A 114,711-nucleotide genomic window follows, 5' to 3' on the forward strand; every position below is an offset into this window, starting at 1 on the left:
CCCCTGTCGGACTACCAGCTCCTCAACGGCTGCCTGAAGGAGATCGTCGCGACCGACGAGGGCGAGCTGTGGCTGCTCTGCGACGCGCAGACCCGGCTGGCCGAGCGCGTCGCCACCGCCGAGCGGCTGCGGGCCGCCCGCCGGAACTGATCAGCTCCGGCGGAGGCTGACGACCTCGCCCGCGTCCCCGACCGCCGCGCGGGCCGGCGGCATGAGCCGCTCCCCCGCGTTGTCGGCCAGCAGCGCCCGGGCGCGCAGCACGATCTCCAGGTCGAAGCGCAGGTCCGGGTCCAGGAGCTGGTCGCCGAACAGCTCCTCCAGCTGCCGCAGCCGGTACCGGACGGTCTGCGGGTGGACGTGCAGCCGCATCGCGACCTCGTTGGCGTTGCGGCCCGACTGCAGCCACGCGAGCAGCGTCTCGGCGAGCCGGTCCTGCTGGCTGGCCCGCAGGTGCGCGAGCGGCGCGAGCCGCAGGTCGGCGAGCGAGGTGATGAGCCCCTCGTCCTGGAAGAGGATCAGCGTGGACATGTGCTCCACGCTGCGGATCACGCCGCTGTCCGCCTCGATCACGCCGCGCTGGACGAGGCAGAGCGTCTTGCGCGCCCACTGGATCGAGCGCGCCGCCTCCGTCAGCGGGACGGTCGGGCCGACCACGGCGAGCGTCCCGGACAGGGCGCGGTCGACGAGCTTGGCGCGGCCGGGGCCGTCCGGGTCGGGGATGATCAGGCTGGGGGTGCGGCGGGTCAGGTCGGCGAGCACGTCCGGCGGGAACGCGGGCTGGCGCGTGTCGGCGTGGTGGCGGCCGAGCGCGACCGCGGCGACCGTCCGCGGGACGGGCCAGTGCGCGGCGGCGGCGAGATCGGCGATCGCCTCCTGCGCGGCCGGCGGATCGGCGAACAGCAGGTCCAGCAGGCGCTTGCGGCGGCGCTGCATCTCGCCCGCGACGGCCGCCTTGGCCTGCGAGAAGCCCTCGGCGGCGGCGTGCGCCAACTCGTCCTGGAACTGCATCAGGACCTCGCCGACGGCGCCGAGCGTGCGCGGCGGCACCTGCAGGGCCTCGGCGCCCTCGGTCATCCGGCGCCACGCCACCATGCCGCCGACCCGCATCGCGGTCTGCATCGCGTCGAGGCTGCGCCCCTCGCCCGCCTCGCCGCGGCCGATGGCGCGGAAGAAGTCGGTCACCGGAGCGGGATCATGGCCGGGATCGGACACCCGTTCCACGAAGAAGTGGAGCACGCGCTCGACGGCGAGCCGGAGGGTCCCCGAATAGGAGCCGTCTCCAGGCCGGTCGTACTCCCTGACGCGCGTCTGAATCTCCTGGATCATGTCGTCCGCCACCTCGTCGAGATGGGGTCGCATGTGATCCGCCAGTTCCCTCGGCAGATCCGCCCACGGGCGCCCGCTGGTGGTCGAACCGTCGTCCGCCACAGAACCTCCCAGCTCCGTCCCCCTGCGTTGCGCGCCGTTCACACGGGGTAATTACTTACTTATGGGACCTGTGTGGGGCAAATCATGACCCGTGACGGGCCCGGGGCGCAAAGTCTAGGTCGATTTACGACCAGCTTCGGCCGGGAGGATGAAGAGATTTCCACAGTCCCGGGCTCCTCCGGCCGAACGGAGGGAAGCGGTTCCGTGACTTCGCCGAGACACGCTTGATCAACCGGACGCGCATGCTGGGAACCGGACCCGGTGCGGGCGCGCCGGTCGAGGCGGCCGCGCCCGCCGGCGCCGGGCCGGATGGCGGCGCACTCGACCCCGGAGGGCAGGTGAAGGTGCCGCCCGGTGGCGTGGGCGGGTCGGCCCGGCCGGACGGGACCGGCAAACGTGTTCGCATACTTCGTCCGGCGCCTCGTCGGCGCCTTCGTCATGCTGCTGCTGATCACCCTGGTGACCTTCGGCGTCTTCTTCTGGATCCCGAAGCTGGCCGGGCAGACCAGCGACCAGATCGCCGCCGCCTACGTCGGCCGGGCCGCGACCCCCGACGCGATCGAGGCGACCCGGGAACGGCTCGGCCTCGACAAGCCCGTCGTGGTCCAGTACGGGAACTATCTGAAGTCGATCGTGGCGGGCACGGATTACGACGCCGGCCCCGTCACCGACCACTGCCCGGCGCCGTGCCTCGGCTACTCGTTCCGCAGCAGCCAACCGGTCCTCGGCACGCTGCTGGACCGCGCGCCGGCGACCGTGTCGCTGGCCATGGGCGCGGCGCTCCTCTGGCTCGCCGGCGGCATCGCCACCGGTGTCCTGTCGGCCCTGCGCAGGGGATCGGTATGGGACCGGACGGCCATGATCATGGCGCTGGGCGGCGTGTCGCTGCCCATCTACTTCACCGGCCTGGTCTCGCTCGCGCTGTTCTCCTACACCCTGAAGATCTTTCCCGGCGGGGGCAGCTACCGGCCCCTGACCGACGATCCCGTGACGTGGTTCGAGGCCCTGGTACTGCCCTGGGTGACCCTCGCCTTCCTCTACGCGGCCATGTACGCGCGGCTCACGAGGGCGGGCATGTTGGAGACGATGAACGAGGACTACATCCGCACCGCCCGCGCCAAGGGGCTCCCGGAGACGTTCGTCGTCACCAGGCACGCGCTCCGCGCCTGCCTGACCCCCATCATCACGGTCTTCGGCCTCGACCTCGGACTGCTCCTAGGCGGCGCGGTACTGACCGAGAACACCTTCAGCATCCCCGGCCTGGGCCAGCTCGCGCTCACCTCGGTGAAGAGCGGCGACCTGCCCATGGTCCTGGGCGTCACCCTGCTCACGTCCGCCTCGATCGTCCTGCTCAACCTGGCCGTAGACCTCCTCTACGCGGTAATAGACCCCCGCGTAAGACTTGGCTGACCACCCCCACCCCTGCCCCGCCGGCCCGGCCGTCGACCAAAGAGATCTTCAGCCGTGACGGCGAGCACGCTCAGGGCAGTAGGTGGTCTAGGAGGAGGTAGGCGCCTAGGGCGGTCATGGCGGCGCCGGAGAGGCGGGTGAGGGTGCGGGCGGCCTTGGGGTGGGCGGCCGAGGCCGTGCGGGTCAGGGCGCCCAGGCAGAGGTAGAAGGCGGCGCAGGTCGTCATGAAGGTCAGGCCCAGGACGCCGAGTTGGGCGGGGACGGGCCAGGCGTAGCGCGGGTCGGTGAACTGGGGCAGCAGCGCCAGGAAGATCAGCAGGCCCTTGGGGTTGAGGCCGCTCACGCCGATGCCGCGCAGGAAGACGGTCCAGTCGGTGCCGGTGCCCGCGCGGGGTTCCAGGGTGGACGGGTGGGCGAAGGTCGTCGCGCCGTGCCAGATGAGGTAGAGGCCGCCGACCACGGTGAGGACGGTCAGGGCGGACGGGGAGCCGGCGACCAGCGCGCCGACCCCGGCCGCGACGATCACGGTGATCGCGGCGTAACCGGCGACCAGGCCGCCCACGGCGGGGACGACGGAGCCGCCGCGCAGGCCGGCGCCGATGGTGAAGGCCCAGTCCGCGCCCGGGACGATGATGAGCAGCGTCGCGACGGCCCAGAACGCCAGTACCGATCCCGGTGCCATCGCATTCCTCCCCTGGCGGCGGCCATTACGGGGAGAATACGGTTGAATTGGCGGAAAGTGATTCCAATTTTTGCCAGGTAAAGCCGCATTTGTGAAAGGATCTGCTTCGTGGACGCCATCGACCGGCAGATCCTTGCCGTGCTCCAGGAGGACGGCCGGCTGACGGTCACCGAACTCGCGGCGCGCGTCGGGCTGAGCGTCTCGCCGTGCCACCGGAGGCTGCGGGAACTCGAGCGCGACGGGACGATCCGCGGGTACCGCGCGGTGGTGGACGCCGCCGCGCTCGGCCTGACCTTCCAGGCGCTGGTGTTCGTCACCATGCGGCAAGAGGACCGCGACACGCTGCTCGGCTTCGAGGCGGCCGTCGCGCAGGTTCCGGAGGTGGTGCAGGCCCAGCGGCTCTTCGGGGACCCCGACTACCTGCTGCGCATCGTCACCGCCGACCTGAAGGCCTACCAGGAGTTGGAGGACGACGTCCTCGCCGCGCTGCCGGGCGTGCAGCGGTTGAACTCCACGCTGGTGATGAAGCACGTCGTGAACGACCGGCCGCTGCCCACCTGAGCCGGCGCGGCATGGGAAGGGACGGGCCCCGCGCCGGGCCCGTCCCGCATTCGCGCGTCAGCGGCGGTAGAGGTTGAGCTTCTCCTCGCCGATGCGCTCGCGGAGCGCCGGGTCGTCGACGCCCTGGCCCTCGGCGGTGGCGCCGCACAGGACGGCGACCTTGCCGATGTGCTGGTTCGTCTGGACGGCCCGGGTGGCGTCGCCTGCCTGCTCCAGCGGGAAGACCGTCGACAGCGTCGGGTGGATCATGCCGAGGCTGAAGAGGCGGTTCACCTCGACGGCCTCGTGGTAGTTGAAGCCGTGCGAGCCGATGATGCTCTTCAGCCGCATCCACAGGAACCGGTTGTCGTACTCGTGCCGGTAGCCGGTGGACGAGCCGCAGGTGACGATCTTGCCGCCGCGCTTGGCGACGTAGACCGACGCGCCGAACGTCTCGCGGCCGAGGTACTCGAACACGATGCCCGGGTCCTCGCCGACGAGGCGGCGGATCGCCTCGCCCAGCATCCGGCCGGCCTTCGGGTGCCGGAGGCCCTGCTCGCCGAGCTCCAGGTCGTTGCGGTTGATGACGTGCTCGCAGCCCTGCGACCGGACGATCTCCGCCTTCTCCTCGGAGGAGACCACGGCGACCGGGATGCCGCCGCCGTTCTTGACGAGCTGCGTCGCGAACGAGCCGAGCCCGCCGGTCGCGCCCCAGATCAGCACGACGTCGCCCTGCTTCATGCGGGCGCCGTGCGTCCCGACGAGCATCCGGTAGGCGGTCGCGGCGCACAGCGTGTTCGACCCGGCCTCCTCCCACGTCAGGTGGGCGGGCTTGCGGATCAGCTGGTTCGCCTTGACGATGCAGTACTCGCCGAGCGACCCGAAGTTCGTCTCGAAGCCCCAGGCGAGCTGGCTCTCCGACATCATGCCGTCGTCGTAGGAGCCGTGGTCCTCCTCGTCCACGTAGGACGGGGAGAGGACGACCTTGTCGCCGACCTTCCAGCTCTTCACGCCGCTGCCGGTGCGCACGACGACGCCCGAGCCGTCCGAGCCGAGGATGTGGTACGGCAGGTCGTGCCGGGCGCCGTACCAGCCCTGCCTGCCGAACTTCTCCAGGAACGCGAACGTCGGGACCGGCTCGAAGATCGCCGACCAGACGGTGTTGAAGTTGATCGCGGCGGACATCACCGCGACCACGCACTCGTCGGGCGCCAGCTCGGGCATCTCGACCTCGCCGACGTGCAGGGAGCGGCGCACGTCCTTGTCGGTCTGCCCCTCGAAGATGCCCACCTCGTCCTTGCGGGTGAACGCCGCGCGGAAGCGGGTCGGCAGGTCGATCTCCTGCAGCTCGGGGCCGCTCGCGCCGGACCGGACGGCGTCGAGCAGGGGATGGGACGGGCCGGGGTGGGCCATGGGTGTGTCCTCCGTGGAACGGGTACGGGACGCGGCCCTCAGCGGGCCGTGATCGGCGCCCGGACGGCGTCGCTCTCCCGCCGTCCGGAGAGCCGGGCCTCCAGGTGCGCGGCGAGGACGCCGACACCGGGCGGATCGAGCAGGTTGAGATGGTGCGCCCCGGGGATCGTGACGATCTCCAGGTCGGCGCAGAGCCCGCCGAAACCGTTGGTCCCGTCGAGCACGTAGCGCGCATCCCGGACGGCCCAGGGGGTCTCCTCGGGCGCGTAGTAGAGGATGACGTGCCCGTCGTAGGGCTCCGGCTTGTACGCCTCCAGGGAACGGGTGTCCTGGTGGGACGTGAGCTGGTGGGTGAGCGCCGCCGGGGGGATGTAGTCCACCAGCGGAGCCGCGCGCTCCATGACCAGAGCGAACTGCGACTCCTCGTCCAGCCCGGACAGCTCCTCGTAGGTGAGGGAGACCTCCAGGCCGTACGTCTCGTTGATGTAGTCGGCGAAGGCGGAGAAGCGGCGGGCGAGCGTGTCGGACTCGTCGTCCACCGCCAGCGGGAGGCCCGCGTCGAACAGCGCGACGAACTCGACCTCGCGCCCCGCCGCCTTCAGCTGCCGCGCCGTCTCGTAGGCGAGGACGCCGCCGAACGACCAGCCGCCGAGCCGGAACGCGCCCTCCGGCTGCGCCTCCAGCAGGTGCCGGACATAGCGGGCGGCGCGCTCCTCGACCGGCGGCGCGTCCTCGAACCGCTCCAGCCCGTACACCGGCTGGTCGTCGCCGAGCAGCTCGACGAGCTGGCGGTAGCAGGCGGTCGTGCCGCCGGCCGGGTGCGCGATGTAGATCGGCCGCCGGTCGCCGGACGGCTTGTCATTGTGGGGGGACGACCCCCCACGCCCCCCGGAACTGCTTCGGTTGAGCGGACGAACCGTCTGCCGAGCCGCCTCCTCGTCGGCCGCCCTGATGTACTCGGCGACGTTCTCCGCGGTCGGCGTCTCGAACAGCTCCCCGCGGGTGACCTCGGCGCCGAGCTCCTGCGTAACGAGCGCGACGACCCGGTCGGCCTGGTGGTCCTGCCCGCCGAGGTCGGCGAAGAAGTCGGCCGTGACGCCGACGCGGTCGAGGCCGAGGACGTCCTCGAAGATGCGGACGGCGAGGCGCTCGGCGGCGTCGCGCGGCATGACGTATCCGGATTCGGCGTTCGAGACCGCGGTGGGCGCGGGGGCGGCGGCCAGGCCGAGCTCACCGGCCGCCCACTCCTCGAACACGTTCACGCTGGCGCCCTGGAGCAGCACCGACGCCGGGACGGTCAGCCCGAGGTCGTGCTCGACGCCGCTCTTGATCCGGACCGCGACCAGGGAGTCCAGGCCGAGGTCGGTGAGCGGGACGGCCGGGTCGAGGCGCTGCGGGTCGAAGCCGAGCACGGCCGCGATCCGGTACCTGACCTGCGCGGCGATCATCTTGCGGGCGGTGGCCGGGTCGAGGTCCTTGAGCGCCTCCACGCCGGGCCAGTCGCCGCCGTCGTCGGCGCCCAGTTCGTCCGCCGCCGCGGTGAGCGCGGCGAAGTACGGCATGTTGCGGATCTCGGGGAACAGCGCGACGGCCGTGGCGGGGTCGAAGCGCAGCACGCCCGTCGCCGCCCTGCCGTGCACGAGGAGCGCCTCCAGCGCCTCCGCGCCCTCCGCCGGGCTGATCGGGTCGATCACGGTGACCGACGTCTCGGCGGCCCCGCCGACCTGGGACCAGGTGCCCCAGTTGATGGTGGTTCCGGGGCGCCCGTTCGCGCGCCGGTACGCGATGAGCGCGTCGATCGCGGCGTTCGCGGCGGCGTAGGCCGCCTGCCCGGGCGAGCCGAGCAGCGCGGCGGCCGAGGAGTGCGTGACGAACCAGTCGAGGTCGAGGTCCCAGGTGGCCTCGCTGAGCCGCCGCGCGCCCTCGACCTTCGCCGTCCACACCCTGTGGAGATCGTCGGGCCCGAGGTCGGCGATGAGCCGGTCGTCGATCGCGCCCGCGCCGTGCACCACGCCGCACAGCCTGGCGCCGCCCTCCTGGGCGACCCGGACGAGCCGCTCGGCCGTACCGGGCCGGGCGATGTCGCCGAGCACGACGCCGACGTCCACGCCGTCCTCGCGCAGGCGGGCGATCACCTTCTCGGCGTCGGCGTCGGGGCCGCTCCGCCCGGACAGGACGATGCGCCCGGCGCCCCGGTCGGCCAGCAGCCGCGCGGTGACCAGGCCGATCCCGCCGTACCCGCCGGTGATGACGTACGCGCCGCCGCGCCGGACGACGCGCTTCCTCTTGGCCGGCGTCTCCGGAAGGGCGGCCTGCGCGAGGCGCGCCACCCGCCGGGTGCCGTCGCGCCAGGCGACCTCGCGCGCCTCGTCGCCCGCGAGGAGTTCCGCGACGAGATCCGCCGGACGGTCGACGTCCACATGGGTGGCGCGCTGGACGGTGCGTTCGAACGCCAGCACCCTGGTGAGCGCGCTGACGAACCCGTGACCGGGCACGCCCTCGCCCGCCAGGGGCAGCGCGGTGCGGGTGGCGACGTAGAGGCGGGGGCCGTCCGGCAGCGAGCGGCTCACCCCGGCGACGGCGAGGACGAGCTCCTCGTCCACGAGATCGGCGGACGGGACGAGCACCACGCCCTCGACCGGCTCTTCCATGGCCGGGTGGTCGTCCGGCGGCCGGTTCGTCGGCCGGTGCCGGATGACGCGCTTCCCGCGCTCCTCCAGCCCGGCGGCCGTCGCGTTGCCCAGCGCGTCGTCCTCCTCGGCCAGCACCAGCCAGGTGCCGCCCTCGGACGGCTCGGCGCCCTCCGGAAGGGGGGCCTCGTCCCAGACGAGTTCGACGAGCTTGTCCGCGAGCGGGACGGGGATGTCGTGGCGCTCGACCCTCCGCAGCACGATGCCGCTCGCCTCGGCGAGGACCTGCCCGTCGCCCGCCAGCAGCACGACGGAGCCCGTCATTGTGAGGGGACGACCCCCCACGCCCCCCGGAACCGCGCCCGTCACCTCGTCGTCATCGCGGACCACCTTCGCCTGGACGTGGCCGCCGCGGTGCGTCGGCCCGAACACGCGGAGGCTGCCGATCGTCTCGGCCCGCCAGAGGCCGCCGTCGCCGCCCGCCGCCTCGTCCGACAGGACGGCCAGGCAGCGGTCGAAGACCTCCGGATGCAGCCGGTAGTGGCGGCTGCCCCGCTCGGCGGCGGCGACCTCGGTGGCCGCGCCCGGCCCGGACGCGGCGGGGGGACGGCGGTCCTCCCCGACGTCCGCGCTGGCCAGCCGCACCCACGTGCCCGCCGGGGTCAGCGCGTGGACCTCCACCCGCTGCTCCGCCTCGGTGAACGTCGTCGTGACGGTCGTGTGGTCGGCGAGCGCGAGCGGCCGCTCTATCCACAGGCTGTTGACGCGGACGTCCTCGGTGCCGAGCGCGTCGGCCCCGGCGGCGAGGGCCATCTCCGCGAACGCCGCCACCGGCAGCGCGTGCAGCCCGTGGACGGCCGCCGCGCGCAGCCACGGCTGGGCGGCGAGCCCCACGTCGGCGCGCCAGGCGTGCCGGTCCTCACCGGGAAGCTCCACATGCGCGCCGAGCAGCGGATGCTCGTCGTGCTTGGCCGACGTGCGGGCCGACAGGTCGACCCAGTGCCGCTCGTGCCGCCACGGCGACTGCGGGACGTCGACGACCCGGCCGTCCGCGGGCCCGCCGATCGTGTGGCCGTGCGCGGCCAGGGTGGCGAGCTGCGCGTGGAACGTCAGAGTGTCGTCGGTCTCCTGGCCCTTCGGGGCCCGCTTGAGCGTGTGGGTGACGAGCGCGCCCGTCCCCTCCAGGGTCTCGCCGACCGCATGGGCCAGGATCGGGTGCGCGTTGACCTCGACGAACGTGCGGAACCCGTCCTCGGCGGCGGCCGCCACCGCGTCCGTGAGCCGCACCGCGTTGCGCAGGTTCGCGGCCCAGTGGTCGACGCCGAGGCCGGACGCGGAGTCGAGGTAGGCGCGGGGGTCGTCGAGGGCGGTGGTGTAGAGCCTGATGTCCTCGGCCAGCGGGGTGCCCGGCTCGGCGCCCACGTCGGCGAGGGCCTCGCGCAGCTCGGGCAGGAGCGGGTCGACCTGGGGCGAATGGCCGGCGCCCTCGGCCTGCACCATCCGGGCGAGCCTGCCCTCGGCCTCCGCCCGCTTGACGACCTCGGCGACCTGGTCGGCGTCGCCGGTCACGACGGTCTGCTTCGGCGAGGAGTGCACGGCCGCGTAGACCTCGGGCAGGCCGCCGGCGAGGCGGACGACCTCCGCGGCGGACGCGCCGAGGACCGCCATCGCGCCGCCGCCGACGAGCCGCGTCAGCAGGCGGGACCGCCGGCAGATGACGCGGACGCCGTCCTCCAGGGTGAGCGCGCCCGCGACGACGGCCGCGGCGACCTCGCCCATCGAGTGGCCGACCACCGCGCCGGGCGTGACGCCGTAGGACCGCCACATGCGGGCGAGGGCGATCTGGATCGCGAACAGCACCGGCATCGTGTCGGCCGGGCCCTCCGGCTTGCGGCCCTCTTCGAGGAGCGCCCACAGGTCGGGGCCGCCCTCTTCGGCGAACAGGCCGTCCAGGTCGTCGATGGCCTCGGCGAACGCCGGCTCCTCCTCCAGGAGTCGCTGCGCCATGCCCGCGCGCTGCGCCCCGTACCCGGAGAACACCCACACGGGACGGCCCGGCGCTCCGAGCGCCGTGCCCGTCACCACACCCGGGTGGGGGCGCCCTTCGGCGAGGGCGGTCAGCCCTTCGACGAGCCCGGCGCGGTCCCTGGCGGCGACGGCGGCGCGGGCCCGGCCCCGGCCGGCGCGCCGGTGCAGGGTGCGGGCGACGTCGGCGAGCTTCACGTCCTGGTTCGGGAGCCACTCGGCCAGGAGGGCCGCGTGGTCGCGGATGCGGTCGTCGCTGGTGTCGGAGAGGGGGAACGTCCTGACCACGGCCGGGTGGGCGCTCGTCTCCTGCGCGGGCGCCTCTTCCAGGACGACGTGCGCGTTCGTCCCGCCGAAGCCGAACCCGGACACGCCCGCCCGCGCGGGGCGTCCCCGCTCGGGCCACGGCGTCTCCTCCGCGACGACCTCCAGGCGGAGCTCGTCGAACGGGATGTGCGGGTTGGGCTCCTTGTAGTGCGCGCTCAGCGGGATGACCCGGTGGTGCAGCGCGAGGACGGTCTTGATGAGGCCCGCGATGCCCGCCGCGGACTCCATGTGCCCGAGGTTGGACTTCGCGGAGCCGAGCAGCAGCGGCTCGCCGGCCTCGCGGCCCGCGCCGAGGACCTCGCCGACCGCCTTGGCCTCGATCGGGTCGCCCAGGAACGTCCCCGTCCCGTGGGCCTCGACGTAGTCCACCTCACGCGTGTCGATGCCCGCGCTCGCGTACACGTCCCGCAGGAGGGCGCGCTGCGCGTCGGAGTTCGGGGCGACGAGGCCGTTCGAGCGCCCGTCGGAGTTGACGCCGGAACCGCGGATCACGGCGAGGACGCGGTCGCCGTCGCGCACCGCGTCCGACAGCCGCTTCAGCACGACGGCGCCGCAGCCCTCCGCGCGGACCATGCCGTCGGCGGAGGCGTCGAACGCCTTGCAGTGCCCGTCGGCCGCCGTCCCGCCGGCCAGGTCGAAGGTCATCGTGACCGTCGGCGACAGCAGCAGGTTCACCCCGCCGGCCAGCGCCACGTCGGCCTCGCCGCGGCGCAGCGCCTGCACGGCCAGATGCGTCGAGACCAGCGACGACGAGCAGGCCGTGTCGACGATCATGCTGGGGCCGCGCAGGTCGAGCAGGTACGACAGCCGGTTGGCGATGATGCTGAGCGCCGCGCCCGTCGCCGTGAACGGTTCGAGGGACGCCAGGTCGGACGCGGTGAACGCGGCGTACTCCGGCGCGGACACGCCGACGAAGACGCCGGTGCGGCTGCCGCGCAGCGACGCCGGGCCGATGCCGGCGTGCTCGAACGCCTCCCACGCCACTTCGAGGACGAGCCGCTGCTGCGGGTCCATGACCGCGGCCTCGCGCGGGGTGATGCCGAAGAACTGCGCGTCGAACTCGGAGACGTCCCGGAGGAAGCCGCCGAGCCGGGTCGTGCTCTCCAGCAGGTCGCCGACCTCGGGGGAGCCGTCGTCGAAGGCGTCCCAGCGGCCGTCCGGCACCTCGCGGATCGCGTCGCCGCGCCCGGTCAGGAAGCGCCAGTAGTCGCCCGGCCCGGTCAGGTCGCGGTCGCCGCCGGGGAAGCGGAGGCCGACGCCGACGACGGCGATCGGCTCGTCGCTCACGTCCCGCCTCACCACCGGCTCCGGTGCCGGGGCGTCCTCCGCGGCTCCGCCCGCCAGCGCGACGGAGAGCTTGTTGATCGTCGGGTGCTCCCAGACGAGGGTGGCGGGGAGGGCCCGCCCGAGCAGCTGCTCGAGTTCGCCGGCGATCGCGACGGCGTCCCTGGAGGCGAGTCCGAACTCCTCCAGCGGCCGGTCGGGGTCGATCTCGGCGGCGGTGGTCCTGGAGCGGCGCGCGATCTGCTCGATCAGGTGCCGGCGGACCGAATCCTCGCTGATCCGTGTCTCGTCCTTCGCGTTCTCCCGCGCGGCTCCGGAACGATCATTGCTCTGCATGCGGTGGGGTCCCCCCATGAAACCGGGATCGTTCATCGAAGCGGAGGGACCACTTTGTCTTACGGTGACCGACTCGGGATGCGCACCCAGACCACTTTTCTCCCTCACGTCTTGTCACGGTGATGACAAGACTCGGCAGTAACCAATGTGGCCTGATGGGATAGTTGGGTACCACGGCCCTGAGTCAGGGCTGAGTAACGAAGCGCAAACCAATAGTAACAATAGCGACGACTGTTTTTAGGGGGAAGCGGCGGATTTCCGCGGTCGGTGCGGGAGTTCACGCCGTACGGACTGTTGACCCGCGGCCGATACCGGTGGGCGCTGGCGGTGGTGGCCGTCAGCGCATTCATGATCACCATGGACAACACGGTGGTCGCGAACGCGCTGCCCACCATCATGAGCGACCTCGACATGTCCAACTCGGCCAAGGACTGGGTCGCCACCGGCTACATCCTGATGTTCTCCTGCCTGATGGTGGCGGGCGGGCGGCTCACCGACGTCTACGGCTGCCGCGTCACCTTCGTCTCCGGGATGGTCGTCTTCACCGCCGCGTCCGCCGTCTGCGGCCTCGCCCCCGACTCGGCGACCCTCATCCTGGCCCGCGTCGCGCAGGGCGCGGGCGCCGCCCTCGCCCTCCCCGCCACGCAGGTCATGGTCACCGTCGGGCGCACCGACAAGCAGCGCTCCCTCGGCACGATCGTCTGGGTCGGCGCCGGCTCCAGCGCCACCGCCCTCGGCCCGACCATCGGCGGCTTCATCGTCCAGCAGTGGAGCTGGGGCTGGATCTTCCTGATCAACATCGTGCCCGGCATCCTGGTCATCCTGCTCGGCATGGTCGTCCTCACCGGCAAGGGCGAGAACCGCGACGCCCGCGTCGACCTGCCCGGCGTGCTCATCTCCGCCACGATGCTGTTCGCCTTCACCTACGGGCTGGAGTCGGGGAACAAGCACGGCTGGGCCGACCCGTCCGTCCTCAGCGTCTTCGCGCTCGCGGTCATCGCCCTCGCCTGCTTCGTCCTGGTGGAGAGCTGGGCCCCCGACCCGATGATCAACCTGCGGTTCTTCCGCAACCGGGTCTTCGCCGGCGGCCTGCTGTCCCAGATGCTCTACGGCATCGGCTTCAACGGGATGATCTTCTACTCGGCGACGTTCCTGCAGCGCTTCCTCGGCTTCTCCCCGCCCCAGGCCGGGCTGGTGATGCTGCCGCCGTCCATCGCCATCATGGTCATGACGCCGGTCGCGTTCTGGCTGGCCGCCAAGCTCGGCCCCCGGCCCGCCATCGGCGGCGGCCTCGCCCTCATGGCCTTCGGCATGTTCCTGTTCTCCACGATCCAGCAGGGCGACGGCTACGCCGACCTCATGCCCGGCGTCATGATCGTCGGCGTCGGCGCCGCGATGGGCATGCCGCTCGTCATGTACGTCCTGAAGGCCGTGCCGGAGCAGCAGGCGGGCGTCGCGAGCGGCGTCATCAACGTCATCCGCGAGGCCTCGGGCGCCTTCGGCATCGCCATCGTCGGCCTCCTCATCCACCACGTCCCCGAGGAGGGCGCGAGCGCCGCCGAACTGGAGACGTTCCGCAGCGGCACCGCCTCCGGCCTCATCCTCGGCGCCGTCCTCGTCCTCATCGGCGGCCTGATCAGCGGCCTCACCCTCCCGAGCCGCCGCGGCTGGCTGGGCCCGAAGCACGGCAAGTCCGCGCCCCTCGTCGACCCGCCGCCCCGGCGCTCCGCCCCTTCCACCTCCTCCGCCCCGGCCGCGACGCCCCGCGACCCGGTCCCCGTCCTGGCCGCCCCGATCGCCGTCGCCGCCCCGCCCAACGAGCCGCTCCCGCTCCCCCTCACCTGGGAGGACGACCCCGTGCCCGCCGCCGCACCGGGCCCCCACTGGTGGACCGACACCGACCCGAAGTCCGAGGACGACACCTACACCTGGACCACCGAGGCCCCCTGGCCGCCGCCGCCCACCGCGAACCCGTGGAAGGACTGGCCCGCTGCGGATTCCACGTCCCCCGGCCCGCCAGGCCACACCCCGCCATCGGGCAACGCCTCTGCAAGCACCCACCCCGCCCCACCACCGAGCGGCGCTCCCGACGTCTCCGGCACGCCCGCGATCGGGGAGGACGCCGGGACGCACTCGTCCCCCCTCTCCACGGGCAGCCCTTCGCAGGGTGGCGCGGCATCGTTCCAAGACTCGCGCGGCACCCGCGACGACCTCCTCGTACCGGGCCCCGAGCAGGTCCCGCACTCGGTGACCGAGACGCCCCCGGGCGAGGACGCCGCCACCCCTTGGTCGCCGACTGCCACCGAGACCGAGGAAGCCGAAGCGCCGCTCAGCCCGAATCCGCAGGATGCGCTTGAGATCGCGGAGGCAGCACGGGCTCCGGGCGGCGAGGAGGCGGCCCTCCAGAATCACGTCCCGGAGGAATTGCACGCCCCCGACAGGGGCCCGACCCCCGGGGACGCTGGACGTCCTCCGGCGGCTGATGAAGGGGCGACGCTGGGCGACGGCGCGTCCGACAACGGAGGTGCTGTGGACGAGCCGGACGAGAACGGCGACGCGTCGCTGCGCGGCCGCCCAGGGGATCATGCCGCCCCCGGGCAGGTGACCGAGGATCCGCCCGCGGACGCTTCGGAAGCCGCCGAGGAGCCGGAGGGTTCGCCGAGCGGATCCGGGGCGGCCGCCGAGGCCGCGGAGGGGACCCCCGATGGCCGGCCCGCGCCGCCGGAGGGCTGGTACCAGCCATATGTGCCCGAGGAGGAGCCGGTGGAGCAGCCTCCCATCGTCCCGCGTAACGACGCCTGGTAGGAGGCAGCGTGAGCCGGATCGTGATCTTCGCGGCGGGGTCGCGCGGGGACATCCAGCCCTGCGTGGCGCTGGGGCGGGCGCTGCGGGCGCGGGGGGACGAGGTGCGCCTCGTCGCGAGTGCGCGGTACGCGCCGATGGTCGTCGCGGCGGGGCTGGAGCTCGCGCCGCTGACGTCGGATCCGACCGAGATCCTCGAATCCGACGCCGGTCAGGAGTTGCTCGCCGGCGGGCGCAATCCGGTGAAGTTCCTGCGCGGCTTCCGGCGCATCCTCGGGCCGATGGCCGAGCGGCTGCTGGCGGAGTGTTCGGACGCCTGTAAGGACGCGGAACTGATCCTGGGGCCCACGCTGGGTTTCCTTCCGCAACACATTGGTGAACATCTCGGTGTTCCGTGGGCATTGATTCATTTCCAGCCGAGCGAGCCGACCGGGGCGTTCCCCCACCCGTTCGTTCCGCAGGCGCGCATGCTCGGACCGTGGGCGAACCGGGCCAGCTTCCTGGCGGTCGACCAGATCGCGTGGCAGCTGTCGCGCCCGTTCATCAACCCGTGGCGGGACGAGGCGCTGGGACTGCCCCGGCTGCCTCTGCGGGGCCGTCGGGCCGAGGGCGGTCCGGTGCTGGCGTGCTTCAGTCCGGTGGTGGTGCCGAGGCCCCGCGACTGGGCCTCCAATGTGCACCTGACGGGCTACTGGTTCCTCGACGAACCCGAGTGGGAGCCTCCCGCGGAGCTGGCGGAGTTCCTCGCCGCGGGGCCCGCCCCGGTGTACGTCGGGTTCGGGAGCATGGTGCCGAAGGACGCCGAGATGACCGCCATGGCGGTACGGGCGGCCCTGAAGCTCGCCGGAGTGCGGGGCATCGTGCAGGGCGACCCGGCGACGTCGGACGAGGACGTGTTCGCCGTCCAGGACGTACCGCACTCGTGGCTGTTCCCCCGCATGGCGGCGGTCGTGCACCACGGGGGCGCCGGCACGACGGCGGCGGGGCTGCGGGCGGGCGTGCCGACCGTGGTGTGCCCGTTCTTCGGCGACCAGCCGTACTGGGGAGAGCGGGTCGCGGCGCTGGGGGCGGGGCCCGCCCCGCTGCCGTTCCGCGCGCTGACCGTGCCCCGGCTCGCCTCGAAGATCCGCCGCGCCGTCCGGGACGAGGAGATGGCCGACCGGGCGACCGGCCTGGGCCACCGCATCCGCGCCGAGGACGGCGTCGCCCGAGCCCAGGAGATCATCGACTCCCTGCTCTGAGCGGCCGCCGGAGCGGGTCTCAGTCGTCGGGTTCTTCGCCCCAGTGCCAGCCTGAGCCGTCCGGGTTGGGGACGATCACGCGCCGGGTGCGCGGGGCGGGGCGCGGTGCCGGTCGGGGCGGGCCGTCCGCCCAGGGCGTCCACGGTGCCCCGTTGGACTGCTGTGCCCCGTCGGACCGCGGCGCCCCGCCGGGTTCGGCGCCGTCCCGAGCCGTCCGGAAGACGAGCTCCGGGGCCTCGGGCGCGCTCGGCTGCGGAGCGGACTGGAACGCGGCGTTCGCGTCCATTCGCGGCCGGGCGGGCGGTACGTCCGCGGGCGGCGGGCCCGGACGGCTCGGCGAAGCGCCGGACGGCTCGGTGCCCCGGCGCGGGCGAGGCGGCTCCGGCATCGGCCGGACCGCGTCGGGGCGCGGCCCGCTCGGTGCCGCACCCGCGGGCCCTTCCCGGGAAGCGGCGGAGGCGGGCGAGGTCTCCGCCCAGTTGATGGCGTAGGGGTAGGGCTGCTCGTCCGGGAGGCGCGGTGGGGCCACGGCGGCGCCGACCGGGGCCAAGGCGGCGCGTTCGCGGAGGTCCATTCGGGAGTGCAGGCCGGCGAGGAAGCCCGGCAGCCACCAGTTGGCCGCGCCCATGAAGCGCATCGTGGCGGGGACGAGGAGGGAGCGGACGAGGGCCGCGTCCACGACGACGGCCACGAACATGCCGACGCCGATGAGCTTCACGACGGTGATTCCGGCCATGCTGAACGCGGCGATGACGAGGAGGAACAGCAGCGCCGCGCTGGTGATGATGCCGCCGGTGTGCTGCATGCCGGACGCGACGGCGACGCGGTTGTCGTGCGTGAGGTCCCATTCCTCGCGGATACGGCTCAGCAGGAAGACCTCGTAGTCCATGGACAGGCCGAACACGACCGCCAGGATGAGGATCATGCTGGTGGCCTCGACGCCGCCGGTCGGGGTGAAGTCCAGCACGCCGGCGAGGTGCCCGTACTGGAAGCCCCACACGATCGCGCCGAACGAGGCGCCGATCGACAGGACGTTCATGACGATGGCCTTCAGCGGCAGGACGATCGAGCCGAAGAACATGAACAGCAGGACGAACGTGGCGACCCCGACGACGAGCGCCATCTTCGGCAGGGACCTCATCAGGCTCGACATGAGGTCCATCTGCGCGGCGGTGCTGCCGCCGACGTCGATGTGCATCGGGTAGCCGTCCTTGGACAGGCTCATCCCGCGGATCTTGGTGACGAGGTCCTGGGCGTGCTGGTCCATCGGCTCGTACTTGTGCGTCACGGAGATCCGGACGCCCCCGTACGAGCCGGAGTAGCCGGTGAACTGGGCCTCGGTGACGCCCGGGAGGGCCGCGAGCTGCTTCCTGAACTGCTCCAGGTAGGGCGGGATGGGGTCGCCCTTGCCGGACGGCGTCCAGTCGCGCGGGATGAGGTCGCCGGAGACCACCACGTCGATGGGCTCGGCGGACCCGTTCGGGAAGTCCTTCTTGACGGTCTCCACCACGGCGCGGGTGGTGCTGTCCTTGGGCAGGACGCGGGCGTCGACGCTGCCGAACTGGACGTTCAGGAACGGCACGAACATCACGCCCAGGATGACGAGCACGATCGCGAAGTACGGGAGCGGGTGCTTCATCACGCTCTTGCCGAGCCGGTACCAGAAGCCGCTCTCGGGGTTTCGCCGCGCGCGCTTGGACGTGGGACGCCGCCACGGCATCTGCCCACCCTCGACGCGCGGCCCAAGGAGCGCCAGGAGCGTCGGCAGCAGGACCGTGGCTCCGAACACGGCGACCATGACGGTGGCTATGCCGGCGAGCCCGATCGTCCGGAGGAACATCTGCGGGAAGAGCAGGAGCCCCGCGAGGGCCGCCGAGACGGTGATGCCGCTGACCATGATGGTGCGGCCGGCGGTCGCCATGGTGGCGGACAGGGCTGCCTCACGGAGCGGCTTGAGCGCCGTCCGGTATTCCTTCTTGGCGGCCTTGCGCGCCGCCTTGTCGCGTTCACGTTTCCACGGTTTGCCGGCCGGCAGCCCTTGCGCGGCCATGCCGCGCTGCAGTTCCTCACGGAACCGGCTGATGATGAACAGCGAGTAGTCGATCGCCAGGCCGACGCCCATCATCGTGACGACTTCCAGGGCGAAGGACGTCACGTCGGCCGCGTACGTCACCACGTGCAGGACGGCCAGTCCGCCGATCATCGAGAAGACGGCCACGGCGAGGGGCAGGAACGAGGCCGTCAGCGCGCCGAACAGGATGATGAGCAGGATGAGCAGCGGCAGCGCGGTGATGGTCTCCGCGCGGACGATGTCGGACACGACCTGCTTGCCGAACTCCTCGCCCAGCGGGACGCTGCCGCCGTACCGGACGTCGAGCCCCGGCGCGGCCAAGCGGTCCTTGACGAGGTGGTAGTTCTCGGTCTTGTCCGCGCTCTCCTTGCCCTTCAGCTTGACCGCGACGAACGTCGAGTGCCGGTCGTGGGAGGCGAACGAGTGCGCGGCCTCGCCGTTGAACGACCAGTAGGAGACGATCTCCTCGACCTGGGCCTTGGGCAGCCGCGCGACGGTGGTGACGACGCTCGCCTCGAAGCGCGGGTCGTCCACCGTCATGGTGTCGCTCGAATACAGGACGAGGACGTCGGGGTTGGTGCTGCCGAAGTAGGTCGCGCCCAGCTTGGCGACGAGCGTCGAGGACGCGTCGGGGTCCTCGAAGCCGCCCTCCTTGAACTTGGCGAAGACGCCGAGCCCCCAGGCGCCCGCCACCCCGGTCATGACCAGGATCAGGACAAGGCTGGCCCAGCGTCGCCGGTGGATGAGACGCCCCAGCCCCGAAAGCATGATCCTCCTGTTTCAGCACGGCCGCCCGGGGGCTTCCTTGCCCCCGCGCGGCCGGTGTCCGTCGTTACTTGCGAGACGCCAGGCGGGCCGCCGTGGTCGCCAGGGCGCCGTCAAGGTAGCGCTGCCGGGTCGCGGCCCGTGCGATTTTCCCGCTGGAGGTGCGCGACACGCCACCCGGTTCGATCAACACGAAGTCGTGGACGCTCATCTCGTGCTCGACGTTGACGGCCGCGCGGACCGCGGACTCCACCTCGTCCACGTCGAGCCGTCCGAGGGGGACGCGCCGGTTGCGCTCGGCGACGACCACCAGCCGCTCGGTCTCCTCCCCGGTGAGCGCGAACGCGGCCACGTGGTCGGGGCGGATCGCCGGGTGCGCCTCCTGCGCGGTGACCTCGATGTCCTGCGGGTAGTGGTTGCGGCCGTCCACGATGATGAGGTCCTTGATGCGGCCGGTCACGTAGAGCTCGCCCTCGTGGACGACCCCGTAGTCACCGGTCTTCATCCAGGGCCCGGACGGCAGGTCCCCGGGCTCGGCCAGCTCGCCGCCGAACGTGTCCTGGCTCCGCTCGGAGTTGCGCCAGTAGCCGGGCGCCGTGTTGGGGCCGTGGACCCAGATCTCGCCGACCCGCCCGTCCGGCTGCTCGACGCGCGCCTCGGGGTCGACGATCGCGACGATCTGCCCGCACGGGCGGCCGCAGGAGACCAGCTCGCTCGTCCCCTCCGCACCGTCCTCGCGGAGCCGCAGGTCGCCCTGGGTGAGCGCCTCCCGGTCCACGGAGATGATCTTCGGCGGGACGTCCTCGGCGGCGGCGGTGACGAACACGGTCGCCTCGGCCAGCCCGTAGCCCGGCGCCTGCGCGCCCGGCCGCAGCCCGGCCGGCGCCAGCGCGTCGGCGAACATCGACAGCGTGGAGGTGCGGATCGGCTCCGCGCCGTTCAGGCAGGTCGTCAGCCCGGACAGGTCCAGGTCGGCGATCTTCTCCGGCGCGGCCATGGACGCGACGTACTCGTAGGCGAAGTTCGGCCCCGCGGTGTAGACGTTCTTCCCGGGGCGCTCCGCGATGAGCTGGAGCCACCGCATCGGGTTCATGATGAACGAGACGGGGTCGGTGTAGATGGCGTGGTCGCCGCGCACCAGCGGCAGCGCCATCGTCGCGATGAGCCCCATGTCGTGGAACAGCGGCAGCCAGCTCACCAGTTCGGGGTTCGGCTTCTCGGGCGCCCACCCGGCCCACAGCTGCGCGGCGTTCGCCGTCACGTTGCCGTGGGTGATCTCGACTCCGGCGGGGCGGCGCGTCGAACCCGACGTGTACTGCAGGTAGGCGATGTCGTCGAACGCGATCGCCTCGTCCTGCCAGCGGTCCGCCAGGGAGAGGTCGACCTCCTCGGCGAACAGGATCTCCTTCGGCTGCGGGACGTCGTGGTCGGCGAGGAACTTCTCCACGTGCGGCAGCGCGTTCCGCGTCGTGACGATCACCGCGGGTTCGGCGTCGGCGTAGGCGCCGATCAGCCGGTCGGCGTGCCCCGGCAGGTCGGGCGAGAACAGCGGCACCGCGATGACGTGCGAGTACAGGGCGCCGAGCATGGTCATCATGTACTCGAGCGTCTGCGGCAGCAGCAGCGCGGCGCGCTCCCCCGGCCCGCTGACCTGCCGGAGCGTCACGGCCATGGCGCGCGCCCGCCGGTCGGTCTCGGCCCAGCTCAGCGTGCGGTGCGCGCCGGACGGGTCGGCCGAGTAGTCGACGAAGGTGTAGGCCGGGGCGTCCGGCTTCTCCCTCGCCCACCGCGCGACCCGCTCGATCAGCGGGGTGCGGCCGGAGCCGCCGGGCAGGAGTTCGGGAAGCAGCGAGCCCAATGCCATTGATCATCTCCCGAGGGGACGGGCCGGACGGGGCCGTGGACGATGCCGTGAAGGGGGTTGCACGCCGCCGGCGGAGGTGCGCCGCGCCTGCCGGACGATTCCGTCTGGAGGCCTCCGGTGACCGGCGATGATCGTCAAGCTACCGGATGGTAGTCAGTGCGCGATATTAGCTCGCGGTCACATTCGCCAAAGTCCGGTTTGTCACCCCCGTGACAAGAGGAAATCCCCTTTCACACATGGGCGTTCACCCGGTCACCGACCGTGCCCGCGGCTACCGGTCGGCGGCGAAGATCTGCTGCATGATCCCCCGGCGGTGCCGTCCCTGGTAGGTCGTGTCCGGGTTCACCTCGTCCGGAAGCGCGGCGAGGTAGCGGCTCTCCGCGTCGATGAGCTGCTCCAGCTCGCCGCGGTCGAGAAAGACGCCCTTGCATCCCGGGCATTCCTCGATCACGACTCCGTGGCGTTCGTGGGTGTCGAGCTTCGACTCGCACTTCGGGCACTGCAGCGTCGCGTCTGACATACCGGATCCCCTGTCCGTCACGACCGCGTTTACCGTCGCCGGTCAGCTTACTGACACCTGCCCCTTTTCGGGGCGATACCGGGACACTCGCCCACCGATTCGGATGCGCCTGCCTGGTGCGCAGCCGTTCGCTTCGTCCCGACTGGTCCGGCGGCGTCAGCCCGTTCTGTCCTGGTCTGCCCCGACCTCGGCGCGGCTCAGGGCGGCCCTGCGCCGGTTCAGCACGATGCATGCGGCGCCCCACAGAAGGCCGATCTCGGCCACGAAGGCGATGCCGAGGACGACCGCCCAGTCCGTCCCGTCCCCCTCTTTCAAACCGGCCGGGGACATCAGCGCCGTATCGTCGCCGTCGGCCGCCTGCGGCTGCGCGGGCGGCTTCACCGGCGGCAGGACGACCGGCGCCGACGGCACCGGCGGAACCGGCCCGGGCAGACTCGAAGGGAACGGAGCCCCGGGGCTCGGCTGCCCGGGTCCGTACGGCGCCCCGGGAGCGCTCACGTCAGGCCCGCCGGGCAGTTCACCCTTCCCGTCAGGCTGAGTGCCCGCCTTCGGCATGCCCCCATGGCTCGGTTTGCTGCTCTCGCCCGGCTTCGCACCGACGCTCGGCTTCACGTTGTAGGGCGGCTTCGTGCCGTAGGACGGCTTCCCGTGATGAGGAGGCATGAGGTTGTCGGGCGGCCGCACAGCCTGAGACGGCTCCGTGCCCTGACTCGGCGTGGTGCTCTCGCCCGGCTCCGTGCTCTGGCTCGGCTCGGTGCCCTGCGAGGGCACGAGGCTCTGAGGCGGCTGTGCGCCAGAAGACGGCATGCCATGGTGAGGCACCGCACTGTGAGGCGCCTTACCGCCGTGGTCCGGCTTGGCGCCATGACTCGGCTTGCCATGGCTCGGCTTCGCGCCGTGACTCGGCATGACGCTGTGAGGCGGCTTCATGCTGTGAGGCGGCATGACGTTGTGAGGCGGCATGACGCTGTGAGGCGGCTTAACGCCGTGGTCCGGCTTCACACCGTGGCTCGGCTTCGCGCCATGGCTCGGCTTCGTGCTGTGAGGCGGCATGACGTCGTGGGACGGCTTCATGCCGTGAGGCGGCTTCATGCTGTGAGGCGGCTTGGCGCTGTGAGGCGGCTTCACGCTCTGGGGCGGGCCGGCGGGTTGGGGCTGCTCGGCTCCGAACGTCGTGGGGCACGGCCATCCGCCCACGGTCGTGTTGCCTCCCACGCACGGCGGCAGGGACGCGCCGCCCGGCCCCACGGAACGCGGCCTCACACCGGGGGTCGGCGCGGTGCCCGCCCCCGGACGTGAACCCAGGCTCGGCTTGGCGCCGTGAGCCGACTCGCCACCGGACGGCGTGCGGGTCGAACACCACTGCGCGCCGGTGCCCGCCTTGTCGGCTGTGCATGGCGAAGGCCCATCCCCGTTGGACCGGGGCGGCATCGGCCTGGTGCTGGGTGGTTGGGCCGCCGAGCAGGGCAGCATGCCGCTCTCCACGCAAGGCGACGGGATGTCCTCGCTCGGGCTCGTCTCGGATTTGGTGTTCGGCTGACCGCCAGACGTGCACGTCTCGTCTTCAGCGCAGTCGTCCTTGCCGGGGTAGTCGAAGACCACGCGGGTCGAGCGGCGCGGGGCGTTGGAGGCGTCCACCACGGCGAGGATGCTCGGCGCCTTCGCGGACGGCCCCGACACCATCGAGGCGGGGAACCGGACCGTTCCGCTGCGGTCACGCCCCACCGCCCCCACATCACCCAGAGCGCAGCGCAGGCCCACACCGGTCTCCGAGCAGGCCGGCGAGAGGCTCGTCCAAGACAGGGAGCGGTCGGCGGTGAGACTCAGACCGACCCCGCGCGCGACGCCCCCCTCGGCGCGGACTCGGATGGTGAAGGTCAGCGCGTAGGCGGTTCCCTGGGCCGTGGCGCCGCCGGATGTCGTGTCCATGAGCAACCGGACTCCCGAGGGGCCTGCCTCCGGCACGGCCTGGGCGGCGGGGCTCATGAGGGTGAGCGGCGCGGCCAGCGCAGTGCTCACCGTGATCGCGCCCCAGCGGGCCCTTCGACGCTCCTCTCGCACTCGCTCCCCCTCGCGGTCTCCTCACGGCTGCCCGGGGGGCGACGCCGAGGCGTCGGGCACAGAGGGTTATTGCCCGGTCGCTCAACGGAGTAACATGCCTCATCCTGGCAACACACCCTCTTTCGCACAGCGAAATCGATCCTCCGTAGAATCGGGTGGTCGCGAGGGAGAGGAGCCGGGCGTGGCGGAGGCCGTACGGTCGCTGGAGCGCGCGTTCGATCTGCTGGAGCATCTGGCGGACGCGGGCGGCGAGATGGCGCTGTCGGAGCTGACGGAGGCCTCCGGGCTGCCGATGCCGACGATCTACCGGCTGATGCGGACGCTGGTGAACCAGGGCTACGTCCGGCAGGAGCCGTCCAAGCGCTACGCCCTCGGGCCGCGGCTCATCCGGCTGGGCGAGGGCGCGAGCCGCCTGCTCGGCACGTGGGCGCGGCCGGTGCTGTCCCGGCTGGTGGACGAGGTCGGCGAGACGGCCAACATGGCGGTCCTGGAGGGGGACGAGGCGGTGTACGTCGCGCAGGTGCCGTCCAAGCACTCGATGCGGATGTTCACCGAGGTGGGACGGCGCGTCCAGCCGCATTGCACGGGAGTGGGGAAGGCCCTCCTGGCGCAGCTGTCCGACCAGCGGGTCCGCGAGATCCTCGGTAGGACGGGCATGGAGGCGCACACGCCCAACACCTTCACCGACGCCGACGCCCTGCTCAGGGAACTGGAGCAGATCCGCCGCCAGGGCTACGCGCTGGACGACGAGGAGCAGGAGATCGGTGTCCGCTGCGTCGCGGTGGCGCTGCAAGGCGCGCCCACGTTGACGGCCATCTCGGTCTCGGGCCCGTCAGGACGCATGACGCGCGAGGCCGTCCCGGACGTCGTCCCCATCATGCGCGACGCCGCCGTCCGTTTCGCCAAGGAGCTCGGCCCGGCCTCGTCCTGACGCCGCTCTCACATGCGACAGCCCCCGGACCCGTGGTCCGGGGGCCAGACGTGAGGCGGTCGTCAGTCGACGGGCTCGCCGACGATGACGGTGGGACGCCCGCTGCGCTCCCAGGTGACGAAGTCGCCCGCCGACTTCACCAGGACGGAGGCCAGCCAGAGCGCCAGCCCGGTGTCGTCGGCGATGCCGGCGATGGGGATGACGTCGGGGACCGCGTCGATCGGGGAGATGATGTAGACGAGTCCCAGGGCGAGAAGTCCGAGCGTCCCGAAGGACATCCCCTTGTACTGGCCCCGCAGGACCGACTTCAGCATCCTGGGGACGGCGCGGAACCGCTCCCAGAATCCGGGCGCGTCGGGTTCGAGCGTCTCGCGGTAGATATGCCAGGCCTGTCCGGCGGCGGCTGCACTGCGCTTCCTATCCACCAGCACTCCTAATTTGGGGGTATGTGAGGGCGCGCCCCCGCGACGCCCACGTACGACTAGGACGCGACCGGTGCCGGATTTGTTCCCTCGGATCGGCCATGAGGCGCGGGTCACAGGGACCTGACCTGCGCCGCCGCCGAGATGGGCGCCGGACGCCCGACGGCCACGCTTGATCCGGGTTACCTCAGGTGAGGCGTTCATCACTCTCATGGTCGACGTACGGCGGTTCGCGGCGTGTCGGCTGGCATCCGCTGCGAGCATGAGTCACCCGGGCGGGGCGCCGCCTCCGTCCGGCACGACCGGCATGGCCCGTCGAGCATCGCAGGAGCTGACGTACCGATATGAGCGGCGACCATACGAACCGCCCCGTCCACGGCACCGCGGCAGGCGACGCGTACGTCGCGCTGCCCCCCACCGCGGTCGACGCCGTCCCGTCCGGCGCGACCCGGCTGATCGTGGCCTGGCCCGGCTTCGACCCGCCCCGGACGGCGGGCGCGCTGGCCACGGCGATCCCGATGACGGGCGTGCCGGTGTGGCGCGTCTACCTCGACCTGCCGGGCCGCTCGCCCGGCGGCCTCGGCTCCGGCGCGATCCTGGAGACCGAGAGCATCGAGGCGTACTGCGCGGCCGTGGAGAACGCCGTCGAGCGGCTGCCGGACGCGCTCGCGCAGATCCGCCGCGACCTCGACGTCCCGGACGGTCCCGTCGGCCTCGCAGGCTTCAGCGCGGGCGGGGCCGCCGCCCTGCTCGCGGCGGCGCGCGGCGCCGTGCCGGTGAGCACCGCCGCGGTCGTGGCGCCCGTCGTCGCCCCGGCGCGGGCCGCGCGGGCGGTGGAGAAGCGGTCCGGCCGGGAGCGCGCGTGGTCGGAGCACGCCGTCGCGCTCGCCGACCGGCTCGACCTCGGTTCGCTCGCCGCCGACATCGCCGGACGGGACGCCCCGGTCCTGCTCGTCGGCGGCGCCAAGGACCGCGTCGTCCCCGCACGGGAGATCACCGCGCTCCGCGACGAGCTGCGCAGGCACGGCGGCCGGGCGGAGTCGACCACGTTCCGGATGGCCCACGCGCTCGCCGCCGAGCCGGGCACCGAGCCCCGCCCGCCGATCACCGAGGCCGTCCGGGTCGACGGCGTCCTCACCGACTGGTTCCGCGACCGGCTCGCCACCGCGGCGCCCGGAGCCGCCGCCTCGGAGACGGCACGGCCCGGGGCCGGTGCGGGGGCCGCCGAAGCGGAAGGCGACACGCAGCCGATGGCGCGCCGCCACGGTTCGTGGACGTCCGGCGCGCAGGACGCCGAGGACGCCCGGGACGAGCGGACGGGCGCCGGGCTGGGCCACGGGTTCTGACCGCCCGGCGGGCACGCCGAGGCGCCCGCCGGGCGGGTGGAGAACCAACGGGATCAGCCCTTGGACAGGACCTCGTAGCGGACGGGGATGACACCCGACCCGGTGCCGCCGACCTTCTGCATCGCGGCCTTGGACAGGTCCAGGCAGCGTCCGCCCGCGTACGGGCCGCGGTCGTTGATGCGGACGACGACCGAACGGTCGTTGTTCTTGTTGGTCACGCGGACCTTCGAACCCATCGGCAGCGTCTTGTGCGCGGCCGTCAGCTCGCTCGGGTCGAAGGCCTCGCCGCTCGCGGTCATCTGGCCCTCCCAGTAGTAGGAGGCCTCGCACGAACCCGAGTCGACGACCTTGTACTGCTTCTTCTTCTTGGGCTTCGCCACGCTCGCGGCCTCGCTGTCGGACTTCGACGACTTCTTCTTCTTGGGAGTCTTCGAAGGCGACGGCTCCGGAGAGCGGGGCCGGCCCCGGCCGGCCCGGGTCGGCTCGCCGTGCGGACGGTCCGCCAGCGGGTCGGCGGACTGGGGCGCGGTCTGCGCCGCCGATGCCGGTTCGGCGGTGCCGCCGCCCCCGGCCAGGGCGAACGCGCCCGCGGCCAGGACGGCGACGGCGGCGCCGGAGACGATCAGGATGGTCGTGAGGCGCGCTCGAAGAAGACGCCTGACAGGGCTACCCACAGAGGAGTCCTTTGTTAGGGGACAGGACCCCGGACGCCCGGCGGATCTCACCGCCGTCTCTCTCGCGCGGCGTGGTCGGGCGAACGTCGGCCGTCCCCCGGATCCCCCGCCGCCTGCGGGCTCCTCAGCCCGCTCCGCGCCGCTTTCTCAGGCGCGTCCGCTTCCTCGCGGATCGGCGTCCGGCAGGTGCGGCTGGAAAGGCATCTTCACTTTTCATTGCTGAAGAGCCGCACAAGTCCCCGACCGTACGTTGTGTCCCCGGCAGATCAAGACGTAGAGCCGGGGTTTGTGGGCTTTGTCACCTCACCTTTTGCTCTGCGAAGCTGATCAACTTCGCAGAGTGACCGCATTTCAAGATCGTCTTTACTCCGTGTATACCGCTTATCTCGGACGGATAACAAAAGGTCCGGCACAACGGAACGGGGCGGTCCGGAGGGAGATGGTCCCTCTCCGGACCGCCCCGTGACCTGGGACGACAGGCTGCGCGATCAGCCCTGCCCGGACACCAGGGGAATGCCCGGCGCCTTCGTCAGCGACCCCACCTTCGGCAGGCCGAGCGCGGACGCGTCCGGCATGGACAGCGGGCCGTCCGCCGTCCCGCCGGACCGCTCCCGCGCTTTCAGGACGTCCACCACGCTGCCTTCGGTCCGGCCGAGACCGCCGGCCTTGGCCACGGCGCCCTCGACCTGGCCGAGCAGGTCGCCGGAGGGCGTCCCCGCGGCGTGCCGGGCGTTCGGCGCGAGCACCTGGCGGGCCGGCAGGCCGCCGGGGCTCACGGAGCCGAGAAGGGACGGCAGGCTCGGCAGCCCCGGCAGCGTCCCCGGATCGGCCATGCTGATGGGCGCCTCGGCGGCCCGGGCGTTCGGCAGGACCGGCCCCGCGGCGTCGGCCGGCTTGCCGGTGCGCAGGAGCTTGCCGCCGGTCAGGCCCTTGCCGAGACCGCCGATGGGCAGGCCCTTGCCGAGGTCGCCGAGCAGCGTCCCCGTGAGGTCGCCCGTCCCCCCGGACGGGACGGGCAGCTCCGTCCCCGCGTGGCGGTCGCGAGCGGTGCGCAGCTCCTGGCCCGCCGGGGCGGCCCGGAGCACTCCGTCGGCGGCGCCGGTGCCGACCTCGGCGACTCGGCCGGCCGCCCCGGTGACCGGGGCGGGGAGCGTCCGCATGACGCCGTTGCCCGCCGCGGCGGCCTCGTAGAGGAGCCGCGTGGACGGGCCGATCGCCGCGCTCGGCGCCGCCTTCGCGGGTACGGCGTCCGTGGGCGCGGCCGCCACCGCGAGCGCGGCGACGAACGAGCCGAGGACGGTTGCTCCGAGCAGGCTTCTGGCTGAGCGGTTCATTCTTTTCCCCCGGGGTTTTCGGATTGACCCTGCACATGCGGTGTGCGGCCGAGAAGGCGATGAATCCCGGCGCACCGTCGAGCGGGGAGGCTAGTACACCCCGGTGGCGCGCACGGCCGATTCGAAAATGACTTGGGGAAAACCGAAGGATCTCCATGAAGTGATCACCGACATCGCACGAATCAGCAAATGCCGACAATTCTCGACAAAACAGAACGGGGGCGCCCCGAAGGGCACCCCCGCCTGGCGGGCTCGCGGGCTACTCGGCCGCGCCGAGGGAGATGGCCTCGTCGACCTCGTCCTTGCGGGCGGCGAGTTCCGCCGCGTAGCGCTCCTCGTCGACCTTCTCGGCGATCTCCTCGTCCTGCCTCATGAGGGCCTCCAGGTCGGCCTTGGCGTTGTCGAGGACGCCCATGTCCGCGTAGGCGGCCTGCACCTTGTCGCCCCACAGCCCGACGTCCCGGACGCACGGGACGATGCGGCTGAAGAGCAGCGACTGGTAAAGCGTGAACATGTCGGAGTTGTCGACGTACTCCATGCACCGTTCCACCGGCATGTCGAGCTGCTCGAAGACCTCGCGGCCCTTGAAGCGGTCGCGCATCAGGTAGCAGCCCTCGACGACGAACTCCTGCCGCTCCGCCCGCTCCTTGTCGGTGAGCTCGGCGTAGTAGTCCTTGAGCGCGAGCCGCCCGAAGGCGACGTGGCGCGCCTCGTCCTGCATGACGTACGCGAGGAGCTGCTTGACCAGCGGGTTGGTCGACATGTCGCGGTACAGCCCGAACGCGGCGAGGGCGAGGCCCTCGATGAGGACCTGCATGCCGAGGTAGGGCAGGTCCCAGCGGCTGTCCTCCAGCGACTCGGCGAGCAGCTTCGCCAGGTCCTGGTTGATCGGGTAGTACATGCCGATCTTCTCGTGCACGAACTTCCCGTACAGCTCGACGTGCCGCGCCTCGTCCATGGTCTGGGTGGCGGCGTAGAACTTCGAGTCCAGGTCCGGAACGGACTGGACGATGCGCGCCGACACGTTCAGCGCGCCCTGCTCGCCGTGCAGGAACTGGCTGAACAGCCAGGAGCCCTGGTGGCGGCCGAACTCGTCCCGCTCCTTCTGGGACATCTTCTCCCAGATGTCGGACCCGAACAGCGGGTTGAAGTTCTCCGGCAGGCCGGCGACGTTGATCGGATCGACCTCAAGGTCCCAGTCGATGCGCTTCTGCGCGTCCCACTGCTTGTCCTTGCCCTTCTGGTACAGGTTCAGCAGCCGGTCGCGGCCTTCGTCGTACTCCCAGGTGAAGCGGGTGTCGCCCGCCATCGGGACGTTCCACGTGTCCGTGGGGACAGGCGTGGCGTAGAGGTCGTAGGAACTCACGGGGGGATCCTCCTCCAGGGGTGACGCCGCACGATCGCGACGCGGGTGTGCACCGCCCATGGCTTTACATGACTTCGTAACATGTAAAGCGCGCGGAGGCCAGGGAGTCGGCGGAATCCGTCACGGAAGCGCCACCGAACACAGCCGCCCGCGACCCCCGTGAGAGGGTGCGGGCGGAAGGGTCCCGGGTCAGCGCGACTGGAGGGCGTCCAGGCCGACGGCCTGGGCGATGACGAGCCGGCGGTCGATGCGCGGATCGTTGATCTCGATGACGTAGCGGTCGCGGAAGCCGAACTTCTTGTCGACGCTGAAGACCACCTGGTCGCCGGCGTAGAAGTCGAAGTGGTACGGCCAGGCGAACGGCAGGTTCTCCACGTACGGGATGAAGTTCCAGACCCGCCGCAGCACGGCCACGAACTTGTTGCGCTCGCTGCCGGTCGTCACGCCGAGGCCCGGCTGCTCGAGGTGCCAGGTGGAGGCGATCAGCGACTTCTTGAAGTCCTTGCGGAAGACCCCGATCGGCTGCCCGTGCGCGTCCGTGATGTCGTACGCCGACGCCAGGTCGATGCGCTTGCGCGCCTTGAACCCGAGGATCGGGCGCGTCTTGGAGTCGTCCGAGTACAGGGTGACCTGCTCCTTGAACGCCAGCCGCTTCTGCTGCGCGAAGGCGAGCAGCTCGCCCTCCTCGCCGCCGGGCCCCTCCGCGTGCACCTCGTACTGGTTCACCATCAGGCGCACCCGCTGCCGGATCAGCAGCCTGCGCTGCGCCTGGAGTCTTTCCTCGTCCAGCGAACTCACCCGTTCCGTGTCGGTTTGCGGAGGGGAGTCTGCCATAGCGAGTCCCTTTCAACCGACGTTTCCCGGATGCGCGCGGTGCCCGGTTCAGGACTCCTGGATGTGGGCGGCGAGGTAGCCGTGGATCAGCCGCTCGGCCTCGGCGACGATCTCCGGGTCGCCGTCCGGGCTGCGGCGGAACGCCATCTTCAGCACGGCGTCGCCCGCCTCGACCGAGATGGCGAGCGCGGTGGCGAGGCCGGGGGTGTCCTGGACGCCGAAGGTGTCCACGATCATCCTGCGGAGCCGGTCGGCGACCACCGCGTTGTTGTCGGCGTCGGAGTCGAGCAGGTTGACGTCGGCGACGTCGCCGAAGCGCAGCACCCGGAAGCCGGGCACGGTCCGGTGCATCTCCACGAAGATCTCGATGATCGCGCCGACCGTGTCGGACCAGTCGGCGAACCGCCCCCCGGCGAGCCGCGCGGAGATGCGGTCGCCGAACTCCTCCAGGTTGCGCAGCGCGAGCGCCTGCGCGACGGCGCGCTTGTCGGGGAAGAACTGGTACACCGAGCCGATGGCCACCTCGGCGCGCTGGGCGATGCGCGTGGTGGTCAGGCCGTCGTAGCCGTCCTCGTCCAGGATCTCGGCGCAGGCGTCCAGCATCCGCTGGACGCGTTCGGCGCTGCGGCGCTGGGCCGGGCGGCGGCGGAGCGGCGTTCGGATCTCGGTCACCCCGCCATTGTCCCCCGAACGGACCGGTGCAGAGCATGCGCAGCCTGCCGTACCTCCGGGGCCACAGGAGTCTTCCGTCCGCACCACCCCGCCACTAATATCCGAATACTATTCGCATTTCGGACAGACCGTCGGGGAGGGGAACGCGGATGGGTCTTCCAGAGGGCTTCCGCTGGGGCGTCGCCACCGCCGCCTACCAGATCGAAGGGGCGGTCGACGAGGACGGGCGGGGCCCGTCCACCTGGGACACGTTCTCCCACACGCCGGGGCGGACCCGCGACGGCCACACCGGCGACGTCGCCTGCGACCACTACCACCGGTGGCCCCAGGACGTCGCGCTGATGGCGGGCCTCGGCGTCGACGCCTACCGGTTCTCCATCGCGTGGCCGCGCGTGCAGCCCTCCGGGAGCGGCGCCGTCAACGCGAAGGGCCTCGACTTCTACGACCGGCTCGTGGACGGCCTGCTCGCCGCCGGCATCGCCCCCGCCGCGACCCTCTACCACTGGGACCTCCCGCAGCCGCTCGAGGACGCCGGCGGCTGGATGGTGCGCGACACCGCCTACCGGTTCGCCGAATTCTCCTACCTGGCGGCCGAGCGCCTCGCCGACCGCGTCGACATGTGGATAACCCTGAACGAGCCCGTGGTCGTCACCGCCTACGGCTACGCGTTCGGCGTCTACGCCCCCGGCCGGGCGCTCCTGCTCGACGCGCTGCCCACGGCGCACCACCAGCTCCTCGGCCACGGCCTCGCCGTCAACGCCCTGCGCAGCCGGGGCGCCCGCTCGGTCGGGCTGACCAACCACTACTCACCGGCCTGGGCCGCGTCCCCCGCCGACCAGCCCGCGGCCGACGCCTTCGACGCCTTCATGAACCGGCTGTTCACCGACCCCGTCCTGCTCGGCGCCTACCCGGACCTGATGGGGGACGCGCCGTTCATCCGCTCCGAGGACATGTCGGTCATCGCCTCGCCCCTCGACTTCCTGGGGGTGAACTACTACCAGCCGACGCGGCTCGCGACCCCGGCCGAGGGCCCGCTGCCGTTCGACATCGTGGACATCACCGAGTACCCGACGACGGGGATGGGCTGGCCGATCGTGCCGGACGCCTTCCTGTCGCTGCTGCGCACCCTCGACTCCCGCTACGACCTGCCGCCGCTCTACATCACCGAGAACGGATGCTCGTTCGCCGACGAGCCCGGCCCGGACGGCACCGTGGACGACACGTCCCGCATCGAGTTCCTGGACGCCCACATCGCGGCCGTGCGGGCCGCCGTCGAGGAGGGCGTGGACATCCGCGGCTACTTCACCTGGTCGCTCCTGGACAACTTCGAATGGGCGGAGGGCTACCACCCGCGCTTCGGGCTCGTCCACGTCGACTACGAGACGCAGAAGCGCACGCCGAAGGCGTCCTACGGCTGGTACCGCGACCTCATCGCGTCGTCCAAGGGTCGCTGACGGGCCCGCCGGGCGACCGCTTCTACCCTTGGTGTATGCCCGTCGAAGTGCAGGAACTCGGAAGAGCGGTCAGGCAGGCCCACCACCGGCAGCACCGTGCGCTCGACGGCCGCCTCGCCGCCGCCGGCACGACGCCCGCCCAGTGGGACGCGCTGCGTGCGATCAGCCGCGCCCCCGGGGCGTCCGCGCGCGCCCTCGCGGCGGAGACGTTCCAGAGCGAGCAGGCGTTCGGGACGCTCGCCGGGCGCCTGGCCGCCCAGGGGCTCATCGACCGGCGCCCGGGCCGCCACCGCAGCGTGGAGCACCACCTCACCCCCGCCGGTGAGAAGCTCCTCGGCACCGGCCGGCAGATCGTCGACGAGGCCCTGGCCGAGCTCTTCGCGCCCCTGCCGGAGGACGACCGCGCCACCCTCCTGGCCCTGCTGCTGCGCCTCTCCCCGTGACCGCTTTGCGGCATGCTGATGCGCATGGAGCCTCCTGAGAACCTCGCGGACGTGCGTGCGCGGATCGACGCCATCGACGGGCGCCTCGTCCGCCTGCTCGCCGAACGCGAGGAACTGGTGCGCGCGGCCGCCGCCTTCAAGCGCGACGAGCAGGCCGTCCGCGCGCCCGACCGGGTGGAGCAGGTCGTCCGGCTGGCGCGGGAACGGGCCGCGGACGCCGGGCTCTCGCCCGAGGTCGCGGAGGCGGTGTGGCGGGCGATGATCGGCGCCTTCGTCGACCTGGAGCTGACCGAGCACGCGAGCGGCCGCGGATAGGCTGCTCTCTCCGCTTCGTCGTGGAGGTTCTGAATGCCGGAGACCCGTCCGCTGCGCGCCACCGACCCCCGCGAGATCGGCGGGTTCCGGCTGACGGCCCGGGTCGGCGAGGGCGCCCAGGGCGTCGTCTTCCTGGGCGAGTCGGAGACCGGGCGGCGGGTCGCCGTGAAGCTCCTGCACGCCGACATCGGACGGGACGAGCGGGCCCGCACGCTCTTCGACCGGGAGCTGGCGGCGGCCCGCAGCGTCGCCCCCTTCTGCACCGCCCGCGTCCTCGCGGCGGAGGCCGACGGCGACACCCCCTACATCGCCAGCGAGTACATCGACGGGCCGTCGCTGCGCGACCGGGTCCTCGCGGAGGGCGTGGCGTCCCCGGAGGAGCTGGTCAGGCTCGCGGTCGGCACCGCCACCGCGCTCGCGGCCATCCACGAGGCCGGCGTCGTCCACCGCGACTTCAAGCCGGCCAACGTGCTGCTCGGCCCGGACGGCCCGAAGGTCATCGACTTCGGCGTCGCGCGCCCGCTGGAGGCCACCTCCGCCACCCTGACCGGCGCCGTCGGCACCCCCGCCTACATGGCGCCCGAGCAGGTCGCGGGGTCCGCGGGCGGCGCACCGCTGGACATGTTCGCGTGGGGCTGCACGATGGCGTTCGCCGCGAACGGCGTCCCGCCGTTCGGCAGCGACTCGGTGCCGGCCATCATGCAGCGGATCCTGTACGGGCAGCCCGACCTGGGCGCGCTGACCGGCGACCTGCGGACGCTCGTCGCGTCCTGCCTGGAGAAGGAACCCGCGGCCCGCCCGACCGCGCTCCAGGTGCTGCAGCGGCTGCTCGGCCTCGGCCCGAACGCCGACCTCCTCGCGGAGGGCACCTCGGCCGCCGCCCGACCGGCCGCATCACCGCAGGCCGTGAACTGGACGCCGCCGGCCGCCGCGCACCAGGCCCCGACGCACCCGCCCGCCCCGCAGCCGTCCTCGGCGCCGCCGGGCGCCGGAGGCTGGCCGCCGGCGGCCCCCATGCCCCCGTCGCCGGGGAGCTACCCGCACCCGGGGAGCCCGCGGCCGGCCGGACGGGGCGGCCGGGTGCTGCTCATCACGGGAGCGGCCGCCGCGGCCGTGATCCTGGCCGGCGGGCTCGTCGCCGCGATCCTCCTCAACGGCGACGACAAGGCCAAGGACAGCGGGAGCGGCGGCAGGACGCCGGTCGCCCAGTCGGCGCCGTCCAGGTCGTGCGAATACCGGACCGTGACCGGCACGAACAACAGGGACGTCGGGAAGCCGCCGACCCGGCTCCCGGCGGCGGTCCCGTCGCGCGCCGCCATCCAGACCAACCTCGGCACGCTCCAGCTCTCACTGGACGCCGGGACGGCGCCTTGCACGGTGAACTCCCTGGCCCACCTCGCGGCCCAGAAGTTCTACGACGGCACCTCGTGCCACCGGCTGACGACGGACCCGAGCCTCCAGGTCCTCCAGTGCGGCGACCCGACCGGGACGGGGCAGGGCGGTCCCGCTTACCAGTTCGACGACGAGAGCCTGAGCTCCGCGCGTTACACGCGCGGCACCGTGGCCATGGCCAACGCCGGCCCGAACACCAACGGCAGCCAGTTCTTCATCCTGTACGGCGACACCGCGAACCTCCCCGCGTCATACACGGTCTTCGGCCGGGTCACCTCCGGCATCGGCATCGTGGACGAGGTCGCCAAGAAGGGCGTCGGCGACGGCAGCAAGGACGGCTCCCCGCGTCAGAAGGTCACGATCAAGGCGCTCCGCACGTCCTGACCGGGCGGTCATGGAACCCGGATTAGAACCGGCCCCGCAGCGCGTTGGAGATGGTGGAACAGGCCCCCGACCTAGGAGGACGCTCACCATGGCCCTCAAGCGACCGTCCTTCCTGCCGTCCCTGGACGAGCTCGAACAGCAGGCCGAGAGCAGGTCCTCCCAGCGCGGGCGCCCCGGCTCCCAGTTCGACCACCCCACGGCCAAGGCCCTGTTCGTGGCCGCCCTGGCGGTCACCGTCGTCGCCCACGTCGTCGCCGGCATCGTCTTCCTCGTCCTGGGCTTCTGACCCGCCGCTCAGGCCAGGAAGTCCGCGACGGTCCGCGTGAAGCGAGCGGGATCGTCCAGCCACGGGTAGTGCCCGGCTCCCGGCTGGACCACCGATTCAGCGTTCGGGAACAGCTCCGCGGCCCGGGCGGCGACGCGAGGCAGCGGGGCGCCGTCGAGCTCGGCCGCGAGCACGAGGGCCGGGGCCGCCAGCCCGGCGATCGCGGCGCGCGCCGCGGCGGGATCGAAGGCCCCGGGCGACGCGTAAAGATCCGCCGCCTCGTCGTTGGTCTCTTCGACCTCGGAAGCCGCGTGGTGCCGGGCGACCGCATCCCAGCGCCCGTAGAAGAAGGGCGCGGCGGCGTCCCAGTCGGCGTCCGACGCCGTCCCCGCCAGAACGGCCTCGAAGGCGTCGCGGCCGGCGGCGAACCAGGGCTCCGCCCGGCGCTTCACCGCCGCCTCGCGCCGGTGCTCGGCGGTGAAACCGATGCCCAGCGCACGAAAACGGGCCGTGACGAGGACCAGCCTCCGGACGCGCTGGGCGAATTGGGCGGCATAGAGCACGGCGATGTCCCCGCCCGCCGAGTGCGCGAGAACGTCGACGCGCTCCAAGCCGAGATGCTCGCGCAGCGCCTCGACGTCGCCGACCTGCCGGTCGCACCGGTACGTCGCCCTGTCCCGGGGAACGGCCGAGGCGCCCGTCCCCCGCAGGTCCAGCAGGACGAGCCGGCGATGCCGCGCCAGGCCACCGAGGTCGCCCAGGTAGGAGGAGGCGCGCATCGGTCCGCCGGGCACGCACACCAGCGGCTCACCCGCTCCCACGAGGCGGTACGCGAGTTCGGTTCCGTCAGGGGCCGCGAACGTCGGCATGCCCGCCATCCTCGTGACCGAACGCCTTCCCCGCAATGACAAAAACAGGTGCCGGGAGGCGGCCGGAGGGGCCATGGTGAGGGGATGCTGGTCGATCATTTCCCGCCGCTCGGGCTGCGGCTGACGACGCCGCGGCTGGAGCTGCGCCTGCCTTCGCCCGAGGAACTCGCCGCGCTGGCCGACGTCGCCGCCGAGGGCATCCACGACCCGGAGACGATGCCGTTCCTGGTGCCGTGGACCGACCGTCCGCCCGCCGAGGTCGCGCGCGGCGTCGTCCAGCACCACTGGAGGAACCTCGCGGAGTGGACGCCCGAGAAATGGCAGCTCGACCTCACCGTGTTCCATGAGGGCGAAGTCGTCGGGCAGCAGTCCCTGTGGGCGCAGGACCTCGTCGTCCTCCGGCAGGTCGCGACCGGTTCGTGGCTCGGCCGCCGCCACCAGGGCAAGGGGATCGGCACCGAGATGAGGGCGGCCGTCCTGCACCTGGCCTTCGCGGGCCTGGACGCCGAGGAGGCCGTCTCCAGCGCCTTCGAGGGCAGCCACGCCTCGAACGCGGTGTCGCGCAAGCTCGGCTACCGCCCCAACGGCGTGGACCGCCATGTCGTCCGCGGGTCCATGACGATCGACCAGCGGTACCGGCTCACCCGGGAGGACTGGGAGCGGCACCGCACCGTCCCGGTCACGATCGAGGGCCTCGCCCCCTGCCGGACGATGCTGGGGCTTCCGAAATGACGGAGCGGACGTTCGAGGACCTGGTCGCCGAGGCCGGGACGGTCTCCGTGGCGGGCTGGGACTTCTCCTGGCTGGACGGCCGCGCGACGGAGCAGCGCCCGTCCTGGGGGTACCAGCGGCTGATGAGCGAGCGGCTTGGCCGCGCGCGGGCGGCGCTCGACATCGAGACCGGCGGCGGCGAGGTGCTCGCGGGAGCCGGGCGGTTCCCGCCCACGATGGCGGCGACCGAGTCGTGGCCGCCGAACATCGCCAAGGCCACCCGCCTCCTGCACCCCAGGGGCGCCGTCGTCGTCGCCGACTCAGGCGAGCCGCCGCTCCCGTTCGCCGACGAGGCGTTCGACCTGGTCGTCAGCCGCCATCCGGCCACGGTCCGGTGGGCCGAGATCGCGCGGGTCCTCGCCCCGGGCGGGACCTACTTCGCCCAGCACGTCGGCCCGGCGAGCGTCTTCGAGCTGACCGAGTTCTTCCTCGGACCCCAGCCCGAGGCGCGCCGTGCGCGGGACCCGGAGGTCGAGAGCGCCGACGCCCGGACCGCGGGGCTCGACATCGCTGACCTGCGTTCGGAGCGGCTCCGCATGGAGTTCTTCGACATCGGCGCGGTCGTCTACTTCCTGCGCAAGGTGATCTGGATCGTGCCCGGCTTCACCGTCGACGGCCACCACGACCGCCTGCGCGAACTGGACGCGCGGATCCGGCGCGACGGCGTTTTCACGGCCCACTCGTCCCGCACCCTCATCGAGGCCCGCAAGCCGTCGTGAGGCGGGCGCGCTACGCGGCGGCGCTCAGGCGGTAGGCGGTCCCGCTGCTGCCCTGCACCCAGGCGTCGGGCAGGGCGGCGGCCAGTGCGTGCTGGGCGCGCCAGCCGGTGCAGTGGCCCGGGACGACGAGTCCGGGCGCGAGGCCGGTGAGGGCGGCGACGGTGGGCGGGATGACCGGTTCGAAGGCCGGGCCGCCGAGGTGCAGCCCGCCGACGAGCGCGTACAGCCCGTCGACCCCCGTCAGGCGCTGCGCGTGCCGGACGATGTTGATCGCGCCCGCGTGGCCGCAGCCGGTCAGCACGACCAGCCCGCGGCCCCGGACGTGGACGACGAGCGCCTGGTCGTCGAGGACGAGCGGGTCGTGCACCCAGTCGGCGCCCGTCCAGGCCTGGTGCGGGGGCGGCATGCCGTGCTCGAACTCGGTGGTCCGGTCCACCTCGCCGGTGATCAGGACGCTGCCGTCCAGCAGCAGCGAGGGCTCGCGACGCTCGATGACCTCGAAGCCCTCCCCGTTCAGCGCCCGCTTGCTCAGCGTCGGCAGTTCCTCGACCTCCCGGCCGGGGACGGCGAGGCGGCGCCTCGTCCACACCAGCGGATGCAGGACCATCGGCAGCGAGCGCACGCCGAGCAGGCCCGCCATCCCCGCCAGCCCGCCCGTGTGGTCGAAGTGGCCGTGGCTGAGCACGACGCCCTGGACGTCGCCGAGGTCGACGCCGAGCCTGTCGGCGTTGGTGACCATCGCGTCGGGCGTCCGGCCGGTGTCGAACAGCAGCGTGGTCGAGCGGCCGGCCCGGCGCACCGTGACCAGCGCGGCGAACCCGTGCTCGGCGATCATCCCCGCGGTGGTGCGGCCGCCCTCGAACTGCGGCGCGGCCACGACGCCCGCGCCGGCCCGCGCCCGGCGGGTGCGCTCGTCATCGCCCAGCAGGGCGTCGTAGACGTTGTCGACCAGGGTGAGGATCTCGACCTCGTCGACCGGCTCCAGCGCGACGGGATCGACCGCCGCCCCGCGCACCTCGCGCGGCATCGACGCCGCGGCCTCCCCCGTCCCGCCGGCGGTCTCGCACATACCGGCAGCCTAACCGCCGGTCCGCGGGCCGCCCCCGCGCGACACGGGCGGCGTAGACTGAATGATCATGATTTGGACCGTTTAGGGAAGGTCGTGGCGGCGGGATGGCGGATTCCGGGGAAGCCTCGTCCGTGCCCGGTGTCGACACCGGCACACCGAGCGTGGCCCGCATGTACGACTACTTCCTGGGCGGCAAGGACAACTACGCCTCGGACCGCGCCGCGGCGGAGGCGGTCGCGCAGGCGCTCCCCACGGTCGAGGGGGTCGCCCGCGCGAACCGCGCGTTCCTCCAGCGCGCCGTCCGCCACGTGGCCGGGCTCGGCATCGACCAGTTCCTGGACATCGGCACCGGCCTGCCAACGCAGGGCAACGTGCACGAGATCGCCCGGGAGGAGCGGCCCGGCGCGCGGGTCGTGTACGTCGACAACGATCCGATGGTGACCGTCCACGCGCGGGCGCTGGTCGCGACGGACGAACTGACCGCGATCGTCCAGGCCGACATGCGCGAGCCGGACACGGTGCTGGACGATCCGCAGGTGCACGCGCTGATCGATTTCCGGCGTCCGCTCTGCGTGCTGTTCGTCGCCGTCCTGCACTTCCTCCATGACGAGGAGAACCCGGCCGCGCTCGTCCGGCGCTTCACCGACGCCCTGCCCGCGGGCAGCCACGTCATCCTGTCCCACGCGGCGCTGGAGGAGCAGCGCAACGTGCAGGTCGGGGAGACCTACCGGGCGCAGTCGGCGAGCGCGAGCCTGGTGGCCAGGACCCGCGACCAGGTGACGGCGCTCCTCGACGGCCTCACCATCCTGGACCCGGGCGTCGTCCGCCTGCACGAATGGCGCCCCTACGGCGGCGAGTACATCACCGACGCCGGCTGGACGGCCGTGGCCCGCAAGGACGGCTAGCCGACCGTGGCCGCGGCGGTGAGAGAGGCCTCGATCCCGTAGTGGTCGGACAGGACGGTCGAGCGGCCGCTGGGGAGCCTGACCTTCTCCTTGAAGACCAGGCGCGTCTTCGCCTCCATCCCCGGCCTGACCAGGAGCTGGTCAATGGCGCCGATCTCCGCGTAGTCGGGGCGGAAGGTCGGTTCCGTGTCGCCGCCGAATGCGTCCCGCAGCCCGGTGGCCGAGACGAAGTCCGCGAAGTAGGGGGAGTCGCGGGGGACGTTGAAGTCGCCCATCGCCACCAGCGGCTCCGCCTTCGGGATCCGGTCGACGGCGGCCGCCAGCCGGCGCAGCTCCGCCTGCTCGACCCGCGTGTAGACGTTGGACGGGGACCAGTCCATGTCGAGGTTCGCCGACAGGTGGGTGTTCACGACGGTCAGGTGGCCGCCGGGGAGCCGGATCCGGGTGAACAGGGCGCCCTTGCCCAGCAGCCATTCGGGACGGGCCGGACGGGCCGGAACGTATGGCACGAAGTGGCGACGGGTCACCGGATGGCGGGAGAGCGTCACCAGCCCGCCGCGCACGAGCGGGAAGAGCGGCGCGTAAGCGACGTGGGCATACGAGGGCGCGGCGCGGCGCAGCAGGCTCAGGACCCGCCACGAGATGACCTCCTGCAGGCAGACGACGTCGTAGTCCGACCGCTCGATCATTTCGGCCAGCACACCCATCCGGGCCCGGGCCTCGCCCTTGAACAGGGTGTTGAACGTGAGGACGCGCGCCTGCATGGCGGCCACTCTATGTCACCGCGTTGCCCAGCGCGGTGACGCCTTCGGATACTGGGCGCGACGACCGGACCGGTGACACCGGACACGCTTGACGGGAAAGGTTCTGCATGGGTTTCCAACTCGGTTTGTTCTCCCCCAACACCGAATCAGGGCTCGCCATCACGACCGCACCAGAGCGATGGCATGCGACCTGGGACGAGAACCTGCGGCTCGCGCGGATCGCGGACGAGGTCGGCATCGACTTCCTCCTCCCGGTCGCGCGCTGGACCGACTGGGGGCCGGACACCGACTTCCACCGCAGCGCCCTCGACCCGCTGGTGTGGGCGTCCGGGCTCCTCGCCCAGACGAGCCGGCTCCGCGTGTTCACCACCGTCCACACCGCGTTCCACCATCCCGTCGTCGCGGCCAAGCAGCTCGCGACCGCCGACCACCTCGGCAAGGGACGGGTCGGGCTGAACATCGTGGCCGGTTGGCACGCTCCCGAATACGAGATGTTCGGCCTCACGCTGCCAGGCGACCACGACACGCGCTACGCCCTCGCGCAGGAGTGGTGGGACGTCGTCAGGCGCATCTGGACGAGCGACGAGCCGTTCGACCACGAGGGGCGGTTCTTCCAGCTCAAGCATGTGGTGGGCAGGCCCAAGCCGTACAACGGGCACAGCCTCCCCGTCATCAACGCCGGGTCGTCCGCGCAGGGGCGGTCGTTCGCCGCGCGCAACGCCGACCGGGCGTTCACGGTCGTCGGCGGCCCGGAGGACGGGGCCGAGATCGTGAAGGCCATCCGCACCGAGGCCGCCTCCCACGGCCGGGAGGTCGGCGTCTTCACGCTCGGCCATGTCGTGTGCCGCCCCACGAGGGCGGAGGCCGAGGACTTCCTGCACTACTACGCCGACGAGCACGCCGACTGGCCCGCCGTCGACGAGGTGATGCGGCTGCAGGGGCTGCACGCGCAGTCGTTCACACCGGAGATGCTCCAGGTGTACCGGGACAGGTTCGCGGCCGGGCACGGCAGCTGCCCGCTGGTCGGCGACCCCGACGACGTCGCGGACGGCCTCGCGGACTTCGCTCGTGCGGGATTCGACGGTATCGCTCTGTCGTTCCTCAATTACGCTGACGAACTGGGCTACTTCGCCGCCGAGGTCATGCCGCGGCTGCGCGCCCGAGGTGTTCTGCCCGTCGCCCATCAGGAAACGGCTCCCCCACCAGGACGATGACTTCAACCGCGACAAAGCCGCCCCTGTCCGCCCATCGGCGCGTCGTCAGCAAGGACATCGGAGTCCTGCACGACACGGTCGAACCGTTCGCCGTCGGCCACGACCTCCAGGCACTCGAACCCGACGTGCCGATGGACGGCCTGGTCAACGCCCTCGGCGTGGGATCGGTGAACCTCGTCTGGGTGCGGTACGGGGGCGGCGGCGTCATCGTCGACACACCGCCCACGGAAGGCCATTTCGCCATGTGCGCGCCGATCGCGCCCATGGGCGTCGAGTACCGGGCCTCCAAGCGCCGCGAGACCGCCGGGGGCAGCCTCGTCCTCTCGCACGACGAGGCGATGCGGATGACGCCGCATCCGACGGACGGCTGCCTGGTCATCGCGACGAGCACCGGGCGGCTCGCCGACCATCTGGGCGCCCATCTCGGACGCGACCACACCGCGCCGCTGCGCTTCCACGACCCCGGCGAGCAGGGCCTCGTGCCGTCCTCGATCGTCGAACGCACCTGGCGGTACGTGTGCGACGTCCTGGACGACGCGGCGGCGCAGGGCGGGCTCCATCCGCTGGCCGAGCGCAGCCTGGAGGAGTCGCTGCTCACGGCGGTCCTCCTCGGCCTGCCGCACACGGGCACGCCGAGCCTCGCGGAGCCCGCCGGCCGGGTCCCCCACCATCTGGCCGGGATCATCCGGGAGTGGGTCGAGGCGCACCACCACCGCCCGATCGGGGTCACGGACATCGCGGCGGCCGTGGGGCTCGGCGTCCGGCAGCTCCAGGCCGTCTGCCAGACCGAGTGGGGCCTGACGCCGACGCAGCTCCTGCGCGGCGTGCGGCTCGACCGCGCCCGCGCCGCGCTCACCGTCGCCCGGCCCGGGCCCCGCACCATCACCGACGTCGCCGGGGCCGCCGGATACCTCCACATGAGCCGTTTCGCCGCCCACTACCGGCAGCGCTTCGGGGAGACGCCCTCGCAGACCCTGATGCGGACCTGAGTCAGTCCCGCTCGAGGCCCGCCAGGATGCGGTCCCCGGCGCGGCGCCCGATGCGGGCCAGGGCCCTGTTCGCGGTGGGCGACACGCGGGAGAGCGCGCGGCCGAAGCGCGCCTCGGCGGTCACGTGCACCACCGGCCTGTCCTGCCGGACGGCCCGCAGGATGGCCCGCGCGACCTTCTCCGGCGCGAATCCCCGGCGCTCGGACGCCCGCCCGAGCCGCTCGCGCAGCTCGGTCTCCGCGCCGCGCGGCAACCCGACGAAACGGGTCCTGCCGACGATGGGCGTATCGATCACCCCGGGGCAGATGGCCGAGACGCCGATCCCGTAGCGGTCGAGGTCGAGCCGGAGGCCCTCGGTCATCTGCAGGACGGCGGCCTTGGTGGCGCCGTAGGCGGGCATCTCCGGGCTGGGCAGGTAGGCGGCCATCGACGAGAGGTTGACGATGTGGCCCCACTCGCCGCGTTCCACCATCTGGCGGCCGAACAGGCGGGAGCCCCGGTACATGCCGTCCAGGTTGATGGAGCGGATGCGGTTCCACTCCTCCTCGGACGTGTCGAGCAAGGAGCCCGCGATGGCGATGCCCGCGTTGTTCACCACGATGTCGGGCACGCCGAACACGTCCCGGACGTAGTCGGCGAACCGCTCCATCGCCTCGGCGTCGGCCACGTCGACCCCGTAGACGTGCGCTTCGCCGCCGGCCGCCTGGATCTCATCGACCGTTCGCTTGGCGGCGCCTTCGTCGATGTCCGCCGCGACCACGCGGGCGCCTTCGGCGGCGAAGGCGTGGGCGGTGGCGCGTCCGATCCCGCTGCCCGCCCCCGTGACGACGACGAGGTCGCCGCCGAAGTCCTTGCCGGGACGTCCTGCCGCGCGCGCGTGGGCGAGGCCAGGGGTCTCCGGCCCGCCCTCGATGTGCTCCACGAACTCGCCGATCCAGCGGGCGACGAGATCGGGATGGCTGCGCGCAACCCAGTGCCCGGCCGGTGCGCGCCGTACGTACAGGCGCTCCACGGGCCCGCGCGCGGACAGCAGGAGCGACTGCGAGCCGTAGCGGTCCTTGACGGGGACGATGAGCTGGACGGGGACGTCCGTCCGCCCGTCCCCGGACGTGCCCTCGCCCCGGCCCGCGCCCCGGCCCGCGCCGGCGCGGCCCATGTTGGCGCGGTACAGGCCGAGCCCGTTGCGGGCGTCCGCGGCCAGCGTGCCGGCCGGATGCCCGGAGCGCGGTTCGGTGCCCTCGCGCAGCCGCATCGTCCGGCCGAACCCGGCCGCGAGCACCCGGGCCGCGGCCTCGCCCGCCCGGGGCGCCATCAGGACCGGCATGTAGACGCTGCGCCGCGCCTGCCCGAGCACCTCCGCGACGCCCCGCGGCCCGGACCGGACGGCCTCCCTGGCCCAGCGGGCCATGTGCCGCCGGTCCGGCCCGGAGATCGAGGTGAACGAGGCGATGCGGCCGCGCAGCCGGTCCCCGATGACGGCCTCCCAGCCCTGCACCGAGCCCCAGTCGTGCCCCACCAGGTGGACGGGCTCGTCGGCGCCCACGCCGTCCAGGACGGCCTCCAGGTCGCCCATGAGCGCGTCCAGCCGGTAGTCCAGCGGGTCGGCGGGAGCGCCGGACGCGCCGGCCCCTCGCACGTCGTAGGCGACGACGCGGAACCGCCCGGCGAGCCGCTCGGCGACCTCGTCCCACATCGCGCCGGTGTCGGGGTAGCCGTGGACGAGCACGACCGTCGGCCGGTTCTCCACGCCCCGCACCCGCACGGCCAGCTCGATCTCGCCCGACCTCACCCGCTGGTCACGCATCAGCCCGCCCGCCTGTCCCTAGGAGCCCGTTTCCCGTGAAACTACGCCCCTCAAGCGGCCTGTCCAGAGAGTTACCTCAGGAAGGGCGCGCGCTAAGGCCGGTGCACGAACGCAGGCCGTTCCAGCGCTGGACCTCCGCCTTGGCGGCGGCGCCCTTCATCGGGATGGGGATGCCGCCGGAGATGAGGGCGGGGCTCCACTTGTCCTTGGTGACCTTGCCGTTCACGACCTTGAGGAACAGCACGCCCGACTTCGCCGTCTGGCCCCGCGCCGAGGAGAACACGAAGTTGCCCATGCCGTAGTGGACGTAGGCGCCGTTCATGTAGCCGCCGCCCAGCGGGATGTGCGCGTGTCCACCGACCACCACGTCGGCACCCGCCTCGACGAGCGCCTTGGCGAGCTCCTGCTGCCGGGGCAGCGGGCACCCCTTCAGCTCGGCGCCCCAGTGCAGGTGCACGATGACGACGTCCGATCCTTGGCGCGCCTCCTTCACCGCCTTCACCATGCGCGGGATGTCCTTGGCGGAGGCGAGGCCGCCCTTGGCGTCGGTGGCCGTCCACGCCTGGATCAGGTTGTCGTCCAGCACCTGCGTGGCGCCGACGATGGCGATCCTGTTGCCCTTCACGGTGACGCGGTACGGGCGGTAGGCGGCATCCGCGTTCTTGCCGATGCCGACCACCGGGAACCGGCTGCGCTTGATGGCGGCCAGGGAGTCGCGCAGGCCGCCCTCCATGTAGTCCATGCCGTGGTTGTTGGCCATGGAGGCCACGTCCACGCCCGCCGCCTTCAGGGCCGTGAACGCGGTGGCCGGCGCCCGGAAGGTGAACTGCTTGCCGGGCGCGGGCGTACCACCCGTCGTGATCGCCGTTTCCAGGTTCACCATGGCGAGGTCCGCGGCGCGCAGCTGCTTGGCGACCGGCCCGAGCGCGGTGGACGGGTTGGCCAGCCGCCCCCGCAGCGACCCCTCGAAGTGCGTGTCGCCGCCGAAGGCGATCAGGATCGGCTGCTTGGCGGCCTTGGGCTGCCGCGTCCCGTCCCCGCCCTGCCCCTGGCCTTTCGGCGACGCCGGGGGCGTGGCGCCCTCCGCCTTGGACTTGTCGGATCCGCCGCACGCCGCCGCGGCCAGCGCCACCCCGGCCGCGACCAGGACCGCCGTTCCCCGCAAGCCCGTCTTCCCCCGCATGGCCATCGCCTCGCCTCCGTCCGGCCCCCCATGGACCTCCGCGTCGGGTCGGCCCAGCATGCCACGAGCGCGCCGAGCCCTGACAAAGACGCACGAGTCTTTGTCTTGAGCCGTTCTTGTTTACGGGGATAGGTTGACCCGCATGACCGCATCCGAGACGCCGAGGCCCCGCACCCGATGACCGTGGCGAGCCCGGCCCGTCCGGAGGGCCGCGTGGGCGACACCCGCCGCCTGGTGTGCCGGAGCTGCGGAGCGGCCGAGGACGCCGACCGCGCCGCGGCGCACGCCCCCTGCCTGGAGCCGCCGGCCGGCACCGGCTTCCGGATCGAGGCGGCCGAGGTCACTTTCCGGGGCCTGTGCCCCGCGTGCCGTCCCGCCGTCGAGGGCGACTGACCACCACCGGAGGGGACGCCCGGCCTCGGGGCACCCCCTCACCGGGGGGAGCGGCCGGACCACCTCCCACCGGCCGCTCCCCCTCCGCCCGCGCATGCGTCCTCCCTCGTCGCAGGCCCGGCCGCGTATAGGCTCTGGCCAGGTACCGGACCACATACCGAGGAGCATGATCATGCCCCTTCCCGCGTGGGCGACAGACCCTTACAGCCTCCTGGTCACCGAGGAGGAGTACGAGGCGCTGCCCGCGGAGGTGTGCAGGTCGATCGAGGTGGTGGACGGAGCCGTCGTCGTCTGTGCGTCACCGTCGCCCAGGCACCAGCGCATCCTGCGAAATCTCACCCGCGCCCTCGTGGACGCCCGGCCGAGCGGCGGGCCGTGCATCGATGTGCTGCCGGACACCGACATGTTCTACGTCGAGCAGAACGCTCATGGATCCGACAAAGGGCAGTGGTTCACCATGCGCCGCCCCGACATCAGCGTTCTGTACTGCCTGGAAGGAACGGCAAGGCTGACGAGCGCGAATGTCTTCACGACCGTGGAGATCGCGGGAGCGGACAGCAGGCAGCGCGATTTCCAGGACAAGAAGGCGGAATACGCGGGACAGCGCATCCCCGTATACCTCATCGTCGTCCTGGACGCCAGCGAAGCGATCAGCGTTGTGGAGGAGTACCGGCTCGACTGGTCGGGCCGCAGCTACCAGCTCGCCGCCGTCCATCATCGTGTCCTCAGCACCGAACTGCCTGAGGGGATGAAGGTGAACGTGGCGTTCTCGGAGTTGGAAGGCGTGTGACACCGCGGGCGGCCTGCGGCTCCAGAAGATCACCGGACGCGGTGTGAGCGGCCCGGCGGTCCCGGGGCGGGCGAACCGGGGGCCCGCGGTTGGCAAATGGGGCTTTGTGGCAAAGTAACTCCGTTGTGCCTTTATGGGCCATGCCCGGCCATGGCGTCCGCGCGGACGGGCGGGTCATGATGGGGAGACGGTCCCGTTCACAAGGAGTGTCCCGATGGGCGACCGCACGGCCTTCCGCACCTGCCCCCTCTGCGAAGCCCTGTGCGGGCTCGAACTGACCCTCGACGAGGCGGGGACGGTCAAGCGTGTCCGCGGGGACGAGAAGGACCCGTTCAGCAAGGGCTTCATCTGCCCCAAGGGGGCGACGCTCGGGAGCCTCGACGGGGACCCCGACCGGCTGGCCGAGCCGCTCGTGGCGGGGGAGACCGCAGGGTGGGACGAAGCGTTCGAGGCCGTCAGGCGCGGGCTGTCGGAGGTCGTCGCGCGGCACGGGCGCGACGCCGTCGCCGTCTACATCGGCAACCCGACCGCCCACTCGATCGCCGGGCCGCTGTACGGGAGCGCGGTCGTGAAGGCGCTCGGCACCCGCAACCTCTACACGGCGAGCACCGCCGACCAGATGCCGAAGCACGTGGCGTGCGGGCACATGTTCGGCGACCCTTTGGCGATCCCCGTGCCCGACCTCGACCGCACCGAGCACCTGCTCATGCTGGGCGCGAACCCGCTGGAGTCGAACGGCAGCCTCGCGTCCGCGCCCGACTTCCCGGGCCGGCTCAAGGCGATCCGGGCCCGCGGCGGCAAGATCACCGTGGTCGACCCGCGCCGGACGCGGACGGCCGCCCTCGCCGACGAGCACGTCTTCATCCGCCCGGGGACGGACGCGTTCTTCCTGATGGCGCTCGTCCACACCCTGTTCGCCGAGGACCTGGTCAGGTCCGCCGAGCACCTGGCCGGGCGCGTCAACGGCCTGGACGACCTGCGCGCCCTCGCCGTCGACTTCGCCCCCGAGGACGTCGCGGACGCCACCGGCGTCCCGGCCGCGGTGATCCGCAGGACGGCGCGCGAGCTGGCCGCCGCCGACCGCGCCGCCGTCTACGGCCGCATCGGGACGTGCACGCAGGCCTACGGGACGCTGAACAGCTGGCTCGTGGACGTCCTGAACGTCCTCACCGGGAACCTCGACCGGCCGGGCGGCGCGATGTTCCCGCGGCCCGCCCACGCGCCGGTGTACCGGCGCAAGAAGCCGTTCACGACCGCGCGGTGGCGCAGCCGCGTGCGCGGACTGCCCGAGGTCAACGGCGAGCTGCCCGTCGCGACGCTCGCGGACGAGATCGAGACGCCCGGCGAGGGGCAGGTCAGGGCGCTGATCACGATCGGCGGCAACCCGGCCCTGTCGGCGCCGAACGCGGCCCGGCTCGACCGCGCGCTCGCCGGCCTGGAGTTCATGGTCAGCATCGACCCCTACCTGAACGAGACGACGCGGCACGCCCACGTGGTGCTGCCGCCGCCGCGCCCCGCGCAGACCCCGCACTACGACATCGCGCTGACCGGGCTCGCCGTCCGCGACTACGCGCGCTACTCGCCGCCGGTCGTCCCGCTGCCGGACGGGCGGCCCAGCGAGGCCGAGCTCCTCGCTCGGCTCGCCATGGCCGCCTCCGGCACGGACGGCGACCCCGCCCTGCTCGACGAGATGATCATCAAGTCGACGCTGGCGAAGGCCGTCGCGATCCCCGGTTCCCCGGTGCACGGCCGCGAGCCCGACGAGCTGCGCAAGATGCTCGACACCGGCACCCTCACCGAGCAGCGGCTCGACATGATGCTCCGCCTCGGCCCCTACGGCGACGGGTTCGGCGCCGAGCCCACCGGCCTCACGCTCACGCGGCTGCGCACCGAGCACCCGCACGGCCTCGACCTCGGCGCGCTCAAGCCGCGCCTGGACGAGGTCCTGTGCACCACGTCCGGCCGGATCGAGCTGTGCCCGTCCACGTGCGCCGCCGACGTCGACCGCCTGCGCTCCGCCCTGCGCGACCCGGGGACGTCCGGCGGGACGGTCCTGATCGGGCGCCGCCACCTGCGGTCCAACAACAGCTGGCTGCACAACGTCCCCGAGCTGGTGCGCGGCTCCAACACCTGCACCCTCCAGCTCAACCCCGCCGACGCCGAGCGGCTCGGCGTCGCCGCGGGCGACACCGTCCGCGTGACGTCCCGGGCGGGCGCGGTGGAGGCCGTCGCCGAGCCCACCGACACGATCATGGCCGGGGTGGTCAGCCTGCCGCACGGATGGGGCCACGACCGCCCCGGGACGAGGACGCGGGTGGCGAGCCGGCACGCGGGAGTGAACGTCAACGCGGTCACCGACGAGCAGGAGATCGACCCGCTCTCGGGCAACGCGGTCCTCAACGGAGTCCCCGTCACCCTGGAGGCGGCGCGCTGAGCCGTTGTTTAGCCCCTCCCGGCACCAGGTAGGTATGACTGGCCGCGGAGGAACGCGGGAGACTAGGGTCGCAACAGGCGTCCCATCAGGACCGCGGAGGAGGGGCATGAACCGACGGGTCAACATCTTCCGGCGTGGGACGAGCCCCCAGGCGACCGCGCGGCTGGCCGACGCGACCGAGGGGCTGGAGCACGCCCGCGCCCTGGACCGCCCCATCCGGACGATCTCCGGGGCCGTGCGGCGGGTCCTGCGTCCAGGGCCGCTCAAGGACGCCCTGCACGGCGTCCCGGTCGGCCACCCCGCCCATCCGCCGCTCACCGACCTGCCCATCGGGCTGTGGATGTCGGCCGCCGTGCTGGACCTCATGCCCGGCACGCGGCGCGCCTCGCAGGTGCTGGTCGCCGCCGGGCTCGCCGGCGCGGTCCCGACCGTCCTCACCGGCATCGCCGACTGGTCCGCCCTGCACCGCGAGCAGCAGCGCGTCGGGCTCGTCCACGCCGCCGGTACGGCCACCGCGAGCATGCTGTACTCGGCGTCGTTCGTGGCCCGCTACCAGGGCCGGGACGCCGCCGGGCGCGCGTTCGGCTTCGCGGGCCTCGGCGCCCTCGTCGCGGGCGCCTACCTCGGCGGGCACCTGGCGTTCCGGCAGGCCGCCGGCGCCAGCCACGCCGACCAGCTCGCCCACCTGGTCCCCCTCGGATGGCACGACCTGTGCGCCGTCGAGGACCTCCCGGACGGGTGGCCCGTCTCCCGGCGCCTCGGCTACATCGACCTGTTCGTGCTGCGTCGGGGCGAGGAGGTGCACGTCCTCGCCGACCGCTGCAGCCACCTCGCCGGACCGCTCCACCAGGGCCGCATCCTCACCGACGACGAGGCCGACGCCTGCGTCGTGTGCCCGTGGCACGGCAGCACGTTCCGCGTGGCGGACGGCTCCGTCGTCCACGGCCCGGCCACGGCCCGCCAGCCGTCCTTCGAGACCCGCGTGACCGAGGAGGGCACCCTCCAGGTCCGCCCGACCTGACCTCTCCCGCGTAAGGCGCTCGCGCAGGCGCGCGGGCGCCTTCGCGCATGCCCGCACGCGCGCCTCACACGGCCCCGCCGCCTTCCGGGCTTGCGGCCGCATGTCCGAACGCTGGGGAGATCATCTGGTTTTCCCATATTGACCCCTTAAGAGGGGGAATAGTTGTCCACTATGTGGCTTTCGCCAGCGGTATGAAGATTGCAATTGGCCGTTCTGCGACAAAGCCTTCACGGTGGGCACTGATCACTAAACCCAATGTTTGCGACCTGGACGACATGCGTGGAATTCCCCTCGGGAAGCGTGATCAAGGAAACCATGCCGGACACCTCCGGCATCGAAGATCATTTCGTGGGGGGAAGTATGAGGACGAGCACGCGAACCGGCATGGCACTCGCCGTGGCCGGTGCGGCGAGCGGACTGACGCTGCTGTCCGGCGGCGCGGTCGCCGGCGCGGCCACCGCGCACACCACCGAGGCGGCGACCACCGTGAACCAGGCGGCCGCCCCGCTCCCGGCCTGCCGGTACGCGGTCACCGCCAAGCACGGCCTGGCGGTCCGCATGGGCCCGGGCGTGAAGTTCCACCAGGTCGGCACCCTGAAGTACGGCGCCCACATCACCGCGGACTGCAAGAACAGCGGCTGGACCCAGCTGCGCGGCGGCGTCCCGTCGGCCTGGATCGGCAAGTGGGTCTCCCGGACCTACCTCAAGCCGCTCGGCTGCGGGTACACCGCCGTCGCCAAGCACGGCCTGGCGGTCCGCACCGGCCCGGGCGTGAAGTACCCGCAGGTCGGCACCCTGAAGTACGGCACCCGCGTCAACGCGGACTGCAAGAGCAAGAACGGCTGGGTCCGGCTGTACGGCGGCGTCCCGCAGGCCTGGATCGGCAAGTGGGTCTCCAGCAAGTACCTCCGGTCGGGCCACCCGGTGGGCGGGGTCCGCGCCGGTGGCGGCGGCACCTCGATGGCGGGCTTCCCGATGCTGGCCGGCGCCGGCGCCGGAGTCCTCGCCCTGGGCGGCGGCATCGCCGTCGTCACCCGTCGCCGCCAGGTGAAGGGCGTTTCCTGAGCCCATGGACAGGAGAAGGCGCGACGGCCGGCCGAGCCGGACCCCGTATCGGCTGGCCGCCGCGCTCATCGCGACGGGGACCGCGATGTTCGTCGTCGGACTGGTGCGCGACCACGCCGGTCCGCCGCCGCAACCGCCGTCCTCGGATCTCGTACTGCCCGGCCCCAGAAGCGCGGAGCCGACACCCGCCATCGCCTTTCCGCGGTCGATTCCGAAACGGATCAAAATACCGTCCATCAAGGTCGACGCGCCGATCCGTCCCGTCGCCACCGAGCGGGACGGGACGCTCGGCGTGCCGCCGCTCAGCCGCGTCCGGGAGGTGGGCTGGTGGAAGGAGGGCCCGACGCCGGGCGAGGACGGCAACAGCGTGCTCGTCGGCCACGTCGACTCCAAGACCGGCCCCGGCGCCTTCTACAGCCTCGGAGCACTCCGTCCGGGCCGCAGGATCGAGGTCGTCCGCGGGGACGGCACGTCACCTGCCTTCCGCATCGACCGGATCCAGCGCGTCGACAAGGACAGGTTCCCCGCCGACAGCGTCTACGGACAGCAGGCCGGGCCGGAACTGCGCCTGATCACCTGCGGCGGGAAGTTCGACCGCAAGCGGGGGCACTACCTGGACAACGTCATCGTCTACGCGACCCTGATCCCCGGCCCGCGGAACGCCGCTCCGGAGACCCGGCGCAACTCCTGACCGGGGGGCCGGCGGCGCCGGGACCGGGCAGTGCCCGGCGGCCGCCGGTCCGCGGTCAGCCGGGGGGCTCGGCGCCGTCGGTGGCCACGGGGTGCTCCACCAGGGCCAGCACCCGGCTCGCCATGAAGCGGGCCGTGCGGACGGGCGTGCCCGTCCGGGTGACCTCGCTGACCTCCACGACGCCGCGCCGCGTCGCGACCTCCACGCGGCGCCCCGCCCGGCTCGCCGCGACCTCGTACGTCCGCGTCCCCTCGCCCCCGGCGTCGATCACGATCTCGACCCTGTCGCCCTTCATCCGCGCGAACCTCCGGTAGTCGAACGTATATTCGACTTATACCCGGAACATCAGGTCGGCAACCGTTACAAACAGGGCGAAACCCCTGGTCAGGCGAGAAGATTGACGATCGCGACGACGCCCACGACGACGATGACGGCGCGCAGCGCCAACGGCGGGATGCGGCGGCCGACCGAGGCCCCGATCATGCCTCCGCAGGTGGACCCGGCGGCGATGAGCAGGACGACCCACCAGTTGATCTCGGCGCGGCCGAGCAGCCACATGAGCGTGAACAGGATCGCGGCGGTGCCGTTCACGACGGCCGACAGGACGTTCTTGCCCGCGTTCAGGCGCTGGAGGTCGTCGTCCAGCATGATGCCGAGGAGGGCGATGAGGATGATGCCCTGCGCGGCGCCGAAGTAGCCGCCGTACATGCCCGCGAGGAGCACGCCGACCCACAGCGCCGGGCCCCCGTGGGGGCGGTGCTCACCCTCGCGGCGCCGCAGCATCCACTTCTGCAGGCGCGGCTGCACGACCACGAGCACCAGCGCGATGATGATCAGCGCGACGACGATGACGTTGAACGCCTCGGGAGGCAGGCCCAGCAGGAGCAGGCCGCCGATCACCGCCCCGATGAAGGAGCCGGTGGCGAGCCGCGTCAGCCGGCCGCGCTGCCCCTTCAGCTCGTGGCGGTAGCCGTAGGCGCCCGTCACGCCGCCCGGGACGAGCCCGATGTTGTTGGAGATGTTCGCGACCACGGGCGGGTAGCCGAGCGCGACCAGGGTCGGGAAGGTGATCAGGGAGCCGGACCCGACGACGGTGTTGATGCCTCCGGCGGCCACACCGGCCGCGAAGACGGCGACCGCGTCCAGCAGATTCACGTCCGCCCCATCCCCTTGCTCCGAGTTCCCGACGGTGCGCACATCGTAGGGAACCCGCCGCGGAGCCCCACCGGTCGGGGGGTGTTATGTGGCGTGCTGACCCGATTCAGCGGGCCGAGCGGGCGTACCAGCGGCCGTTCTGGCGGTCGATGGCGAGCGGAAGCCCGAAGGTCTCCGACAGATGCTCGGGGGTGAAGACCTCGTCCACCTTGCCCTGCGCGACGATCCCGCCGCCGCGCAGGAGCAGCGCGTGGGTGAAGCCCTCCGGGACCTCCTCCACATGGTGGGTGACCATCGCCATGGCGGGCGCGGCAGGGTCGTCGGCGAGGGCGGCGAGGCGGGCGACGAGGTCCTCGCGGCCGCCGAGGTCGAGACCGGCGGCGGGCTCGTCCAGCAGCAGCAGCTCGGGATCGGGCATCAGCGCGCGGGCGATCTGGACCCGCTTGCGCTCGCCCTCCGACAGCGTGCTGAACGTGCGGCGGATCAGGTCGGCGCAGCCGAGGGCGTCGAGCAGTGCCACCGCCCGGTCGAGGTCGGTGGAGTCGTACTCCTCCCGCCAGCGGCCGAGGATCGCGTACGAGGCGGTCAGCACGAGGTCGAGGACCGTCTCACCGGCCGGGACCTTCTCCGCGAGGGAGGAGCTGGCGAGGCCGATGCGGGGACGGAGCTCGAACACGTCGGTGCGGCCGAGCTCCTCCTCCAGGATCTCGACGCTGCCCTCGGTGGGATGCAGCATCGCGGCGGCGACCTGCAGCAACGTGGTCTTGCCCGCGCCGTTCGGACCGACGATGACCCACCGGTCGCCCTCGTTCACCGTCCACGTGACGTCCTGCAGAAGGGCGGCCGCGCCGCGCCTGACCCCGACTCCGCGGAGTTGAAGTACCTCGCCTGCCATCGCGCGCCTTCGTCCCCAATCCGGTGGTCCGTGCTCCCGCTTGCAGGAAAGAACCTATGCGATTCGGGGCGTCCGTGGCCCCCGGGAGCGCACCCGGAGTCCGCCTCCGGTACCCGCCCGCAACGCGAGAGGTCCCTTACGTGCGGTGGCACCGGCGATCTGAGCGCTTATCGTGGATCGCATGCCCATTACGGAACGCACGAGACCGAGAATGAGCACGGACGTATGAGCAGGGCCGTCGCGATCGCCCTCGTCGCCTGGGGCAATGCCTGGCTGACGGGGCACGTCGGCCTGGACGAGGCGGTCGACGAGATCGAGAAGAGCGCGGGCCCGCAGATCGTCGGTGGCGAGCCCGCCGAGGTGACGCTGCGGCGCGGCCTCGGCGACCTGCGCGTCGGCGGGCTCGCTGCGCTGCGGCTGGCGCTGCCGGAACCGGGCGACCCGCTGGGGCTGACCGGGCCGCCGTCCTTCAACCGCGCGGCGATCGATGCGGGCGCCGCCGTCGTCGCCGTCCTCGACGGGCGGGCGATGGGGCTCGTCCCCTCGGTGGACCGGCGCGGCTCGTCCTACGTCGGCGTCCGCTGGACGACGCACGACGCGTCGGCGGCCCCGCCCGACGTCCCGTCCCTGGCGGAGGCCGACCACCGGCTCACCCTCGCCATGCGGGACGCCACCGAGGCGCTGCTGGCCGTCGACGACTTCGCCGGCGTGCCGCCCGAGATCGCGGACGCGCTGGTCGACCTGCGCGACCCCGACCGCGGCGACCATCCGCTGGCCCCCGGCTACCCGCCCCGCGCCCACCGCGTCGCCGCTCTCGCCGGCCGCCTCTCCCTCGTCGTCGACCTCGCCAGGCAGATGGACGACCGCGGCCTCAGCGCCGACCAGATGAGGCGCCGCGACGAGGCCCTCCGCCTGCTGGACGGCGCGGTCCGCCGCGCCCTGGTGGCGGCTTGTAATAGTGCGTTCGATCCGGTTTCTGGAGCGGAGCGCTAGCGGAGCGGAGGGAACCGGATCGGACCCGCTCTTGCCGGGGGGTGTGGGGGGTCGCCCCCCACAGTGAAACGACCGGTTTCCGGAGCGGAGCGCTAGCGGAGCGCAGGGAACCGGATCGGACCCGCTCTTGCCGGGGGGTGTGGGGGGTCGCCCCCCACAGTGAAACAACCGGTTTCTGGAGCGGAGCGCTAGCGGAGCGGTCCCTGCAACGCGAAGCGGGGCGCCCCGGTGGGGCGCCCCGCTCTCGTGGGTCGTGGGTCAGGCGCGGACCACGATGGTGTTGCAGATCTTGTCGGCGAAGGTCTGCTTGCGCTCGTCCCACAGCGGCCAGAGGTAGCCGAGGTAGCACACGGCGCCGTCGGCGATGTGCGCGAGCTTGCGCACGAACGCCATGCCGAAGCCGATGGGCTGGCCGGTCTGCGCGCTGACGAGGCGGATGCCCATCTGGCGCTTGCCGATGGACTGGCCGGTGGTGCCCTCCTGGTAGCAGATCCACAGGCCGCCCGCGATGGAGATGGCCGCGCCGATCAGCATGAGCAGGAGCCCGAACAGCGCCGCGCCGCTGCTGCCGGAGCTGCTGAGGACGATCATCAGGATGTACAGCACGAACACCGGACCGGCGAAGATCAGGTAGTCGATGATGTAGCCGCCGGCGCGCGAGCCCCACTCGGCGAGCTGGCCGGTCGAGCCGTAGTGGTGGTGGTGCACCTCGTAACCCGGCTGGGACGGCGCCGAGGGCGCACCGTAACCGGGCTGGGCCGGGGGCTGCTGGCCGTAGCCGGGCTGCGCCGGGGGCTGGCCGTAGCCCGGCTGGGCCGGGGGCTGCTGGCCGTACCCGGGCTGCGCCGGAGGCTGCTGGCCGTAGCCGGGCTGCCCGCCGGGCTGGCCGTAACCGGGCTGGGCCGGGGGCTGCTGGCCGTACCCGGGCTGTTGCTGCCCGTAGCCCGGCTGCTGACCGTACGGGTCGTAGGGGTTGCCCACACTTGCTCCTTATAGATTGACCCTGTGGTTATGTGACGCCCGCCGGACCCGGTGGGCTCCGCAAGTCTGACCGAGGACCGACCGCGGCTCAAACCCGCAGAACACCGAACCGGACGAGCTGCCACAGCTCCGACCCCACGAGGGCGGTGCCGAGCATCCAGGCACGGGTCTTCGGCTGGAGTGCCCACCACCGTTCACCCAGTCCCAGCGGTGCGGTGGCGACGGCGACGGCGCCGGTGAGCGCGACCGGGTTCGCGAGCACGGCGTGGCCGGGGCGGCCCGAGCCGAACTCGATGAACACGGTCGTGCCCCCGCACAGGGGACACGGGATTCCGGTGAGCGCCCGCAGGGGACAGAGCACGCCGGGGTCGTTCACGCGATGGATCCATGACGCGCCGACGGCCGCTACGGCCATCGCCGCGACGCGCAGCACCACACCCAGGGGTCTGTGCCGCGCTGCGGTGAGGGTCCGGCTGACGATCCTCCCGAGCGCACCTTGCGGTACCCCGGCGGACGCCGCCCCGGGCGCTCCCCCCAACGAATCCTCCGCCTCGATGACATACAGGTGAGTGACCCGTATATCGGGTGCACCCTATGGTGGGTCAAGTCCTGGCAACGATCCGCTACGGGACCGTTACTCATCGCTAGGCGACACCACCTCTCGGGCAAGAGTAGGACAAATCGCCAGCTATATGGGCACTCTTTCGCGTTAGAGCATGAATGAATCGTCCGATTCCGGCGCTCGGTGAACGTGGCGAGCCCGCGATCCGTAGGCGGCCGGGGATGTGCGGGGGCGGAGGGGAAGCCGAGCATCCCGTGCGGCATCGCGGAGGGGGGAACGCTCGTCGACGCCGCCCTGTCCGGCCCGGGACATGACGAAGGCACGCGGCGTCCGGGCCGGTCCGACCGTCCGGCCCGGGAGCAGGGCCGGGGCGGGGGTCAGGCCTGGGCGGCGGCGCCGACGACGACGGGGCCCTCGGCGCCGGAGAGGTGCTCGGCCTCGACGACGTCGGCGATGACGGCGGTGATGTTGTCGGGACCGCCGTTCTCGCGGGCCTGCTCGATCAGCCGGTCGACGGCGCGCTGCGGGTCGGCCTCGGCGGACAGCACCTCGTAGATCTTCTGCGCGTCGACCGGGCCGCTCAGGCCGTCCGAGCACAGGAGGTAGCGGTCGCCCAGGCGGGCCTCGCGCAGGCGCAGGTCGGGCTCGCGGTCGTCGCGGCCGTCCAGCACCCGGTACAGCACGTGCGAGAGCCGGGACGTCTCGGCGGGGTCGGCCACCTGGCCGGCCTGCTCGGCCTCCGCCTTGAGCAGCTCGTCCATTGTGTGGTCCTGCGTCATCTGGAAGAGCTCGCCGTCGCGCAGCAGATAGCCGCGCGAGTCTCCGACGTGCGCCAGCGCGACGGACTCGCCGGACCAGAGCATGGCGGTGAGCGTGGTGCCCATCCGGCTCAGGTCGGGGCGTTCCTCCCGGACGATGCGCAACTTCTCGTTGGCCTCGGCCACGGCGCGGCCCAGCATGTCGACAAGATCGTCTTTATGGGCATCGGTGTCCAGCGAGCGCAGGGAGCCGATGACGGTCGAGCTCGCGACCTCGCCGCCCGCATAGCCGCCCATGCCGTCCGCGACCGCGATCAACCGCGCACCGGCGTACCCGGAGTCCTCGTTGTTCTCCCGGTTGCACCCGATGTCGCTGCCTGCTGCGTACCTGATTGCTACGTTCATACCAATTTCGATGACGATCCTGTCAGAGGAGTTGTATCAGCCGCGGGCAGTGGTCTTCCCGGTTTCACCGGCCGCACTCGTGTTTCCGACACCGTGCCGGACCGCGTAGAGCGCCGCCTGCGTCCGATCCTGGACTCCCAGTTTCATGAGCAGATTACTGACGTGCGTCTTGACCGTCTTCTCGGACACCACGAGGGCGCGGGCGATCTCGCGGTTGGACCTGCCCCGCGCTATGTGCACGAGCACCTCCCGTTCCCGTTCGGTCAGCGCGGCGAGGCCGCGGTCGTCCCCTCCCGCGCCACCCGCCGTCCCGTCCCGCAGCATCGCCTCGGCCGCGTCGGGCGCGAACAGGACGTGCCCGTCGTTGACCGCCCGGATCGCCTGGACGAGCGCCTGCGGGTCGACGTCCTTGTACAGGTACCCGGCCGCCCCGGCCTGGACCGCCGGCAGCACGTGCCCGCGTTCCGTCACGCTGGTCAGGACGAGGACCCGTGCCGTCACCCCGCGAGCCCGCAGCTCCGCCAGCGCGGTCAGGCCGTCGGCGCCCGGCATCTTGAGGTCCATGAGCACGATATCGGGCTCCAGGGATTCGGCCAGTGTCACGGCCGACGTGCCGTCCTCGGCCTCCCCGACGACCTCGATGTCGTCCTGGATGCCGAGGAAGGTGCGCAGGCCCTGCCGGACGACCGGATGGTCGTCGGCGATCAGGACCCTGATCTTTCCCCGCGCGGCGCTCACAGCGGCACCTCCAGCCGGACGGTCGTGCCTCCGCCGGGCGTGGCGTCGATCGTGAGCTCGCCGCCGATCGAGTACGCCCTCTCGCGCATGGAGGTGAGACCCAGTCCGCCCTGGGGCTCCACCTCGGACGCGTCGAAACCCGTGCCGTCGTCGGAGACCTCAAGCACTGCCCGCTCCTCCTCCGTGCGGAGACGGACCTGCACGGTGCCCGCCCCGGCGTGGCGCAGCGCGTTGTAGAGCGCCTCCTGGGTGATGCGGTAGGCGACGGCCTCGTGCCCCTCCGGCAGGACGACGGCTTCGTCCGCGCAGAGGCGGACCGTGGCCTCGTGCGCCCGGTCGAGCACCTCGACGTGCTTGCGCAGCGACGCCACGAGGCCGTCCGCCAGATCGGCGGGACGCAGCTCGAAGATGACGGCGCGCAGCTCGGCGAGGGCCTCGGCGGCGAGCCGCTCCACCTGCTGGAGCTCCTGGACGGTCCGGACCGGGTCGCGCTCGGCCAGCGCGGACGCGGTGCGGGCCGTCAGCCGCAGCGAGAACAGCTTCTGGGCGACGGCGTCGTGCAGCTCGCGGGCGAGCCGGTTGCGTTCGGCGACGACCGTCAGCTCGCGGTTGTGCTCGTACAGGCGGGCGTTCGCCATCGCGATGGCGGCGTGCGCGGCGAACAGGGTGAGCAGGTCTTCGTCGTCCTGGGTGAAACCGCCCGGACGGCGCTTGTTGGCCAGGAAGATGATGCCGAGGACGTCCTCGCCGTCGCGGATCGGCACGCCGAGGAAGTCCTTGAGGACGGGGTGCGCGACCGGCCAGCCCTCGAACTCGGCCTCCTTGCGGATGTCGCTGAGGCGCTTCGGCGCGTCGGCCTTCAGCATCGCGGCGAGCATGCCGTGCTGGCGGGGCAGCGGGCCGATCCGCTCCCATTCCTCTTCCGAGACGCCCTCGACGACGAACTCGGCGAACGACCCCTCGTCGTCGGGCACCCCGAGGGCCGCGTAGCGGGCGTCCAGCAGCTGCGCCGCCGCCCGGACGATCACCTGGAGGACCTCGTGCACGGACAGGTGCCGGGTCACCGCGAGCACGGCGGAGCTGACGGCGTGCAGGGTCGCGCCCTGGTCGCCGCGGCAGCCCTCGTCGGTCACCATCCCGGCCTCTCGTTCTCCCCCCGGCGGACGCCCTGCGGCGCCCGCATGTGAAGACCGTACTCTCTAGGCGGGTCTTCTCGAATCAGCCGCCGGGAGTACGTGCCGCCCCGGCCCTCCCATGCGCGGGGGACGCCGGTCCTAGGACCATCTGACGACCGTCCGAAGGGCCCGTCGGCCGATGCCTCCGGACGCGCCGGTTCCTAGCGTCGAGAGCATGAAGACGGCACTGATCACCGGGGCCTCGCGGGGCCTCGGCCGGGCTCTCGCCCGCACCCTCGCGGAGGACGGCTGGACCCTCGTCATCGACGCCCGCGATCCCGGCGATCTGCGGGCGGTCGCCGACGAGACCGGGGCGACGGCGATCCCCGGGGACGTCGCCGACCCCGAGCACCGGGCCGCCCTCGCCCGCGCGGTCGAAAGCGGGCTCGACCTCCTCGTCAACAACGCGAGCACGCTCGGCCCGACGCCGATGCCCCGGCTCGCCTCGCTTCCGGCGGACGCCCTGGCGGACACCTTCGCGACGAACGTCCTGGCGCCGCTCGCGCTGATCCAGGCCGTCCTGCCCGGCCTGCGGGAGCGGCACGGCGCGATCCTCAACATCACCTCGGACGCGGCCGTGGAGGGCTACGAGACGTGGGGCGGCTACGGGGCGTCCAAGGCCGCGCTGGAGCAGCTGTCGAACGTCCTCGCGGCCGAGGAGCCCGACGTGGCCGTGTGGTGGGCGGACCCGGGCGAGATGAACACCGCCATGCTCCGCGCGGCCGGGGAGGACGCGGACGCGGCCCCGCCGCCCGAGGAGGCCGCCGCCGCGCTCCACCGGCTCGTCTCCGGCCGCCTCCCCAGCGGGCGCTACCGCGCGGCGGACCTGGCGGCGGCGCGATGACGGCCGTCCTTGATCATGATCGGGTGACAACAGAACAGGGCATACTGGGCGCGGGACTCCGGGCCGCGACCTTCGGGATCGTCCTGGTCGTGACGCTGCTGGCGTTCGAGAGCATGGCCGTCGGCACCGTCATGCCGGTCGTCGCGAACGACCTGGACGGCCTGTCCCTGTACGCGTGGGGCTTCAGCGCGACCCTGATCACGAGCCTGCTGGCCACCGTGCTCGCCGGCGGCTGGGTCGACCGGTCTGGTCCGACCCGGCCGTTCCTGGTCGGGCTCGGCGTGTTCGTCACCGGACTCCTGATCGCGGGCGCGGCGCCGTCCATGGGGGTGTTCGTCGCCGGGCGCGCCGTGCAGGGCCTCGGCACGGGCGTCCCGCTCGTCGCCCTGTACGTGGTGATCGCCCGCGTCTACCCGGAGGACCTGCGGTCCCGGGTGTTCGCCGCGCTGTCGGCCGCCTGGGTGCTGCCGTCGCTGATCGGCCCGGCGGCCGGGGGCGCCCTGGCCGAGCACGCCGGCTGGCGCTGGGTGTTCCTCGGCCTCGTCCCGCTGGTGATCCCGCCGGCGCTGCTGCTGCTCCCCGTGCTGCGCGGCATCGCGCCGTCCGCCGCCGCCCGCGCTCCGGGCCGGTCGCGGTACCCCGCCGCCCTCTGCGTCGCCGCCGGCACCGGCGTCCTCCTCTACGGCCTCGACGGCTCGGGCTGGACGATGCTGCCCGCGGCCCTCGCCGGCCTCGCCGCCCTGGCGTTCGGGCTGCCCCGGCTGGTGCCCGCCGGGACGCTCCGGCTCCGCCGCGGGCTGCCGAGCGTGATCCTCGTCCGGGGCCTGCTGTCGGGGGCCTTCTTCGGCACCGACGTCTTCATCCCGCTGGCGCTGACGCGGCTGCACGACTTCAGCGCCACGCAGGCGGGGATCGTCCTGACGGTCGGTGCCCTCGGCTGGTCGGCGGCGTCCCAGATCCAGGGCCGGTCCGAGCGCCCCCGCGAGTTCTACGCCCTCCTCGGCGCCGTGCTCGTGACCGTCGGGATCGTCCTCGCCACCGTCGCCCTCCGGTTCTCCGGCTGGCTCGCCGCCCCCGCGTGGGTCGTCGGCGGCGCCGGGATGGGCTTCTCGATCGGCAGCCTCTCGGTCCTGCTGCTCGACCTGTCGGCCGAGGACGAGCAGGGCGTCAACTCGTCCGCGCTGCAGATCAGCGACACCCTCGGCTCGTCCCTCGTGGTCGGGGTCGCGGGCGCGCTGGTCACCGGCTTCGGCGCCGCCCGGCTGGACGCCGGGCTCGCCGTCGCCGGGGCGCTGTTCGCCGCGATCGCCGCGTTCGGCGTGATCGCCGCTCTCCGTCTGGAGGTCCGGACATGACCGTCGACTTCACCCTCCCAGCCGCGCTGGAGGCCCACGAACCGCCCGAGGCGCGCGGCCGGACCCGCGACGGAGTCCGGCTCCTGGTCTCCCGGCGCGCCACCGGCGAGGTCTCCCACCACGGGTTCCGCGACCTGCCCGCGCTGCTCGACCCGGGCGACCTGCTCGTGGTCAACACGTCGGCCACGCTGCCCGCCGCCGTCCGGCTCGACCGGATCAGCGTGCACTTCTCCACCCCGGTGCCCGGTGCCGACGACCGGCTGTGGCTCGTCGAGCTGCGCCGCCTCACCGGCAAGGCCAGCCGCCCGTACACGGGGGGCTCCCCCGGCGAGTGGATCCCGATGCCCGGCGGCGCCACCCTCACCCTCGTCGGACGCCACCGGCACCCCTCCCGGGGCGAGTCCGACCGGCTCTGGCAGGCCCGGCTGAGCACCGACGTCGTCCCCTACCTGCGGCGCCACGGAGTGCCGATCCGGTACGGGTACGTCCGCCGCGACTGGCCGGCCGCCGCCTACCAGACCGCCTTCGCCCACGACCGATCCGCCGGCGGCGCGGAGATGCCGAGCGCCGCCCGCCCGTTCACGCCCGAACTCGTGACGCGGCTGGTGTCGCGCGGCGTCCTGATCGCCCCGATCACCCTGCACACGGGCGTCGCGTCCCCCGAGGCCCACGAACCGCCCTACGCCGAGCGCTACACCGTCCCCGAACCGACGGCGGCGCTGGTCGGGCACGTCCGGGAGCGCGGCCACCGGGTGATCGCCGTCGGCACCACCGCCGTGCGCGCCCTGGAGACGGCCGTGGACGCCGCCGGACGCGTCCAGGCGTCCTCCGGGTGGACGGAGCACGTCGTGACCCCCGAGGGCGGTGTCCAAGCCGTGGACGGCCTCCTCACGGGCCTGCACGAGCCCAAGTCGTCCCACCTGATGATGCTGACCGCCATCGCGGGCCACGCCCTGCTCACCGCCACCTACGAGGCCGCCCTCGCCGAGAGCTACCTCTGGCACGAGTTCGGCGACCTGAACCTCATCCTGCCCGGATAGCGTCTCGCATGCCGGACCTCACGGGCGGGGCTCCCGGCGCGGCCGGTACCGTTGGTATCAGTTATGGACGGGTCAGCAGAGCGCACGCTGCTCATCACACTCACCGGACGCGACCGCCCCGGCGTCACGTCCCGCCTCTTCCGCACACTCTCGGAGTTCCCGCTGACGGTGGCGGACGTCGAGCAGGTCGTGATCCGCGGCCGGCTCGTCCTCGGCGTCCTGCTCGCCTACTCCGAGGGCGCCGACATCGGACGGGTCTGGAACGCCGCCGAACGCGTCGCGAACGACCTCGACATGGAGATCGAGCTGTCCACCGGGCGCAACAAGCGGATGCCGAAGCGCAGCGGGCGCCTGCACGTCACCGTCCTCGGCAACCCGCTGATGCCCGCCGCGATGGCCGGCATCTCCGGGCGGATCTCCGCGCACGGCGCCAACATCGACCGCATCGAGCGCCTCGCCCAGAACCCCGTCACCTGCATCGAGATGGACGTCTCCGGCGCCGACCCCGACGCGCTGCGCGCCGCCCTCACCGCCGAGGCCGTCGAGCAGCGGGTCGACGTCGCCGTCCAGCACAGCGGCCTGCACCGGCGCGCCAAGCGGCTCATCGTCATGGACGTCGACTCCACCCTCATCCAGGGCGAGGTCATCGAGCTGCTCGCCGAGCACGCCGGCTGCCTCGACGAGGTCGCCAAGGTCACCGAGGCCGCCATGCGCGGCGAACTCGACTTCGAGGGCTCCCTGCGCGAGCGGGTCGCGCTCCTCGCCGGCCTGGACGCCTCCGCCATCGACGCCGTCCGCGACAAGCTCCGCCTCGCCGCGGGAGCCCGCACCATGGTCCGCACCCTCAAGCGCCTCGACTACAAGTTCGCGATCGTCAGCGGCGGCTTCACCCAGGTCACCGACGCCCTCGTCGAGGACCTCGGCATCGACTACTCCGCCGCCAACACCCTGGAGATCCAGAACGGCAAGCTCACCGGCCGCGTCACCGGCCAGGTCATCGACCGCGCCGGCAAGGCCGCCGCCCTGGAGCGCTTCGCCCGCGAGGCCCGCATCCCGATCAGCCAGACCGTGGCGATCGGCGACGGCGCCAACGACCTCGACATGCTCCAGGCCGCCGGCCTGGGCATCGCCTACAACGCCAAACCGGTCGTCCGCGAGGCCGCCGACACAGCCGTCAACGTCCCCTACCTGGACACGATCGTCTTCCTACTGGGCATCTCCCGCGAAGAGGTAGAGGCCGCCGACGCTCTTGACTCCCAGGGGTAGCTGTGTCTTCCCAGGGGGGCGACCCCCTGGAACCCCCGTTGCGACGCAGGCGATCCTCACGCCGCCGTTGCGGTTTCTTGTGCCCGTGACGGCTTGTGCGGCGTCGCTGCGGTCGCCTGCGTCGGCGGGCAGGCGCGCTGCGCTCGCTGCGCTCGCTCCACGCGCCTGCCCGCGCCCCGGCTGAGCACCCAGTCCAAGAGGGTGTGAACCGTGCACGTCCAACGCTCTTGGATGTGCCACGCTGTAGCGCTCTCGGAGTGGACCTGAGCGACGGCGCGGGTCGGGCGGCCGGAAGGCGCTCTGGCGCCTGGAGGCCGCACGACCCGCCGAGCCGGGCGACCGCAGCGCCACGCCACAACCCCGCACGGGCACGGCGACCTCAGCCGTGGCGTGAGGATCGCCCGGCTCGCAACGGGGGTTCCAGGGGGTCGCCCCCCTGGGGAAAAGGGGTAAACACCTCCCATGCTTCGGCGGGCGCGGGGGGCTTATGCCCAAGTTCATGGGCGGGCCGCGCCGTTCTACGGGTTGGCCTCCGCGATCGCGGTGGCCGTGCCGCTGCTCGCGGGGGCGCTGACCGGGCATGCCGCGCAGGGGTCGGTGATCGCGCTCGGGGCCTACCTGGTCGCGCAGCGGGCGCCGGAGGGGCCCTACGGGGCGCGGGCGCGCAATCTCACGGTGGGCGTGCTGATCGTCGCGGTCGGGGCCGGGGTGGGCGGGCTGCTCAGCGGGCATCCATGGCCGGCCGTGATCGTGGTGCCGCCGCTGGTCGCGCTCGGCGTGGCGGTGCCGCGGATCGGGTCTACGGCCGGGCTCGCGGTGCTGCTGAGCGCCATCCGGCCGCCGTCCGCGGACGTGCTGGGCATCGGGGTGCTGGAGCTGGTGGGCGGGCTCCTCACCGCCGGGCTGCTGCTGGCGCCGTGGCCCGCGCGGCGGCTGCGTCCGCTGCGGGAGGCGCTGAGCGAGTCGGCGGACGCGGTCGCCGAGGCGTTGGACGCCGTGGCGCAGGACGTGGGCGCCCATGACGCGGGGCCCCTCGACTCCGTCGAGATGACGAATCCCGACCTGCTGGCGGTGACCCGGATCCCGGACTGGGAGGCCAAGCGGCGGGCGGCCTCGGAGTCGCTGACGGCCGTGCGCGCCACCTACGCGCTGTACCGGACGGGGCGGCCGGGGAACGAACCCACGAGGCCCGAGCGGCTCATCGACGCGCTGGGGCGCGTGCTGCACGAGACGGTGACGCTCCAGGCCGTCCTGGAGGCGGCGAAGAACTATCCGCCGGACCGCGAGTGGCAGTTGGAGACGCAGACGGCGATCTCGGCGCTGGCGGCGCGGCTGCGGCTGCTGGCCGGGGCGGTCGCGACGGCGGGGGAGGCGCCGCTCGGCCGCGAGGAGTCCGCCGCCGTCCGGCGGATGGGCCGCGCCGCCGAGCAGATCAGGCGCGCCGGGCTCGCCGGCGACGAGGACCTCGTCGCGGTCGCGCTGATCGGCCAGGTGCGCCGCTCCGTCGACCGCATCGCCGGCGAGGTCGCCTCCACGCGCCGGCTCGTCGCGGGCGGGCTGCGCATCGGGTTCACGGTGCCGCGGATCCCGGGCACGCTCGACCCGATGCCGCTCTGGGACCGGGTGCGCCGCGCCGTCCGCACGCGGTCCCCGAGGTTCCGGCAGGTGTCGCGGGTGTACGTGACGGCGGCCGTGTCGATGGCCCTCACCACCGTGCTGGGGATCCGGTACGGGCACTGGCTCACGATCACCGCGATGCTGAGCCTGCGCGCCACCTACGGCGAGACCGTGGACCGGCTCGTCCAGCGCGTCGGGGGCACCGCGGCCGGGGCCGCCGTCGCCGCGGTCATCCTGACGCTCGCCCCCGGGCAGCCGACGGTCGTGGGGTTCGCGTTCTGCTTCGCGGTGGCCGGGTTCGCGATGGAGTCGGTGAACTTCGCCTACTGGGCGCTGTTCGGGACGCCCCTGGCGATGATGCTGCTGGACTTCTCCACCCCCGCCGACTGGCGCACCGCCGGCGCGCGGATCGCGCTGACGTTCGCCGGGTCGCTCCTGGCGTACTTCGCCGCCTTGACGCTGTGGCCCGCCGGGCACCTCGAACTGCTGCCCGGCCAGCTCGAACGGCTCATGCGCACGCACGCGGGGCTCGTCCGGGCGACGGCGGACGTCCTCTCCGGGGAGAAGGTCCGGCTGCCGCACGACACGATCGTCACCGCGGAGCGGGCGGCCGAGGCGGTCGCCGAGACCCGGACGCGGCTCGGCCACGAGCGGGTGCCCGACACCGGGTTGATGGACCGGCTGCGCAGGGCCGCGGCCGCCGCGCACCGCGCCCGCGACCACCTCATCGCGGTCGCGAAGATGTCCCGCGAGCAGGCCGTGGACACCGGGCCGATCCCCGAGATCCTCGACCGCCTGGCCGACCAGCTGGAGGAGGCGGCCGGCCTGCTGGAGGAGCCGGGGGAGCGCGACCCGGAGGCGGGCGCGCCCGTCGAGGAGCTCGCCGATGAACTCGCCGAACTCGACTCCTACCTGTCCACGCTCACCCGGCGACGCCGTGCGGAACTGAAGGAGGGCGTCGGCCCGGACGAGCTCACGCCGCTCCGGCACGCCCTGCTGCAGGTGTCCGGGACGCGCTACACGATCAGGGAGCTGCGCCGGGACGTGAACCAGGTCATCGAGTCGTCGCTGGAGGCCGCCGCGCCGCGCCGGTGAACCGTCAGTCCTTCGGAGTGCGGACGGTGCGGAGTTCGCCGAGGCCCGGCCGGACGTCCACCCAGTCGCCGGACGGAAGGTCGATCACGGCGAGGGCGCAGGTGGGGAAGGCGTCGGGAGCCTGGCCGGTCAGGTCGTGGACGAGCTGGTGCACCGACGGGTTGTGCCCGACCAGCAGGAGCCGGTCGGTCTCGTCCGGCGCCTCGCGGATGAGGGCGAGGAGCCCCTCGGGGTCGTTGTCATAGATGCCGGGCTCGAAGCCGACCTCCGCGTCCAGCGCCAGCCGGGCGAGCGTCTCCCGGGTGCGGACGGCGGGCGAGCACAGTACGCGGTCGGGGACGAGCCCGGCCGCGCGGAGCCACTCCCCGGTCGCGGTCGCGTCGCGGTGTCCGCGGTCGGTCAGGGCACGGTCTATGTCGGGTTTGCCGAAGCCGGCCTCGGCCTTGGCGTGGCGGAGCACGATGAGCGTGGGCATGGCCGCCACATTAGGGGGCTACGAGGGCCGCCAGAGTCCAGAGCACGAGCATGATGCCGAGCATTCCGCCGAGCACGAGGGCGAAGCCCTTGGGCCCCGACATCGTCGGCTTGCCGCCGCTCGCCACGGCCGCCTCCCGAGTTCGATACGTCTGCGTCGGGGACGGACGTCCCCGCTATCTCCCGTACAGCGTACGACCGGTCCCGCGCGCCCGGGACGGGACCCCCGGAGACGCGGAAGGGGGCCGGCGGCGAGTCGCCGCCGGCCCCCTCGCGTTCAGGTGGTCAGGACTTCCCGGCGGACGACTCCTCGGTGCCCGACTCGGCCTTGGTCCCGGCCGGCTCGGCGCCGACCGCGGCCTCCGGGCCCTTCTCGAGGGACGCCGCGCCGTCGTCGCTCCGCACGGCGTCCGGCTCCGGCTTGCCGCCCTCGACGGCCGGGTCGCCGGACTGGCCGCCGATCGGGTCGGCGCGCCGCTTGGAGATCACGATCGCCGCGACGACGACCGCGACGGACAGCACGGTGACCCCGACGCGCAGCGGCGTGTTGCCCGCGTAGGTCACCACCGCGTCCGCGATCAGCAGCGCGACCAGGTTCATCACCTTGATCAGCGGGTTGATCGCGGGACCGGCGGTATCCTTGAACGGGTCGCCGACCGTGTCGCCGATGATCGTGGCCTCGTGCGCCTCGCTGCCCTTGCCGCCGAGGTGGCCCTCCTCGACGAGCTTCTTGGCGTTGTCCCAGGCGCCGCCGGAGTTGGCGAGGAACACCGCCATCAGCACGCCCGCCGCGATGGCGCCGCCGAGGTAGGCGCCGAGGGGCGCGTACCCGAGCGCGAAGCCGACCGCGATCGGCGTCATGATGGCCAGCAGGCCCGGGGTGGCGAGCTCGCGCTGCGCGTCCCGGGTGCAGATGTCCACGACCCGGTCGTAGTCGGGCTTCTCGGTGTAGTCCATGATCCCGGGCTTGGTGCGGAACTGCTCGCGCACCTCGACCACGACCCGGCCCGCCGCGCGGCCCACCGCCATGATCGCCAGGCCGGAGAACATGAACACCACGGCCGCGCCGATGATCAGCCCGATCAGCACGTTCGGGCTCGCGATCGACAGGTTGAAGTTCAGGAAGTCCGCGCCGATCGCGTCCCTGGCGCTCTTCGAGGCGCCGTCGAGCGCCGCGATCACCGTCGTCCGGAACGAGCCGAACAGCGCGGTCGCGGCGAGCACCGCCGTCGCGATCGCGATGCCCTTGGTGATGGCCTTGGTGGTGTTGCCCACCGCGTCCAGCCGCTCCAGCACCGCGGCGGCCTCGCCCTGGACGTCCCCGGACATCTCGGCGATGCCCTGGGCGTTGTCGGAGACGGGCCCGAAGGTGTCCATAGAGACGATCACACCGACGGTGGTGAGCAGCCCGGTGCCGGCCATCGCCACCGCGAACAGCGCGACGGTGGTGTTGCCGAAGCCGAGCAGGAACGCCCCGTAGACGGCGGCGCCGATCACCAGCGCGGTGTAGACGGCCGACTCCAGGCCGAGCGAGATGCCCGACAGGATGACGGTCGCGGGACCGGTCCTGGCGCTGTCGGTGACCTCCTTGACCGGCTTGCGGTTGGTCTCGGTGAAGTAGCCGGTGAGCAGCTGGATCGCGCTGGCGAGCACGATGCCGATCAGGACGGAGCCGAGCGCGACCCAGCGCGGGTCGGCGTCCAGTCCGGCGATGGCCTTGTCGCGGACGCCGTCCAGCTCCGCGAAGGACGAGGGCAGGTACACGAACGCGGCGACCGCGACGAGGATCGCCGAGATCGCCGCGGAGATGAAGAAGCCCCGGTTGATCGCGGTCATCCCGGAGCGGTCGCCGGCGCGGGGCGCCACCGCGAAGATGCCGATCACCGCGGTGATCACGCCGATCATCGGCACGATCAGCGGGAACACCAGGCCCTGGTTGCCGAACGCCGCGGTGCCGAGGATCAGCGCCGCGACGAGCATGACCGCGTACGACTCGAACAGGTCGGCGGCCATGCCGGCGCAGTCGCCGACGTTGTCGCCCACGTTGTCGGCGATCGTCGCCGCATTGCGCGGGTCGTCCTCGGGGATGCCCTGCTCGACCTTGCCGACCAGGTCGGCGCCGACGTCGGCGGCCTTGGTGAAGATGCCGCCGCCGACTCGCATGAACATGGCGAGCAGCGCGGCGCCGAAGCCGAAGCCCTCCAGCACCTTCGGCGCGTCGCCCTGGTAGGCGAGGACGACGACGGCGGCGCCGAACAGGCCGAGGCCGACGGTGAACATGCCCGCGACACCGCCGGTGCGGAAGGCGATCCGCATCGCGGTCTTCTCGCCGCCCTCCTCGCGGGCGGCCGCGGCGACCCGGACGTTGCCCCGGACCGCCAGCCACATGCCGGTGAACCCGGTGACGGCGGAGAAGATCGCGCCGATGACGAAGAAGACGGACCGGCCGATCCGCTCGCCGGTGGAGTCGGCGGGCAGGAGCAGCAGGACGAGCGGGATCAGGACCACGAAGATCGCGACCGTGCGGAACTGGCGTTTCAGGTAGGCGCCTGCGCCCACCTGAACGGCGCGCGCGATCTCTTGCATCTTGGCGGTGCCCTGGCCGGCGGCCAGGACATCGCGTACGAGACCCGCGGCGACGGCCAGTGCGAGCAGTGCGATCACGGCGACGACGACGACCAGGGAAAGGTCGCCGCCGCCAAGATCCACTTCAGCGCTGGCCGGGCTTGACAGGGAAAACCCGGGCATCCGTCCTCCTCGACAGGGGCGTTGCGATCGCGACCGACATAAAAGCGATCTTTACCGCGTACCCCACGAGTCATGATTTCGAACGCCTCGCACGGCAACGCGGGTGCCGGGAGTCTACGCACGCGTAAGTCGAATGTTAAGGCCGCGACGCCCTTCATGAAGATGTCGCCGAAATGAAACACGCGATACGCCGGAAATTGACCCATTGGCCTGATCGGACAGCGTCCTCCCAGGTCAGACCGGGCCAGGCGCTTATTACCCCGCCGATACCTTGACGGGCACGGGGCATGACCGGCACATCGGCACGACCACCGGCGTCCGCATTCAAGCTAGGCATTAACACGGAATATGTCCAGACCCAAATCGGGTCGGATCCCCGACGATCACAAGAGAATCTCACACCACCCGCACCACCAGCCCCACAAGCCCCACCGGTGCCCCCCGCGGTCACCACCCTGACCCCGCCACACCCCGCCTCCAGCCCCGTACCCGATACCAGGGGTAGGGGCGAGGCCCAGCGACACCGAGCTGCGATCAGGCCAGGCGGACGACTCATGTGCGCCCGTTGGGTAGCCCCGCACCTCTGGACGCAGCGGATGCGGTGTGCCTGTGACTCGGTCTAGCTCACGCTCTGTGGTGTATTCGTGCCGAGGGCTCGCCGAGGAGCCGGCGGCTAGGGGGCGCGGGCGTTGGTGCAGGCGGTGGCACTCGTCGCCGAGGACGCTCTACACGAGGGCGGAAGTGGTACCTCCGCCGCGGAGGTCCATGCCGAAGGGCCGTACTTCAGTGCGGCGCGCAGGGCTCGCCTTGCTCACCACCCGCACCCGCTACTGCAACAACCTCAGCCGCCACCGCAACCCCGCGACAACCTCGATGGCTGCGATCGCGTCCGAAGGCAGGTTCAAGCGAAGCGAGAACCTGATCGCGCAGCGAGCCGCCAGGCGAGTCGGAGCGATGCCAGCGATCGCCCGCAGTGCTCTTGTCCTTCGGGCCCCCAAGGCCCGAAGGACAAGAGCACTGCCAGTGAACACAGCTAGATGGTCGCCTCGGCTTCGGCCGGCCAGCTCATCCGTATCTGGACCCCCTTCGGCGTGGTCGCGATCTCCACGTCGTCGGCGAGCCCGGCGATGACGGCCAGACCCAGTTCAGCAGTGCCCTCACCCAGGCCGTACTCGAACTCGTCCACTCCCTCGTCCAGGGCGGCGGCGGGGAGCCCCTCCGGGGGGAGGTCGCCGGGGACGGTGTCGCTGACGGTCACCTCGAAGCGGCCTTTCTCGCCGCGCAGTTCGAGGGTGACGGGTTCGTCCGGGCAGTGCCGGCGATGCGCTTCCACGGCACGGGAGCACGCCTCGCCGACCGCGAGCCGCACCTCGTCCAGCAGAGGTTCGGCGACCCCGCTGCGGCGGGCGACGGCGGTCACGATCAGCCGGGCGGTCCGGACGTGGACGGGCAGCGCGCTGAAGGACAGTTCAACAGTCGACATTTCAGCCGCGGGCCGCCTACTTGGCGCCCTTGCGCTTCTCCTCGGCCTCGGCGATCGAGTTGTGAATGCCGAAGACCTTGGTCAGCCCCGTGATCCGGAAGATCTTGAGGATGCGCTCCTGGGTGCACACGAGCTCCAGGGAGCCGTCGTGGGCGCGCACCCGCTTCAGCCCGCCCACGAGCACGCCGAGCCCGGTCGAGTCGAGGAACTCCACCTTCTCCATGTCCACGAGCAGGTGGAACTTGCCCTTGTTCACCAGGTCGATGAGCTTCTCGCGAAGCTTCGGCGCCGTGTAGACGTCGATCTCGCCCTCCACGTTGATGACGGTGAGGCCATCGTCGGTGGTGTAGTCGTTAACCTTCAGATCCACAGATCCTCCACGCGCCGTGCAGCACTATCCGATCCCGCCGCCCGGCCCCTCGGAGGGCGGCCGGACGCCGAGACTTCGCCGTGATTCAACCACGCTCCGGCGTCGTGTACGCACGTAATCGCCCACACGGGCGAAAGTTCGCGCCATCCCGCCTGACCTGCTGATCTCAGGTTCAGAGCAGGGGGAACAGGCCCTCCGGCGCCGGGGCGTTCCCGTTGTTTTGCCCCGGCTGGCACACTGAAAACCTGATGGGCGCCCAAAGATCCTCAACTCCCCTGGACCGGCTGCTCGCCGATCCCGCGCGGCGCGAACGCATCACCCATGTGGAGAGCGTTCCCGCACGTCGCGGCCGCCGGGCGGCGTGGCCCGACTGGTCACCCCCGCTGCTGGTGGAGCGGCTCGCCGCCGCCGGCATCGACGCACCGTGGGAGCACCAGGCCGCGGCGGCCGAGCACGCCCGCGCCGGCCGGTCTGTGATCATCGCCACAGGGACGGCCTCCGGCAAGTCGCTCGCCTACCTGCTGCCCTGCGTCGAGGCGATCTACGCGGGCGACGAGAACCCCCGCAACGAAGGGACCGTCCTCTACCTCTCGCCGACCAAGGCGCTGGCCGCCGACCAGCTCCGCGCTCTGCGCGCGCTGCGGCTCACGCGCGTGCGCGCCGCGACCTACGACGGTGACACGCCGCAGGACGAGCGGACGTGGGTCCGCCAACACGCCAACTACGTGATGACCAACCCCGACATGCTGCACCGGTCGATCCTGCCCGGGCACGCCCGATGGTCGTCCTTCCTGCGCCGGCTGAAGTACGTCGTCATCGATGAGGCCCATGGGTACCGCGGCGTCTTCGGCTCGCACGTCGCACAGGTTCTGCGTCGCCTCCGCCGGGTGTGCGCGCGGTACCACTCGTCCCCCACGTTCATCCTCGCTTCGGCGACCGCGTCGGAGCCCGCCACGGCCGCGTCCCGTCTCACCGGTCTCGACGTGGTCGCCGTGGACGACGACGCCTCCCCGCGTGGGCCCGCCACCTTCGCCCTGTGGGAGCCGCCCCTGACGGACCTGCGCGGTGAGCAGGGCGCCCCCGTCCGCCGCACGGCCACCGCTGAGGCCGGCGACCTCCTGGCCGACCTTGTCGTCGAGGGCGTGCAGACGCTCGCCTTCGTCCGGTCCCGGCGCGGTGCGGAGTCGGTGGCGCTCAGCGCCAAGCGCGCTCTGCACGAGGTGGCCCCCGGCTTGGCCGAGCAGGTCGCCGCCTACCGCGCCGGCTATCTGCCCGAGGAACGGCGCGCGCTGGAGGCCGCCCTCCGCTCCCGCTCGATCATCGGCCTGGCGAGCACGAACGCCCTGGAGCTCGGCGTGGACGTCTCCGGGCTCGACGCGGTCCTGGTGTGCGGCTGGCCGGGCACCCGCGCGTCCCTGTGGCAGCAGGCGGGACGTGCCGGACGTTCCGGGCAGGCGGCCCTGTCCGTCCTGGTGGCCCGCGACGACCCGCTCGACACGTTCCTCGTCCACCACCCCGAGGCGATCTTCGGGACGCCGGTCGAGGCCACCGTGCTCGACCCCGACAACCCCTACGTCCTCGAACCGCACCTGTGCGCGGCGGCGTCCGAGCTGCCGCTCACCGAGGACGATCTCCCCCTCTTCGGCCCCGCGACCGCCGACCTGCTGCCGGACCTGGTGCGCCGCGGCCTCCTGCGCCGCCGTCCAGCCGGCTGGTACTGGACGCGCCGTGACAGGGCCTGCGACCTGGCCGACATCCGCGGCGCGGGCGGCGCACCCATCCAGGTCGTCGAGGCGTCCACCGGGCGGCTCCTCGGCACCGTGGACGAGCCGTCCGCGCACACCACCGTCCACGAGGGGGCCGTCTACATCCACCAGGGCGAGTCGTTCATCGTGCAGACCCTCGACCTGGACGACTCCGTCGCACTCGTCGAGGCGGCCGACCCCGACTACTCGACCACCGCCCGGGACGTCACCGACATCAGCATCGTGGAACGGCTCCGCTCCGTCTCCTGGGGCGAGGCCACACTGAGCTTTGGAACCGTCGAAGTCACCCGGCAGGTGGTCGCGTACCAGATGCGCCGCATGCAGACGGGGGAGATGCTCGGCGAGAAGCCCTTGGACCTGCCGCCCCGGACCCTCCGCACGCGCGCCGTCTGGTGGACCCTCTCCGAAGCCCAGATCTCGCGTCTGGACGACCTCGACCTGGCAGGCGCGGCCCACGCCGCCGAACACGCCTCAATCGGCCTGCTCCCCTTGTTCGCCACGTGCGACCGCTGGGACATCGGCGGCGTCTCTACGGCCGTCCACCCCGATACCGGGCTCCTCACCGTCTTCGTCTACGACGGCCATGAGGGCGGCGCCGGATTCGCCGAACGAGGCTACGGCGACGCCGCCGCCTGGCTACGCGCGACCCGCGACGCCATCGCCTCCTGCGAATGCGACTCGGGCTGCCCGTCCTGCATCCAGTCCCCCAAGTGCGGCAACGGCAACGACCCCTTGGACAAACAGGGTGCCCTGGACCTCCTAGCCGTCCTCCTGGCCGAAGCCCCCGAATAACCCGGCCGGGTCAGTTGGGGGCGACCCGCTGGGCCGGGACGGAGGCCTGGTCGTCCATCCCGCGCCGGGCCTGGGCCAGCGCCTGCTGGAGCTTGCGGCGCTCCATCTCGAGCGTGTGCAGGGACTCCTCGTGCTCGTCCCGCAGGTCCCGCAGTTCCCGCCGCATGTTCATCGCGCGCCGGAAGCCCAGCGACGCGAGCATCATCCCCGCCATGAACACGATGGCGAGCACGGCGCCGGCCATGAAGACCTGCCACTGCGACGTGATCCCCGGAACCTCGTCGCCGAACAGGGTCAGCCGGGCCGGGCCCGGGTTGTCCAGCACCACGGCGACGCCGGCCGCACCGGCGGCGAGCGCGATGAGCACTCCCAGGAAGATCATGCGGAGGGTCTCCTCTCCATCGGGCCTTGCCGCCCCCGTGCGGGACGAGGCCGAGGTCTCGGACGACAGAACGCATCGCCGGACAAGCCAGGCGATCCGATTGGCAAGGCAGCCTAGACCGTGCTCAGACCCCTCGCCAGCCCCACAACCACCCCCCGCCCCCAGCGGACCAAGCACCCGCCCCCCGCAAGCATCCATCCCGAGGACCGATTCACCGTCCCCGGTTTGGCCCCGACAGGTCCGTTGCGGCTGACCTGCGCCTCCACCCGTCGCCGACGCCGGCGCGGCTCTCAGAAGATCTCGTAAGGACCGCACAGTGTCCCTGAACCTGGCGGAGAGGGTCGTTCGACGATCCACCGTGCCACGCACGACCGAGGCCAAGATCATCGCGAGAGGCGGCAGCCGTGACGAGCAACCAAGCGGACGGCAGGCGACCCGCCAACGATCCAGCCATACCGACTGCGCGCCCGCCCCATGTGCCCCTATCCCCATCGACCAGTACTGCGCCCGCGGGGCTCGCAACTAGCCTAGAAACACCGCCCACGCACGCCCGCCCAGCTCAACCACGACGCCGGGAACCGCGCCCGGTGGTCACTTGCGGCGGCGGCCGCGCTTGGGCTTCGTGTTCGTGCCGGGCTCGGCGAGGCGGACGTTCACTCCGCTGGAGGGCTTGCCGAGAGTCGCGGGACGGCGGCCGGCCTTCGGCTTCGAGTCGCTGACGGCCGTGCCCGCGGCGCGCTTGGGCGAGCGGGCGCCCTTGGCTCCGGCCGCGACGACCGGGGCGGTCTTGGCGCGCGCCTCGGCGCGCGCGATCTGCTCGCGGGCCTTGCTCACGCGCCTGCGGCCGGTGCCGCTGCGCGCGATGCGGGCCGCCATGCCGTTGCTGCTCGTGCCGGCCTGGGCGACGCGGAGGCGCCGCGTCCAGGTCCCGAGGTGCGCGGCGACGATCAGCAGGACCAGCGCGATGCCGACGCTCTTGCCCCACTGGAGCCGGTCGGTCGCCGCGACGTTCTGGGCCTTCGGCGAGTCGGTGGCGATCTGCGGCGCGGGGTAGGTGAGCCCGGGCGTCGCGCCGTCCGGCTGGACGGACGGGAGGGTGACCGGCGACTCGTTGTTGAACGGGGTCAGGGGCGTCCCAGTACCGGGAACCGTGGAGCCTCCGGACGGGAGGGACGGTGCCGAGCTGCCGGGGACGGAACCCGCTCCACCGCCGAGCGAGGCGGTCGCCGAGGCGGTGCTCGAGTCGAGCGATCCGCCCGTGCCGGTGGAGCGCCTGGCTCGGACGCCCACGGACACCGCGCCGCTGGACCTGGTGAGCGACAGGGTGGTGGAGCAGCTCGTCCCGTGGCAGAGGGAGCCCACCGAGCCCGCCTTGGACTTCACACCCGAGCCGGCGAGCGTGTAGCCGATGAGGTCGTCTTCGAGGCCGCGGTTCCACTTCACGACGAGCTTGCCGCCGGACGCGCTGGCGGACACGCCGGTGGGGGCCGCCGGCGCGATGCGCACCGTGAAGGTGTTGGAGTCGTAGACGTTGTTGGTCTGCTTGCCCTTCAGGTAGACCTTGTAGCGGCCATTCCTGCTGATCGAGAAGGTTCCGGACATATCCCCGGAGAAGCCCTTCTCCTGGAGGAACGTGTCACCGATCCCGGGACCGTCCACCCGCAACTGCATCGTGATCGCGAAGTCGAAGTGCGCCTTGGCGGTGACCTGGGACCCGCTGGTGATGACGGCGCCGTCCGCCGGGGTGATGACGCTTGTCGTGGCCGCCTGCGCAGGCAGGGCGGCGAGTACCGGGAAGCTCATCGCAAGGGGTGCCGCGAGTGCGATCGCACCGAGCCTGCGAATGATGGTCACGGCCTCAATCCCTTCGACAGCTCGCGCCGATCTCGTTCCGCCGGGCGCACCGCACCTGGCGATAACTATGGGCTTACGGCAGCGTAACGTACCACCGGGTAGCAAAAGTCACAGGAGGATGACAAAGAGGAACGTGTTTTCACTCCCTGCAACCTCCCACCCCTATTGACACTCAGTGCAACGAGGCATGTGGCGCTAGGGTACGCCGTCCTGCCCCACAGGACCAGCCCTCGCCCGGGAAACGATCCTGCGCCCCTTCAGCCCCATGGGCATCGTGACGTCGACGGCCACCAGGACATCGACGATCTCGCCTCTCACCTGGCACCGCACCACACGAGCCCCTGACTGGATCGCGATCGCCTTCGCTCTCGCACAGGCGGCTCCGCCCCCGTCGGAGACCCGCGCCGCGCCCGCCAGCGCCGCCGTGTCGGCCGCCGCCTCCCCTCGATGCCGCGCGCTTCGGACCCCGCCGACCAGGACCGCCGCCACTCCCACCACCCAGATGAGGACGGCGAACGCCAGCACCCAGACCGTCCCCGACCCCCGATCTCCCGACCGTGAACCCCGCCCACTCCTCGTCCTCCCTCTACACCTGCGGAGCCGGCAGGCCGTATCGGACGTGGGGGTGCCGCCTTGCATGACCTCTCCAATCCGTTGACGTGGTGGACTGCCGCCACGAGTCGTCCTGGCAGGCCTCGATCAGCCGGAACGCGCTGCCCTCCGTGGCGGCGTCTCCCACCCCGCCCCCCGGTTCGACCTCCCGGTTCGCCGGTCGAGGCGTCACGGGCTTGTGGCGGGCGGGAGGCCGGGTTCTGCCTCGGCGGCCGCGTGGGCGCGGACGACGAGGGCCGGTAGGCCGATCGCGGCGGCGGTGTCGACGGAGGCCGAGATGTCCACGCGGACGGTGGCCTCATCGCGGTGAACCTGGACGGTCGCACCCTTCGGAACGGCCCTCACCACCAGGTCGCGCACGGCGGTGAGGGACTCACCTCTGGCTGCCGCCCGGGCGCCGCTCCGAGCCGCGTCCGTACAGGCGAGCTGCACGGACGCCGCCCTCACGCCCCACAGCACGATCGCAGTGATCAGCACCAGGGCGGGAAGGGCCACGGCGATCTCCGCCGTGGCCGTCCCGCGATCCTTCAGCCGGCCAGTTTGAGGGCCTTCTCGATGATCTGTAAGAGCATCGTCTTCACCTGCGAGCTGGTCACGATCTTGAACAGCAGGCCGGCGAAGGCCGCCGCGGCGATGGTGCCGACCGCGTACTCGGCGGTGGACATCCCGCGGTCCCCGCATGCTCCGGACCATCGCCGCACCACCGTTTTCCACGCCCTCATCGGGGCTCCTTTCGCTCGTTGTCGGTTCAAGGCTGCCGAGGCGGGACGCAGGGTGACGGGCGAACCGCATTCTGTGGATAACCCGGCTCACCAGGGCAGGAGGAGCGTCGAGGCGATTCCGGCGATGGCCGGGACGACGCCGAGCAGGACGAAGGCGGGCAGGAAGCACAGGCCGAGCGGGGCGAGCGCCCGGATGCCCGCCGCCCGCGCCCTGGCGGCGGCGGCCGAACGGGCCACCCTCCGCTGGTCGCGAGCGAGACGGCTCAGGGACGGGGCCAACGCCGCTCCCGTGGACGCCGCCCGGACGGCCGCCCGCGCCAAAGGCGCGAGCATCGGCTCCTCCGCCAAAGCGAGCCAGGCCTCTGCCGGGTCGGCCCCGAGCCGGATCTGGACGGACACGGCCCGCAACTCGTCGCCGAGCGGGCCTCCCACCGCGTCCGCGACCGCATCGACCGCCTCGTGCCAGGGCGCCCCGCCGCGCAGGCAGGCGGCGAGGAGATCGACCGCGACGGGAAGGTCCGCGACGAGCCGTGCCTGTCTGCGGCGGCGTTCCCCACTGCCGAGACGGCTGAAGGACAGCCAGACGGCCACGGCGACGAGGACACCAAGCACACAACCGGCCGGGCCGCCCAACGTCAGCGCGCACAGCACCCCCGCAACGCCCGCGGCCACCCGCCGAAGGATGACGTCACGGCGCCCGGTCTCCTCGGCGGGCCCGTCCCGCTCCTTCACCTCCGCGGATTGGGCGGCCGTCTCGGCGGGACGCACACGCGGCACCGGAACGAACCGCCGTTTGGGAACCGCGTGCCTCGGCGAAGGCCCTCCAAACTGACCGACCAGCCTCCGCGTGGCGACGCTCGTCCCCCGGGGCACAAGAAAGCCCGAGGCCGCCGCACACAGCACGACCATCAGCGCCGTCATCACTTCACCTACTTCCTGCTCGCCTCGACCATGCACACCGCCTGCCGGCAAGGCCCCCTTCATTCACGACGAGGCGCTCCTGCGGCGCGTGGACGATCGGCTCTCCGGGCCACCCGCCGACCGGATCTCCCGGCTGCCCACCGACCGGATCTCCCGGCTACCCACCGACTCACCCACCGACCGCCCGCAATTCCGACAGCCCCCCGCGCACGTCCTTCCAGTGACACCTCCGCCGTGGCCCGGGCCCTCCTCCGCCCTGATCGCCCCGGATCAACACCCCGACCAGCGCCTCCGCCGCGACGCGTGCCCTCCTCCGTCCCGATCACCCGGATCACGCCCCAACCAGCACCTCCGCCGCGCACGTCCTTGCAGTGACACCTCCGCCGTGGCCCGGGCCCTCCTCCGCCCCGATCACCCCGGATCAACACCCCAACCAGCACCTTCGCCGCGCACGTCCTTGCAGTGACACCTCCGCCGTGACGCGCGCCCTCCGCCGCCCCGATCACCCGGGTCGACGTCTCGACCGGTGCCTCTGCCGGGACTCGGGTGGTCCGCCAACCGGTGGCCGGGCACTCGCGTCTGCTGGACTGCGCGAGCGCTTCGGTTGGCGGGGCAGGTTCGATCCCTGCCGGGGAGACGCGCGGCACAGCCGCAGGCGGCGGCCTTCAGGCCCAGGGCCGTGGGTCAGCGAGGGGATTCGGCGGATTTGGCCAAGTGGCGGGTCCAGTAGAGGCCGGTGGCGTTGAGGGCGGTGCCCGTGATCAGGCAGGCGAGGCCGGGGAGGGTGGTGCAGAGGAACGGGATGGGGTGCGCACCCAGCGCGGCGGCCATGGCCAGGCCCAAGAGGGGCAGCGCGGCCAGGAGGCGCGCCGTCGCTCGGGGGCCGGCGAGTTGGACGGATACGTCCTGGCGTTGGGCCTCCTCGTCGCGGAGGGCGCTTGCCAGCCCGTCCAGGACGGTGGCCAGTGTGCCGCCGCGTTCGGAGCCGACCCGCCAGCAGGCCGCCAGGAGCCGCAGGCCCTCGGCACCCGGCTGCGTGGCCAGTTCGTCCAGGTGGTCAGGGGGTGGACGAGGCAGGCTGAGCAGTTCCCTGGACACGTGCGGGTCGAGGACGGCGGCGGCCGCAGTGAACGCCTCGTCAGGTGTCCGGCCCGCGGACAACTCGGCCGCCATGGCATCGCAGAGTTCGATGATCGAGGTCCGGCGGCGTTGCGGAAGCGTCCGGCGCTCCTTCAGGGCCTCCAATCTGGTGCGTAGTGGGCGTATCGGGTCGGAGGGCGGAGGGGCGAGCAGGTGGTCTAGACGGTGGGTCGCCGGGGCGGGCAGCAGGTAGGTCCACGCGGCGGCTGCTGCACAGAGGACCGCCAGGGCGATCAACACAAGGAGCCTCCCAAGCGGTCTGGACGGTGGCTCACTGACGTGGGTCTCCAGCAGGTCCACGTGGCGGGGGCTGGGCGGAGGGCGGTTGCGATCGTCATGGGGTGCCTCGCAGGCGGGTTGTGAGTGCGTCTGTGCCTGCGGCGGGGATTACTTCGCCGGAGGCGGTGAACGAGACTGCGGGGACGACGCCGACCAGGCCGTCCGGGCCTCGTTGCAGGAGGCAGATCTCGGCTACCCGGCGGCGACCTCCGCCTGGGTCGCGGACCAGGTGGACCACGATGTCCAAGGCGGCGGCCAGTTGGCTGTGGACAGCCTCCCGGGTGAGGCCGGCCGCGCAGGCGAGGGCTTCGAGCCGCGCGGGGACGTCTGCTGCCGTGTTCGCGTGCAGAGTGCCGCAGCCCCCTTCATGGCCGGTATTCAGCGCTTGCAGCAAGACCACCACCTCGCGGCCTCTCACCTCGCCCACTACCAACCGGTCGGGGCGCATGCGGAGGGCTTGGCGGACCAGGTCGTTCAGGGTCACGCCTCCGGCACCTTCGGTGTTGGGGGGACGCGCCTCCAGCCGAACAACGTGGGGATGGTCGGGCTTGAGCTCGGCCGAGTCCTCAACCAGGAGGAGGCGCTCCAGCGGGTTGACCTGGGAGAGGAGGCTGCTCAGGAGCGTGGTCTTGCCTGTGCCGGTTCCGCCGCTGATCAGGAAGGCCGCTCGGGACTCGATCAGGGCGGCCAGCAGGTCGGCACCCTCGGGTGGGACGGTGCGGGCCGCGACCAGCTCGTCCAACGTGAAGGCGCGGCGGCGCGGGAGGCGCAAGGACAGGCAGGTTCCGGTCGCGGCGACCGGTGGAAGGACAGCGTGCAGACGCACGCCGCCCGGGAGGCGCGCGTCGGCGTAGGGGGAGGCGTCGTCGAGGCGGCGGCCCGCTGCGGCGGTGAGGCGCTGGGCGAGGCGGCGGAGGGTCGCCTCGTCGGGGAAGCGCACCGCGGTGCGGACGAGGCCGGAGCCGGTGTCGATCCAGACCTCGTCGGGGCCGTTGACCAGGACGTCGGTGACGTCCGGGGAGCGCAGCAGCGGTTCCAGAGGGCCCGCGCCGACGAACTCGGCGCGTAACTCGTCGGCCAGGGCCAGTACCTCGCGGTCGCCGAGGAGCCGCTCCTCCGCGCGCAGCGCCGCGGCGACGCGGCCGGTCGTGGCTTCGCCGCCGGTGTGGGCGAGACGGTCGCGGACGGCGCTGGAGAGCCCGGTCATGCGGCCTCCCGGTAGGCGTAGGGCTGGAGGGCGAGGTCGGCCAGGACGGTGGTGCAGAAGTCGGCCAGGGGGCCGCGGCGGCAGGCCCGTTCGAGGTCGCCGCCGTCGACGGCGGCGGGGAGTCGGCGGTCGCGGTCGAAGGACCCGGCGGACGGGATGCCGAGGACGCTCGCGATCGCGTCGGGGGTGAGGCCGCCCGGCGCCGGGCCCTGGATGACGAGGCGCAGGTCGGGGGTGTCGCGGCGGAGGGCGGCGGCGAGGCCGTCGGCCGCCACGGTGGCGCGGACCTCGGCCGGGACGAGCAGGAGCGTGACGGCGGCGGCGCGCAGGGCCGCGCGGCCGATGTCGCCCGGATGGCGGGGAACGTCCACGACGACCAGGTCGAACCCGCGGGCGGCGGCGTCGAACAGGGAGCGGACCGCCTCCTCGGAGACCGGGACGGGCTCGCCGCGCCGCCAGGACAGCACGGACAGGTCGCCCGAACTGGGCAGGGTCTCGCGGAGAGTCGCGGCGCTCAGGCGGCCGCGGCGTTCGGCGAGGTCGTGCCAGCGGACGCCCTCATGCGACTCCAGCCCGAGGACGAGGTCGATGCCCCCGCCGAACGGGTCGGCGTCGACGAGGAGGGTGCGCAGGCCCTGGCCCGCCGACGAGAGGCCGAGCGCGGTCGCGAGAACGCTGGCCCCTGCTCCGCCTCGGGCGCCGACGACGCAGAGTGTGGTGGCCCAGCCGCCCTCGGGTTCGCAGGCGGCGGCGAAGGCGTCGATCAGCCAGTTCTCGTGGTCGGGGAGGGCGACGACGTCCTGCGCCCCTGCCTCCACGGCCATGCGGTACGCGTCGGGGGCGGTGCCGCCGGTGACGAGGACGACGCCCGGACGGCGTTGGAGGCCGGCGGAGGCGAGGTCATCGGCGAGGTCGGCGCCCACGAGGATGAGGGCGGGCCAAGCCCAGGCGGGTCTCGCCTCATCGGCGCTGTAGGCGACCTCGGCGTGGGCGTCCGCGGCTGCGGCGAGGCGGAGGAGGTCGTCGGCGAGCGCGGGGTCGCCGGTGACGATCAGTGCCGCGAGGTTCATCGGATGCTCCTTCGACGTTCGGAGACATCCACCTTGCGGGCCACGTCGACGGCGGCGAGCAGGATCCACCAACTGTGGATAACTCTGCCCCGCGCGGTGCTCGAACGATGCCGCCCTGAGGAGGGGGTGTGAGGGGCGGGCGGGCGGTGGCGTGGGGATGGTGCCTGTGGCCACCGCCCGGCCGCCTCACGACAAGGCGACCCCCGCCGGGGGGGAGAGCGGGGGTCGCCGGCGGTCCGGCTCCGGGGGGGTAGAGCCGGCCCGCTTTCCCAGAAAAGTCTCAGGGGAGTTCGGGCTAAGCCGCGGGTAAGTCCGCCCTATGGAAGAGGCAAACTCACCGACTCCAGTCTAGGCGGATACAACATATGCTGCCCGATCGTCGAGAGTTCCGTCGAGCGGCAAACTCGCCCGGCACATGGCGATTTTTCGCACCTGACGACGACGATCCGCCGGAGCGGTCGGCGCAGGGCGCCGCCCGGGCCCGGCAAGGGCCCCCGTTCCGGCGCACACGAAGTGCATCGGGACGGGAGTGGGAGCGTACAGGAGAACTAAAGATCTTTCCTGCGCCCGGCACGATCGGCGGCCAAATGGCGACGATTACCCTGAGTGATCAATTTCGCGATCCGAACGACGATTACGGAAGTCCGGAATATCCCTTCTTGCCCGCAGCGGTCGCGGGAGTCCCGTCCGGCGCCGCCTCGCCCGCCCTGGCGGACATTCCGAAAGGGGGGTTGTCATCTGGGCAAATAAGGCGTAGACAGGTCATACGGACCCAGTGTCCGGGCACGGCAGCCGGGTACCCACGCGCGACCAGCCGCGGGAGGCGCGTCGAGACGGGCTTGACCCGATCCGACGGATATGAGGTGCACGCTTGGTAACCCGGTGTGACGTGCTTCAGCGGCGGCGTCCCGGCACGGGGCGCCGTTCGCTTTGCGCCGCGCCACCGTCCTACTCGCGGACGTCCAGCCCCAGCGCCGTCGCGAGGACGATCGCCTGGTAGGGATCGATCACCGCGCGCCTCAGCTCGACGGTGAGCGGGTCCAGTGACGACAGGTCGCTGCCGCGCAGGTCGCAGCGGGAGAAGTCGGCCTTGTGCAGCGCCGCCCCCGACAAATCGACCCCGCGCAGTTCGGCTCCGGCGCACCGGGCGCCGGTGAGGTCGGCCTCGCGCATCCGCACGTCCGTGAACGACGCCCGCCGCAGGTCGGCCCCGGGCAGGCCGGTGAACGACCAGTCGCCGCCCTTGACCTTCATCAGGTCGTAGGTGCAGCCGTCGAACATGCTCCCGACGAACTTGCACCCCGTGAAGGCCGCGTCGAAGAAGCCGCACCGGACGAACGTGCAGTTGAGGAACGCCCCGTCCTTGTGGCTGGACGCGTTGAAGCGCACGCCCCGGAACGTGCAGTCGGTGAAGACGGCTCCGGTGCCCTCGGCTTCGGTCATGTCCACGTCCACGAACAGGACGCTGTCGTGCCGCTCACCGGTCAGGTCACGCGAATCCCAGTTCGCCGACGAGATCGTGGTGTCCGTCGGCGCCGCAGGGCGCCCGTACATGCGATCGGCCATGTGACCAGCATGGACCCACCGAGTGACAGTCTCAGCCGCGCATGAACGCTTCGCAGATGGCCTGCGAGTCGCGCGCGGCGGCGGCGATGGCCGAGGAGCAGTGGGCGATCCACCGCGCCACGCCCTCCGACGTACCGGACGTGTAGGCGCGAAGGGCCTCGGCGTACTCGTCGGAGAGTTCGAGGTGCCCGACCTCCGGTGCGACCAGGGACTTGGGGTCGAGCCCACGGGCGACGAGGGTGATCCGCTGAGCGGCGCGGGCGACGATGCCGTCCCCCCACCCGAACGGGCGCAGCGCCAGGAGCTCGCCGTGCACGATCGACGAGACCACCAGTGCCGGCGCCTTGGTGGGTTCGGTCAGCAGCCCGCTGAGCGCGTCCAGGCGCGCCGCCACCTCGGACGGCGACGGCGGCTCCCCGAGCCCGAGGACGTCCTTCACGACGCCGTCGCCGGAGCGGGGACGTCCGAGATCGGCGCTGTCGACCGCGTCCGCCGCAGCGAGGACGTGCAGGCGCGCCAATGCCTGCCGCGGTGCCTTGCGCCAGACCTCGGTCAGCGTCCCGAGCTCGGCCGACACGCGCAGCGCCCCTTGCACGACGGGGTCGGACGGGCTGTCCGTGGTGCGCAGCTCGTCCAGCGTGACCGAGGCGCCGTCGAGGACGGCGGAGGCCCGGGCGCCGCGCAGCGCCGACTCCGTGGACACCTCGGAGCTGCGCCGCCGCAGGATGCGGTGGCCGAGCAGCCGGTCCACGGCCCTGCGCGCCTCGTCGACGGCGTCGGCGACGCCGGGAAGGTTCGCAACATCAGCTAGAGCATCGGTCACGGCCCGACCCTATGCCGTCGTCCGGAGCGCTCGCGCAACGGCCCGCCAGGGCGTGGAACGGAAACGATTTCCTCCCCCCGGACGTGGGAAGGCCCGTTGTGTCGGGTATCACACAGCAGGATCCGGAGCCGTGAGCGCCGGTCGCGCTCGTCCTCGACACCCGGGATCGCGGCCTTGTGGGGACCGGGACCTACCTGGTGGAGTGGGGATACCGGGCGACCCCCGCTTCAGCTAGCAAGGAGTTCGCGTTGAGCCAGAGCCAAGAAACACTGTCGAACCTTCTGCAGGAGACGCGCCGCTTCCCCCCGCCCGCGGAGCTCGCCGCCTCTGCGAACGTCAAGGCCGACGCCTATGAGCGGGCCGCCGAGGACCGCCTCGGCTACTGGGCGGAGCAGGCGGACCGGCTCACCTGGTCGAAGCGCTGGGACGACGTCCTGGACTGGAGCAACCCGCCGTTCGCGAAGTGGTTCGTGGGCGGGGAGCTGAACGTCGCCTACAACTGCGTCGACCGGCATGTGGAGGCCGGACGCGGCGACAAGGTCGCCTACCACTGGGAGGGGGAACCGGGCGACTCCCGCACCCTCACCTACGCCGACCTCCAGCGCGAGGTGAACAGGGCCGCGAACGCCCTCCTCGAGCTGGGCGTCCGCAAGGGCGACCGGGTCGCGATCTACCTCCCGATGATCCCCGAGCTGCCGATCTCGATGCTGGCTTGCGCCCGCATCGGCGCGACCCACTCGGTGGTGTTCGGCGGCTTCTCCGCGGAGGCGCTCCGGACGCGCATCGACGACGCGCAGGCCAAGCTCGTCATCACCGCGGACGGAGGCTTCCGGCGCGGCAAGCCGTCCGACCTCAAGGGGATCGTGGACGAGGCCGTCGCGCAGACGCCGTCGATCGAGCACGTCCTCGTGGTGCGCCGCACCGGCGAGGAGGTGGCCGAGCACGACCGCGACGTGTGGTGGCACGACGTCGTGGAGCGGCAGAGCGACCAGCACACCGCCGAGCCCATGGACTCGGAGCACCCGCTGTACATCCTGTACACGTCCGGGACGACGGGTAAGCCGAAGGGCATCCTGCACACCAGCGGCGGCTACCTGACCCAGTGCGCGTACACGCACTGGGCGGTGTTCGACCTGAAGCCGGAGACGGACGTCTACTGGTGCTCGGCCGACATCGGCTGGGTGACGGGCCACTCCTACATCGTGTACGGACCGCTCGCCAACGGCTCGACCAGCGTCATCTACGAGGGGACGCCCGACACCCCCAACAAGGGCCGCTGGTGGGACATCATCCAGAAGTACAAGGTGTCCATCTTCTACACGGCGCCCACGGCGATCCGCACGTTCATGAAGTGGGGCGACGACATCCCGGCCCAGTACGACCTGTCGTCCCTGCGCGTGCTGGGGTCGGTCGGCGAGCCGATCAACCCCGAGGCCTACGTCTGGTACCGCAGGAACATCGGCGCCGACCGGACCCCGGTGGTCGACACGTGGTGGCAGACCGAGACCGGCGCCATCATGATCAGCCCGCTGCCCGGGGTCACGGAGGGCAAGCCGGGTGCGGCGATGCGCCCGCTGCCCGGTATCGCCGCGGACGTCGTGGACGACCAGGGACAGTCGGTCCCGGACGGCGGCGGCGGGTTCATGGTGATCCGGGAGCCCTGGCCCGGCATGCTCCGCACGATCTGGGGCGACGACGAGCGGTACGTCAAGACGTACTGGTCGCGTTTCGAGGGCCTGTACTTCGCCGGTGACGGCGCCAAGAAGGACGCGGACGGCGACATGTGGCTGCTCGGCCGCGTGGACGACGTCATGCTCGTGTCCGGCCACAACATCTCCACGACGGAGGTGGAGTCGGCGCTGGTCTCGCACCCGAAGGTCGCCGAGTCGGCGGTGGTCGGCGCGACGGACCCGGTCACCGGGCAGGCCATCGTGGCGTTCGTGATCCCGCGCGGCGACGCCGGCGGCGACGTCGAGGGCGAGGACTTCCTGCGGGAGCTGCGCAACCACGTCGCCAAGACCCTCGGCCCGATCGCCAAGCCCCGGCAGATCATGATCGTTCCGGAGCTGCCGAAGACCCGCTCCGGCAAGATCATGCGGCGGCTGCTGCGGGACGTGGCCGAGAACCGCAGCATCGGCGACGTCACGACCCTCGCGGACAGCACGGTGATGGACCTCATCTCCGAGAAGCTGCCCAGCACCAAGTCGGACGAGTGACCCCGCGGCACCCCTAGGGACCGCTAAGGCCCGCGCCTGGCACACCGCCGGGCGCGGGCCGCTTTCATGCCCGAGGCAGAGCTGCTGTGTGCCCGCGGCAAGGCTGCTCTGTGTCTGCGGCAAGGCCGCTCTCGCGCCCGCGGCAGGACCGCGTCCGTGCCCCAGGCAGAGGCCGCTCGGCCGCCTCACCAGGCGGACCAGGTAAAATATCCCCAGGTGCGCCGGGAAGTCTGGTCGGCAGGGGACGTCCCGTGATGACGCGGGCCGTGGCCTTGTCCAGACCGCCCGCAACTTCCCCAGGGGTTTCCTTATGGCGCGCCCGCCCGTGAAGCGCCGCGTTGCAGCAACGTGGCCGTTCCGTCCGACCGTCTACTACGGCACCCAGGTCGCCAGTGCGCTCCGCACCGAGACGATCGGCGGCGTGGTGATGCTGCTCGCGGCGGTCGCCGCCCTGGTGTGGGCCAACACTCCCTGGGCCGACGCCTACAAGAGCCTCCAGACGTTCGAGATCAGCCCGCACTGGCTGCACATCGGCCACATGGACGTGCAGCACTGGGCGTCCAGCGGGCTGCTGGCGGTCTTCTTCTTCATCGCCGGCCTGGAGCTGCGCGAGGAGCTGACCCACGGTGAGCTGCGCAATCCGCGGGACGCGGCGCTGCCGATGATCGCCGCGGCTGCCGGGGTGGCGGTCCCGGCGCTGATCTTCCTCGCGGTGAGCGCGGGCGAGCCGGGCGCGTTCGACGGATGGGCCGTGCCGACGGCGACGGACATCGCGTTCGCCCTCGCCGTGCTCGCCGTGACGTTCACCTCGTGTCCGGCGCCGCTGCGCGCCTTCCTGCTGACGCTGGCAGTGGTGGACGACCTGATCGCCATCACCATCATCGCGCTCTTCTACACCCACGCCCTGCACTGGGTGCCGCTGCTTCTCGCCGTGGCGCTGATCGCGGGGTACGGCCTGCTCCAGTACCGGGGCGTCCGTTCGCCCTGGGTGTACGTGCCTCTCGCCGTCCTGGCCTGGTACTGCCTCCAGCGGAGCGGGATCCACGCGACCGTCGCGGGCGTCGCGCTGGGAATGCTCACCAGCTCGAAGCGGTCGGCGGACGGAAGGCCGACGAACGCCGAGCGCGCCGACCACGCGCTGCGCCCCTTCTCGGCGGGCGTGGCGGTGCCGGTGTTCGCCTTCGTGTCGGCCGGCGTCGGGCTCGGCGCGGCGCAACTGGGCGCCGTGTTCACCGACCGGGTGGCCCTCGGCGTGATCGCCGGGCTCGTGGTCGGTAAGTTCGTGGGCGTCTTCGGCGGGGCGTGGGCGGCCGTGCGGCTCGGCCTGGCGACGCTGGGGGAGGATCTGCACTGGCATGAGATCGCGGGGGTCGCGCTCCTGGCCGGGGTGGGTTTCACCGTTTCGCTGCTGATCGGCGGTTTGGCCTATACCGACCCGTCACAATTCGAGAGAGTGACGACTGCGGTCCTGATCGCGAGCGTTCTCGCCTCGGCGGCCGCGGCCGTCGTCTTCCGCAGAAGGGTGCGCGTGCGCGCGCGCCCGGACTAAGGAGAAAAATGTCCGAGGCAGTACCGGGCGAGCGCGTCGAGGACAAGTCCCTCGGCGAGCTGGTCGCGCTGGCGTCGAGCAGCGTCTCCGACCTGATCAGGGCCGAGATGGACCTGGCCAAGCTGGAGCTGAAGGCCGACGCCAAGAAGGCCGCGCTGGGCAGCGTGATGTTCACGATCGCCGCGCTGATGGGCGGGCTGGTCGTCATCCTGCTGTCGATCATGTTCGCCTACGTTCTGGTGGCCGTCGGCCTCTCGCACTGGCTCTCGTTCCTCATCGTGGCCGTCGGATACGCCGTCCTCGCCGCGCTCCTGATCTTCATCGGATGGACCCGCATCCGCAAGATCGAGAAGGCGCAGCGGACCCGCAGAACGCTCAGGGACGACTTCAAGGCGCTGCGCCACCGCGGCGACTCCGATGATCCCGAGCTGACGGCCTGACCGGCGCCGTGTCCGGGCACGAGTCGTCCCTGATCGAGGTCGAGGGGCCGTGGACGCACCGGCAGGTCAGCGCCGGCGGGACGCGCTTCCACGTCGCCGAGGCCGGTGAGGGGCCGCTCGTCCTGCTGCTGCACGGGTTCCCCGAGTTCTGGTGGTCGTGGCACCACCAGCTGGTCTCGCTGCCCGCCGCGGGCTACCGGGCCGCGGCCGTCGATCTGCGCGGCTACGGCGGCAGCGACAAGCCGCCGCGCGGGTACGACCTGGTCACGCTGGCCGGGGACGCCGCCGGGCTCGTCCGCGCGCTGGGCGAGGCGAACGCGACCGTCGTCGGGCACGACTGGGGCGGGCTGCTCGCCTGGACGATGGCCGTCTACCACCCGAAGATCGTCCAGCGGCTGGCGGTGGTGAGCGCCCCGCACCCGCTGCGGCTGCGGCAGGCCGTCGCCGGCGACCCGCGCGGGCAGGGCTGGGCGGCGCGCCACAGCTTCGGCTTCCAGGTGCCGCTGTGGCCCGAACGGCGCCTGGTCCGCGACGACGCGGCGCTGGTCGGAAAGCTCCTGCACGACTGGTCAGGGCCGGGCTGGCCGGACGAGCGCACTGAGCGGCTCGTACGGAAGGCCGTACAAATCCCTGGGGTGGCCCACAGCGCGCTGGAGTACTACCGCTGGCTCATCCGCTCGCAGGCCCGCCCTGACGGGATCCGCTACGCGCACCGTATGCGCACCTCCATCCACGCCCCGACGCTCCAGCTGCACGGCGCGCTCGACACCTGCACCCTCCCGGCCAGCGCGCAGGGCTCCGGACGCTACGTGCAGGGCCCCTACCGTTGGTCGCTCCTAGAGAACGCGGGGCACTTCCCTCACCAGGAACGTCCGCAGGCGTTCGACGCGCAACTCCTCGACTGGCTGGCCGACCCGGGGGCCGATCACTGACCCCGCGTACCGTAGAGGGATGCGGGATCGGGACGAGTCGGGACGCCCACGCAACGCACGCCCACGCGACGCCTACGGCCGTCCACTGCCACACGGCGCCACAGGCATACCCACGATGCCGGACGACATCGACATGCCCCCGCAAGAGGCCCTGGCGGAGGCCCAGCGCCTCCTGGACGCCGATCGCCCCTTCCACGCCCACGAGGTACTGGAAGCGGTCTGGAAGGCCGCGTCAGAGCCCGAACGGGAGCTGTGGCGGGGCCTCGCCCAGGTCGCCGTGGGGATAACCCATCTCCGCCGCGGCAACGCACGCGGCGCCGAAGCCCTCCTGAGCCGCGCCGCCGACCGGATCGTCCCGTACCAGGACGCCCCTCCGTACGGCATCGACGTGCGGGGAATCGTCCAGCGGGCACGGGGTCTGGCCAAGGAGCCCCAGGACGGCCCCATCGCCCTACGCCTCACGAGCCCCGATACAGAGCAGCGCGGCTAGTCAGAGCAGCTCTGCGTGGACACCGGCGTCGTGGCGGTGGCGCCCGCGCGGGCGTCGGGCGCGACCTCCGCCGCGGTGAGCGCGTAGCCGGTGGACGGCGTGTCCAGCGCCGCGGCGAAGATGACGCCGTAGACGCGGCCGTCGGTGGACAGCAGCGGCCCGCCCGAGTTGCCCGGCTCGACCTTGCCGCGGATGGCGTAGATCTCGCGGCTGACCTGGCCGGAGTGGTAGATGTCGGGTCCGCGGGCCGTCTGCCGGGCGCGGATCCGCGCCGCCTCGGGCTTGAAGGGCTGGTTCTTCGGGAACCCGGCGATGATCGCGCTGTCCCGGACGCGGGCCTCCTTGGCGAACTCCAGCACCGGCGCCCGCAGCCCCGGCACGTACAGGACGGCGATGTCGCGCTTCGGGTCGTACAGCACGACCCGCCCGCGGCTGGTGTCGCCGTCCTTCGTCGCGACCACCGAGGAGCCGCGCGCGCCCGCGACGACGTGCGCGTTGGTCATGATGTGCTGGGGCGCGAACACGAACCCGGTGCCCTCGATGCGGCGCTGGCACTGCGGCGCCGTGCTGACCACCTTCACGATGCTCTTCTTCGCGGCCTGGAGGCCCCGGGTGTTGAGGACGGACTCGTCCGGCGGCGGCACCTGCACCACCGACTCGCCGCCGAGTCCGTTGAAGACCTGCGGGAACTCGCTGCTCTTCACGAACCCCTGGAACGAGGTGAACCACGTCTGCGCCTGCGAGGGCATCACGTCGTTGATGCCCTTGATGATCGAGGAGCCCTTGACCTGCGTCCGGACGGGCTGGAACTCGGAGTTGGCGACCAGGCTGCCGAAGAACCAGGCGACGATCAGCAGCGACAGCGCGCTCACGAACGTGCCGCCGACGGCGTCGGCGGTGCGGGCGTTCATCCCGGTCACCCGGTTGCGCAGGACGGCGCCGACGGACGAGGCGACGAGCTGCCCGAGCGTGGCGGCCAGGAACGCGACCACGATGGCGAGCAGCGCCTGCTGCGCGGCGCCGTCCACCGCGGCCTCGGCGATCGGCGGCGCGATCAGGACCCCGATGACCCCGCCGCCGACGAAGCCGACGAAGCTCAGCAGGCTCACGATGAAGCCCTGCCGGTAGCCCGAGACTCCGAACAGCACGACGAGCACGAGCAGGATCAGATCGAGAACGTGGTCGTCCAGCACCGCTTCACCGTATAGGGCCGCGCCGCCGGTTCACGTCCCCTCGATGGACCAGTTTGGGGCGCGCCGGATAGCCGCGGGGGGTGACACGCGGCCGTCACCGTGCCCCTGCGCACCGCGAACGGGCATCTGACCTGCGGACGGGCCGGCGGCGGGCGGGCGGGGCGATTTCGTGGGAAACGACGAGGCGCTCACTCGCGCGCGGCGAGGTCCAGAACCTCCCGCGGAAGATCTTCGACTCTGGAGGTGTCCCAGGGCCGGTTCCAGCCGCCCGCGTCCAGCACCCGGGTCAGCAGCGCGGCCGTGAACCCCCAGACGAGCATGTCGCGGACGTGGAACGCCGGGCCGTCCGTGAGCCCGGACGGGTGCCGGACCATCACCCGGTTCTCAGGGTCGACCAGCTCGCTGATCGGGACCCGCGCGACCATCGCGACCTCCCCGGGATGGCCGGGCGCGACCTCCGACGGCTCGCGCCACCAGCCGGCGACGGGCGTGACCCGGTGCCGGCTGTGCGACAGGTAGAGCTCGGGCAGCGTGCACAGCACGTCCACGCCGGACGGTTCGACGCCGGTCTCCTCCCACGCCTCCCGCAGCGCCGCGGCGACCGGGCCGTCGTCCTCGGGGTCGATGCGGCCGCCGGGGAAGGCGGGCTGCCCCGCGTGCTTGTTGAGGGTGGCGGCGCGCTCGGTGAGCAGGACGTCCGGGCCGCTCGGCCCTTCGCCGAACAGGATGAGGACGGCGGCGGCGCGGGCGGTGGGGACGGGCCGGAACACGGGCGGCACCGGAAGCCTCGGCGCCTCGGCGCAGAAGCGGTCGAGCCAGGCGGGCCGGCCGGGGGCGGTGTCGGTCACGATCGTCCCAACCCCGCGGCGGCCGCGTTCCTTCCCGGCGCGGGCGGCGGAACGGGCTCGGTCACGAGAACGGGCTCGGTCACGAGAACGGTCCGGGCTTGACGAGCTTGCGCGCCGTCTCCTCGTCCGTCGGCCCCTCGCCGAAGGACGGGCACAGCCGCGCCAGCGGGCACACCCCGCAGGCGGGACGGCGCGCGTGGCACATCCGGCGGCCGTGCCAGATCAGCCGGTGGGACAGCATGGTCCAGTCCTTGCGCGGGATGAGGGAGCCGATCTCCTCCTCGACCTTCACGGGGTCGTCCTCGGTCGTCCATCCGAAGCGCCGGGCCAGGCGGCCGAAGTGGGTGTCGACGGTGATGCCGGGGACGTCGAACGCGTTCCCCAGGACGACGTTGGCCGTCTTGCGCCCGACGCCGGGCAGCTTGACGAGGTCTTCGAGGCGCCCGGGGACCTCGCCGCCGAACTGGTCGCGCAGCGCGGCCGACAGCCCCATGACCGACTTGGTCTTGGCGCGGAAGAAGCCGGTGGGCTTCAGGATCGCCTCGACGTCCTCGGGGTCGGCGGCGGCCAGGTCCTCCGGGGCGGGGTACTTGGCGAACAGCGCCGGGGTGGTCAGGTTCACCCGCACGTCGGTGGTCTGCGCCGACAGCACGGTGGCGACCAGGAGCTGGAAGGGGGTGCCGAAGTCCAGCTCGCAGTGCGCGTCCGGGTAGGTCTCGGCCAGGATCCGGTTCATCCGGCGCGCCCGCCGGACCAGCCCAAGCCGCGTCTCGTCCTTCCACTTGCGGGCCCGCGCCTTCGGGGTCGCCTCCGTCGCCATACCGGCCAGCCTAGAGCCTCGCGCCCCGGTTCCGGCCGAGGGAAAGTCGCGTCGAACCCCGTAATGAGGAAGGGGGCGCGCCGTCTCCAACGGGCACGACGTCCCCCGAAGGAGATCTCATGTCCGACCTCAGCCAGGTGGTCCGCCTTCCGGTGCGCCGGATCGAGCTCGACCTGTCGTTCGAGGGCGCCGCCCGGATCGCGGGCGATCTTCGCGAGCACGTTCCGGACATCGCCGCGGAGGCGGTGTGCCGGATCGAGCGGCGGCTGCCGGAGTTCTTCCGGCCGCACGACCACCGCTACGCCAAGGCGGTGCAGGTGTGCGTGGAGCGCGCCATCGACCACTTCCTGGAGCTGATGGCCGACCCCGCCGCCCCGTCGGCGGAGGTCGCGGAGTTCTGGCGGCAGGTCGGGGTCGGCGAGGCCAGCGAGGGACGGACGCTGGACTCCTGGCAGGCGGCGACGCGGATCGGGACGGGCCTGGGCGTCGAGCGGCTCGCCGAGCGCGCGGAGCGGGTCGGCCACCGGATGAGCCCGGCGACGATCGCGGCCATCGCCAACGCGGCGCTCGACTACGTGAACCAGGTGGCCGCGATCGTCGCGGAGGGCCACGCGGACGCCGCCGCTCGGGCCGCGGGCGCCCGCCAGGAGCACCGCCGGCACCTGCTCGACCTGCTGCTGAACGGGGCCTCCTCCGCGGAGCTGAAGGAGGCCGCGCGCGAGGCGGACTGGGCGCCGCCGCGCACGCTCGCGGTCGTCGCCCTCCGCGAGAACGGCCCGGACGCGCGGCATCCGGCGCTGCCCCCGGACGTCCTGCCGGGCCTGCACCTGGGGGAGCCGTGCCTGGTCGTCCCCGACCCGGAGGGCCCCGGCCGCACCCGGATGCTGGAGCGGCAGCTGCACGGCTGGACGGCCGCGATCGGCCCGGCGGTCGGGGTCGACGAGGTCGGCACGTCCCTGCGGCTGGCGCGCGAGACCCTGGAGCTGGCCTGCCAGGGCCTGATCAGCGGCGCCTCGCCCATTCCGGCCGAGCGGCACATGCCGATCCTGGTGATGATGCGGGAGCGGGCGCTCGTGGAGAAGGTGATCGCACGGCGGCTGGCGCCGCTGCTGCGCGCACGCCCTGCACAGCGCTACCGGCTCGCCGAGACGCTGCTGGCCTGCCTGGAGCACGGGTTCAACGCCACGGAGGTGGCAGGCCATCTGCACCTGCATCCGCAGACCGTCCGGTACCGGCTGCGGCAGCTCGACGACCTGTTCGGGGACGCCGTGGAGGCGTCGTCGGACCGGCTGGAGCTCCACATGGCCCTGCGCGCATGGCTGGCCCTCAACCCCGAGCCGGCGGCCGCGCGCGACGACCTCGGCTACGGGTGACCCGGATGCGGTCAGCCCGCGGCCTCGACGGCCCATCCCTGGGCCGCCATGCCCGCGTAGGAGGACGGTTTCAGCGTCACCGGTCTCAGGCCCGACCAGCTCGCCTGGAGGTAGTAGCCGTCGCCGTTGGCGAGGCGATAGACCGTGGGCGCGAACCGCACGAGTTTCCAGACCTGGTGCCCGCCCCCGCAGGGGGCCATGACCACCGAGTATTCGCTGCCGCCCTCCCAGGGCACGCCCGGGGCGGGCGCGCCCCGGGCCATGCATCCGCCGGTGGAGCTGCTCACCAGGGTGAAGCCGCCGGAGGTGTTCCTGCGCTTCCACCCGGTCGCGGGGTCGGAGCAAGAGCGCTGCACGACCGACGTGCCGCTGGGCGCCAGGCACGATTGCAGGGTCGTGTTCCGCACGTGGAAGGGTCCCGCGCCGGCCCCCGCACCGGCGCCGCCCGAGCCCCGGCCGCCGTCGGTGGACCGCTTGCCGACGGTGTAGTCGGGCCGGGGGACGCGATCCGGGGCCGAGCTGGACGGGACGGCCGTCGCGGGAGGCGGCGCGGCGTGCGGGCTCTCCCCCGGACCTCCGCCGACCACGGTGAACAGGATGATCGCGCTACCCGTGGCGACGCCCCCGGCCACCGCGGCCGGAAGGGCCCATCCGGGCAGGGACGCCGCCGGGGCCAGGGAACCGAGCGAGCCGAGCGACGCCGACGGAGCCCCCAGCAGGACGGCGCCGATCGGCAGGGCGCGCCGCAGCCGCCCGTTCAGGTCGGCCATCTCCCGGGACGCCCGCCTGCACTCCTCGCAGGACTCCAGGTGCTGCCGCAGGGCCCGGCTGCGGCGGCGGCCGGGACGGCGGACGCTCGCGGCGAGCTGGGCGGTGAACTCGGCGCATTCGGGGCGCCCTCCGGAGCCGGCCGCGAGGAACGCCTGCCGGAGCCCCTCACGCGCGCGGAACGCGAGCTGGGAGACGGCGCCCTTCTCCATGCCGAGCAGCTCCGCGACCTGCCCGACGGGCTCGTCCTCGATGACCGTGTACCAGAGGACGGTCTGCCATCGTTCGGGCAGCGACCGGAAGGCGCGGACGAGCGCGTCCAGCTCGTCGAGGTCCGGCGGCTCGTCCTCGGGCGCCGACGCCCATTCGGCGACCTCGTCGGTCACGACGGTGCGGCGGGCGCCGCGGGCCCAGTCGACGGCCGTGTTCCGCACGACCGTGTAGAGGTAGGGACGGCAGGCCTCCCGGGGACCGCCGCCCTGGCGCATCGCCGCGAACGTGCGGGTGAACGCCTCGCTCGTCAGGTCCTCCGCGAGGTGCTGGTCGCGGACCAGCCCGCGCGCGTACCGCAGGACCGCCGTGTGGTGCCGCCGGAAAAGCTCGTCCGACGCCGCCTCGTCACCCTCTCCGGCGGCCGCCAGAAGGTCGGCGTCCGGCCGCGTTCCCACGCCCGCTACCACCGCGCCATCCAACCTAAGGCTCGCATCTCACCACAACCTTCAGAGGTCACTTGCTCCCCACACGTGGAGACATCTACCTTTCGCGTGCATTACGGCGTTTTGTAGGCAATCTTAAAAAGACATGTCTGTTCCCCAGTGTTAGGGTCACCGCATGATGCTCGACTCCTCGCGCTGGACGGCGACCCTCGCCGGACGGCGCGTGCTGATCACCGGCGCCGCGCGGGGCATCGGCGCCGCGCTCGCCGCCCGCCTGCACGAACGCGGCGCGCGCGTGGCGCTCGCCGGCCTGGAGCCCGAGCTCCTCTCCGCCGTCGCCGCCGAGTGCGGGGACGCCCCCTGGTGGACGTGCGACGTGACCGACCGCGGCACGGTCGAGGACGTCGTGAACAGCGCCGTCCAGGAACTGGGCGGCCTGGACGTGGTCGTCGCCAACGCGGGCGTGGCCGCGCAGATGCCGGTCATAGGCGGCGACCCGTCCGTCATGGAGCAGAGCCTGCGGGTGAACGTGCTGGGCGTCTACAACACGGTCCGCGCGGCCGGGCCCTACATCAGCCACGAGCGCGGCTACGCCCTGGTCGTGTCATCTCTGGCCGCGGCCGTCAACGCGCCTCTCCTCGGCGCCTACAGCGCGTCCAAGGCCGCCGTGGAGGCGCTGGGAAACACGCTGCGGGCCGAACTGCGTCCGTGGGGCGGGAAGGCCGGCGTGGCGTACTTCGCCGAACTGGACACCGACATGACGCGCCGGGGGTTCGGGACCGAGGCCGCGTCCGCCCTGATGGAGGCGACGCCCAAGGGCAGCATGGTCTTCGGCGTCGCGCCGCTGAAGGTCGGGATCGACGCGCTGGAACGCGGGATCGCCCGCCGGTCCAGGCGGATCGTCGCCCCCTGGTGGGTGGGCGGCGTCCTCCCGGTCCGGATGGCCGTGCAGCCGGTCGCCGACCGCGTCGTGCAGCGCGGGCTCCGCGACATCCTGGAGGTCGCGAGGCGCGAGCGGGTCGAGCTGACCACGCCGCAGCCGGAGCCCGAGCGGTGACGGCGCCCCGCGCCACTCCCGGCGGCCTCCGCGAGGTGGGAGTGGTCAACTGGCTCGCCTGCCGCGTCGCGGGCCGGGCCGCCGGGACCGGGCCGCCGAACCTGTTCCTGACCCTGGCGCGCCGCCGCGGGCTGTTCCGCGGCTGGCTGTGGTTCGCCGGGCGGCTCATGCCCGGCGGCACCCTGCCGCGCCGGGACACCGAACTCGTGATCCTCCGCGTCGCCCACCTGCGCGACTGCCGCTACGAGTTCGACCACCACGTCCGGCTCGCGCGCCGCGCGGGCGTGCGCGAGCCGGACGTGGAACGCGTCCAGTCCGGCCCGGACGCCGAAGGCTGGACGCCCCGCGAGCGGGCGATCCTCGCCGCCGCCGACCGCCTCCACACCGAGCAGGGCCTCGACGACGAGACCTGGACGCGGCTCCGCGCCCACCTCACCGAGGGCGAGTGCGTCGAGCTGACCATGCTGGCCGCCCACTACGAGATGCTCGCGACCGTGATCACCGCGCTGCGCGTCCAGCCCGACCGGCCCCGCCGCCCCGCCGGAGGCCGCTGACCGGAACGTCCGACCGGCACGTCCAGGAGGTCCCCCCATGCGCACCCGAGCCCTCGTGATCACGCTGACCCTGGCGGTGACCTCCACCGGACTCGCCACGCCCGCCCGCGCGGCCGGGCCTGCGGTCCGCTTCAGCGACTCCGGCGGCATCCATGTCGTGAGCGTGCGACGCATAGACGACCGCCAGTACGCGCTGCGCGTCAGGACGGCCGCGCTGGGCCGGGCCGTGGACGTCCGCGTCCTGCTGCCGACCGGCTACGACCGGCGCCCCGACGCGCGCTTCCCCGTCCTCTACCTGTTCCACGGGACGGGCGGACGCGCCTCCGACTGGGTCGACCGCGGCGACGCCGAGAAGACGACCGCCGGACGGCCGCTGATCACCGTGATGCCGGACGCGGGCTTCGACGGCAACGGCGGCGGCTGGTTCACCGACTGGGCCGACCCGCGCACCGCACTCGGACCGTCGAAGTGGGAGACCTTCCACGTCGACCAGCTCATCCCCTGGATCGACCGCAACCTGCGCACCGTGCCCCGGCGGGAGGGCAGGGCCGTCGCGGGGCTGTCGCAGGGCGGGTTCGGCGCGATGAGCTACGCCGCCCGGCACCCCGCCCTGTTCGTGTCCGCCGCGTCCTTCTCGGGCGCGCCCGACATCGCCTACGACCCGGTCGTCTCCGTCGGCGCTACCGGCGTCGTGTCCTACATCGCGGCCGTCGAGGACGGCGTGCACCCCGACGCGATCTTCGGCTCCCGGCTCGCCAACGCGATCAACTGGCGCGGCCACGACCCGGCGACCCTCGCACCCAACCTGCGCGGGATGCGGCTGGAGCTCCGCACCGCCACCGGCGTCCCGGGGCCGTTCGACCCGCCCGTCCCGGACCCGGCCGCGATCGGCATCGAGGCCCTGACGCACGCCTCGACCGTCAGCTTCCACCGGCGGCTGGACGCGCTGGAGATCCCGAGCCGCTACGACGACTACGTGCTCGGCACCCACACCTTCCCGTACTGGGCCCGCGACCTGCGGCGGCACATGGGCCCGCTGATGCGCACGTTCGCCGCCCCGCCGCGCCCGCCCGCGACGGTCTCCTACCGGTCGATCGACCCGGCCTGGTCGCAGTGGGGCTGGACGATCTCGCTCAGGCGGCCGAAGGCCCAGCAGTTCAGCGTGCTGTCGGACGCCTCCCCGAGCGGGTTCGCCCTGCGCGCCGCCGGGACCGCCACCGTCACGACGCCCGCGTCCTACCGTCCCGGCGCACGCCTCGTCATCGGCGTGACGCGCGGGAGGACGCACAAGACCATCACGACCACCGCCGGGCCGTCCGGGCGGCTCACCTTCACGCTCCCGTCCGCGCACGGCACCGCGACCACGCTGGTGCGGATCAGCCGTCCAGGACGCCCGAGCGCAGCAGGAGCCGCACGTGCTCGATGACCGGACCCCTGATCGCGCGCAGCGCCTCCATGTCGCCCGCCGCCACGGCCGGGGTCACCATCGAGCTCACCGCCGCCACGATGACCTCGCACGCGAACCGGCCGGCGTCGCTCGTCACGCCCATGAGGTCGGCGAGGCTCCCCGCCAGGTCGCGCTGGATGCGCGTACGCCGCCGGACGGCCTCCGGGCCCGCCGCGTAGACCTCCACCAGGAAGAGCCGCGCGTACGCGGGTTCGGACGCCAGCGCCTCCAGGTAGGCGGTGAAGACGCGCTCGAACAGTTCGGCCGCGTCGCCCTCGCCCTCCGCCGCCCCCCGTTCGGCCGCGTCGCCCTCCTCCTGCTCTTGCATCGCCGTCTCCAACCGGCGGAACAGCAGCACGCCCGCCTGGTCGAACGCGGTCATGAAGCAGTCGAGCTTGGACGAGAACAGCGCGTAGAAGCTCTGCCGGGACACCCGGGCCCGCTTCAGGACGTCCTCGACCGACGTCCCGACGAACCCCTTCTCCGCCATCGCCGCCGCCATGGCGCCGCACAACCGGTCGCGGTGCACCCGCTCGACCTCCGAGCGCGACAGCGCGTGACGGCCCCGGGGCAGGCGGCGCGGGGTGGGCCGGGGCTCGGACGACTGCATCAACTCAGGTTAAGGCACGGCCGCTACCCTGCCCGGGACATCCCATAACAGGTGATGAGACCGGTGTGACGGCATTCACCCGGCGGTCCGTACACTGGGCGAACGGGACCGCGGCCGCCCCGCGGGGCGGATCACCCCGGTCCCCGTTTCGGCGCGCCGTGACCCTGCCTTCACGTCCGCGGTGGGACGTGCGTCACACTAGGAGTAGGTGTTCGAGGAGGAATAGCGTGACCGATCGCGACGTGGACGTTCTGAGCAGAGCCCCGCTCTTCGAGGCGCTCGACGAGCAGGGCGCCAAGGCGCTGCGCGCCAACGTGACCGAGGTCCGCCTCGCCCGCGGGCAGACGCTGTTCAACGAGGGCGAGACCGGGGACCGGCTCTACGTCGTCCTCGAAGGCAAGATCAAGCTGACCAGGACCGCGCCGGACGGCAGGGAGAACCTGCTGAGCGTGCTCGGCCCGAGCGAGATGTTCGGCGAGCTGTCGCTGTTCGACCCGCGCCCCCGCACCGCGAGCGCCATCGCGGTCACCGAGTGCCGCCTCGCCGGCCTCGGCCACGACGACCTGCGCCCCTGGCTCACCGGCCACCCCGAGGTCGCCGTCCAGCTGCTCCGCGCGCTCGCGCAGCGGCTCCGCAAGACCAACGACGTGATGGCCGACCTCGTCTTCACCGACGTGCCCGGCCGCGTCGCCAAGGCGCTGCTCGACCTCGCCGAGCGGTTCGGCCAGCCGTCCGAGGCGGGCCTGCACGTCCACCACGACCTCACCCAGGAGGAGCTGGCGCAGCTCGTCGGCGCGTCCCGCGAGACGGTCAACAAGGCCCTCGCAGACTTCGCCCAGCGCAACTGGCTGCGCATCGAGGCCCGCGCCGTCGTGATCCTCGACATCGAGCGCCTGCGCAAGCGCTCCAAGTAGCGGACCGGTCAGACAGCCCCACGCTCGGCGAGGTAGTCGAGCTGGGACTGGACCGACCACTCGGCCGCGGGCCAGAGCGACCTGTCCACGTCGGCGTAGACGCGCTCGACGACCTCCCGCGCGGTGCGCGCGCCCGCGGCGACGGCGGCCTCGACCTGGGCGAGGCGCTCGCGGCGGTGGTCGATGTAGCGGTCGAGGACGGCGATGGGGTCGTCCAGCTTGGGCCCGTGACCCGGGAGGATCGTCGCGGCCTCCACGTCGGCGGAGAACCGGCGGAGCCGGTCCAGCGAGCCGATGTAGTCGCCGAGCCTCCCCTCCAGCACGGTCGTCCCGTACCCGAGGACGGTGTCGCCGGTGAGGACGGCGCCGTCGGCCGGGAGCCAGAACGTCAGCGAGTCGTGGCTGTGCCCCGGCGTCTCCATGATCCGCAGCTCCAGGCCGCCCGTGGTGACCACGTCGCCCTCGGCGAGGCCCTCCTCACCGAGCCGGTGCCGGGGGTCGAGCGCCCGCACCTTCACCCCGCCGCCCGCCAGCTTCGCGAACTTCCCGGCGCCCGCCGAGTGGTCGGGGTGCCCGTGCGTGAGCAGGACGAGACCGACCCGCCGACCCTGGGCCTCCACCGTGCCGAGGACGCGCCGGAGGTGCTCGCCGTCCTTCGGACCGGGGTCGACGACGACGGCCTCGGCCGCCCCGGGCTCGGCGATGATCCAGGTGTTGGTGCCGTCCAGGGTCATGGCGGACGGGTTCGGGGCGAGCACGCAGGTCGCCCGTTCGGTACCCATCCCGTCGATCTCCGTCATATCCCCCATCCTGCCCGAGGCCCGATCGGGGTGGCGGGCCGGGTTCCAGCCGAGCCGCTCCAGCCGCCGGAGCGCGGAGGTGCCCGCCAGCCGCCACAGGACGGCCTGGCTCAGCGGCACCCGGCGGGGCACCTCGTCACCCCTGCGGGTAGTGCCGCGCGACGTCCTCGGGCAGCACCAGGTACGCGTCGCCGTCGACGATCTCCGCGGCCGGCTCGTACACGACGATCTCGCGCTGCGCGGCCAGCACGTCGGCCACCGTCTCGAACTCGGCCAGCTCCGCCAGCGTCGCCACGGTGGGCGGGAGCATCATCCACTCGCCGCGCGCGGCCCGCTCGGCCGCCTCCGCCGGGCGCACCCAGGCGACCTGGTCGGCCTCGGTGCTGACGTCCCGCGCCCGCTGCCCCGCCGGCATCGCGGCGACGAAGAAGCGGGTGTCGTAGCGCTTCGGCTCGATCTTCGGGGTGATCCAGTGCGCCCATGGGCGGAGCAGGTCCGAGCGCAGCACGAGCCCCCGCCGGTCGAGGAACCCGCCGAACGACCGGGAGCGGTCCAGCAGCGCCTGCCGGTCGGCCTCCCAGTCATCGCCGCGCGTGTCGTCCACCACCGTCTCGGCGGTCGGCCCGGCGAGCAGCACGAGCGTCTCCTCGAACGTCTCCCGGACCGCCGCGCAGACCAGCTCGCGGGCCAGCGTCTCGTCGGCGTCGAACGCCTTGCCCCACTCGGCGGGGGACGGCCCGGACCAGCCCAGCGCCGCCTCCCCGTCGCGCGGGTCGACCGAACCGCCGGGGAACACGTAGGCGCCGGGCGCGAACGCCATCGACCGGACACGGCGCAGCATGAACGCCTGCAGCCCGTGCTCGTCGTGGTCGCGCAGCACGACCACGGTCGCCGCGTCCCTGGCGGGCGCCGGCTCGGTCCGGCCCGCCAGGATGTCCTCGACCCGGCCCAGGAACGATTCGGGCAGCTTGAGTCCGTTGGTGATCCCCATGGCGAGTCATTCGGGCATACCGAATGGCGTTCCGTCAAGCCCGGGGTCTCACTCGACCTCGGCGATCAGCTCCACCTCGACCGGCACGTCCCGCGGCAGGACGGCGACACCGACGGCGCTGCGCGCGTGCCTGCCCGCGTCCCCGAACACCTCGGCCAGCAGGTCGCTCGCCCCGTTGATCACCTGCGGCTGGCCGGTGAAGTCCGGCGCGCTGGCGACGAACCCGACGACCTTCACGATCCGCACGACCCGCGACAGCTCGCCGACCTCGGCCTTCAGCGCCGCGATCGCGTTCAGCGCGCAGATCCGCGCCTGCCGGGCCGCCTCCTCGGCGCTCACCTCGGCGCCCACCTTCCCGGTGGCGCCCAGCTCGCCCTTGACCAGGGGGATCTGGCCGGCGGTGTAGACGAGCGACCCCGTCCGCGCCGTCGGCACGTAGGACGCGACCGGCGGGACGACCTCCGGCAGCTCGATCCCGAGCTCGCGGATCCGCTCTTCAGGCGTGCTCATGCTGCTCCTCTTCGTTGAGGGTTGCGTCGGGGGCTGCTACTGGACTTCGCGCTTGAAGTAAGCCACGAGGTTCTCCGGGTTCGGGCCCGGCAGGACGGTGACGAGCTCCCACCCGTCCTGGCCCCAGTTGTCGAGGATCTGCTTGGTCGCGTGCACCAGCAGCGGAACGGTCGCGTACTCCCACTTCTTCATGGCCCTCACCCTAGCGATCGCCATATCCGAACCCCGCTCGAACCCGCTGTTCACAGGACGGCCCCAGCGCGGCGGCCGGTCGCCCGGAGACGGCCGCGCGGTCCTCGCTGACAGTCCGGGCCGGGGACGGTCAGCCGGTGGTGCGAGGCCGGTCAGGGCGGGCCGCGAAGCTCCTGTTCGACGACGGCGACGAACGGAGAGAACGATGAGCAAGAGCGTGCTGATCTCGGGTGCGAGCATCGCGGGCCCGTCCCTGGCCTACTGGCTGGCGCGGTACGGGTACGACGTCACCGTCGTGGAGAAGGCGGAGGTGATCCGGCCGGGCGGGCAGGCCGTCGACTTCCGCGGCGAGGTGCACATGCGGGTGCTGGAGGAGATGGGCGTGCTGGACGAGATCCGGCGGCGGCGGACCGACGCCGGCCCGCTCGACCTCATCGACGCCGCAGGACGGACGCAGGTGAGCCTCCCCGACTCGTTCACCGGCGGGGACGTGGAGATCCACCGGGGCGACCTCGCCGAACTCCTGTACGAGCTGACCCGGCACTCCGCCAGGTACGTCTTCGGCGACTCGATCGCGTCCATGACCGAGACGGCGGACGGCGTGCACGTCACCTTCGAGCGCGGGGCTCCGCGCACCTTCGATCTGGTCGTCGGCGCCGACGGGCTGCACTCCAACGTCCGGCGGCTCGCGTTCGGCGACGAGTCGCAGTTCGTGAAGGACTCCGGGTACCACGTCGCGATCTTCGAGGCGCCGAACCGGCTCGGCGTCGACACCGGCAAGCTCTACAGCGAGGTGGGGCGCGGGGTGTCGGTGTACCCGACCCGCGGCGGGGCCGGCGCGAACGTCATGTGCGTCTTCGCCGACGCCGACCTGGAGCCGCACCGCCGCGACCAGGGCGCCCAGAAGCGCGCGGTGGCCGAGAGGTTCGCCGGCATGGGCTGGCGCACCGGAGCCCTCATGCGCGACATGTGGGACGCCCCGTACTTCTACGGCGACTCGATCAGCATCGTCCGGATGGACGCCTGGACGAAGGGGCGGGTCGCCCTGCTCGGCGACGCCGGCTACGGCGCCACCTGCGGCGGGATGGGGACCGGCCTCGCGGTCGTGTGCGCCTACGTCCTCGCGGGCGAGCTGGCCGCGGCGGGCGGCGACCACCGCGCCGCGTTCGCCGCCTACGAGAAGAGCATCAAGAAGTTCACCACCGCGTGCCAGCGGGTCGCGGGCGGGGTCGGGCCCTTCTTCGCCCCGAAGAACGAGCGCGCGCTGCGCCGCCGCAAGACGGTCTACCGGGTGCTGACAGCGGGCCCGTTCATCAAGCTGCTCAACAAGCTGACCACGCAGGCCGCCACGTCGATCAAGCTGCCGGAGTACCCGGAGCCGGCCCGTCCGGCCGCGTGATCGGGCTACCGGCCGCCTCCGCCGGGCGCCACGGCAGGAGCCGCGTCGTAGCGCTCGCGCGCCGCGTGGATCTCCTCGATGTGGCGGCCGGCCCACTTCTGGATCGAGGTGAGCAGGGGCACGATGCGCTCGCCCAGCAGCGTCAGCGTGTACTCGACCTGGACGGGCACGGACGGGGTCACGCTCCGCGCGACGAAACCGTCCCGCTCCAGGGAGCGGAGCGTCTGGGTGAGCATCTTGGCGCTCACGCCCGGAAGGGCCCTGCCGAGCTCGGCGTACCTGCGTGCGCCGTTCGCCAGGTCGGAGAGGACGAGCATGCTCCATTTGTTGCCGATGATCCCCATCAGCTGATGGGTGGGGCACCCGTCCATGTAGGCCTCGAACGCCGCCTTCTCCTGCTCGCGCCGCTCCGCCGCCGTCATCGTGGCCATGCCGCTGGATCACCTCCGGGTACCGAACGCACTCCGAAGTAACTTCTTCCGGCCCGCGGCTGTTCCGGCGAAAGTGGTCGGTGCGGGGCTCTCCCCTGACCCACACCCCTTAAGGAGTTGTCGTCATGCGCGCGATCATTGTGAGGACCCCTGGCGGGCCCGACGCGTTGGAGCTCACCGACGTCCCGGAGCCCGTCCCCGGACCCGGTCAGGTGCGGATCCGGGTGGCGGCCGCGGCGGTCAACCCGGTCGACGCAGCGACCCGCTCGGGGGTGCTGGCCGACGCGGGACTGATGCCGCCGTTCGGCTCGCGGCCCTCGGTGGGCATCGGCTGGGACGTCGCCGGAACCGTCGACGCGGTCGGGCCCGGCGTGGCGCGGATCGCCGCCGGCGACGAGGTCATCGGCCTCAAGGACCGGCTCGACGTCCCGACGGGCGCCTACGCTGACGCGATCGTCCTGGACGCGGACGCCGTCGCCCCCGCCCCGCGGTCCGTGCCCGCGGTGGAGGCGGCGACGATCCCGCTGAACGCCCTGACCGCGCTGCAGGCCCTCGACCTGCTCGACCTGCCCGCGGGCGGCACGCTGCTCGTCACGGGCGCCGCGGGCGCCGTCGGCGGATACGCCGTGGAACTGGCCGCCCACCGCGGGCTCCGCGTCGTCGCCGCGGCCTCCGCCTCCGACGAGGCCCTGGTGCGCGGATTCGGCGCGGAGATGTTCGTCCCGCGCGGCGAGCACCTGGGCGACGCCGTCCGCGCCCTCGTCCCGGGCGGTGTGGACGGCGCGCTGGACGCCGCCCTCCTCTCGGTCGCGGCCCTGGACGCCGTCCGCAACGGCGGGGCGTTCGCGGCGGTGAACGCCGGCCCGGCCATCCCGCTCCCGCTACGCGGCATCACCGTCCACAGCGTGTGGATACGCGCGAACGCAGCCCAACTGACCCACCTCGCAGGTCTCGCAGACCAGGGCCGCCTCACCCCCCGCGTAGCCGACGTGCTCCCACTATCCGAAGCGTCCAAGGCCCACGAACGCCTGCAAGCAGGCGCCCTACGCGGCCGCCTAGTCCTCACCCCGTAGTCCCGCCGGCCCAGTTGGTCTCCGAGGCGCCCAAAGCCCACGCGCGGTCGCAGGCGGGCGAACTACGGGGCCGCCTCGTCCTTAGCACCATCGGGCCGGTCAGTATCCGAGGCGTCCAAGGCATGGGCGGCTGGCGGCGGGGGTCTGCGAGGCCGCCCGGTCCTCAGCTGTCAGGGCCGCCGGGGCGGTCGGTTTCCTCTTCGGCGCGGAGCATTACTCGGCGGAGGAGGTCGGACAGGGTGCGGCGCTCGCCGGGGTCGAGGGCGCCGAGCAGGCGGTGCTCCTCCACGCCCAGGCCGTCCATGGCGTCGCGCCAGGCGGAGCGCCCTGCGGGGGTGAGCTCGACGACGACCCGGCGGCGGTCGGTGGCCGAGGGGGAGCGGCGGACGAAGCCGCGGCGCTCCAAGGCGTCCAGCCGCCCGGTGACCGAGTTCGGCGGCATGGCGAGGTCGGCGGCGAGCTGCGAGGGCGCGGCGGTGCCGTGCCGCCCGGCGAGCGCGTGGAGCGTGTCGAACTCGTGCGGTTGCAGACCGGAGGCGGCGAGGAACTCCTCGCGGACCTGCCGGATGTGCTTCACGAAGAAGACCATCCGGGTGACGGCGCCCTCGATGTCGGGGTCGAGGTCGGGCACGATCGGCGCCCACCGCGCCACATGGTCGTCCGTCCGGTCCCTCTCGCCCATGCAGGGATCGTAGTCCTCTCGGTAATTCGGTGAGGAATAATTCGTTGCCGATTAGTTCGTTGCCGAACTACATTGTCGGACCATGAGCCACCCCCTGCGCGGCCGGGACTTCCGGCTGCTGTTCGCCGCCCGCGTCCTGTCCCTGACCGGGGACGCCGCCGTCCCCGCCGCGCTCGCGCTCGCCGTCCTGCGCGCGACGGGCTCCACGTCCGCACTCGCCCTCGTGCTCGGCTGCGCGATGGTGCCCCGCCTGCTCCTGCTGCCCCTCGGCGGCGTGCTCGCGGACCGCCTCAACGCTCGCGGCGTCGCCCTCGCGACCGACCTCGCCGGCGCCGCGGCGCAGTTGTTCGCCGCGCTGGAACTCCTGAGCGGCGAGCCGCGGCTGTGGCATCTCGCCGCGGCCCAGGCGGTCGGCGGCGCCGCCTCGGCCTTCCAGGTCCCGACCGTCTCGCCCCTGGTCGCCGGCACCGTCGAGCCGTCCGGGCTCCAGCGGGCCAACGCGCTGATTGGCGTCGCCAACGGGGCCACCCGGCTCGCCGGCCCCGCCCTGGCCGGGACCTTCGTGCTGACCGTCGGCCCAGGCTGGACGTTCCTGCTGGACTCGGCGTCGTTCGCCGCGAGCGCGGCGCTCCTCGCCGTGACCCGCGTCCGGCACGTCCCGATCCCGCGGCGCTCGCTGCGGACGGACCTGGCGGAGGGCTGGTCGGAGGTCCGCTCGCGCGACTGGTACTGGACGAGCCTGATCGCGCACGGCGTCTGGAACGGCACGTCCGCCGTCCTGCTCACCCTCGGGCCCGCCCTCGCCGTCGAGCGGCTCGGCGGCGAGGGGGTCTGGATCGCGACCGTCCAGGTGGGCGCGGCGGGGCTGGTCGTCGGAGCGCTGCTGGCCGCCCGCGTTCGCCCGCGCCGTCCCGTCCTCGTGGCGAACGCGGGCCTCGCCGCCCTGGCGCTGCCCCTCGCCCTGTTCGCGGTCGCCGCGCCCGCGCCGCTGCTCGTCGCGGCGTACGGGGTGGCGCTCACCGGCCTCGGCGTCCTCAACCCGACCTGGGAGACCGTGGTGCAGATGACCATCCCGCCGCAGGCGCTGGCGCGGGTGACGTCCTACGACTGGCTGCTGTCGCTGGCCGCGGCGCCCCTCGGCTACGCGCTCGCCCCGTGGGCCGCGTCCGCCTGGGGCGCCTCGGTCCCGCTGTGGACGGCGGCCGTCCTGGTGGGCACGACCTGCCTGGGCACGGTCGCGGTGCCGGGCGTCCGACGCCTGACCATGCCCGAGGCCGTCCCGGGCGCCGCGGCCGCGGCGCCCGGGCAGCGATGACGCCGGCGGGTCAGCGGGGAGGCTGCGGGCCCTCCCCGCCGTGGCCTTCCGGGGTCTCGGACGCGCCGCGGCCTTCCCGGACCTCGGGCATGCCGGGGCCTTCCGGGGCCCCGGGCGTGCCGCGGCCGATGCCGCGCCGCTGCTCCTCCCGCGGCGCGGACACCGCGGACCCGCCGCGCTTGGGCTCGTCCAGCCCGATGACCGGCGGGACGTCCTCGGCCGACTCCAGCGTCGACGGCTGCTTCGCCGCCCTGGCCAGCTCCTCCTCAGCCCTCGCGAGCCGCTCGCCGAGGTCGGGCTTGCCCTCGCCGCCGTCCTCCGAGCGGCCCGGGCCGCCCGCGGCGCGCTCGAAGAACCGCAGGATCTCCACCGGCAGGGGCATGACCAGCGTGCTGTTCTTCTCGGCGGAGACCTCCACGACCGTCTGCAGCAGGCGCAGCTGGAGGGCCGCCGGGTCCTGCGACATGATCTCCGCGGCGGCGGCGAGGCGCTTGGACGCCTGGAACTCGCCGTCCGCGGTGATGATGCGGGCGCGGCGCTCCCGCTCCGCCTCCGCCTGCCGGGCCATCGACCGCTTCATGCCCTCCGGCAGCGACACGTCCTTGATCTCGACCCGCTCGATCAGGATGCCCCACGGCCCCTCGGTGATCTCGTCGATGATCGCCCGCAGCCGCATGTTGATCTTCTCGCGCTCGCCGAGCAGCTCCTGCATGTCGGCCTGGCCGATCACCGACCGCAGCGACGTCTGCGCCACCTGCGAGATCGCGTACCCGTAGTTGTGCACGTTCACGATCGCCTTCACCGGGTCGATCACCCGGAAGTAGACGACCGCGTCGACGCGGACGCTCACGTTGTCCTGGGTGATGCCGTCCTGGCCGGGCACCCCCATCGTGATCGTCTGCCGGCTGACCTTCTGCATGCGCTCGGCGATCGGCAGGATGACCGTCAGGCCCGGCGTGCGCACCGCGCCGGGGCGCAGCTGCCCGTTCCGCTGGACTTGCCCGAACCGGAACACGATCCCGTGCTCGAACTGCTGCACGACGCGAACGGCCGACGCCAGGACGATCAGGCCGCCGACGACGACGACGAGCAGGATGACCAGGGCCACCGCTTCCATCACGGCACCTCTTTCCCATGGGAGCCCGGGCCCCGGGGAACCGCCCCCGGAGCTCCGGCGGGCATCTGGACCCGTCAGGGTTCAGACGGAACCGTCCACAGCACGGTTCACGTTTTCCAGCTAACCGCGCGGGCAGGCCGAATGACAACGTCCGGGCGGCGGAACCGTGTCAGGGATCACTTGCATGAGGGCGACCGCCCCCTCAAGTGTTCGACGAGTGAGCGATATGGTCGATCGGGTGAGCGCGAGAGACACCGACTGGGACGGCGTACGCCTCCATGTGGTCACCGGCAAGGGCGGGACGGGCAAGACGACCGTCGCCGCCGCCCTCGCCCTTGCCCTGGCGGCCGGCGGCCGCAAGGTCCTGCTCGTCGAGGTCGAGGGGCGCCAGGGCATCGCCCAGCTGTTCGACTGCCCCCCGCTTCCCTACGAGGAGCGCCGCGTCGCCGTCGCCCCGGACGGCGGGGACGTCTACGCGCTCGCCATCGACACCGAAGAGGCGCTCATCGAGTACCTCGAGATGTTCTACAACCTCAAGCGCGCCGGGAAGGCGATGACCAAGCTCGGCATCGTCGACTTCGTCACCACCATCGCCCCCGGCCTGCGCGACGTCATCCTCACGGGCAAGACGTCCGAGTCGGTGCGCCGCAAGAAGAAGGACGGCTCGTTCGTCTACGACGCCGTCGTGATGGACGCCCCGCCCACCGGCCGCATCACGAAGTTCCTCAACGTCAATGATGAGGTCTCCGGGCTCGCCAAGGTCGGCCCCGTCCGCAACCACGCCGACACCGTGATGAAGGTCGTGCGCAGCCCCGAGACCGCGGTGCACTTCGTCACGCTCCTGGAGGAGATGCCCGTCCAGGAGACGATGGACGGCATCCGCGACCTCACCGCGGTCGGGCTCCCGGTCGGCGGCGTGATCGTCAACATGGAGCACCAGCCCGTCCTCGCCGAGGACGACCTCGCCGCGGCCGCCGCCGGAGCCCTGGACCCGGGCGAGATCGTCCGCGGCGTGAAGGCCGCCGGCCTGGAGCACGACGCCGAGGCGATCGCCGCCGTCCTCGCCGAGGAGGCCGCCGACCACGCCCGCCGCACCGCGCTCCAGCGCCGCGAGAAGGAGCGCCTGGACTCGGTCGACCGGCCCCGCTACACCCTCCCGCTGCTCTCCGACGGCATGGACCTGGCAGGCCTCTACGACCTGGCCGCCGCCCTCCGCAGCCAAGGTGCCGCATGAACGCGCCCGTCCCCGCCGCCGCCCACGGGCCCCGTCGCGGTGTCTCCTGGGTAAGCCTGACCGCCCGCGAGGGCGGGACCGACCGGCAGAGGTGAACCGATGAGCCAGACCAGCAAGACCCCCCCGGTCCTCGACGTCGACGGGCTGCTCGACGACCCGCGCACGAAGATCATCGTGTGCTGCGGGTCGGGCGGGGTCGGCAAGACAACCACGGCCGCGGCGCTCGGCGTCCGGGCCGCCGAGCGGGGCCGGGACGTGGTCGTCCTCACCGTGGACCCGGCGCGCCGGCTCGCCCAGTCCATGGGCCTGTCGGAACTGGACAACAGCCCGCGCCGGATCGACATCGACGGCGACGGCGAGCTGCACGCCATGATGCTCGACATGAAGCGGACCTTCGACGAGATCGTCGAGGCGCACGCCGACCCGGACCGGGCCAAGCAGATCCTCGCCAACCCCTTCTACCAGTCGCTGTCGTCCAGCCTGTCGGGGACGCAGGAGTACATGGCGATGGAGAAGCTCGGGCAGCTGCACCGCTCCGGCGCCTGGGACCTGATCATCGTCGACACCCCGCCGTCCCGGAACGCCCTGGACTTCCTGGACGCCCCCGAGCGGATGGGCCGCTTCCTCGACGGCCGCTTCATGAAGATCCTCGCCGCGCCGGCCAAGACCGGCGGCCGCTTCGGCGTCAAGGTGATCAGCGCCGGGTTCGGCATGTTCACCGGCGTCATCAACAAGGTCCTCGGCGTCCAGCTGCTGCGCGACGTGCAGACGTTCGTCGCCGCGTTCGACACCATGTTCGGCGGGTTCCGGGAGCGCGCCGAGAAGACGTTCAAGCTGCTCCAGACCCCCGGCACCGCGTTCCTCGTCGTCGCCGCGCCGGAGCCCGACGCGCTGCGCGAGGCGTCCTACTTCGTCGAGCGCCTCGCCGAGGAGCGCATGCCGCTCGCCGGACTCGTGGTCAACCGCGTCCACGAGTCGGCCGCCGACACGCTGTCGGCGGCCCGCAGCCAGGCCGCCGCCGAGACGCTGGAGGAGCGCGGCGAGCACACGCTGACCGCGGCCCTGCTGCGCCTGCACACCGACCGCATGCAACTCGCCGCCCGCGAGGAGCGCCTGCGCGACCACTTCGCGTCGACGCACCCGACCGTGCCGGTCACGGCCGTCCCGGCGCAGGCGGAGGACGTCCACGACCTCGAAGGCCTGCGCCTGGTGGGGGAGGACCTGGCCGCCCCCACCGCGTCCCCCACCGCCGCCTGACGCCCGCCCGGGCCGACGATCGCGACGCCTGGCCGGTCGGGCACCCGCGTCTCGGTCCGGATCCTGGAGATCGATCCGGAGCGGCAGCGGTTCAGCCTCGCCCCGGCCTAGCCCGCGGTGCTGATCCGGGAGAAGCGCACTCTCCCGGATCAGCACTACGGGAACTGTACGCATGCGACCGGCCTCGGCTGTTCGGCCGTCCCCGCGCTCTGATCAGCGGAAACGGCCATGCGCGTGGCGGCGGGCCCGTACCGGAAAAGGTGGTACGGGCCTGCCGGCCACGCTTTATTGGACCGTGCCGGTCCTTGAACCGCTGCATGGACGGGCCGTGCGGCCCGTCGAACTCAGCTGGCGACGAGCTCTTCCTCGTCGACCTCCGCCGACCGCTCGTACTCTTCCTTCGCGGTCTCCAGCAGGTCGCGCCACGAGCGCACATCCGGCCGCCGCCGAAGCAGAGCACGGCGCTCCCGCTCCGTCATACCGCCCCACACACCGAACTCGATCCGGTTGTCCAGAGCGTCGGCGAGGCACTCCGTGCGCACCGGGCAGCCGCGGCAGATGAGCTTGGCTCGGTTCTGCGCCGCACCCTGCACGAACAGAGCGTCCGGATCCGCGTTACGGCAGGCGGCGCGGGCGGTCCAATCCGTGATCCACATCTTGGCCCCACTCCCCTAGGGTCTGTGTCGATTTGCGCTCCTTGGCCGGACGGGCGCGGACGTCAGGCCGCCAAACGAAAGCCGTGGGGAAGAACTTACGGAAGCGAGGGACGTTTCAACAGCCCCCGTTGGGCCCATTCTCGATATAGCCCACCGGGGCCATACCGCCGGAACGGACTAGTTACCTGTAGTTGACGCGCCGGGGACGGCGCCGGTTGTCGCGATGGGGGCATAACGGGCGGGGATCCTGATCAGTCGGCCCGGAAAGCACGAAGCCTGGGGGACCTGTCCCGAATGCACTGCTCGTCCCGCGTACCCTAGACCCCGTGCGCGTAGCGAATAACGATCGGGCCCAGGCCGCGTCCACGCTGTTCAGGCTGCTCGGAGCCGGGGTGGTGGCAGGCCTCATCGTCGCGCTCATCGCGCTGCCCGCCGTCGGCAGCGCCGGGCTGACGGCCCGTGACGCGGCCAACAACTTCGAGGACATGGACAGCCAGCTCAAGACGACACCACCGTCCGAGAAGACGGTGATGTACGACGCGCATGGCAAGCAGATCGCCACGTTCTTCGACAAGTACCGCGAATCCGTCCGGCTCGACCAGGTCGCCCCCATCATGCGGCAGGCGATGATCGACATCGAGGACTCGCGCTTCTACGAGCACGGCGCGCTCGACCTCAAGGGCACCATCCGCGCGCTGGCGACCAACGTCGAGTCCGAGCAGACGCAGGGCGGCTCCACCCTCACCCAGCAGTACGTCAAGAACCTCCTGGTCGACAGCGCCAAGACCGAGGAGGAGTACCGCGAGGTCACGGCTCCCACGGTCGGACGCAAGCTGCGCGAGCTCCGCTACGCGCTCGACATCGAGCAGCGCCTCACCAAGGACCAGATCCTTGAGGGCTACATGAACGTCGCCTACTTCAGCGCCGGCGCGTACGGGGTCCAGGCCGCGGCCAAGCGGTACTTCAGCATCCCCGCGTCCAAGCTGGACCTCGGCCAGGCCGCGCTGCTCGCCGGCATCACCCAGAACCCCACGGCCTACGACCCCATCCGCAACCCCAACGACGCGCGCAAGCGGCGCGACGTCGTCCTCTACCGGATGGCCCAGCTCGGCCACATCAGCAAGGCGCAGGCCGACGCGGAGGCCGCCAAGCCGATCCAGCTGAACCGCACCGACCCGGTGGGCGGCTGCGAGACCAGCAAGGCGCCGTACTTCTGCGAGTACGTGAAGTACGACATGCTCAACATCCTGTCGGACGGCAAGTACCGACAGCTCAAGCCGAAGCAGCAGCAGAACGTCGTCAAGAAGCTGAACAGCGGCGGCTACACCATCCGCACCACCCTCGACATGCAGGACCAGCACGCCGTCGACAAGGCCCTGCGCGGCACCGTCGCCCCCGGCGGCAACCGCGTCGGCGCCGAGGCGATGGTCGAGCCCGGCACCGGCAAGGTCCGGGCCATCGGGCTGAGCAAGCGGTTCGGCGCCGGCAAGGGCAGGACGACCCTCAACCTCCCGGCCGACGGAGCGCACGGCGGCGGAAGCGGCGTCTCGGCGGGCTCGACGTTCAAGGTCTTCACGCTCGCCGCCGCCATCGACCAGGGCATCCCGGTCAGCACGACCATCAACTCTCCGCAGACCACCACGGTCAGCGGGTTCCAGCCGTGCCGCTACACCGGGTTGTTCAACGGCAAGCAGGTGAAGAACGCCATGATCGGCGGCGGCCCCTGGACGCTGTCGAACGCGGGCGACAGCGAGAAGGGCAACTTCGACCTGAAGACCGGCACCTGGCACTCGGTCAACACCTTCTACGCCGTCCTGGAGAAGCGCGTCGGCGTCTGCAACGCCGTCAAGATGGCCGAGAAGTTCGGAATGAAGCAGGCCAACGGCAACCCCCTGCAGCCGATCCCGGCCCAGGTCCTCGGCGTCAACGACATCGACATGGTGCACCTCGCCGCCGCCTACGCCGGCTTCGCCGCCCGCGGCAAGTACTGCGCGCCCATCTCGGTCACCGAGGTCGTCGACCCCCAGGGCAAGAAGCTCAAGCTGCCCAAGCAGGACTGCCACCAGGCCCTCGACCAGGACGTCGCCGACAAGGTGAACTCGATCCTGCAGGGCGTCCTCACCAAGGGCACCGCGGCCGGACGCGGCATCGGACGTCCCGCCGCCGGCAAGACCGGCACCTGTGAAG

The 114,711-nt window shown here is 72.5% G+C and carries 102 protein-coding genes (2 of these 102 only partly in view); 47 read left to right on the forward strand and 55 right to left on the reverse strand.

Annotated elements, in window-relative coordinates:
• Positions 1-150, forward strand: the 3' portion of a protein-coding gene (locus AB0C21_RS07440) for a hypothetical protein (RefSeq protein ID WP_500203196.1). It extends 75 nt beyond the left edge of the window; only the last 150 of its 225 coding nucleotides appear in the window; the start codon falls outside the window, past its left edge; it ends in the stop codon at positions 148-150.
• Here the strand turns inward: AB0C21_RS07440 and AB0C21_RS07445 are convergent, their stop codons facing one another.
• Positions 151-1,470: a PucR-like N-terminal domain-containing protein gene (locus AB0C21_RS07445; protein ID WP_500203198.1), complete on the reverse strand. Its 1,320-nt coding sequence runs from the start codon at positions 1,468-1,470 to the stop codon at positions 151-153. It abuts the gene before it with no gap.
• A gap of 354 nt (positions 1,471-1,824) precedes the next feature.
• On the opposite strand from AB0C21_RS07445, the gene AB0C21_RS07450 reads away from it, so the two are divergent.
• A complete protein-coding gene (locus tag AB0C21_RS07450) occupies positions 1,825-2,838 on the forward strand; it encodes an ABC transporter permease (protein ID WP_500203199.1) in 1,014 nt (337 codons plus the stop codon).
• Between the two features lie 70 nt (positions 2,839-2,908).
• Here AB0C21_RS07450 and AB0C21_RS07455 read toward each other — a convergent pair whose 3' ends face one another.
• Complete coding sequence (locus AB0C21_RS07455) at positions 2,909-3,520, reverse strand: LysE family translocator (protein ID WP_500203200.1); 612 nt, start codon at positions 3,518-3,520, stop codon at positions 2,909-2,911.
• Positions 3,521-3,628: 108 nt separating this feature from the next.
• On the opposite strand from AB0C21_RS07455, the gene AB0C21_RS07460 reads away from it, so the two are divergent.
• On the forward strand, positions 3,629-4,081 hold the full coding sequence (locus AB0C21_RS07460; protein WP_500203201.1) for an Lrp/AsnC family transcriptional regulator: 453 nt from the start codon (positions 3,629-3,631) through the stop codon (positions 4,079-4,081).
• 57 nt (positions 4,082-4,138) lie between these two features.
• Here AB0C21_RS07460 and ccrA read toward each other — a convergent pair whose 3' ends face one another.
• A complete protein-coding gene (gene ccrA / locus AB0C21_RS07465; protein WP_500203202.1) occupies positions 4,139-5,473 on the reverse strand; it encodes a crotonyl-CoA carboxylase/reductase in 1,335 nt (444 codons plus the stop codon).
• 38 nt (positions 5,474-5,511) lie between these two features.
• The gene (locus tag AB0C21_RS07470) at positions 5,512-12,075 is read right to left on the reverse strand and encodes an SDR family NAD(P)-dependent oxidoreductase (protein WP_500203203.1); all 6,564 of its coding nucleotides are present in this window, start codon (positions 12,073-12,075) and stop codon (positions 5,512-5,514) included.
• 294 nt (positions 12,076-12,369) lie between these two features.
• On the opposite strand from AB0C21_RS07470, the gene AB0C21_RS07475 reads away from it, so the two are divergent.
• Both AB0C21_RS07475 and AB0C21_RS07480 read left to right on the forward strand, forming a co-directional pair.
• A complete protein-coding gene (locus AB0C21_RS07475) occupies positions 12,370-14,880 on the forward strand; it encodes an MFS transporter (protein ID WP_500203205.1) in 2,511 nt (836 codons plus the stop codon).
• 8 nt (positions 14,881-14,888) lie between these two features.
• Entirely contained in the window at positions 14,889-16,118 is a 1,230-nt protein-coding gene (locus AB0C21_RS07480; RefSeq protein ID WP_500203206.1) for a glycosyltransferase, read from the forward strand.
• Between the two features lie 19 nt (positions 16,119-16,137).
• Here AB0C21_RS07480 and AB0C21_RS07485 read toward each other — a convergent pair whose 3' ends face one another.
• The 4 genes from AB0C21_RS07485 to AB0C21_RS07500 form a co-directional block, all read right to left on the reverse strand.
• Entirely contained in the window at positions 16,138-18,957 is a 2,820-nt protein-coding gene (locus AB0C21_RS07485; protein ID WP_500203207.1) for an MMPL family transporter, read from the reverse strand.
• A 64-nt stretch (positions 18,958-19,021) separates the two neighbouring features.
• Positions 19,022-20,818 (reverse strand): fatty acyl-AMP ligase, encoded by a 1,797-nt coding sequence (locus AB0C21_RS07490; RefSeq protein WP_500203208.1) that lies wholly within the window; start codon positions 20,816-20,818, stop codon positions 19,022-19,024.
• A 271-nt stretch (positions 20,819-21,089) separates the two neighbouring features.
• A complete protein-coding gene (locus AB0C21_RS07495) occupies positions 21,090-21,338 on the reverse strand; it encodes a TFIIB-type zinc ribbon-containing protein (RefSeq protein WP_149260073.1) in 249 nt (82 codons plus the stop codon).
• Positions 21,339-21,494: 156 nt separating this feature from the next.
• The gene (locus AB0C21_RS07500; protein WP_500203209.1) at positions 21,495-21,749 is read right to left on the reverse strand and encodes a hypothetical protein; all 255 of its coding nucleotides are present in this window, start codon (positions 21,747-21,749) and stop codon (positions 21,495-21,497) included.
• A 934-nt stretch (positions 21,750-22,683) separates the two neighbouring features.
• On the opposite strand from AB0C21_RS07500, the gene AB0C21_RS07505 reads away from it, so the two are divergent.
• Both AB0C21_RS07505 and AB0C21_RS07510 read left to right on the forward strand, forming a co-directional pair.
• The gene (locus AB0C21_RS07505; protein WP_500203210.1) at positions 22,684-22,878 is read left to right on the forward strand and encodes a hypothetical protein; all 195 of its coding nucleotides are present in this window, start codon (positions 22,684-22,686) and stop codon (positions 22,876-22,878) included.
• 702 nt (positions 22,879-23,580) lie between these two features.
• Entirely contained in the window at positions 23,581-24,330 is a 750-nt protein-coding gene (locus AB0C21_RS07510) for an IclR family transcriptional regulator (RefSeq protein ID WP_500203211.1), read from the forward strand.
• A gap of 62 nt (positions 24,331-24,392) precedes the next feature.
• Here the strand turns inward: AB0C21_RS07510 and AB0C21_RS07515 are convergent, their stop codons facing one another.
• Positions 24,393-24,755 carry a YkvA family protein gene (locus AB0C21_RS07515; protein ID WP_500203212.1) on the reverse strand — a complete coding sequence of 121 codons (363 nt, stop codon included), beginning with the start codon at positions 24,753-24,755 and terminating at the stop codon, positions 24,393-24,395.
• Positions 24,756-25,096: 341 nt separating this feature from the next.
• Here AB0C21_RS07515 and AB0C21_RS07520 point away from each other — a divergent pair, with 341 nt between their 5' ends.
• Positions 25,097-26,098, forward strand: a complete 1,002-nt coding sequence (locus tag AB0C21_RS07520; RefSeq protein WP_500203213.1) for a dienelactone hydrolase family protein — start codon at positions 25,097-25,099, stop codon at positions 26,096-26,098.
• A 53-nt stretch (positions 26,099-26,151) separates the two neighbouring features.
• Here the strand turns inward: AB0C21_RS07520 and AB0C21_RS07525 are convergent, their stop codons facing one another.
• From AB0C21_RS07525 to AB0C21_RS07545, 5 genes are all read right to left on the reverse strand, one after another.
• Positions 26,152-26,772: a septal ring lytic transglycosylase RlpA family protein gene (locus tag AB0C21_RS07525; RefSeq protein WP_500203214.1), complete on the reverse strand. Its 621-nt coding sequence runs from the start codon at positions 26,770-26,772 to the stop codon at positions 26,152-26,154.
• A 488-nt stretch (positions 26,773-27,260) separates the two neighbouring features.
• Positions 27,261-28,106, reverse strand: a complete 846-nt coding sequence (locus AB0C21_RS07530) for a hypothetical protein (protein ID WP_500203215.1) — start codon at positions 28,104-28,106, stop codon at positions 27,261-27,263.
• A 259-nt stretch (positions 28,107-28,365) separates the two neighbouring features.
• Entirely contained in the window at positions 28,366-29,472 is a 1,107-nt protein-coding gene (locus AB0C21_RS07535; RefSeq protein WP_500203216.1) for a ferritin-like domain-containing protein, read from the reverse strand.
• 189 nt (positions 29,473-29,661) lie between these two features.
• Entirely contained in the window at positions 29,662-30,270 is a 609-nt protein-coding gene (locus tag AB0C21_RS07540) for an LURP-one-related family protein (protein WP_500203217.1), read from the reverse strand.
• 84 nt (positions 30,271-30,354) lie between these two features.
• Positions 30,355-30,978, reverse strand: coding sequence for a TetR/AcrR family transcriptional regulator (locus AB0C21_RS07545; protein WP_149260079.1), 624 nt, complete (start codon positions 30,976-30,978; stop codon positions 30,355-30,357).
• Positions 30,979-31,127: 149 nt separating this feature from the next.
• On the opposite strand from AB0C21_RS07545, the gene AB0C21_RS07550 reads away from it, so the two are divergent.
• From AB0C21_RS07550 to AB0C21_RS07570, 5 genes are all read left to right on the forward strand, one after another.
• Complete coding sequence (locus AB0C21_RS07550) at positions 31,128-32,432, forward strand: GH1 family beta-glucosidase (protein ID WP_500203218.1); 1,305 nt, start codon at positions 31,128-31,130, stop codon at positions 32,430-32,432.
• Positions 32,433-32,467: 35 nt separating this feature from the next.
• Entirely contained in the window at positions 32,468-32,875 is a 408-nt protein-coding gene (locus AB0C21_RS07555; protein WP_149260081.1) for a MarR family winged helix-turn-helix transcriptional regulator, read from the forward strand.
• Positions 32,876-32,899: 24 nt separating this feature from the next.
• Entirely contained in the window at positions 32,900-33,190 is a 291-nt protein-coding gene (locus AB0C21_RS07560) for a chorismate mutase (RefSeq protein WP_500203219.1), read from the forward strand.
• A gap of 33 nt (positions 33,191-33,223) precedes the next feature.
• A complete protein-coding gene (locus AB0C21_RS07565; RefSeq protein ID WP_500203220.1) occupies positions 33,224-34,966 on the forward strand; it encodes a protein kinase domain-containing protein in 1,743 nt (580 codons plus the stop codon).
• Between the two features lie 88 nt (positions 34,967-35,054).
• Positions 35,055-35,252, forward strand: a complete 198-nt coding sequence (locus AB0C21_RS07570; RefSeq protein WP_149260084.1) for a hypothetical protein — start codon at positions 35,055-35,057, stop codon at positions 35,250-35,252.
• A gap of 8 nt (positions 35,253-35,260) precedes the next feature.
• Here the strand turns inward: AB0C21_RS07570 and AB0C21_RS07575 are convergent, their stop codons facing one another.
• Positions 35,261-36,100, reverse strand: a complete 840-nt coding sequence (locus tag AB0C21_RS07575) for an alpha/beta fold hydrolase (RefSeq protein ID WP_500203221.1) — start codon at positions 36,098-36,100, stop codon at positions 35,261-35,263.
• Between the two features lie 84 nt (positions 36,101-36,184).
• Between AB0C21_RS07575 and AB0C21_RS07580 the strand changes: the two genes are divergently transcribed.
• Together AB0C21_RS07580 and AB0C21_RS07585 are read left to right on the forward strand one after the other, a co-directional pair.
• Positions 36,185-36,832: a GNAT family N-acetyltransferase gene (locus tag AB0C21_RS07580; protein ID WP_500203222.1), complete on the forward strand. Its 648-nt coding sequence runs from the start codon at positions 36,185-36,187 to the stop codon at positions 36,830-36,832.
• Entirely contained in the window at positions 36,829-37,590 is a 762-nt protein-coding gene (locus AB0C21_RS07585; RefSeq protein WP_500203223.1) for a class I SAM-dependent methyltransferase, read from the forward strand. The genes AB0C21_RS07580 and AB0C21_RS07585 overlap by 4 nt, the downstream gene beginning before the upstream one ends.
• Positions 37,591-37,600: 10 nt before the next feature.
• Here AB0C21_RS07585 and AB0C21_RS07590 read toward each other — a convergent pair whose 3' ends face one another.
• Positions 37,601-38,659 carry an MBL fold metallo-hydrolase gene (locus AB0C21_RS07590; RefSeq protein WP_500203224.1) on the reverse strand — a complete coding sequence of 353 codons (1,059 nt, stop codon included), beginning with the start codon at positions 38,657-38,659 and terminating at the stop codon, positions 37,601-37,603.
• Between the two features lie 131 nt (positions 38,660-38,790).
• On the opposite strand from AB0C21_RS07590, the gene AB0C21_RS07595 reads away from it, so the two are divergent.
• Positions 38,791-39,564, forward strand: a complete 774-nt coding sequence (locus tag AB0C21_RS07595; RefSeq protein ID WP_500203225.1) for an SAM-dependent methyltransferase — start codon at positions 38,791-38,793, stop codon at positions 39,562-39,564.
• On the opposite strand, the gene AB0C21_RS07600 is transcribed toward AB0C21_RS07595, so the two are convergent.
• Positions 39,561-40,328: an endonuclease/exonuclease/phosphatase family protein gene (locus tag AB0C21_RS07600; RefSeq protein ID WP_500203226.1), complete on the reverse strand. Its 768-nt coding sequence runs from the start codon at positions 40,326-40,328 to the stop codon at positions 39,561-39,563. The two genes, AB0C21_RS07595 and AB0C21_RS07600, sit on opposite strands and share 4 nt — an antisense overlap.
• Positions 40,329-40,435: 107 nt before the next feature.
• Here AB0C21_RS07600 and AB0C21_RS07605 point away from each other — a divergent pair, with 107 nt between their 5' ends.
• Both AB0C21_RS07605 and AB0C21_RS07610 read left to right on the forward strand, forming a co-directional pair.
• Positions 40,436-41,542, forward strand: coding sequence for an LLM class flavin-dependent oxidoreductase (locus AB0C21_RS07605; protein ID WP_500203227.1), 1,107 nt, complete (start codon positions 40,436-40,438; stop codon positions 41,540-41,542).
• Positions 41,539-42,531, forward strand: coding sequence for an AraC family transcriptional regulator (locus AB0C21_RS07610; protein ID WP_500203228.1), 993 nt, complete (start codon positions 41,539-41,541; stop codon positions 42,529-42,531). The genes AB0C21_RS07605 and AB0C21_RS07610 overlap by 4 nt, the downstream gene beginning before the upstream one ends.
• Position 42,532: 1 nt before the next feature.
• Here AB0C21_RS07610 and AB0C21_RS07615 read toward each other — a convergent pair whose 3' ends face one another.
• The gene (locus AB0C21_RS07615) at positions 42,533-44,335 is read right to left on the reverse strand and encodes an SDR family oxidoreductase (protein WP_500203229.1); all 1,803 of its coding nucleotides are present in this window, start codon (positions 44,333-44,335) and stop codon (positions 42,533-42,535) included.
• A 76-nt stretch (positions 44,336-44,411) separates the two neighbouring features.
• On the reverse strand, positions 44,412-45,518 hold the full coding sequence (locus AB0C21_RS07620) for a CapA family protein (RefSeq protein ID WP_500203318.1): 1,107 nt from the start codon (positions 45,516-45,518) through the stop codon (positions 44,412-44,414).
• Between the two features lie 213 nt (positions 45,519-45,731).
• On the opposite strand from AB0C21_RS07620, the gene AB0C21_RS07625 reads away from it, so the two are divergent.
• The 6 genes from AB0C21_RS07625 to AB0C21_RS07650 all read left to right on the forward strand — a co-directional run bounded on the left by AB0C21_RS07625 (position 45,732) and on the right by AB0C21_RS07650 (position 51,912).
• Positions 45,732-45,911 (forward strand): hypothetical protein, encoded by a 180-nt coding sequence (locus AB0C21_RS07625; RefSeq protein WP_500203230.1) that lies wholly within the window; start codon positions 45,732-45,734, stop codon positions 45,909-45,911.
• A gap of 172 nt (positions 45,912-46,083) precedes the next feature.
• On the forward strand, positions 46,084-46,701 hold the full coding sequence (locus AB0C21_RS07630; RefSeq protein ID WP_500203231.1) for a Uma2 family endonuclease: 618 nt from the start codon (positions 46,084-46,086) through the stop codon (positions 46,699-46,701).
• Between the two features lie 214 nt (positions 46,702-46,915).
• Entirely contained in the window at positions 46,916-49,135 is a 2,220-nt protein-coding gene (locus AB0C21_RS07635; protein ID WP_500203232.1) for a molybdopterin oxidoreductase family protein, read from the forward strand.
• A gap of 106 nt (positions 49,136-49,241) precedes the next feature.
• Positions 49,242-50,156, forward strand: coding sequence for a Rieske (2Fe-2S) protein (locus AB0C21_RS07640; RefSeq protein WP_149260104.1), 915 nt, complete (start codon positions 49,242-49,244; stop codon positions 50,154-50,156).
• A gap of 384 nt (positions 50,157-50,540) precedes the next feature.
• The gene (locus AB0C21_RS07645) at positions 50,541-51,221 is read left to right on the forward strand and encodes an SH3 domain-containing protein (RefSeq protein ID WP_500203233.1); all 681 of its coding nucleotides are present in this window, start codon (positions 50,541-50,543) and stop codon (positions 51,219-51,221) included.
• 4 nt (positions 51,222-51,225) lie between these two features.
• Positions 51,226-51,912, forward strand: coding sequence for a class F sortase (locus AB0C21_RS07650; protein WP_500203234.1), 687 nt, complete (start codon positions 51,226-51,228; stop codon positions 51,910-51,912).
• 55 nt (positions 51,913-51,967) lie between these two features.
• Here AB0C21_RS07650 and AB0C21_RS07655 read toward each other — a convergent pair whose 3' ends face one another.
• The 3 genes from AB0C21_RS07655 to AB0C21_RS07665 form a co-directional block, all read right to left on the reverse strand.
• A complete protein-coding gene (locus AB0C21_RS07655; protein ID WP_149260107.1) occupies positions 51,968-52,207 on the reverse strand; it encodes a DUF8836 family protein in 240 nt (79 codons plus the stop codon).
• An 89-nt stretch (positions 52,208-52,296) separates the two neighbouring features.
• The gene (locus tag AB0C21_RS07660) at positions 52,297-53,067 is read right to left on the reverse strand and encodes a sulfite exporter TauE/SafE family protein (RefSeq protein WP_500203235.1); all 771 of its coding nucleotides are present in this window, start codon (positions 53,065-53,067) and stop codon (positions 52,297-52,299) included.
• 106 nt (positions 53,068-53,173) lie between these two features.
• Positions 53,174-53,962, reverse strand: coding sequence for an ABC transporter ATP-binding protein (locus AB0C21_RS07665; protein ID WP_149260109.1), 789 nt, complete (start codon positions 53,960-53,962; stop codon positions 53,174-53,176).
• 225 nt (positions 53,963-54,187) lie between these two features.
• Here AB0C21_RS07665 and AB0C21_RS07670 point away from each other — a divergent pair, with 225 nt between their 5' ends.
• Entirely contained in the window at positions 54,188-54,955 is a 768-nt protein-coding gene (locus AB0C21_RS07670) for an Rv1486c family protein (RefSeq protein WP_500203236.1), read from the forward strand.
• Positions 54,956-55,213: 258 nt separating this feature from the next.
• Here AB0C21_RS07670 and AB0C21_RS07675 read toward each other — a convergent pair whose 3' ends face one another.
• From AB0C21_RS07675 to AB0C21_RS07695, 5 genes are all read right to left on the reverse strand, one after another.
• A complete protein-coding gene (locus tag AB0C21_RS07675) occupies positions 55,214-55,936 on the reverse strand; it encodes an RDD family protein (RefSeq protein WP_500203237.1) in 723 nt (240 codons plus the stop codon).
• An 88-nt stretch (positions 55,937-56,024) separates the two neighbouring features.
• Positions 56,025-56,312 carry a DUF2752 domain-containing protein gene (locus AB0C21_RS07680; protein ID WP_500203238.1) on the reverse strand — a complete coding sequence of 96 codons (288 nt, stop codon included), beginning with the start codon at positions 56,310-56,312 and terminating at the stop codon, positions 56,025-56,027.
• Positions 56,313-56,875: 563 nt separating this feature from the next.
• Positions 56,876-57,661: a PP2C family protein-serine/threonine phosphatase gene (locus AB0C21_RS07685; RefSeq protein ID WP_500203239.1), complete on the reverse strand. Its 786-nt coding sequence runs from the start codon at positions 57,659-57,661 to the stop codon at positions 56,876-56,878.
• A 36-nt stretch (positions 57,662-57,697) separates the two neighbouring features.
• Complete coding sequence (locus AB0C21_RS07690) at positions 57,698-58,399, reverse strand: response regulator (RefSeq protein WP_500203240.1); 702 nt, start codon at positions 58,397-58,399, stop codon at positions 57,698-57,700.
• Positions 58,396-59,535, reverse strand: a complete 1,140-nt coding sequence (locus AB0C21_RS07695) for a GAF domain-containing sensor histidine kinase (RefSeq protein WP_500203241.1) — start codon at positions 59,533-59,535, stop codon at positions 58,396-58,398. The genes AB0C21_RS07690 and AB0C21_RS07695 overlap by 4 nt, the downstream gene beginning before the upstream one ends.
• Positions 59,536-59,749: 214 nt before the next feature.
• On the opposite strand from AB0C21_RS07695, the gene AB0C21_RS07700 reads away from it, so the two are divergent.
• The 5 genes from AB0C21_RS07700 (at position 59,750) to AB0C21_RS07720 (ending at position 66,791) form a co-directional block, all read left to right on the forward strand.
• Positions 59,750-60,418, forward strand: a complete 669-nt coding sequence (locus tag AB0C21_RS07700) for an SDR family NAD(P)-dependent oxidoreductase (RefSeq protein WP_500203242.1) — start codon at positions 59,750-59,752, stop codon at positions 60,416-60,418.
• Positions 60,419-60,441: 23 nt separating this feature from the next.
• On the forward strand, positions 60,442-61,773 hold the full coding sequence (locus AB0C21_RS07705) for an MFS transporter (RefSeq protein WP_500203243.1): 1,332 nt from the start codon (positions 60,442-60,444) through the stop codon (positions 61,771-61,773).
• Positions 61,770-62,813, forward strand: a complete 1,044-nt coding sequence (locus AB0C21_RS07710) for an S-adenosylmethionine:tRNA ribosyltransferase-isomerase (protein WP_500203244.1) — start codon at positions 61,770-61,772, stop codon at positions 62,811-62,813. Before AB0C21_RS07705 ends, AB0C21_RS07710 begins: the two co-directional genes overlap by 4 nt.
• Positions 62,814-62,876: 63 nt before the next feature.
• On the forward strand, positions 62,877-64,079 hold the full coding sequence (serB, locus tag AB0C21_RS07715) for a phosphoserine phosphatase SerB (RefSeq protein WP_500203245.1): 1,203 nt from the start codon (positions 62,877-62,879) through the stop codon (positions 64,077-64,079).
• Positions 64,080-64,604: 525 nt separating this feature from the next.
• On the forward strand, positions 64,605-66,791 hold the full coding sequence (locus tag AB0C21_RS07720; RefSeq protein WP_500203246.1) for an FUSC family protein: 2,187 nt from the start codon (positions 64,605-64,607) through the stop codon (positions 66,789-66,791).
• Between the two features lie 4 nt (positions 66,792-66,795).
• On the opposite strand, the gene AB0C21_RS07725 is transcribed toward AB0C21_RS07720, so the two are convergent.
• From AB0C21_RS07725 to AB0C21_RS07740, 4 genes are all read right to left on the reverse strand, one after another.
• The gene (locus tag AB0C21_RS07725; protein WP_500203247.1) at positions 66,796-67,266 is read right to left on the reverse strand and encodes a SixA phosphatase family protein; all 471 of its coding nucleotides are present in this window, start codon (positions 67,264-67,266) and stop codon (positions 66,796-66,798) included.
• A 284-nt stretch (positions 67,267-67,550) separates the two neighbouring features.
• Entirely contained in the window at positions 67,551-70,013 is a 2,463-nt protein-coding gene (locus AB0C21_RS07730) for a sodium-translocating pyrophosphatase (protein WP_500203248.1), read from the reverse strand.
• A 1,033-nt stretch (positions 70,014-71,046) separates the two neighbouring features.
• Entirely contained in the window at positions 71,047-71,496 is a 450-nt protein-coding gene (locus AB0C21_RS07735) for an ATP-binding protein (protein ID WP_500203249.1), read from the reverse strand.
• 16 nt (positions 71,497-71,512) lie between these two features.
• A complete protein-coding gene (locus AB0C21_RS07740) occupies positions 71,513-71,866 on the reverse strand; it encodes an STAS domain-containing protein (protein WP_149260123.1) in 354 nt (117 codons plus the stop codon).
• Between the two features lie 248 nt (positions 71,867-72,114).
• Here AB0C21_RS07740 and AB0C21_RS07745 point away from each other — a divergent pair, with 248 nt between their 5' ends.
• A complete protein-coding gene (locus AB0C21_RS07745; RefSeq protein WP_500203250.1) occupies positions 72,115-74,424 on the forward strand; it encodes a DEAD/DEAH box helicase in 2,310 nt (769 codons plus the stop codon).
• Between the two features lie 10 nt (positions 74,425-74,434).
• Here the strand turns inward: AB0C21_RS07745 and AB0C21_RS07750 are convergent, their stop codons facing one another.
• The 11 genes from AB0C21_RS07750 to AB0C21_RS07800 form a co-directional block, all read right to left on the reverse strand.
• Positions 74,435-74,806, reverse strand: coding sequence for a hypothetical protein (locus AB0C21_RS07750; RefSeq protein WP_149260125.1), 372 nt, complete (start codon positions 74,804-74,806; stop codon positions 74,435-74,437).
• A gap of 591 nt (positions 74,807-75,397) precedes the next feature.
• Entirely contained in the window at positions 75,398-76,660 is a 1,263-nt protein-coding gene (locus AB0C21_RS07755; protein ID WP_500203251.1) for a hypothetical protein, read from the reverse strand.
• A gap of 195 nt (positions 76,661-76,855) precedes the next feature.
• Positions 76,856-77,299, reverse strand: a complete 444-nt coding sequence (locus AB0C21_RS07760) for an Rv3654c family TadE-like protein (protein ID WP_500203252.1) — start codon at positions 77,297-77,299, stop codon at positions 76,856-76,858.
• Positions 77,300-77,440: 141 nt separating this feature from the next.
• The gene (locus AB0C21_RS07765; RefSeq protein ID WP_500203319.1) at positions 77,441-77,803 is read right to left on the reverse strand and encodes a TadE family type IV pilus minor pilin; all 363 of its coding nucleotides are present in this window, start codon (positions 77,801-77,803) and stop codon (positions 77,441-77,443) included.
• The gene (locus AB0C21_RS07770) at positions 77,800-77,994 is read right to left on the reverse strand and encodes a DUF4244 domain-containing protein (RefSeq protein WP_500203253.1); all 195 of its coding nucleotides are present in this window, start codon (positions 77,992-77,994) and stop codon (positions 77,800-77,802) included. The genes AB0C21_RS07765 and AB0C21_RS07770 overlap by 4 nt, the downstream gene beginning before the upstream one ends.
• 87 nt (positions 77,995-78,081) lie before the next feature.
• Positions 78,082-78,771, reverse strand: coding sequence for a type II secretion system F family protein (locus tag AB0C21_RS07775; RefSeq protein WP_500203254.1), 690 nt, complete (start codon positions 78,769-78,771; stop codon positions 78,082-78,084).
• Between the two features lie 828 nt (positions 78,772-79,599).
• On the reverse strand, positions 79,600-80,295 hold the full coding sequence (locus AB0C21_RS07780) for a type II secretion system F family protein (protein ID WP_500203255.1): 696 nt from the start codon (positions 80,293-80,295) through the stop codon (positions 79,600-79,602).
• 94 nt (positions 80,296-80,389) lie between these two features.
• Entirely contained in the window at positions 80,390-81,541 is a 1,152-nt protein-coding gene (locus AB0C21_RS07785) for a TadA family conjugal transfer-associated ATPase (RefSeq protein WP_500203256.1), read from the reverse strand.
• The gene (ssd, locus tag AB0C21_RS07790; protein WP_500203257.1) at positions 81,538-82,611 is read right to left on the reverse strand and encodes a septum site-determining protein Ssd; all 1,074 of its coding nucleotides are present in this window, start codon (positions 82,609-82,611) and stop codon (positions 81,538-81,540) included. The genes AB0C21_RS07785 and ssd overlap by 4 nt, the downstream gene beginning before the upstream one ends.
• A gap of 948 nt (positions 82,612-83,559) precedes the next feature.
• Positions 83,560-84,177, reverse strand: a complete 618-nt coding sequence (locus tag AB0C21_RS07795) for a pentapeptide repeat-containing protein (RefSeq protein WP_500203258.1) — start codon at positions 84,175-84,177, stop codon at positions 83,560-83,562.
• Between the two features lie 31 nt (positions 84,178-84,208).
• Positions 84,209-85,000 (reverse strand): Fic family protein, encoded by a 792-nt coding sequence (locus tag AB0C21_RS07800; protein WP_500203259.1) that lies wholly within the window; start codon positions 84,998-85,000, stop codon positions 84,209-84,211.
• 248 nt (positions 85,001-85,248) lie between these two features.
• Between AB0C21_RS07800 and acs the strand changes: the two genes are divergently transcribed.
• The 5 genes from acs to AB0C21_RS07825 all read left to right on the forward strand — a co-directional run bounded on the left by acs (position 85,249) and on the right by AB0C21_RS07825 (position 90,627).
• Complete coding sequence (gene acs / locus AB0C21_RS07805) at positions 85,249-87,216, forward strand: acetate--CoA ligase (RefSeq protein ID WP_500203261.1); 1,968 nt, start codon at positions 85,249-85,251, stop codon at positions 87,214-87,216.
• Between the two features lie 310 nt (positions 87,217-87,526).
• Positions 87,527-88,765, forward strand: a complete 1,239-nt coding sequence (gene nhaA / locus AB0C21_RS07810; protein ID WP_500203262.1) for a Na+/H+ antiporter NhaA — start codon at positions 87,527-87,529, stop codon at positions 88,763-88,765.
• Positions 88,766-88,773: 8 nt separating this feature from the next.
• Positions 88,774-89,205: a phage holin family protein gene (locus tag AB0C21_RS07815; protein WP_500203263.1), complete on the forward strand. Its 432-nt coding sequence runs from the start codon at positions 88,774-88,776 to the stop codon at positions 89,203-89,205.
• An 8-nt stretch (positions 89,206-89,213) separates the two neighbouring features.
• Positions 89,214-90,137 carry an alpha/beta fold hydrolase gene (locus AB0C21_RS07820; protein ID WP_500203264.1) on the forward strand — a complete coding sequence of 308 codons (924 nt, stop codon included), beginning with the start codon at positions 89,214-89,216 and terminating at the stop codon, positions 90,135-90,137.
• A 115-nt stretch (positions 90,138-90,252) separates the two neighbouring features.
• A complete protein-coding gene (locus AB0C21_RS07825) occupies positions 90,253-90,627 on the forward strand; it encodes a DUF309 domain-containing protein (protein ID WP_235037385.1) in 375 nt (124 codons plus the stop codon).
• Here the strand turns inward: AB0C21_RS07825 and AB0C21_RS07830 are convergent.
• The 3 genes from AB0C21_RS07830 to nth form a co-directional block, all read right to left on the reverse strand.
• Positions 90,624-91,820, reverse strand: coding sequence for a MarP family serine protease (locus AB0C21_RS07830; protein WP_500203265.1), 1,197 nt, complete (start codon positions 91,818-91,820; stop codon positions 90,624-90,626). The two genes, AB0C21_RS07825 and AB0C21_RS07830, sit on opposite strands and share 4 nt — an antisense overlap.
• A gap of 188 nt (positions 91,821-92,008) precedes the next feature.
• Positions 92,009-92,668, reverse strand: a complete 660-nt coding sequence (locus tag AB0C21_RS07835; protein ID WP_500203266.1) for an NUDIX hydrolase — start codon at positions 92,666-92,668, stop codon at positions 92,009-92,011.
• A 79-nt stretch (positions 92,669-92,747) separates the two neighbouring features.
• Entirely contained in the window at positions 92,748-93,488 is a 741-nt protein-coding gene (gene nth, locus AB0C21_RS07840) for an endonuclease III (RefSeq protein ID WP_500203267.1), read from the reverse strand.
• A gap of 119 nt (positions 93,489-93,607) precedes the next feature.
• Here nth and AB0C21_RS07845 point away from each other — a divergent pair, with 119 nt between their 5' ends.
• Positions 93,608-94,861 carry a PucR family transcriptional regulator gene (locus tag AB0C21_RS07845; protein ID WP_500203268.1) on the forward strand — a complete coding sequence of 418 codons (1,254 nt, stop codon included), beginning with the start codon at positions 93,608-93,610 and terminating at the stop codon, positions 94,859-94,861.
• Positions 94,862-94,872: 11 nt separating this feature from the next.
• On the opposite strand, the gene AB0C21_RS07850 is transcribed toward AB0C21_RS07845, so the two are convergent.
• The gene (locus tag AB0C21_RS07850) at positions 94,873-96,297 is read right to left on the reverse strand and encodes a sigma-70 family RNA polymerase sigma factor (RefSeq protein WP_500203269.1); all 1,425 of its coding nucleotides are present in this window, start codon (positions 96,295-96,297) and stop codon (positions 94,873-94,875) included.
• Positions 96,298-96,460: 163 nt separating this feature from the next.
• Between AB0C21_RS07850 and AB0C21_RS07855 the strand changes: the two genes are divergently transcribed.
• Genes AB0C21_RS07855 through AB0C21_RS07865 form a run of 3 tightly spaced genes read left to right on the forward strand, consistent with a single transcriptional unit; the run spans position 96,461 to position 99,322 of the window.
• A complete protein-coding gene (locus tag AB0C21_RS07855) occupies positions 96,461-97,342 on the forward strand; it encodes an SDR family NAD(P)-dependent oxidoreductase (RefSeq protein WP_500203270.1) in 882 nt (293 codons plus the stop codon).
• Entirely contained in the window at positions 97,339-97,896 is a 558-nt protein-coding gene (locus tag AB0C21_RS07860) for a carboxymuconolactone decarboxylase family protein (protein WP_500203271.1), read from the forward strand. The genes AB0C21_RS07855 and AB0C21_RS07860 overlap by 4 nt, the downstream gene beginning before the upstream one ends.
• 37 nt (positions 97,897-97,933) lie before the next feature.
• The gene (locus tag AB0C21_RS07865) at positions 97,934-99,322 is read left to right on the forward strand and encodes an alpha/beta hydrolase (protein ID WP_500203272.1); all 1,389 of its coding nucleotides are present in this window, start codon (positions 97,934-97,936) and stop codon (positions 99,320-99,322) included.
• On the opposite strand, the gene AB0C21_RS07870 is transcribed toward AB0C21_RS07865, so the two are convergent.
• Positions 99,273-99,953 carry a TetR/AcrR family transcriptional regulator gene (locus AB0C21_RS07870; protein WP_500203273.1) on the reverse strand — a complete coding sequence of 227 codons (681 nt, stop codon included), beginning with the start codon at positions 99,951-99,953 and terminating at the stop codon, positions 99,273-99,275. The two genes, AB0C21_RS07865 and AB0C21_RS07870, sit on opposite strands and share 50 nt — an antisense overlap.
• 227 nt (positions 99,954-100,180) lie before the next feature.
• On the opposite strand from AB0C21_RS07870, the gene AB0C21_RS07875 reads away from it, so the two are divergent.
• Positions 100,181-100,867: a Crp/Fnr family transcriptional regulator gene (locus AB0C21_RS07875; RefSeq protein WP_067483689.1), complete on the forward strand. Its 687-nt coding sequence runs from the start codon at positions 100,181-100,183 to the stop codon at positions 100,865-100,867.
• Between the two features lie 8 nt (positions 100,868-100,875).
• On the opposite strand, the gene AB0C21_RS07880 is transcribed toward AB0C21_RS07875, so the two are convergent.
• The 4 genes from AB0C21_RS07880 to sp36 all read right to left on the reverse strand — a co-directional run bounded on the left by AB0C21_RS07880 (position 100,876) and on the right by sp36 (position 103,360).
• Positions 100,876-101,676 carry an MBL fold metallo-hydrolase gene (locus AB0C21_RS07880; RefSeq protein WP_500203320.1) on the reverse strand — a complete coding sequence of 267 codons (801 nt, stop codon included), beginning with the start codon at positions 101,674-101,676 and terminating at the stop codon, positions 100,876-100,878.
• 127 nt (positions 101,677-101,803) lie between these two features.
• Positions 101,804-102,658: an NUDIX hydrolase gene (locus AB0C21_RS07885; protein ID WP_500203274.1), complete on the reverse strand. Its 855-nt coding sequence runs from the start codon at positions 102,656-102,658 to the stop codon at positions 101,804-101,806.
• 48 nt (positions 102,659-102,706) lie between these two features.
• The gene (locus AB0C21_RS07890) at positions 102,707-103,168 is read right to left on the reverse strand and encodes a RidA family protein (RefSeq protein ID WP_149264351.1); all 462 of its coding nucleotides are present in this window, start codon (positions 103,166-103,168) and stop codon (positions 102,707-102,709) included.
• A gap of 36 nt (positions 103,169-103,204) precedes the next feature.
• Positions 103,205-103,360, reverse strand: coding sequence for a Sp36 family protein (sp36, locus tag AB0C21_RS07895; RefSeq protein WP_149264350.1), 156 nt, complete (start codon positions 103,358-103,360; stop codon positions 103,205-103,207).
• A gap of 205 nt (positions 103,361-103,565) precedes the next feature.
• Between sp36 and AB0C21_RS07900 the strand changes: the two genes are divergently transcribed.
• The gene (locus tag AB0C21_RS07900; protein WP_500203275.1) at positions 103,566-104,759 is read left to right on the forward strand and encodes an FAD-dependent monooxygenase; all 1,194 of its coding nucleotides are present in this window, start codon (positions 103,566-103,568) and stop codon (positions 104,757-104,759) included.
• Positions 104,760-104,764: 5 nt separating this feature from the next.
• Here AB0C21_RS07900 and AB0C21_RS07905 read toward each other — a convergent pair whose 3' ends face one another.
• The gene (locus AB0C21_RS07905) at positions 104,765-105,190 is read right to left on the reverse strand and encodes a winged helix-turn-helix transcriptional regulator (RefSeq protein ID WP_500203276.1); all 426 of its coding nucleotides are present in this window, start codon (positions 105,188-105,190) and stop codon (positions 104,765-104,767) included.
• Positions 105,191-105,315: 125 nt separating this feature from the next.
• On the opposite strand from AB0C21_RS07905, the gene AB0C21_RS07910 reads away from it, so the two are divergent.
• Positions 105,316-106,263 (forward strand): NADP-dependent oxidoreductase, encoded by a 948-nt coding sequence (locus AB0C21_RS07910; RefSeq protein ID WP_500203277.1) that lies wholly within the window; start codon positions 105,316-105,318, stop codon positions 106,261-106,263.
• Positions 106,264-106,426: 163 nt separating this feature from the next.
• Here AB0C21_RS07910 and AB0C21_RS07915 read toward each other — a convergent pair whose 3' ends face one another.
• Positions 106,427-106,945: a MarR family winged helix-turn-helix transcriptional regulator gene (locus AB0C21_RS07915; protein WP_500203278.1), complete on the reverse strand. Its 519-nt coding sequence runs from the start codon at positions 106,943-106,945 to the stop codon at positions 106,427-106,429.
• Positions 106,946-107,027: 82 nt separating this feature from the next.
• On the opposite strand from AB0C21_RS07915, the gene AB0C21_RS07920 reads away from it, so the two are divergent.
• Positions 107,028-108,260 (forward strand): MFS transporter, encoded by a 1,233-nt coding sequence (locus AB0C21_RS07920; RefSeq protein WP_500203279.1) that lies wholly within the window; start codon positions 107,028-107,030, stop codon positions 108,258-108,260.
• Between the two features lie 10 nt (positions 108,261-108,270).
• Here AB0C21_RS07920 and AB0C21_RS07925 read toward each other — a convergent pair whose 3' ends face one another.
• Entirely contained in the window at positions 108,271-109,377 is a 1,107-nt protein-coding gene (locus AB0C21_RS07925) for a slipin family protein (protein ID WP_500203280.1), read from the reverse strand.
• A gap of 238 nt (positions 109,378-109,615) precedes the next feature.
• Here AB0C21_RS07925 and bagA point away from each other — a divergent pair, with 238 nt between their 5' ends.
• Together bagA and bagB are read left to right on the forward strand one after the other, a co-directional pair.
• On the forward strand, positions 109,616-110,611 hold the full coding sequence (gene bagA / locus AB0C21_RS07930) for an ATPase BagA (RefSeq protein ID WP_500203281.1): 996 nt from the start codon (positions 109,616-109,618) through the stop codon (positions 110,609-110,611).
• Positions 110,612-110,710: 99 nt separating this feature from the next.
• On the forward strand, positions 110,711-111,868 hold the full coding sequence (gene bagB / locus AB0C21_RS07935; RefSeq protein WP_500203282.1) for an ATPase BagB: 1,158 nt from the start codon (positions 110,711-110,713) through the stop codon (positions 111,866-111,868).
• Positions 111,869-112,212: 344 nt separating this feature from the next.
• On the opposite strand, the gene AB0C21_RS07940 is transcribed toward bagB, so the two are convergent.
• Positions 112,213-112,524 (reverse strand): WhiB family transcriptional regulator, encoded by a 312-nt coding sequence (locus AB0C21_RS07940; protein WP_141579858.1) that lies wholly within the window; start codon positions 112,522-112,524, stop codon positions 112,213-112,215.
• Positions 112,525-112,850: 326 nt separating this feature from the next.
• Between AB0C21_RS07940 and AB0C21_RS07945 the strand changes: the two genes are divergently transcribed.
• Positions 112,851-114,711: the 5' portion of a penicillin-binding protein gene (locus AB0C21_RS07945; protein WP_500203283.1), read on the forward strand. Its footprint extends 464 nt past the window's final position; only the first 1,861 of its 2,325 coding nucleotides appear in the window; it begins with the start codon at positions 112,851-112,853; its stop codon lies beyond the right edge, outside the window.

The organism is Spirillospora sp. NPDC049024, from assembly GCF_040649235.1.
In the GTDB taxonomy this organism is placed as follows: Bacteria; Actinomycetota; Actinomycetes; order Streptosporangiales; family Streptosporangiaceae; genus Spirillospora.

Coding starts and splice junctions, on each gene's coding strand:
- AB0C21_RS07455 (WP_500203200.1), bottom strand. CDS start 3,520: ATGGCACCGGGATCGGTACTGGCGTTCTGGGCCGTCGCGACGCTGCTC.
- ccrA (WP_500203202.1), bottom strand. CDS start 5,473: ATGGCCCACCCCGGCCCGTCCCATCCCCTGCTCGACGCCGTCCGGTCC.
- AB0C21_RS07470 (WP_500203203.1), bottom strand. CDS start 12,075: ATGCAGAGCAATGATCGTTCCGGAGCCGCGCGGGAGAACGCGAAGGAC.
- AB0C21_RS07485 (WP_500203207.1), bottom strand. CDS start 18,957: ATGCTTTCGGGGCTGGGGCGTCTCATCCACCGGCGACGCTGGGCCAGC.
- AB0C21_RS07490 (WP_500203208.1), bottom strand. CDS start 20,818: ATGGCATTGGGCTCGCTGCTTCCCGAACTCCTGCCCGGCGGCTCCGGC.
- AB0C21_RS07495 (WP_149260073.1), bottom strand. CDS start 21,338: ATGTCAGACGCGACGCTGCAGTGCCCGAAGTGCGAGTCGAAGCTCGAC.
- AB0C21_RS07520 (WP_500203213.1), top strand. CDS start 25,097: ATGAGCGGCGACCATACGAACCGCCCCGTCCACGGCACCGCGGCAGGC.
- AB0C21_RS07530 (WP_500203215.1), bottom strand. CDS start 28,106: ATGAACCGCTCAGCCAGAAGCCTGCTCGGAGCAACCGTCCTCGGCTCG.
- AB0C21_RS07550 (WP_500203218.1), top strand. CDS start 31,128: ATGGGTCTTCCAGAGGGCTTCCGCTGGGGCGTCGCCACCGCCGCCTAC.
- AB0C21_RS07555 (WP_149260081.1), top strand. CDS start 32,468: ATGCCCGTCGAAGTGCAGGAACTCGGAAGAGCGGTCAGGCAGGCCCAC.
- AB0C21_RS07560 (WP_500203219.1), top strand. CDS start 32,900: ATGGAGCCTCCTGAGAACCTCGCGGACGTGCGTGCGCGGATCGACGCC.
- AB0C21_RS07565 (WP_500203220.1), top strand. CDS start 33,224: ATGCCGGAGACCCGTCCGCTGCGCGCCACCGACCCCCGCGAGATCGGC.
- AB0C21_RS07570 (WP_149260084.1), top strand. CDS start 35,055: ATGGCCCTCAAGCGACCGTCCTTCCTGCCGTCCCTGGACGAGCTCGAA.
- AB0C21_RS07575 (WP_500203221.1), bottom strand. CDS start 36,100: ATGCCGACGTTCGCGGCCCCTGACGGAACCGAACTCGCGTACCGCCTC.
- AB0C21_RS07580 (WP_500203222.1), top strand. CDS start 36,185: ATGCTGGTCGATCATTTCCCGCCGCTCGGGCTGCGGCTGACGACGCCG.
- AB0C21_RS07585 (WP_500203223.1), top strand. CDS start 36,829: ATGACGGAGCGGACGTTCGAGGACCTGGTCGCCGAGGCCGGGACGGTC.
- AB0C21_RS07590 (WP_500203224.1), bottom strand. CDS start 38,659: ATGTGCGAGACCGCCGGCGGGACGGGGGAGGCCGCGGCGTCGATGCCG.
- AB0C21_RS07600 (WP_500203226.1), bottom strand. CDS start 40,328: ATGCAGGCGCGCGTCCTCACGTTCAACACCCTGTTCAAGGGCGAGGCC.
- AB0C21_RS07605 (WP_500203227.1), top strand. CDS start 40,436: ATGGGTTTCCAACTCGGTTTGTTCTCCCCCAACACCGAATCAGGGCTC.
- AB0C21_RS07610 (WP_500203228.1), top strand. CDS start 41,539: ATGACTTCAACCGCGACAAAGCCGCCCCTGTCCGCCCATCGGCGCGTC.
- AB0C21_RS07615 (WP_500203229.1), bottom strand. CDS start 44,335: ATGCGTGACCAGCGGGTGAGGTCGGGCGAGATCGAGCTGGCCGTGCGG.
- AB0C21_RS07620 (WP_500203318.1), bottom strand. CDS start 45,518: ATGCGGGGGAAGACGGGCTTGCGGGGAACGGCGGTCCTGGTCGCGGCC.
- AB0C21_RS07630 (WP_500203231.1), top strand. CDS start 46,084: ATGCCCCTTCCCGCGTGGGCGACAGACCCTTACAGCCTCCTGGTCACC.
- AB0C21_RS07635 (WP_500203232.1), top strand. CDS start 46,916: ATGGGCGACCGCACGGCCTTCCGCACCTGCCCCCTCTGCGAAGCCCTG.
- AB0C21_RS07640 (WP_149260104.1), top strand. CDS start 49,242: ATGAACCGACGGGTCAACATCTTCCGGCGTGGGACGAGCCCCCAGGCG.
- AB0C21_RS07645 (WP_500203233.1), top strand. CDS start 50,541: ATGGCACTCGCCGTGGCCGGTGCGGCGAGCGGACTGACGCTGCTGTCC.
- AB0C21_RS07650 (WP_500203234.1), top strand. CDS start 51,226: ATGGACAGGAGAAGGCGCGACGGCCGGCCGAGCCGGACCCCGTATCGG.
- AB0C21_RS07655 (WP_149260107.1), bottom strand. CDS start 52,207: ATGAAGGGCGACAGGGTCGAGATCGTGATCGACGCCGGGGGCGAGGGG.
- AB0C21_RS07665 (WP_149260109.1), bottom strand. CDS start 53,962: ATGGCAGGCGAGGTACTTCAACTCCGCGGAGTCGGGGTCAGGCGCGGC.
- AB0C21_RS07670 (WP_500203236.1), top strand. CDS start 54,188: ATGAGCAGGGCCGTCGCGATCGCCCTCGTCGCCTGGGGCAATGCCTGG.
- AB0C21_RS07685 (WP_500203239.1), bottom strand. CDS start 57,661: ATGAACGTAGCAATCAGGTACGCAGCAGGCAGCGACATCGGGTGCAAC.
- AB0C21_RS07695 (WP_500203241.1), bottom strand. CDS start 59,535: ATGGTGACCGACGAGGGCTGCCGCGGCGACCAGGGCGCGACCCTGCAC.
- AB0C21_RS07700 (WP_500203242.1), top strand. CDS start 59,750: ATGAAGACGGCACTGATCACCGGGGCCTCGCGGGGCCTCGGCCGGGCT.
- AB0C21_RS07710 (WP_500203244.1), top strand. CDS start 61,770: ATGACCGTCGACTTCACCCTCCCAGCCGCGCTGGAGGCCCACGAACCG.
- serB (WP_500203245.1), top strand. CDS start 62,877: ATGGACGGGTCAGCAGAGCGCACGCTGCTCATCACACTCACCGGACGC.
- AB0C21_RS07725 (WP_500203247.1), bottom strand. CDS start 67,266: ATGCCCACGCTCATCGTGCTCCGCCACGCCAAGGCCGAGGCCGGCTTC.
- AB0C21_RS07730 (WP_500203248.1), bottom strand. CDS start 70,013: ATGCCCGGGTTTTCCCTGTCAAGCCCGGCCAGCGCTGAAGTGGATCTT.
- AB0C21_RS07735 (WP_500203249.1), bottom strand. CDS start 71,496: ATGTCGACTGTTGAACTGTCCTTCAGCGCGCTGCCCGTCCACGTCCGG.
- AB0C21_RS07745 (WP_500203250.1), top strand. CDS start 72,115: ATGGGCGCCCAAAGATCCTCAACTCCCCTGGACCGGCTGCTCGCCGAT.
- AB0C21_RS07750 (WP_149260125.1), bottom strand. CDS start 74,806: ATGATCTTCCTGGGAGTGCTCATCGCGCTCGCCGCCGGTGCGGCCGGC.
- AB0C21_RS07760 (WP_500203252.1), bottom strand. CDS start 77,299: ATGCAAGGCGGCACCCCCACGTCCGATACGGCCTGCCGGCTCCGCAGG.
- AB0C21_RS07770 (WP_500203253.1), bottom strand. CDS start 77,994: ATGAGGGCGTGGAAAACGGTGGTGCGGCGATGGTCCGGAGCATGCGGG.
- AB0C21_RS07785 (WP_500203256.1), bottom strand. CDS start 81,541: ATGACCGGGCTCTCCAGCGCCGTCCGCGACCGTCTCGCCCACACCGGC.
- ssd (WP_500203257.1), bottom strand. CDS start 82,611: ATGAACCTCGCGGCACTGATCGTCACCGGCGACCCCGCGCTCGCCGAC.
- AB0C21_RS07795 (WP_500203258.1), bottom strand. CDS start 84,177: ATGGCCGATCGCATGTACGGGCGCCCTGCGGCGCCGACGGACACCACG.
- nhaA (WP_500203262.1), top strand. CDS start 87,527: ATGGCGCGCCCGCCCGTGAAGCGCCGCGTTGCAGCAACGTGGCCGTTC.
- AB0C21_RS07815 (WP_500203263.1), top strand. CDS start 88,774: ATGTCCGAGGCAGTACCGGGCGAGCGCGTCGAGGACAAGTCCCTCGGC.
- AB0C21_RS07825 (WP_235037385.1), top strand. CDS start 90,253: ATGCCGGACGACATCGACATGCCCCCGCAAGAGGCCCTGGCGGAGGCC.
- nth (WP_500203267.1), bottom strand. CDS start 93,488: ATGGCGACGGAGGCGACCCCGAAGGCGCGGGCCCGCAAGTGGAAGGAC.
- AB0C21_RS07845 (WP_500203268.1), top strand. CDS start 93,608: ATGTCCGACCTCAGCCAGGTGGTCCGCCTTCCGGTGCGCCGGATCGAG.
- AB0C21_RS07855 (WP_500203270.1), top strand. CDS start 96,461: ATGATGCTCGACTCCTCGCGCTGGACGGCGACCCTCGCCGGACGGCGC.
- AB0C21_RS07865 (WP_500203272.1), top strand. CDS start 97,934: ATGCGCACCCGAGCCCTCGTGATCACGCTGACCCTGGCGGTGACCTCC.
- AB0C21_RS07870 (WP_500203273.1), bottom strand. CDS start 99,953: ATGCAGTCGTCCGAGCCCCGGCCCACCCCGCGCCGCCTGCCCCGGGGC.
- AB0C21_RS07880 (WP_500203320.1), bottom strand. CDS start 101,676: ATGGGGGATATGACGGAGATCGACGGGATGGGTACCGAACGGGCGACC.
- AB0C21_RS07885 (WP_500203274.1), bottom strand. CDS start 102,658: ATGGGGATCACCAACGGACTCAAGCTGCCCGAATCGTTCCTGGGCCGG.
- AB0C21_RS07890 (WP_149264351.1), bottom strand. CDS start 103,168: ATGAGCACGCCTGAAGAGCGGATCCGCGAGCTCGGGATCGAGCTGCCG.
- sp36 (WP_149264350.1), bottom strand. CDS start 103,360: ATGAAGAAGTGGGAGTACGCGACCGTTCCGCTGCTGGTGCACGCGACC.
- AB0C21_RS07900 (WP_500203275.1), top strand. CDS start 103,566: ATGAGCAAGAGCGTGCTGATCTCGGGTGCGAGCATCGCGGGCCCGTCC.
- AB0C21_RS07905 (WP_500203276.1), bottom strand. CDS start 105,190: ATGGCCACGATGACGGCGGCGGAGCGGCGCGAGCAGGAGAAGGCGGCG.
- AB0C21_RS07910 (WP_500203277.1), top strand. CDS start 105,316: ATGCGCGCGATCATTGTGAGGACCCCTGGCGGGCCCGACGCGTTGGAG.
- AB0C21_RS07915 (WP_500203278.1), bottom strand. CDS start 106,945: ATGGGCGAGAGGGACCGGACGGACGACCATGTGGCGCGGTGGGCGCCG.
- AB0C21_RS07920 (WP_500203279.1), top strand. CDS start 107,028: ATGAGCCACCCCCTGCGCGGCCGGGACTTCCGGCTGCTGTTCGCCGCC.
- AB0C21_RS07925 (WP_500203280.1), bottom strand. CDS start 109,377: ATGGAAGCGGTGGCCCTGGTCATCCTGCTCGTCGTCGTCGTCGGCGGC.
- bagB (WP_500203282.1), top strand. CDS start 110,711: ATGAGCCAGACCAGCAAGACCCCCCCGGTCCTCGACGTCGACGGGCTG.
- AB0C21_RS07940 (WP_141579858.1), bottom strand. CDS start 112,524: ATGTGGATCACGGATTGGACCGCCCGCGCCGCCTGCCGTAACGCGGAT.